92 protein-coding genes, 1 tRNA gene, 1 other RNA gene and 2 pseudogenes (2 of these 96 only partly in view) are annotated in these 115343 nt (G+C 45.4%); 64 read left to right on the top strand and 32 right to left on the bottom strand.

Features of this window, described 5'->3' with window-relative positions:
• The 13 genes from hisA to MHB54_RS12050 form a co-directional block, all read left to right on the top strand.
• Positions 1 to 419, top strand: the 3' portion of a protein-coding gene (gene hisA / locus MHB54_RS12110; protein ID WP_264454303.1) for a 1-(5-phosphoribosyl)-5-[(5-phosphoribosylamino)methylideneamino]imidazole-4-carboxamide isomerase. The gene continues 313 nt to the left of window position 1, outside the view; the window shows 419 of its 732 coding nt (coding positions 314–732); its start codon lies off the left edge, out of view; the stop codon is at positions 417 to 419.
• Positions 420 to 430: 11 nt separating this feature from the next.
• On the top strand, positions 431 to 1189 hold the full coding sequence (gene hisF / locus MHB54_RS12105; protein WP_013308248.1) for an imidazole glycerol phosphate synthase subunit HisF: 759 nt from the start codon (positions 431 to 433) through the stop codon (positions 1187 to 1189).
• Positions 1186 to 1917, top strand: a complete 732-nt coding sequence (hisIE, locus tag MHB54_RS12100) for a bifunctional phosphoribosyl-AMP cyclohydrolase/phosphoribosyl-ATP diphosphatase HisIE (RefSeq protein ID WP_028541874.1) — start codon at positions 1186 to 1188, stop codon at positions 1915 to 1917. The genes hisF and hisIE overlap by 4 nt, the downstream gene beginning before the upstream one ends.
• Before the next feature lie 36 nt (positions 1918 to 1953).
• A complete protein-coding gene (hisJ, locus tag MHB54_RS12095) occupies positions 1954 to 2778 on the top strand; it encodes a histidinol-phosphatase HisJ (RefSeq protein WP_023986481.1) in 825 nt (274 codons plus the stop codon).
• 237 nt (positions 2779 to 3015) lie between these two features.
• A complete protein-coding gene (locus MHB54_RS12090) occupies positions 3016 to 4785 on the top strand; it encodes a tetratricopeptide repeat protein (RefSeq protein WP_023986482.1) in 1770 nt (589 codons plus the stop codon).
• A gap of 39 nt (positions 4786 to 4824) precedes the next feature.
• Entirely contained in the window at positions 4825 to 5778 is a 954-nt protein-coding gene (trxB, locus tag MHB54_RS12085; protein WP_023986483.1) for a thioredoxin-disulfide reductase, read from the top strand.
• Between the two features lie 408 nt (positions 5779 to 6186).
• Complete coding sequence (locus MHB54_RS12080; protein ID WP_023986484.1) at positions 6187 to 7137, top strand: ROK family glucokinase; 951 nt, start codon at positions 6187 to 6189, stop codon at positions 7135 to 7137.
• Between the two features lie 72 nt (positions 7138 to 7209).
• Positions 7210 to 8109 carry an RNase adapter RapZ gene (rapZ, locus tag MHB54_RS12075; RefSeq protein ID WP_013308254.1) on the top strand — a complete coding sequence of 300 codons (900 nt, stop codon included), beginning with the start codon at positions 7210 to 7212 and terminating at the stop codon, positions 8107 to 8109.
• 12 nt (positions 8110 to 8121) lie between these two features.
• Positions 8122 to 9108, top strand: coding sequence for a gluconeogenesis factor YvcK family protein (locus MHB54_RS12070; RefSeq protein WP_023986485.1), 987 nt, complete (start codon positions 8122 to 8124; stop codon positions 9106 to 9108).
• A gap of 5 nt (positions 9109 to 9113) precedes the next feature.
• Positions 9114 to 10058, top strand: coding sequence for a DNA-binding protein WhiA (gene whiA, locus MHB54_RS12065; RefSeq protein ID WP_013308256.1), 945 nt, complete (start codon positions 9114 to 9116; stop codon positions 10056 to 10058).
• A gap of 136 nt (positions 10059 to 10194) precedes the next feature.
• Positions 10195 to 10464, top strand: a complete 270-nt coding sequence (locus MHB54_RS12060; RefSeq protein ID WP_013368811.1) for an HPr family phosphocarrier protein — start codon at positions 10195 to 10197, stop codon at positions 10462 to 10464.
• Positions 10465 to 10737: 273 nt separating this feature from the next.
• Entirely contained in the window at positions 10738 to 11499 is a 762-nt protein-coding gene (locus tag MHB54_RS12055; RefSeq protein WP_264454302.1) for an SIMPL domain-containing protein, read from the top strand.
• Positions 11500 to 11738: 239 nt separating this feature from the next.
• On the top strand, positions 11739 to 12848 hold the full coding sequence (locus tag MHB54_RS12050; RefSeq protein ID WP_264454301.1) for a PdaC/SigV domain-containing protein: 1110 nt from the start codon (positions 11739 to 11741) through the stop codon (positions 12846 to 12848).
• 126 nt (positions 12849 to 12974) lie between these two features.
• Here the strand turns inward: MHB54_RS12050 and clpP are convergent, their stop codons facing one another.
• Complete coding sequence (gene clpP, locus MHB54_RS12045; RefSeq protein ID WP_013368815.1) at positions 12975 to 13571, bottom strand: ATP-dependent Clp endopeptidase proteolytic subunit ClpP; 597 nt, start codon at positions 13569 to 13571, stop codon at positions 12975 to 12977.
• Between the two features lie 210 nt (positions 13572 to 13781).
• Positions 13782 to 13856, bottom strand: a tRNA-Arg gene (locus tag MHB54_RS12040).
• A gap of 269 nt (positions 13857 to 14125) precedes the next feature.
• Between MHB54_RS12040 and MHB54_RS12035 the strand changes: the two genes are divergently transcribed.
• From MHB54_RS12035 to MHB54_RS11975, 13 genes are all read left to right on the top strand, one after another.
• Entirely contained in the window at positions 14126 to 15163 is a 1038-nt protein-coding gene (locus MHB54_RS12035; RefSeq protein ID WP_023986487.1) for a sugar-binding transcriptional regulator, read from the top strand.
• Between the two features lie 94 nt (positions 15164 to 15257).
• Positions 15258 to 16268, top strand: a complete 1011-nt coding sequence (gene gap / locus MHB54_RS12030; protein ID WP_023986488.1) for a type I glyceraldehyde-3-phosphate dehydrogenase — start codon at positions 15258 to 15260, stop codon at positions 16266 to 16268.
• A gap of 120 nt (positions 16269 to 16388) precedes the next feature.
• On the top strand, positions 16389 to 17570 hold the full coding sequence (locus tag MHB54_RS12025) for a phosphoglycerate kinase (protein WP_023986489.1): 1182 nt from the start codon (positions 16389 to 16391) through the stop codon (positions 17568 to 17570).
• A gap of 59 nt (positions 17571 to 17629) precedes the next feature.
• The gene (gene tpiA, locus MHB54_RS12020; protein ID WP_023986490.1) at positions 17630 to 18382 is read left to right on the top strand and encodes a triose-phosphate isomerase; all 753 of its coding nucleotides are present in this window, start codon (positions 17630 to 17632) and stop codon (positions 18380 to 18382) included.
• Position 18383: 1 nt separating this feature from the next.
• On the top strand, positions 18384 to 19928 hold the full coding sequence (gene gpmI, locus MHB54_RS12015) for a 2,3-bisphosphoglycerate-independent phosphoglycerate mutase (RefSeq protein WP_023986491.1): 1545 nt from the start codon (positions 18384 to 18386) through the stop codon (positions 19926 to 19928).
• A 63-nt stretch (positions 19929 to 19991) separates the two neighbouring features.
• Positions 19992 to 21278, top strand: coding sequence for a phosphopyruvate hydratase (eno, locus tag MHB54_RS12010; protein WP_013308266.1), 1287 nt, complete (start codon positions 19992 to 19994; stop codon positions 21276 to 21278).
• Between the two features lie 339 nt (positions 21279 to 21617).
• Positions 21618 to 21851 (top strand): preprotein translocase subunit SecG, encoded by a 234-nt coding sequence (secG, locus tag MHB54_RS12005; protein ID WP_013308268.1) that lies wholly within the window; start codon positions 21618 to 21620, stop codon positions 21849 to 21851.
• Positions 21852 to 22039: 188 nt separating this feature from the next.
• Positions 22040 to 24664, top strand: coding sequence for a ribonuclease R (gene rnr / locus MHB54_RS12000; protein ID WP_028541877.1), 2625 nt, complete (start codon positions 22040 to 22042; stop codon positions 24662 to 24664).
• A 279-nt stretch (positions 24665 to 24943) separates the two neighbouring features.
• Positions 24944 to 25423: an SsrA-binding protein SmpB gene (smpB, locus tag MHB54_RS11995; RefSeq protein ID WP_013308270.1), complete on the top strand. Its 480-nt coding sequence runs from the start codon at positions 24944 to 24946 to the stop codon at positions 25421 to 25423.
• A 248-nt stretch (positions 25424 to 25671) separates the two neighbouring features.
• Positions 25672 to 26036, top strand: a transfer-messenger RNA (tmRNA) gene (gene ssrA / locus MHB54_RS11990).
• A gap of 265 nt (positions 26037 to 26301) precedes the next feature.
• Positions 26302 to 26529, top strand: a complete 228-nt coding sequence (locus tag MHB54_RS11985) for a DUF896 domain-containing protein (RefSeq protein WP_028541879.1) — start codon at positions 26302 to 26304, stop codon at positions 26527 to 26529.
• A 67-nt stretch (positions 26530 to 26596) separates the two neighbouring features.
• Positions 26597 to 26995: a DoxX family protein gene (locus tag MHB54_RS11980; RefSeq protein WP_264454300.1), complete on the top strand. Its 399-nt coding sequence runs from the start codon at positions 26597 to 26599 to the stop codon at positions 26993 to 26995.
• A gap of 73 nt (positions 26996 to 27068) precedes the next feature.
• Positions 27069 to 28019, top strand: coding sequence for a ring-cleaving dioxygenase (locus MHB54_RS11975; RefSeq protein ID WP_264454299.1), 951 nt, complete (start codon positions 27069 to 27071; stop codon positions 28017 to 28019).
• Positions 28020 to 28257: 238 nt separating this feature from the next.
• Here MHB54_RS11975 and MHB54_RS11970 read toward each other — a convergent pair whose 3' ends face one another.
• Complete coding sequence (locus tag MHB54_RS11970; protein ID WP_034094951.1) at positions 28258 to 28605, bottom strand: winged helix-turn-helix transcriptional regulator; 348 nt, start codon at positions 28603 to 28605, stop codon at positions 28258 to 28260.
• Between the two features lie 175 nt (positions 28606 to 28780).
• Between MHB54_RS11970 and MHB54_RS11965 the strand changes: the two genes are divergently transcribed.
• A complete protein-coding gene (locus MHB54_RS11965; protein ID WP_023986498.1) occupies positions 28781 to 29428 on the top strand; it encodes an NAD(P)H-dependent oxidoreductase in 648 nt (215 codons plus the stop codon).
• Positions 29429 to 29723: 295 nt separating this feature from the next.
• On the opposite strand, the gene MHB54_RS11960 is transcribed toward MHB54_RS11965, so the two are convergent.
• A complete protein-coding gene (locus MHB54_RS11960) occupies positions 29724 to 30197 on the bottom strand; it encodes a tautomerase family protein (RefSeq protein WP_023986499.1) in 474 nt (157 codons plus the stop codon).
• Positions 30198 to 30481: 284 nt separating this feature from the next.
• Between MHB54_RS11960 and MHB54_RS11955 the strand changes: the two genes are divergently transcribed.
• Positions 30482 to 31039, top strand: a complete 558-nt coding sequence (locus MHB54_RS11955) for a PadR family transcriptional regulator (protein ID WP_264454298.1) — start codon at positions 30482 to 30484, stop codon at positions 31037 to 31039.
• 222 nt (positions 31040 to 31261) lie between these two features.
• Here the strand turns inward: MHB54_RS11955 and MHB54_RS11950 are convergent, their stop codons facing one another.
• The gene (locus MHB54_RS11950) at positions 31262 to 32413 is read right to left on the bottom strand and encodes a glycosyltransferase family 2 protein (protein ID WP_023986501.1); all 1152 of its coding nucleotides are present in this window, start codon (positions 32411 to 32413) and stop codon (positions 31262 to 31264) included.
• 352 nt (positions 32414 to 32765) lie between these two features.
• Here MHB54_RS11950 and MHB54_RS11945 point away from each other — a divergent pair, with 352 nt between their 5' ends.
• The 9 genes from MHB54_RS11945 (at position 32766) to MHB54_RS11905 (ending at position 45494) form a co-directional block, all read left to right on the top strand.
• Positions 32766 to 33488, top strand: coding sequence for a GntR family transcriptional regulator (locus tag MHB54_RS11945; RefSeq protein ID WP_023986502.1), 723 nt, complete (start codon positions 32766 to 32768; stop codon positions 33486 to 33488).
• 294 nt (positions 33489 to 33782) lie between these two features.
• The gene (locus MHB54_RS11940) at positions 33783 to 36167 is read left to right on the top strand and encodes a phosphoketolase family protein (RefSeq protein WP_053324386.1); all 2385 of its coding nucleotides are present in this window, start codon (positions 33783 to 33785) and stop codon (positions 36165 to 36167) included.
• A 278-nt stretch (positions 36168 to 36445) separates the two neighbouring features.
• A complete protein-coding gene (locus MHB54_RS11935; protein WP_076265135.1) occupies positions 36446 to 37288 on the top strand; it encodes an aldo/keto reductase in 843 nt (280 codons plus the stop codon).
• Positions 37289 to 37471: 183 nt separating this feature from the next.
• Positions 37472 to 38131: a PspA/IM30 family protein gene (locus tag MHB54_RS11930; RefSeq protein WP_023986505.1), complete on the top strand. Its 660-nt coding sequence runs from the start codon at positions 37472 to 37474 to the stop codon at positions 38129 to 38131.
• Positions 38132 to 38157: 26 nt separating this feature from the next.
• Complete coding sequence (locus MHB54_RS11925) at positions 38158 to 39192, top strand: hypothetical protein (RefSeq protein WP_023986506.1); 1035 nt, start codon at positions 38158 to 38160, stop codon at positions 39190 to 39192.
• Positions 39189 to 39983, top strand: coding sequence for a TPM domain-containing protein (locus MHB54_RS11920; protein ID WP_053324390.1), 795 nt, complete (start codon positions 39189 to 39191; stop codon positions 39981 to 39983). The genes MHB54_RS11925 and MHB54_RS11920 overlap by 4 nt, the downstream gene beginning before the upstream one ends.
• Positions 39984 to 40124: 141 nt before the next feature.
• Entirely contained in the window at positions 40125 to 41117 is a 993-nt protein-coding gene (locus MHB54_RS11915) for an SPFH domain-containing protein (RefSeq protein ID WP_023986508.1), read from the top strand.
• 258 nt (positions 41118 to 41375) lie between these two features.
• The gene (locus MHB54_RS11910; RefSeq protein WP_264454297.1) at positions 41376 to 45116 is read left to right on the top strand and encodes an alpha-L-arabinofuranosidase C-terminal domain-containing protein; all 3741 of its coding nucleotides are present in this window, start codon (positions 41376 to 41378) and stop codon (positions 45114 to 45116) included.
• Between the two features lie 42 nt (positions 45117 to 45158).
• Positions 45159 to 45494 carry a helix-turn-helix domain-containing protein gene (locus MHB54_RS11905; RefSeq protein WP_023986510.1) on the top strand — a complete coding sequence of 112 codons (336 nt, stop codon included), beginning with the start codon at positions 45159 to 45161 and terminating at the stop codon, positions 45492 to 45494.
• Positions 45495 to 45887: 393 nt separating this feature from the next.
• On the opposite strand, the gene MHB54_RS11900 is transcribed toward MHB54_RS11905, so the two are convergent.
• Positions 45888 to 47132, bottom strand: a complete 1245-nt coding sequence (locus MHB54_RS11900) for a helix-turn-helix domain-containing protein (protein WP_080751582.1) — start codon at positions 47130 to 47132, stop codon at positions 45888 to 45890.
• Between the two features lie 493 nt (positions 47133 to 47625).
• On the opposite strand from MHB54_RS11900, the gene MHB54_RS11895 reads away from it, so the two are divergent.
• From MHB54_RS11895 to MHB54_RS28715, 8 genes and pseudogenes are all read left to right on the top strand, one after another.
• Positions 47626 to 47763 (top strand): hypothetical protein, encoded by a 138-nt coding sequence (locus MHB54_RS11895; RefSeq protein ID WP_023986512.1) that lies wholly within the window; start codon positions 47626 to 47628, stop codon positions 47761 to 47763.
• A 50-nt stretch (positions 47764 to 47813) separates the two neighbouring features.
• Positions 47814 to 50096, top strand: coding sequence for a glycoside hydrolase family 3 C-terminal domain-containing protein (locus MHB54_RS11890; protein ID WP_023986513.1), 2283 nt, complete (start codon positions 47814 to 47816; stop codon positions 50094 to 50096).
• Positions 50097 to 50232: 136 nt separating this feature from the next.
• On the top strand, positions 50233 to 50514 hold the full coding sequence (locus MHB54_RS11885; RefSeq protein WP_023986514.1) for a hypothetical protein: 282 nt from the start codon (positions 50233 to 50235) through the stop codon (positions 50512 to 50514).
• Positions 50515 to 50577: 63 nt separating this feature from the next.
• Positions 50578 to 53007 (top strand): glycoside hydrolase family 2 protein, encoded by a 2430-nt coding sequence (locus MHB54_RS11880; protein WP_023986515.1) that lies wholly within the window; start codon positions 50578 to 50580, stop codon positions 53005 to 53007.
• 106 nt (positions 53008 to 53113) lie between these two features.
• Complete coding sequence (locus tag MHB54_RS11875; RefSeq protein ID WP_052405430.1) at positions 53114 to 53476, top strand: hypothetical protein; 363 nt, start codon at positions 53114 to 53116, stop codon at positions 53474 to 53476.
• A gap of 700 nt (positions 53477 to 54176) precedes the next feature.
• Entirely contained in the window at positions 54177 to 54929 is a 753-nt protein-coding gene (locus tag MHB54_RS11870) for an SDR family NAD(P)-dependent oxidoreductase (RefSeq protein WP_023986516.1), read from the top strand.
• 513 nt (positions 54930 to 55442) lie between these two features.
• Positions 55443 to 56804, top strand: coding sequence for an MFS transporter (locus tag MHB54_RS11865; RefSeq protein WP_023986517.1), 1362 nt, complete (start codon positions 55443 to 55445; stop codon positions 56802 to 56804).
• A gap of 503 nt (positions 56805 to 57307) precedes the next feature.
• A pseudogene (locus MHB54_RS28715) lies at positions 57308 to 57729 on the top strand (glycoside hydrolase family 52 protein).
• Between the two features lie 566 nt (positions 57730 to 58295).
• Here the strand turns inward: MHB54_RS28715 and MHB54_RS11850 are convergent.
• Entirely contained in the window at positions 58296 to 59693 is a 1398-nt protein-coding gene (locus tag MHB54_RS11850) for a phytase (RefSeq protein WP_023986519.1), read from the bottom strand.
• 110 nt (positions 59694 to 59803) lie between these two features.
• A complete protein-coding gene (locus tag MHB54_RS11845) occupies positions 59804 to 60679 on the bottom strand; it encodes a helix-turn-helix transcriptional regulator (RefSeq protein ID WP_023986520.1) in 876 nt (291 codons plus the stop codon).
• Between the two features lie 192 nt (positions 60680 to 60871).
• Between MHB54_RS11845 and MHB54_RS11840 the strand changes: the two genes are divergently transcribed.
• The 3 genes from MHB54_RS11840 (at position 60872) to MHB54_RS11830 (ending at position 65880) form a co-directional block, all read left to right on the top strand.
• Positions 60872 to 62815, top strand: coding sequence for a glycoside hydrolase family 127 protein (locus MHB54_RS11840; protein WP_264454296.1), 1944 nt, complete (start codon positions 60872 to 60874; stop codon positions 62813 to 62815).
• Positions 62816 to 62842: 27 nt separating this feature from the next.
• Positions 62843 to 64213, top strand: a complete 1371-nt coding sequence (locus MHB54_RS11835) for an MFS transporter (RefSeq protein WP_023986522.1) — start codon at positions 62843 to 62845, stop codon at positions 64211 to 64213.
• Positions 64214 to 64488: 275 nt separating this feature from the next.
• Positions 64489 to 65880, top strand: coding sequence for an MATE family efflux transporter (locus MHB54_RS11830; RefSeq protein ID WP_023986523.1), 1392 nt, complete (start codon positions 64489 to 64491; stop codon positions 65878 to 65880).
• An 88-nt stretch (positions 65881 to 65968) separates the two neighbouring features.
• On the opposite strand, the gene MHB54_RS11825 is transcribed toward MHB54_RS11830, so the two are convergent.
• Positions 65969 to 66958 carry a zinc-binding dehydrogenase gene (locus MHB54_RS11825; protein WP_254349142.1) on the bottom strand — a complete coding sequence of 330 codons (990 nt, stop codon included), beginning with the start codon at positions 66956 to 66958 and terminating at the stop codon, positions 65969 to 65971.
• 135 nt (positions 66959 to 67093) lie between these two features.
• Here MHB54_RS11825 and MHB54_RS11820 point away from each other — a divergent pair, with 135 nt between their 5' ends.
• Both MHB54_RS11820 and MHB54_RS11815 read left to right on the top strand, forming a co-directional pair.
• Positions 67094 to 67966, top strand: a complete 873-nt coding sequence (locus tag MHB54_RS11820; protein ID WP_053326520.1) for a LysR family transcriptional regulator — start codon at positions 67094 to 67096, stop codon at positions 67964 to 67966.
• The gene (locus MHB54_RS11815; RefSeq protein WP_076295713.1) at positions 67944 to 69092 is read left to right on the top strand and encodes an RDD family protein; all 1149 of its coding nucleotides are present in this window, start codon (positions 67944 to 67946) and stop codon (positions 69090 to 69092) included. Before MHB54_RS11820 ends, MHB54_RS11815 begins: the two co-directional genes overlap by 23 nt.
• Positions 69093 to 69252: 160 nt before the next feature.
• Here MHB54_RS11815 and MHB54_RS11810 read toward each other — a convergent pair whose 3' ends face one another.
• Positions 69253 to 71511: a glycoside hydrolase family 127 protein gene (locus MHB54_RS11810; protein WP_264454295.1), complete on the bottom strand. Its 2259-nt coding sequence runs from the start codon at positions 71509 to 71511 to the stop codon at positions 69253 to 69255.
• A 130-nt stretch (positions 71512 to 71641) separates the two neighbouring features.
• On the opposite strand from MHB54_RS11810, the gene MHB54_RS11805 reads away from it, so the two are divergent.
• From MHB54_RS11805 to MHB54_RS11780, 6 genes are all read left to right on the top strand, one after another.
• Positions 71642 to 72535, top strand: coding sequence for an AraC family transcriptional regulator (locus MHB54_RS11805; RefSeq protein ID WP_264454294.1), 894 nt, complete (start codon positions 71642 to 71644; stop codon positions 72533 to 72535).
• A 112-nt stretch (positions 72536 to 72647) separates the two neighbouring features.
• The gene (locus MHB54_RS11800) at positions 72648 to 73103 is read left to right on the top strand and encodes a PTS sugar transporter subunit IIA (protein ID WP_025718799.1); all 456 of its coding nucleotides are present in this window, start codon (positions 72648 to 72650) and stop codon (positions 73101 to 73103) included.
• Positions 73103 to 73420 carry a PTS fructose transporter subunit IIB gene (locus MHB54_RS11795; protein WP_023986530.1) on the top strand — a complete coding sequence of 106 codons (318 nt, stop codon included), beginning with the start codon at positions 73103 to 73105 and terminating at the stop codon, positions 73418 to 73420. Before MHB54_RS11800 ends, MHB54_RS11795 begins: the two co-directional genes overlap by 1 nt.
• Positions 73421 to 73519: 99 nt before the next feature.
• Positions 73520 to 74635 carry a PTS fructose transporter subunit IIC gene (locus MHB54_RS11790; protein ID WP_264454790.1) on the top strand — a complete coding sequence of 372 codons (1116 nt, stop codon included), beginning with the start codon at positions 73520 to 73522 and terminating at the stop codon, positions 74633 to 74635.
• Positions 74636 to 74679: 44 nt separating this feature from the next.
• Positions 74680 to 77355: a mannosylglycerate hydrolase gene (gene mngB, locus MHB54_RS11785; protein WP_254349138.1), complete on the top strand. Its 2676-nt coding sequence runs from the start codon at positions 74680 to 74682 to the stop codon at positions 77353 to 77355.
• A 46-nt stretch (positions 77356 to 77401) separates the two neighbouring features.
• Positions 77402 to 79369: a BglG family transcription antiterminator gene (locus tag MHB54_RS11780; RefSeq protein WP_068938364.1), complete on the top strand. Its 1968-nt coding sequence runs from the start codon at positions 77402 to 77404 to the stop codon at positions 79367 to 79369.
• Positions 79370 to 79407: 38 nt separating this feature from the next.
• Here MHB54_RS11780 and MHB54_RS11775 read toward each other — a convergent pair whose 3' ends face one another.
• On the bottom strand, positions 79408 to 79812 hold the full coding sequence (locus MHB54_RS11775) for a type II toxin-antitoxin system death-on-curing family toxin (protein ID WP_023986534.1): 405 nt from the start codon (positions 79810 to 79812) through the stop codon (positions 79408 to 79410).
• Positions 79809 to 80072 carry an AbrB/MazE/SpoVT family DNA-binding domain-containing protein gene (locus tag MHB54_RS11770; RefSeq protein WP_013308294.1) on the bottom strand — a complete coding sequence of 88 codons (264 nt, stop codon included), beginning with the start codon at positions 80070 to 80072 and terminating at the stop codon, positions 79809 to 79811. The genes MHB54_RS11775 and MHB54_RS11770 overlap by 4 nt, the downstream gene beginning before the upstream one ends.
• Before the next feature lie 194 nt (positions 80073 to 80266).
• On the opposite strand from MHB54_RS11770, the gene MHB54_RS11765 reads away from it, so the two are divergent.
• Positions 80267 to 81205 carry a YwqG family protein gene (locus MHB54_RS11765; protein ID WP_053324402.1) on the top strand — a complete coding sequence of 313 codons (939 nt, stop codon included), beginning with the start codon at positions 80267 to 80269 and terminating at the stop codon, positions 81203 to 81205.
• Positions 81206 to 81434: 229 nt separating this feature from the next.
• Positions 81435 to 82253 carry an alpha/beta fold hydrolase gene (locus MHB54_RS11760; protein ID WP_264454293.1) on the top strand — a complete coding sequence of 273 codons (819 nt, stop codon included), beginning with the start codon at positions 81435 to 81437 and terminating at the stop codon, positions 82251 to 82253.
• 192 nt (positions 82254 to 82445) lie between these two features.
• On the opposite strand, the gene MHB54_RS11755 is transcribed toward MHB54_RS11760, so the two are convergent.
• The 8 genes from MHB54_RS11755 to MHB54_RS11720 all read right to left on the bottom strand — a co-directional run bounded on the left by MHB54_RS11755 (position 82446) and on the right by MHB54_RS11720 (position 93794).
• Positions 82446 to 85490 carry a glycoside hydrolase family 2 TIM barrel-domain containing protein gene (locus MHB54_RS11755; RefSeq protein WP_264454292.1) on the bottom strand — a complete coding sequence of 1015 codons (3045 nt, stop codon included), beginning with the start codon at positions 85488 to 85490 and terminating at the stop codon, positions 82446 to 82448.
• A 52-nt stretch (positions 85491 to 85542) separates the two neighbouring features.
• Positions 85543 to 86367, bottom strand: coding sequence for a carbohydrate ABC transporter permease (locus tag MHB54_RS11750; RefSeq protein ID WP_023986538.1), 825 nt, complete (start codon positions 86365 to 86367; stop codon positions 85543 to 85545).
• Entirely contained in the window at positions 86364 to 87260 is an 897-nt protein-coding gene (locus MHB54_RS11745) for a carbohydrate ABC transporter permease (RefSeq protein WP_013308301.1), read from the bottom strand. Before MHB54_RS11745 ends, MHB54_RS11750 begins: the two co-directional genes overlap by 4 nt.
• Before the next feature lie 101 nt (positions 87261 to 87361).
• Complete coding sequence (locus tag MHB54_RS11740) at positions 87362 to 88651, bottom strand: ABC transporter substrate-binding protein (protein WP_023986539.1); 1290 nt, start codon at positions 88649 to 88651, stop codon at positions 87362 to 87364.
• Between the two features lie 231 nt (positions 88652 to 88882).
• The gene (locus MHB54_RS11735) at positions 88883 to 90703 is read right to left on the bottom strand and encodes a cache domain-containing sensor histidine kinase (protein ID WP_264454291.1); all 1821 of its coding nucleotides are present in this window, start codon (positions 90701 to 90703) and stop codon (positions 88883 to 88885) included.
• A gap of 38 nt (positions 90704 to 90741) precedes the next feature.
• Positions 90742 to 92301, bottom strand: coding sequence for a response regulator transcription factor (locus MHB54_RS11730; protein ID WP_069081020.1), 1560 nt, complete (start codon positions 92299 to 92301; stop codon positions 90742 to 90744).
• Between the two features lie 260 nt (positions 92302 to 92561).
• Entirely contained in the window at positions 92562 to 93197 is a 636-nt protein-coding gene (udk, locus tag MHB54_RS11725) for a uridine kinase (RefSeq protein ID WP_013308305.1), read from the bottom strand.
• A 75-nt stretch (positions 93198 to 93272) separates the two neighbouring features.
• Positions 93273 to 93794 carry a ClbS/DfsB family four-helix bundle protein gene (locus MHB54_RS11720; protein ID WP_071639122.1) on the bottom strand — a complete coding sequence of 174 codons (522 nt, stop codon included), beginning with the start codon at positions 93792 to 93794 and terminating at the stop codon, positions 93273 to 93275.
• A gap of 375 nt (positions 93795 to 94169) precedes the next feature.
• Between MHB54_RS11720 and MHB54_RS11715 the strand changes: the two genes are divergently transcribed.
• Positions 94170 to 96263, top strand: a complete 2094-nt coding sequence (locus MHB54_RS11715; RefSeq protein ID WP_264454290.1) for a pectate lyase family protein — start codon at positions 94170 to 94172, stop codon at positions 96261 to 96263.
• A gap of 91 nt (positions 96264 to 96354) precedes the next feature.
• On the opposite strand, the gene MHB54_RS11710 is transcribed toward MHB54_RS11715, so the two are convergent.
• The 3 genes from MHB54_RS11710 to MHB54_RS11700 all read right to left on the bottom strand — a co-directional run bounded on the left by MHB54_RS11710 (position 96355) and on the right by MHB54_RS11700 (position 101468).
• Positions 96355 to 96699 carry a hypothetical protein gene (locus MHB54_RS11710; protein ID WP_023986544.1) on the bottom strand — a complete coding sequence of 115 codons (345 nt, stop codon included), beginning with the start codon at positions 96697 to 96699 and terminating at the stop codon, positions 96355 to 96357.
• Positions 96700 to 96846: 147 nt separating this feature from the next.
• On the bottom strand, positions 96847 to 99807 hold the full coding sequence (locus tag MHB54_RS11705; RefSeq protein WP_340981611.1) for a DEAD/DEAH box helicase: 2961 nt from the start codon (positions 99805 to 99807) through the stop codon (positions 96847 to 96849).
• A complete protein-coding gene (locus tag MHB54_RS11700; protein WP_264454288.1) occupies positions 99804 to 101468 on the bottom strand; it encodes an SWIM zinc finger family protein in 1665 nt (554 codons plus the stop codon). Before MHB54_RS11700 ends, MHB54_RS11705 begins: the two co-directional genes overlap by 4 nt.
• Before the next feature lie 270 nt (positions 101469 to 101738).
• On the opposite strand from MHB54_RS11700, the gene MHB54_RS11695 reads away from it, so the two are divergent.
• On the top strand, positions 101739 to 102395 hold the full coding sequence (locus MHB54_RS11695) for an alpha/beta hydrolase (protein ID WP_068938356.1): 657 nt from the start codon (positions 101739 to 101741) through the stop codon (positions 102393 to 102395).
• Positions 102396 to 102545: 150 nt separating this feature from the next.
• Here MHB54_RS11695 and MHB54_RS11690 read toward each other — a convergent pair whose 3' ends face one another.
• The 4 genes and pseudogenes from MHB54_RS11690 to MHB54_RS11675 form a co-directional block, all read right to left on the bottom strand.
• Positions 102546 to 103196: a nitroreductase family protein gene (locus tag MHB54_RS11690; RefSeq protein ID WP_264454287.1), complete on the bottom strand. Its 651-nt coding sequence runs from the start codon at positions 103194 to 103196 to the stop codon at positions 102546 to 102548.
• Between the two features lie 54 nt (positions 103197 to 103250).
• Complete coding sequence (locus MHB54_RS11685; RefSeq protein WP_028541911.1) at positions 103251 to 103631, bottom strand: nuclear transport factor 2 family protein; 381 nt, start codon at positions 103629 to 103631, stop codon at positions 103251 to 103253.
• A 64-nt stretch (positions 103632 to 103695) separates the two neighbouring features.
• Positions 103696 to 104646, bottom strand: coding sequence for a helix-turn-helix transcriptional regulator (locus tag MHB54_RS11680; protein ID WP_028541912.1), 951 nt, complete (start codon positions 104644 to 104646; stop codon positions 103696 to 103698).
• Positions 104647 to 104803: 157 nt separating this feature from the next.
• A pseudogene (locus tag MHB54_RS11675) lies at positions 104804 to 104881 on the bottom strand (hypothetical protein); the annotation flags it as partial.
• A 137-nt stretch (positions 104882 to 105018) separates the two neighbouring features.
• On the opposite strand from MHB54_RS11675, the gene MHB54_RS11670 reads away from it, so the two are divergent.
• Entirely contained in the window at positions 105019 to 105807 is a 789-nt protein-coding gene (locus tag MHB54_RS11670) for a DNA/RNA nuclease SfsA (protein ID WP_023986550.1), read from the top strand.
• 238 nt (positions 105808 to 106045) lie between these two features.
• Here the strand turns inward: MHB54_RS11670 and pgmB are convergent, their stop codons facing one another.
• From pgmB to MHB54_RS11655, 3 genes are all read right to left on the bottom strand, one after another.
• Complete coding sequence (gene pgmB, locus MHB54_RS11665; RefSeq protein WP_028541913.1) at positions 106046 to 106705, bottom strand: beta-phosphoglucomutase; 660 nt, start codon at positions 106703 to 106705, stop codon at positions 106046 to 106048.
• A gap of 24 nt (positions 106706 to 106729) precedes the next feature.
• Positions 106730 to 109012, bottom strand: coding sequence for a glycoside hydrolase family 65 protein (locus MHB54_RS11660; RefSeq protein ID WP_071559477.1), 2283 nt, complete (start codon positions 109010 to 109012; stop codon positions 106730 to 106732).
• A gap of 154 nt (positions 109013 to 109166) precedes the next feature.
• Complete coding sequence (locus tag MHB54_RS11655; protein WP_028541915.1) at positions 109167 to 110174, bottom strand: LacI family DNA-binding transcriptional regulator; 1008 nt, start codon at positions 110172 to 110174, stop codon at positions 109167 to 109169.
• A gap of 242 nt (positions 110175 to 110416) precedes the next feature.
• Here MHB54_RS11655 and MHB54_RS11650 point away from each other — a divergent pair, with 242 nt between their 5' ends.
• Both MHB54_RS11650 and MHB54_RS11645 read left to right on the top strand, forming a co-directional pair.
• On the top strand, positions 110417 to 112081 hold the full coding sequence (locus tag MHB54_RS11650; protein ID WP_023986554.1) for a PTS transporter subunit IIBC: 1665 nt from the start codon (positions 110417 to 110419) through the stop codon (positions 112079 to 112081).
• Positions 112082 to 112086: 5 nt separating this feature from the next.
• Positions 112087 to 112908 carry an endonuclease/exonuclease/phosphatase family protein gene (locus MHB54_RS11645; RefSeq protein WP_023986555.1) on the top strand — a complete coding sequence of 274 codons (822 nt, stop codon included), beginning with the start codon at positions 112087 to 112089 and terminating at the stop codon, positions 112906 to 112908.
• A 23-nt stretch (positions 112909 to 112931) separates the two neighbouring features.
• On the opposite strand, the gene MHB54_RS11640 is transcribed toward MHB54_RS11645, so the two are convergent.
• A complete protein-coding gene (locus tag MHB54_RS11640) occupies positions 112932 to 114131 on the bottom strand; it encodes an MFS transporter (protein WP_068938350.1) in 1200 nt (399 codons plus the stop codon).
• Between the two features lie 203 nt (positions 114132 to 114334).
• On the bottom strand, positions 114335 to 114832 hold the full coding sequence (locus MHB54_RS11635; protein WP_023986557.1) for a DinB family protein: 498 nt from the start codon (positions 114830 to 114832) through the stop codon (positions 114335 to 114337).
• 319 nt (positions 114833 to 115151) lie between these two features.
• Between MHB54_RS11635 and MHB54_RS11630 the strand changes: the two genes are divergently transcribed.
• Positions 115152 to 115343 carry the 5' end (the start) of a MarR family transcriptional regulator gene (locus MHB54_RS11630; RefSeq protein ID WP_076265112.1) on the top strand. Its footprint extends 312 nt past the window's final position, so only the first 192 of its 504 coding nucleotides appear in the window; the start codon lies at positions 115152 to 115154; its stop codon lies off the right edge, out of view.

Here is a 115343-nt window from a genome sequence, read left to right as displayed (position 1 = left end):
CGGCAGCGATTGAGGATCGTGCTTTTACGGAAGCGGTATTGGGTACCTACGGTGATCGGATCGCCATTGGTCTGGATGCACGTAATGGCTATGTGGCCACGCGCGGATGGCTTGAAACCTCGGAGGTTCGAGCGGACGAATTGGCTGCTGAGTTGGCCTCCAAGGGAGCGGAAACGTTCATTTTCACAGACATTTCCCGCGACGGAATGATGCAAGGCCCGAATGTGGAGGCAATCGTAGCGCTTGCGAAAAGCAGTGGACGAACCGTGATCGCTTCCGGCGGTGTCAGCAAGATGGACGATCTAATCACGCTGAGCACCTATGCGAAAGAGGGTGTAGGCGGTGCTATTGTGGGTAAGGCATTGTATACAGGCAGCATTGATTTACAGGTCGCCGTACAAGCTGTAGCAAAGGCATAGGGGGAGTAGGCATGCTGGCTAAACGTATTATTCCCTGCTTGGATGTAAAGGATGGCAGGGTGGTTAAGGGCGTTAATTTTGTGAACTTACGCGATGCAGGCGATCCGGTGGAATTGGCGGCGCTTTATGACCGGGAAGGGGCGGACGAAATCGTATTTCTGGATATTTCTGCTTCAGTTGAAGGGCGTGCCACCATGGAAGAAGTAGTTCGTCAGACAGCCGGGGAAATTGCCATTCCTTTCACCGTAGGTGGCGGGATATCTCATGTCGATGATATGAAACGCATTTTGCGTGCCGGAGCTGATAAAATCGGCGTAAATACGGCGGCTGTCCGTAACCCTCAGCTGATTGCGGAGGGTGCGCGCAGCTTTGGCTCACAATGTATCGTTGTTGCCATTGATGCCAAGTACAACGAGGCGTGGGGCGAGTGGGAAGTGTATACGCACGGAGGCCGCACGCCATCTGGTATCCGCGCCTTGGCCTGGGCCAAGGAAGCTGAGCAGTTGGGAGCCGGTGAGATTCTGCTGACCAGCATGAATGCGGACGGAACCAAGGACGGCTTTGACCTGCCACTGACTTCCGCGGTGTCGGATACCGTCGGGATTCCAGTTATCGCTTCTGGCGGAGCAGGCAAACAGGAGCATTTCTATGACGTGTTTACGGCGGGCAAAGCGGATGCTGGATTAGCAGCAACGATTTTTCACTATAAAGAAATAGGAATCCCTGAGCTAAAACGGGATTTGAAGCGCAGAGGAGTGGAGATACGATGAGCAACGAATTGAACCAACAGCTATCTCTGGAGCAGATATTGGATAATGTCCGCTGGAATGAGGCAGGTCTTGTCTCGGCGATTGTGCAGGATGATGCTACGCTTCAGGTGCTGACGCTGGCCTATATGAACCGCGAGTCGCTGAAACTATCTTTGGAGTCGGGAGAGACCTGGTTCTGGTCTCGTTCCAGACAGGAGCTGTGGCATAAGGGGGCTACTTCGGGGAATACGCAAAAAATCACCTCCATCCAGCTGGATTGTGACGGTGATGCCCTGTTGGTACGTGTCATTCCGAGTGGTCCTGCCTGTCATACAGGAGCAACGAGCTGCTTTTTTCGTGATATTTCCGCGCCAGGAACGGCTGTAGCACCTGTTGCAGGAAATGCAGGAGACCACACGCTGGTAAATGATGTTTCCAATGCTTCAGCAGACCGCTTTGAGGTGCTTGCCCAGCTGGAGGCGATTATTAAGGAGCGCGAAGAGACACGTCCTGAAGGGGCCTATACGACTTATCTTTTTGATAAAGGTGTAGACAAAATCTTGAAAAAGGTTGGCGAGGAAGCATCCGAGACAATCATTGCCGCCAAAAATAAAGATAATGACGAACTGCGCCTGGAGGTCAGCGATTTGATTTATCACCTGCTGGTGCTGTTGCAGGAGCGCAAGCTACCGCTCGATGACGTGCTGGCTGAGCTGAATCGCCGTCATGAACGTCCTCGTCGTGATTAGTACGGTTTGTTGTAGTGTTGAAAGGGGGAGGGTCGCATGAAAATCGACTATCATACGCATCACGCCCGCTGCGGGCATGCCATAGGGAGTCTGGAAGAGTATGTACAGCAGGGAATTCGGCTGGGTCTGGATCAGCTCGGCTTGTCCGATCACATGCCACTACTGCATGTAAAACCGGCTGACTATTACCCGGAAATGGCGATGCCTATGGAGGAGCTGCCCCGCTACGTGGAAGAATGTTTGGAACTGAAGGAACGTTTTAAAGGACAAATTGATATTCGTGTTGGCTTGGAAGGCGACTACATCGAGGGCTGGGAACGAGAAATCGAAGACATCATCACCGCGTATCCCTGGGATTATGTGATTGGTTCCGTCCACTTTCTCGGTGAATGGGATGTCACGGACTTCCGTCAGGTACACCATTGGGAAGGCAAAAATGTGCTTGAGGTGTACCGCACGTATTATGATGCGGTTTCCAAGGCGGCAGCTACCGGTTTGTATGACATCATGGGTCATCTGGATGTCATTAAGCGCTTCGGCTATCATCCGAAGCCGGAGGAAATGGAGGAGCTGCGTGAACTGGAGCGCTCCGCACTCTCAGCCGTTGCCCGTAGCGGTCGGGCGATGGAACTGAATGCATCAGGGCTTTCGAAGCCCTGTGCCGAGATGTTCCCGAGCCGCCGCATGCTGGAAGAAGCTTTTACGCTAGGCATCCCGCTGACCGTAGGATCGGATGCTCATGATCCGGCGAAGCTGTCAGAGCACTTGGAGAAGGCACGCGCGCTTCTATATGAAGTCGGTTATCGCGAGCTTGCCGTATTTCAGCATCGCGAGCGCTCGCTGGTGCCGCTGACGCTTTAATTATTACGTTTATTGGGTCTAAGTATCATATCCAGTGGCTAGCCGAACGCTCCCTATTTATACAGGGAAAAAGCGCTCGGCTATTTAGCGTATTCTTGTATCTATATCTATCGGTATACGAGCATATATCCGTTTTTTGGAATGAGGTAGGATCGACTGTCAAGTCGTTTTGAAGTTGTGGTATACTGAAGGGTATGAACATGCCAGTTACTTTTAAAGGAGGTGCCTTGGTTATTTATGAAAGGGAAACATCTGCGAGTATCGGAACCTAGCCCTAAAATTATTGCTTTGCGTTTCGACGCATCTTTCTTTTTTGAGAAAGCTGTGCGCTCGCTTGATCGCAATCATTATGACAAGGCATTGAAATATTTTCGCAAAGCCGTTGAATATGAACCGGATAATCCGGTGAATCATTGCAATATGGCGGGTATATTATCAGAGATGGGGGATTATGCAGGTTCGAATGAGATCCTGTCCTCTGTTCTAAGTGACGTAGACTCGTCGATGACAGAGTGTTATTTCTATATGGCGAATAATTACGCTAATATGGAGCAGTTTGAAGAAGCGGAGAAAGCATTGGTCACGTACCTGGAGGAGGACGAAGAAGGCCAGTTTCTTGATGAAGCGGAGGAAATGATGGAGCTGCTCTATTATGAGCTGGACCGTCCAACGAAGCTGAACCGCATTAAGGCCCGGCAGGGAGTAGTAGAGCATGATCAGGCTCGTGTCCTGCTGGAGGAGGGGAAATTTGCTCAGGCAGCCCAGTTGCTCAAGCAAATTTCAGAGGAACAACCGGATATGTTCGCTGCGCGGAATAATCTGGCGCTGGCGTATTACTACATGGGATTGTTCCAAAATGCTAAGGCTACCATTATTCAAGTGCTGGAAGATGAGCCGGGTAATTTACACGCATTGTGCAACTTGGCGATCTTTTATCAGCACGAGGGCGGCGGCCCGGAATTGGATCGTCTGGTGCAGACTTTGGCGGTTACTATACCGTTTCAGGAGGAGCAGGTATTCAAGCTGGCGACCACTATGGGGATTCTCGGACGCCACGAGGAGGCCTACAGACATTTCCGCAGGTTGCTTCATGGCGATGGAGAGAACAATGCGGACGCTTCTTTGTACCATTACACGGCGGTAGCTGCCAGCAATACGGGAAGATATGCGGAAGCTCGGCGGTTGTGGAGTCATTTGCAAAAGCAGGATGCTTCCTCGGAAGTTCCGCGGTTTTTCCTGTCCCGACTGGAGGAACTCCAGCAGGAGGGTACACCGCTGCAAGTGCTCAGCTATCATTATCATCTCCCGTTTGAGGAGCAATTCCGCATGTGGGAGAAGTTTGGTGCTGACCAGGTGCCTGACAGCATGAAGAAGGACCCGCTAATCCGATCATCCTTCTTCTGGGCCTTGCGCCACGGGGACCGGGCGACTCAGCTTCAGGTCATTCAGGCGTTAAGCCTGATCGGTGATGATGAGGTGCGTCAGGCACTGGAGTCCTTCGTAGAAGACCCGGACCAGGAGGATGAGCTGAAACGTCGTGCCTTGCAAGTATTGCAAGAGCTGGCGGAGCAGGGTGAGCAGAAAATGTACCCGGAAACGGAACATTCTGATCAGTCGGAGGTTGAGAACGATCCGCATACAATTGAAGGTGATGTATCTGCTTCCCCAGTCGATCCACAATGGCAGGCAGTGCTGGATAAGGTACTGACCGTCATGAGCAAGCCATCAGATCCGGCCATGCAGCACGATTTGAAATCGCTTTGGCTGGAGTATTTGGATCGGCTCGCCCCGGAAGTTCCGATGGTTCAGCATACTGAGGGATGGGCAGCGGCGCTGGAATATTTGACAGCCAAAATGCATCATCATTCAGTCACCTATCAGGAAGTAGCCGATCGTTATGGTATTTCCGTATCGACCGTAAGCCGCTATGCACGCCAGATTGACAGCGTGTGTGGTATCAAACAGAAGTTGAAGCAACCGCTCTCCACGTTTAAAAAGCAGGTCTGAGACCTGCTCCAAACATCACTTAAAGGAGGCAACAAACGTATGTATAAATCCATAATTATTGGTACAGGTCCTGCAGGCTACACAGCCGCTATTTATTTGGCACGCGCTAACATGAATCCGCTGATCATTGAAGGGATGCAGCCCGGTGGGCAGCTTACTACAACGACCGAAATTGAAAATTTCCCGGGTTTTGAGCAAGGTATCCTCGGGCCTGAACTGATGGATAATATGCGCAAGCAGGCTGAACGTTTTGGCGCTGAATTTACTTCCGGATGGGTAGAGGAAGTAGATTTCAGCAAACGCCCTTTTAAAGTGAAGGTAGAGGGTAAAGGTATCATTGAGGCGGAGTCGGTCATTATTGCTACAGGTGCGTCCGCCAAATATCTAGGCATTCCGGGTGAGCAGGACAATGTAGGTCGCGGAGTCAGCACGTGCGCAACTTGCGATGGCTTCTTTTTCCGCGGGAAAAAGATTGTCGTGGTTGGCGGTGGCGATTCAGCCATGGAGGAAGCGAGCTTCTTGACCCGTTTTGCTTCCAGTGTAACCTTGGTCCATCGTCGCGATGAGTTGCGGGCATCCAAAATTATGCAAGATCGTGCGCGTGAGAACGAAAAAGTACATTGGGCATTAAACCGGACTCCTCTGGAAGTTGTGACGGGAGAAGCTGGCTTAAAGGGTTTGAAGGTACACAATAATGAGACCAATCAGGATGAGCTGATTGAGGTAGATGGCGTATTCGTAGCCATCGGTCATACACCGAACACAGGTTTCCTGAACGGACAAATCCAAACCGATGAACACGGCTATATTGTAGTGAAGCCAGGCACAACAGAAACGAATATCCCCGGAGTTTTTGCCTGTGGGGATGTACAGGATAACCGTTACCGTCAAGCTATTACGGCTGCGGGAACGGGCTGTATGGCGGCTATGGACTGCGAGAAGTATCTCGAAGGCAGTGCTGTTCACGACTGGAGCGAAACACTGGATCAATAAAAGCGTGTCTATAGTACACAAAAAAAGGCTAACGGGAGAGCGAAGGAAACCTCTGTTATGCCGCATCTTTTGTTCAGGAAGAGAAAGCCTGCTGCGTTTGCACAGGCTTTCTCCTTTTTATGATTATAGAATTTATAAGTTTTCAGCGGAGCTGAACAATCTATAATCGCAAGAAAAATTTCCGTTAAGCGTGGTCTGGCTTCCTTGAAAGTACGTCAATAGACGTTTTTCTTATGGGTGCATGAGGTTAAAAATTCCGCTAATCGTACACTTTTCAACAAGGAAGTGTCCTTGACCGTAACGGGGGCTTCAATTATAGTTGGAACGTAGGATTACTATTATGAAGTAGGAATTGTAAGCATATATTTCATACCAGGTTTTTAAGTAAACATAAAGGTGGCTTGGAACATGTCTGAAAGTATCTATGTAGGTGTCGATTTGGGCGGTACCGCGATTAAAGTCGGCATTTGTAATGAAAACGGACAGCTTTTGCACACATATGAGGGACCAACCGAAACCGATAAAGGTGTAGACGTTGTCATCGGTAATATCGAAAAATATGTGCGGCATATTGTTGAGCAATCTCCTTATGAGTGGGATCAACTAAAGGGTGTCGGTGCAGGCGTTGCAGGTTTTACGAATGTTCGTGATGGTATTATTGTCCTCGCTCCTAATATTGGCTTTCGTGACGTACCGATCCGTGCGCTCCTAGAGAACCGGATTGGCAAGCCTGTGAAAATAGACAACGATGCGAATGTTGCTGCGCTGGGTGAGGCTTGGGCTGGTGCAGGTAAAGGCATAGAAAACTGCGTATGCTATACCCTGGGAACAGGAGTAGGTGGCGGCATTATTATAAACGGTAAAATATACCAAGGTTCTTCGGGCATGGCCGGAGAAATTGGCCATATCAGTGTCGTACCTGATCTGGAGGCTATTCAGTGTGGATGCGGCAAAATGGGTTGCTTGGAAACTGTATCTTCCGCAACAGGCATCATTCGTATGGCCAAGGACGCTGTGGAACGTGGCGACCGGACCTCTCTGGCGCTGGAAGATCAAATTGCTGCCAAGGAAGTATTTGATGCTGCTAAAGCCGGGGATGAAGTCGCTCTGCGTATCGTGAACCGTGCTGCTTTCTATTTGGGGAAATCTATGGCAGCAGTTGCCGCTGTGCTTAATCCAGAGTTGTTTATCATAGGTGGCGGTGTTTCCAAAGCAGGCGACTTTTTGTTTGAAGAGATGCGTCGCGTGTACACCAAACTGGCACCTGAGCCCCTTCAAAAAGGGGTATCGATTGTTCCAGCTGTGCTGGGCAATGACGCAGGTATCGTAGGGGCAGCTGGTTTGTTGCTACGTTCCTGATCCTGATCCACAGGTTACTGATAATACGGGTACTGGCATAGAGCGAAGAAGCAAAAGGAGAGGGAAGTCCATATGACAGATAACCTAAAAAATGCTGCGCCGTGGGCAACGCTCATTATTATTACGGGGATGTCAGGCGCAGGGAAGACCATTGCGGTTCAGAGCCTGGAAGACTTGGGCTTCTTCTGCGTTGATAATTTGCCTCCTGTACTGATTCCCAAATTTGCCGAGTTGATTGAGCAGTCTAACGGTAAAATAGGCAAGGTGGCACTCGTAATTGATTTACGCGGACGAGAATTTTTCACCGCCTTGTCTGAATCGTTGAATTATATTAAAGATCATTTTACGATTCATTGTGAAATTTTATTCTTAAATGCGAATGATGGCGTTCTCGTACAGCGGTATAAGGAAAGCCGTAGACGTCATCCGCTGGCTCCAGACGGCATGCCTTTGGATGGGATTCGGTTGGAGCGCAAGATGTTGGAAGAATTAAAAAGCTCGGCTACACAGGTTATTGATACAAGTGTGATGAAGCCTGCAACCTTAAAGGCGAGGATTATTTCACGATTTTCTCATCTGGAGAGCAGTATGCTTTCCGTGAACATTACTTCTTTTGGCTTCAAGTATGGTATTCCCATTGATGCCGATCTTATATTCGATGTGCGCTTCCTGCCTAATCCCCACTATGTGGACCAACTACGTCCCCACACGGGACAGGATAGCGATGTATATGATTATGTCATGAAATGGCCCGAGACTCAGGCATTCTTGACCAAGTTGCTGGATATGTTACACTTTTTGATTCCGCAATATCGCAAAGAAGGCAAAAGCCAGGTCATTATCGGCATTGGCTGTACTGGCGGTAAGCATCGTTCTGTTGCAATATCGGAGTATTTAGGAAAAATGCTGGGTGCCAGCGAGACAGAATCTGTTTCTGTTTCGCATCGGGATGCTGATCGGGACCGGCATTAATGAGGTGAAATCATGAAAGAGACCGGATCACAACGGGAGCGCCCACGTATTGTTGTTATGGGCGGCGGAACCGGCTTGTCCGTCATGCTGCGGGGCTTAAAGCAAAAGCCGCTAGATATTACGGCTATTGTTACAGTCGCTGACGATGGCGGAAGCTCCGGGATTTTGCGCAGTGAGCTGCAGATGCCCCCTCCAGGGGATATTCGCAATGTGCTGACTGCCTTGGCTGACGTGGAACCAGTGATGTCAGATATGCTGAAATACCGTTTCGGTGCGGGATCAGGATTGTCAGGCCACAGCCTGGGTAATCTGATTTTAGCAGCGATGACCGATATATCGGGAGATTTTGTAACGGCGGTGCGTGAGCTTAGCCGTGTATTTGCTGTCCGGGGACGCGTGCTGCCGGCAGCTGAGGAAGGCGTTGTGCTAAGTGCCGAAATGGAGGATGGCACGGTGATTACCGGAGAGTCCAAGATCCCGGAAGCGGGCGGACGAATCAAACGCGTCTTTCTTGAACCGACTCACGTGGAGCCGTTGCCTGAGGCTGTAGAGGCCATTAATGAGGCTGATGCGATTTTGATTGGCCCCGGCAGTCTATATACCAGCATATTACCGAATCTGCTTGTACCTAAACTCGCTGAAGCTGTAGTAAAATCAGACGCTATCAAAATATTTGTCTGTAACGTTATGACCCAGCCTGGAGAAACCGATGGCTATACGGTAGGAGATCACCTGCAAGCTATTTTTGAGCATGTAGGGCATCATCTCTTCGACTATGTCATTGTAAATAACGGAGAAATTCCACCCCAAGTACAGGAAATGTATGCCGAGCAGGGCGCTAAGCCAGTTCAAGTAGACATGGGCGAGCTGACCGATCGGGGATATAAAGTGGTGGCAGATACTTTAGTTTTGTTCCGTACGTATCTACGGCATGATGCCGACAAATTAAGCCAGCATATTTACCAATTGGTACAAAACTGGATATTAAGAAGGAGGTGAGTCCCTTGTCCTTTGCGGCACAAACGAAAAAAGAGCTTACGATGATTGAAAGCCAGTCCTGCTGTGAGAAAGCGGAACTATCTGCGCTCATACGTATGCTCGGATCCGTACAACTGTCGAATAAAAGGGTGATATTGGACGTGTCCACAGAAAATGCCGCGATTGCAAGGCGGATTTACTCCTTGATCAAGAAGCATTTTCAACTTCATATCGAACTGCTTGTACGGAAAAAAATGCGCTTGAAAAAAAATAATGTGTACATTGTCCGTATTCCCAATGGTGTGCAACAGCTGTTAAAGGATCTTTATATCGTCTCAGAAGGTTTCTTGTTCACTGACGGGATTAATCGGGATATCGTTCGGAAAAACTGTTGTAAGAGGGCTTATTTGCGGGGCGCCTTTATGGCAGGTGGCTCTGTCAACAATCCTGAAGGATCGTCTTACCACCTTGAAATTTCTTCGATGTATGAGGAACATTGTCAGGCACTCGTTGATCTTGCGAATGAGTTTCACCTAAATGCTCGCTGTATTGAGCGAAAAAAAGGTTTTATTCTCTACATCAAGGAAGGCGAGAAGATCATTGAGCTGCTTAGCATCATTGGGGCGCATCAAGCCTTGTTCAAATTTGAAGATGTACGCATTATGCGCGATATGCGCAATTCCGTAAATCGCATTGTCAATTGTGAAACGGCTAATTTGAACAAGACGATCGGAGCTGCTGTCCGGCAAATTGAGAATATTAAGTTGCTGGAGCGGGAAGTTGGTTTGGAGACCTTGCCGGATAAACTGCGTGAAGTGGCAGAAATTCGTCTCGCTCATCCCGATTTGAATTTAAAAGAAGTCGGGGAAATGCTCAAAGGGGTCGTGAGTAAATCGGGTGTAAATCATCGGCTTCGCAAAATTGATGAGATGGCTGACAAAATCAGGGGCGAAAATGGCCTGATTCCGTAAAAAGAATGTCCGTGGGGCTTTCAGCCCCGGTTTTTTTAGTTTTTTTTCTAGTGTCTGTCCCGGGTTAATGTTATAATGTGATAAATAAAATGGAGTAAGTAGTGTCCAGATTTATTTGATGAGGGGGTAAGCTGACATGTCAAAACATCCGGTAGTCGTACGCTTGAAAACAGGACTGCACGCCAGACCTGCTGCGTTGTTCGTACAGGAAGCGAATAAATATTCATCTGAGATTTTTGTGGAAAAAGAAGACAAAAAGGTTAATGCCAAGAGCATCATGGGTATTATGAGTCTTGCCATCAGTACAGGTACTGAAATCAATATTAGTGCTGAAGGTGCGGACGCCGAACAGGCTGTAAACGCTTTAGTAAGTCTGGTTAGTAAGGTAGAGCTGGAAAATCAATAAACAAAGATTTGCTTTGTAATATGGTATATACTCTTAGTGAAAAGCCCCTTTTGGGGCTTTTTTTGTATCCAGAAAAAAGTCTTCGAAAACTTCTCCGTTAACTGTTTTATGGATGGATTTGTTGAATATAGATACCGTATTAAGTTCAAACTATAAATAATTAAAATCCCCGTGGTCATGCTCTGTTTCGGAAATTTGTACGCTTGGCTGCAACCTTTTTCCGTCTTTTCCGTCTGGAAGGTACAAACATTTTCAAGAAAGAGGTTGAATTCAATGAGACTTTGGACAAAAACAGTAGCCACGGCAGTTCTCGCAGGAGCATTAATGGCAGGGGGAATAGCAGGAGGGTTGTGGACAGGGGCAGATCGTGCTTATGCTGCATCAACAGCTTCGACGGTAAACGGTGTAATTAATGTGACTGGAAACGGGGAAATATTGGCGAAGCCCGATATTGCTTATCTTTCTATCGGTGTACAATCGGAAGGGAATACGGCAGCCGCTGCTCAAAAAGCCAATGCTACAAAATTGAACAAGGTTACACAACTGTTGAAAGAAAAGTGGAGCATTAGCGCAGATGACATTCAGACCAGCCAGTTTTATGTACAGCCTAACTACACCTATAACGAAAAAGAAGGGCAGAAGCTCAAAGGCTACACTGCCAACCATACACTTTCCGTCAAATACCGCGATTTGGATAAAATCGGTCAGTTGTTGGATGAGGCGACCAAGTCCGGAGCCAATAACGTAGATAATGTACGTTTTTCCGTGGAAAATCCTTCGACTTATGAAGAAGAAGCCATTACTAAGGCATTGGGAAGCGCACAATCTAAAGCCAGTGCTGTAGCTAAGGCAGCCAAACGCGGGTTAGGTGCTCTTGTGAGTGTGACGGTAGATGGCGGAGAAGCACAAATCTTTACACAACGTGAAAATGCCATGTCAAAATCGCTCTTGGACGTAGCAGGTGGCGGGACAGAGATACAATCGGGGCAAGTAACAGTGAAAGTTCAGGTGTCGGCTCAATACGAAATGAACTAATATAGATCATCAAACGAAGCCACAAGCGGCCTTCATCATGTGCAGGCTGGCTTGCTGGCTTTTTTTGTATACCGAAACCTTTTTGTAATGAGTCTGTCATAGCTAAGGGTTATTAGGTGTACATATTGAAATCGGAGAGTGTACAGATTGTAAACTACATACAATAGGGTATAGATATAATAAGAAAAGTAGTTATCACACATAGACAATACAGATCATTAACAGGAGGAATATTTAATATGAGTAAGCATGCAAAAAAATGGGGTTCAGCACTGCTGGCGGCAGGGATTTTCGCAGGAGTCACAGCTGTTCCCGTTTCCTATATCCAGGCAGCATCGACGAAACAGCAGCAAGCGACAACACAGCAACCAGGAATCACCATCCAATGGAATGGTAAAACGTTGCCCGCTAAAGGTGTCCAAGTGAACGGGAGTACAATGATTCCGGTGGCCGCACTGCGCGACAGCTTGGGGATTCCAGTAAGCTATGATGCGAAAACAGCGACATATACCGTAGGTAGCGGGTACAATAAACTTTACATTATGGCTTCTTCCTCGGATGCCTACGTCAACGTCAATGGAATCAATACACGTAGTATGGATGCCAAACAGATCGCTGGGAAGCTATACATTCCTATGAGTTTGCTGAAAGACTATCTGGGCATAGATGCTCAATGGAATGCAGCTCTGAAAACAGTAACGCTGAGTAAAAGCCAGCTAAATCCGATTACAATTGCGTCTCAAACACTTCCAGCTTCGAGTAGTGCGAAGGTGTCCTACAAGATTAAGTACCCGCAAATCAGTGGTAGCCAGCTGAATCCTGAGGCTCAACAGGCCATTAACAATGTGCTTAAAAAGCATGCAGAAGGTATATTGGCAGCAGGCAAAAAGATGATGGCTGAGGGAGAGGCTACAACAGAAAGACCGTATGAGTTCGGAAATGATTTTGTGATTGCCTATAACAAAGATGGTATTCTGAGTGTGATTATGCAGGACTACTCGTATACGGGTGGCGCGCATGGCATGACGGCACGTAAAGGATATACGTTCTCGCTCGCTGATGGTAAACTGCTGCAATTGTCTGACGTATTGAAGGCAAATCCGAACTACAAAAAGTTCCTCAATGCTGATTTGAAGAAAAAAATCGATGCACTTCAGGCTGGCGAAGGATTCGGCAAATTTAAAGAGCTGGCGGCAGATCAGAATTTTTATGTGACTAACAGTGGAGTAACAATCGTGTTTGATTTGTATGATTATGCGCCATACGCGTATGGAATTCCTGAGTTCACCTACTCGTTCGGTCAACTGCTGCCTCAAGGTGGAAAGCCTTTTGCGGGACAGAATGAATAGTAGAAATAAATAAGTCCAATTGTCTATAACCTAAAAAACAATAAAGCAAAAAAGCTGCCTACCGGATAAGGACATCCGGAGCAGCTTTTTCATTTACCAGTTATCGAAAGAGGTAAATTTCTTCTCTTATACACCTTCTGGAGAGGAGCTAGTTAGCACTTTATCAATAATACCGTATTCCTTGGCATCATCAGCAGACATGAAGTAGTCACGGTCTGTATCTTTTTCAATGCGCTCCAGTGGTTGGCCTGTGCGATCTGCGAGAATGCGGTTCAGTTTATCACGCATTTTCAGAATGCGGCGTGCGCGGATTTCGATATCCGTTGCCTGACCTTGTGCACCACCCAGGGGTTGGTGAATCATAATTTCACTGTTTGGCAAAGCGAAACGTTTACCTTTGGCGCCTGCATTCAGCAAAAACGCGCCCATGGAAGCCGCCATACCTACGCAAATCGTAGATACGTCAGGTTTAATGTATTGCATCGTATCGAAAATGGCCATACCAGCTGTAATGGAACCGCCAGGGCTGTTAATATACAAGTGAATATCTTTTTCAGGATCTTCGGCAGCCAAAAACAGCATTTGCGCAATTATAGAGTTGGCTACAACGTCATTGACGTCCGAGCCTAACAAAATAATGCGATCCTTTAACAGTCTGGAATAAATGTCATAGGCGCGTTCGCCGCGGTTACTTTGTTCTACTACCATAGGAACATAGCTCACGTCAAAAAACCTCCCTTAAATATCGTTAGTGGATTTGGTGGACATGCCGATTACACGTCCCTTATTTATAAACTGTTACCGTAATAACCACATGATAAACAATTTCAAACAAAAAGTCAAAGAAAGTCAAACTAATGATTAAAAAAAAGAGCCCTCAGCGCTCTTATTGGTTAAAACATTATATAGAAGCATCTAAGCGTTCATTTAAAATGGCGCGCCCGCGAGGAATCGAACCTCGATCTCAGGCTCCGGAGGCCTACGTCATATCCGTTGGACCACGGGCGCATAGTTGATTCAATGCAAACAACTAACTAATTAAACAGCTAATTGGAAACAAAGATGATTATATGATATACAGCAGTGAATTGCAAGCTTTTATTAAATGCGCATATTCAGATAAATGGTTGAGAAATATAGGTTCAGATAGACTTGCATATGGAGCAAATATTGGTTAAGATATACGTGGGACTTAAAAAGTTATCCCGGGACGTTTTGAGACCAGTTAGAGATAGAGCATTAGAGACAGAACTTAGAAGTGTGCGGGAGTGGAAAGCATGCGAAAGATATTAGAAATACAGAAGCAGCTTCTGCCCGACCTCATGGATGTTTTGAAAAAAAGGTACACGATCCTGCATCAGATTATGCTGTCCGATGTTGTTGGACGCAGAACACTGGCAGCTTCACTGAACATGACTGAGCGCGTGTTGCGCGCCGAAACCGATCTTCTTAAAGCTCAGGGGCTAATTGAGATTGAGAGTGTAGGCATGAAGGTGAGCAAAGCAGGACTGGATCTGCTGGAACAGCTGGAGCCGATTGCGAACAACTTGTTCGGCCTGTCCCAATTGGAGGACCAGATTCGTCAAGCCTATGGTTTGAGGAAGGTGGTTGTCGTTCCAGGGGATTCGGATGCTTCTCCGTTAACAAAGCAGGAGCTGGGGCGCGCTGGAGCAAAAGCGTTGCTGAGTGTTATGGACGACGAGGATGTGGTCGCTGTAACAGGTGGCACGACAATTGCCGACGTGGCGGAACAACTGGCACTACCTTCTAATGGCCCACTTAAGGGTGGGTGGTTTGTACCGGCACGCGGGGGTTTGGGAGAAAGCATGGAAATGCAGGCCAACACAATTGCTTCCACAATGGCTCGCAAGGTAGGCGCTCAATACCGTCTGCTCCATGTACCGGATTTGCTCAGCAATCATGCTTACAACTCCTTGCTTGAAGATACGAACATTCAGGATATATTGAACCTGATTCGCGAGAGTCGTATCATCATTCACGGGATAGGCAACGCCATAGCGATGGCACATAGACGTAAACTTGATCCCGAAACCTTTGCCCAGATCAGCAGTGAAGGAGCGGTAGCCGAATCGTTTGGTTATTACTTTAACGAAGATGGCGTCGTTGTTCACAGAATGCTGACGCTTGGACTCCGATTGGAGGACATTAGGCGTACCGATACGGTTCTAGGTGTAGCTGGAGGCAAAAACAAGGCGGCCGCTATTCATGCGGTACTGCGTTTCGGGCAAGAGGACATTCTAGTCACCGACGAAGGCGCTGCTGTTGAGATTGTAAGTCGTTATTTAAATGATTAATATAGGATTTATGAATAATGTTGTCTTGACGGGCTTTCGGGTCTGTCTTGAATATATAAAACTAAACTAAACGAACTTTGGGAGGAACTCACTCATGACAGTTAAAGTTGGTATTAACGGTTTCGGACGTATTGGACGCCTTGCTTTCCGCCGGATTCAAAACGTGGAAGGTATTGAAGTAGTAGCAATCAATGACTTGACAGATTCCAAAATGTTGGCACATTTGTTGAAATATGATACAACACAAGGTAATTTCCAAGGACAAGTAGAAGTACATGACGGCTTCTTCAAAGTAAACGGTAAAGAAGTTAAAGTTTTGGCTAACCGCAACCCTGAAGAACTGCCTTGGGGAGACCTGGGTGTAGACATCGTTCTGGAATGTACAGGTTTCTTCACAACTAAAGAAGCTGCTGAGAAACATTTGAAAGGCGGCGCTAAAAAAGTTGTTATCTCCGCTCCAGCTACTGGCGACATGAAAACTGTCGTTTACAACGTAAACCATGAAATTCTGGACGGAACTGAAACTGTAATCTCCGGTGCTTCTTGCACAACAAACTGCCTGGCTCCTATGGCTAAAACACTGCAAGATAAATTTGGTATCGTTGAAGGCTTGATGACTACAATTCATGCTTACACTGGCGACCAAAACACTTTGGATGCTCCACATGCTAAAGGAGACTTCCGTCGTGCTCGTGCAGCAGCTGAAAACATCATTCCTAACACAACTGGTGCTGCTAAAGCAATCGGTTTGGTTATCCCTGAGTTGAAAGGTAAATTGGATGGCGCGGCTCAACGTGTTCCAGTACCTACAGGTTCCCTGACTGAGCTGGTAACAGTTCTGGAGAAAAACGTAACTGCTGAAGAAATCAACGCTGCGATGAAAGAAGCTTCCGATCCTGAAACTTATGGATACACTGAAGATCAAATCGTTTCTTCCGACATCAAAGGTCTTACTTTCGGTTCTTTGTTTGATGCAACTCAAACTAAAGTTCTGACTGTTGGCGACAAACAACTGGTGAAAACTGTAGCTTGGTATGACAATGAAATGTCTTACACTGCACAATTGATCCGCACGTTGGAATACTTCGCAAAACTGGCTAAATAAGAACAGTCTTATTGAGCAACATCATAGAGCGGAAACAGGTTATTGTTTCCGCTCTTTATATATCAAATGTGCCTTGAATTCCTGATTCGTAAAATTATAAGGGTGCGGAGGAATATGGAGATGAACAAAAAGAGCGTACGTGATATAGAACTGAATGGAAAACGGGTGTTTGTTCGTGTAGATTTTAACGTTCCGGTTGAGGACGGTAAAATTACGGATGACAAGCGTATTCGTGAAACCTTGCCAACCATTAACTACCTGATTGAAAAAGGTGCAAAAGTTATTTTGGCGAGTCACTTTGGACGTCCAAAAGGTCAGGTTGTTGAATCCATGCGTCTGACTCCTGTTGGCGTACGTTTGTCTGAGCTGCTGAAAAAACCAGTAGTTAAAGTGGACGAATCGGTAGGCGAAGCTGTTAAAGCGAAAGTGGCTGAACTGCAAAACGGCGACGTGCTGTTGCTTGAAAATGTACGTTTCTATGCAGGGGAAGAAAAGAATGATCCTGAATTGGCGAAGCAATTTGCTGAATTGGCCGACGTTTTCGTGAATGACGCATTTGGTGCAGCACACCGTGCTCATGCTTCCACAGAAGGTATCGCGCATCTTCTTCCGGCTGTTTCCGGCTTGCTGATGGAGAAAGAATTGTCTGTAATCGGTAAAGCTCTTTCAAACCCAGATCGTCCTTTTACAGCCATTATCGGCGGTTCCAAGGTAAAAGACAAAATCGACGTGATTGACAACCTGCTGAACATTGCAGATAACGTAATCATTGGCGGTGGTTTGGCTTATACATTCTTCAAAGCTCAAGGTCATGAAGTGGGTCAATCCCTACTGGATGAATCCAAACTGGACGTAGCTCTTGGATTTATCGAAAAAGCGAAGAAGCTCGGCAAAAACTTCTACCTTCCGGTTGATATTGTTGTATCTGACGATTTCAGCGCTACGGCGAACACAAACATTGTGGATATCGACGGCATTCCTTCAGATTGGGAAGGCGTGGATATCGGACCGAAAACACGTAAAATCTATGCAGATGTGATCAAAAACTCCAAATTGGTTGTTTGGAATGGACCAATGGGTGTATTTGAAATCGAACCTTTCGCTGGTGGTACTCGTGAAGTAGCGGAAGCTTGCGCAACAACTGAAGCATACACCATCATTGGTGGCGGTGATTCAGCGGCTGCGGCTGAAAAATTCCACTTAGCTGACAAAATGGATCATATCTCCACTGGCGGCGGCGCATCTCTGGAATTTATGGAAGGCAAAGCACTTCCGGGTGTCGTTGCACTGAACGATAAATAATCAAACGCAATATGCGTGAATAAAGCTTTAGGGCACCTAATAGTTAGGAGTTGAAACCATTGAGAACACCGATTATCGCGGGTAACTGGAAGATGTTTAAAACCGTACCAGAAGCTAAAACTTTCATCGAAGAGATCAAAGGCAAAGCAGAGGTTGCAGGAGTGGAAAGCGTGATTTGCGCACCATTTACGAATCTTCCTGCTCTGGTTGAAGCAGTAAAAGGCACGTCTATTAAAATTGGCGCACAAAACCTGCATTTTGCAGAAGATGGTGCATTTACAGGTGAAATTAGCGGTGGAATGCTGAAAGATCTGGGCGTAGACTACGTTGTGATCGGACACTCCGAGCGTCGTGAATATTTTAATGAAACAGACGAAACGGTGAACAAAAAGGTTCATGCGGCATTCCGTCATGACCTGACTCCAATCGTATGTGTAGGCGAAAAGCTGGAAGATCGTGAAGCTGGACAAACCAAAGAGGTTGTAAAAGTGCAAACTGTAGCAGCTTTTGCTGGTTTGGCTAAGGATCAGGCTGCACAAGTAGTTGTTGCTTATGAGCCAATCTGGGCCATCGGAACAGGCAAATCCTCCACTTCGCAGGATGCGAATGAAGTGATTTCCTATATCCGTAGTCTGATTAAAGAGCTGTATGATGAAAATACAGCAAATGCTGTACGTATTCAGTATGGTGGCAGTGTAAAACCTGAAAATGTTACTGAGTACCTGGGTCAAAGCGATATCGACGGCGCGCTTGTGGGCGGTGCCAGTCTTCAACCGGCGTCGTACATCGCGCTTGTTGAGGGGGCGAAGTAAGATGACAGCACCAAAACCGGTAGCTTTAATTATTATGGACGGGTTCGGATTGCGTGACAACGTAGAAGGTAATGCGGTTGCGCAGGCCAACAAACCGAATTACGACCGGTATTTACAACAGTATCCTCATACAACGCTGACGGCTTCTGGCGAAGCAGTGGGTCTGCCTGAAGGACAAATGGGTAACTCCGAAGTAGGTCACTTGAACATCGGCGCAGGCCGAATTGTATATCAAGACTTGACTCGTATTTCGAAGTCCATTCGTGACGGCGAGTTCTACGACAATGAAACACTGGTTAAAGCAGTGCAACATGCTAAGAAGAACAACACGAAACTTCACCTGTACGGACTGTTGTCTGACGGCGGCGTGCATAGCCATATCAGCCATCTGTTCGCTATGCTGGACTTGGCGAAAAAAGAAGGCTTAACTGAAGTGTACATTCATGCTTTCATGGATGGACGCGACGTTATGCCTGACAGCGGCGTAGGCTTCATGCAGCAACTGATCGCCAAAATTCAAGAAGTGGGCGTAGGCAAAATTGCGACTGTACAAGGACGCTATTATGCTATGGACCGCGACAAACGTTGGGAACGTGTGGAGAAATCTTACCGTGCAATCGTATACGGAGAAGGCCCTCAATACACAGATCCAATGGAAGCATTGAAAGAATCGTATGAAAAATCAGTGTTCGACGAATTTGTGGAGCCAACGGTTATTGTGAAGGCTGACGGAAGTCCTGTAGGGCTGGTCGAAAGCAATGACTCTGTTATCTTCCTCAATTTCCGTCCTGACCGTGCGATTCAACTGTCTCAGGTATTTACAAACGCGGACTTCCGTGGTTTTGACCGTGGCCCGAAATTGCCTAAAGATTTGCACTTTGTTTGCCTGACGTTGTTCAGCGAAACGGTTGAAGGCTTTGTAGCTTACGAACCGAAAAACCTGGATAACACGTTTGGTGAAGTGTTGGTTCAAAACAACAAAAAGCAATTGCGTATTGCTGAGACTGAAAAATATCCGCACGTTACTTTCTTTTTCAGTGGCGGACGTGATGTGGAGCTTCCTGGCGAAACTCGTATTTTGATCAACTCGCCTAAAGTGGCTACATATGACTTGCAGCCGGAAATGAGTGCGTATGAAGTAGCGGATGCTGCTGTTAAGGAAATCGAAGCCGACAAGCATGATGCGATTATCCTGAACTTTGCCAATCCGGATATGGTTGGACACTCCGGTATGCTGGAGCCAACGATTAAGGCGGTAGAGACGACGGATGAATGTGTTGGACGTGTTGTAGATGCGGTTAAAGCCAAAGGCGGCGTGGTTATTATCATTGCTGACCATGGTAACGCGGATATGGAAATTGATGAGCAGGGACGTCCGTTCACAGCTCACACAACTAATCCGGTTCCGTTCATTTTGACTGACGAAAATATCGTTTTGCGTGAGCATGGAATACTGGCTGACGTAGCTCCAACGCTTCTGGATTTGATGCAACTTCCGCAACCTGCGGAAATGACAGGAAAATCTATGATTGCATCCCGCAAGTAAGCTTGATTTAATAAGTATAGGCTTGACCAATAAATCATGATTCACAAAGGAGATTAAGTACAAATGACTATTATTTCTGACGTGTACGCTCGCGAAGTCCTCGACTCCCGTGGTAACCCAACGGTTGAAGTTGAAGTATATCTGGAATCCGGTGCTATCGGTAGTGCTATCGTTCCTTCCGGTGCCTCCACAGGCGCTCACGAAGCTGTAGAGCTTCGTGATAACGATAAATCCCGTTACCTGGGTAAAGGCGTTCTGCAAGCTGTTAAAAACGTGAACGAAATTATTGCTCCTGAAGTAATCGGCTTGGATGCTGTGAACCAAGTAGAAATCGACACGCTGATGATCAAATTGGATGGTACACATAACAAAGGTAAATTGGGTGCAAACGCAATTCTGGCTGTATCCATGGCTGTAGCTCGCGCTGCTGCTGAAGCTCTGGGCTTGCCACTGTACACTTACCTGGGCGGATTCAATGCTAAACAATTGCCAGTGCCAATGATGAACATCGTTAACGGTGGCGCTCATGCCGACAATAACGTTGACGTACAAGAGTTCATGGTTCTGCCTGTAGGCGCTCCTACATTCAAAGAAGCTCTGCGTGTAGGCGCAGAAATCTTCCACAACCTGAAATCCGTACTGAACTCCAAAGGTTTGAACACAGCTGTTGGTGATGAAGGTGGTTTTGCTCCTAACTTCAAATCTAACGAAGAAGCTCTGTCCACTATTATCGAAGCGATCGAAAAAGCTGGTTACAAACCAGGTGTTGACGTATTCCTCGGTATGGACGTTGCCTCCACTGAGTTCTTCAAAGATGGAAAATACACTTTGGAAGGCGAAGGCAAATCCTTCACTTCTGCTGAGTTCGTTGACCTGCTTGCTTCTTGGGTTGATAAATACCCAATCATCACTATTGAAGATGGTTGCTCCGAAGATGACTGGGAAGGTTGGAAATTGCTCACTGAAAAATTGGGCAACAAAATCCAATTGGTTGGTGACGACCTGTTCGTAACAAACACAGAGCGTCTGGCTAAAGGTATCGATGAAAACATCGGTAACTCCATCCTGATCAAAGTAAACCAAATCGGTACGCTGACTGAAACTTTCGATGCTATCGAATTGGCTAAACGCGCAGGATACACAGCTGTTATCTCTCACCGTTCCGGTGAATCCGAAGACAGCACAATCGCTGATATCGCTGTTGCAACAAATGCAGGCCAAATTAAAACAGGTGCTCCTTCCCGTACTGACCGTATTGCGAAGTACAACCAATTGCTCCGCATTGAGGATCAACTGGGTGAACTGGCTCAATACCACGGCCTGAAATCTTTCTACAACCTGAAAAAATAATATTGCGCAAAAATGCTGATGGCGCCTCTGACTCATGGTTCATGATCACGAAGTCTGAACGCTCAAAGCTTTTACGCATTAAAAAACAGACCTACTCGCCACCGCGGGCAGGTCTGTTTTTTTGTTATTATGGATGTGTATGAGAATACATAACTTTGCAAAGGCTTAATGGCTGAGTGACTTGTATAACTGTTGTTATCTACTGGAAGCTGTGGTACAATAAAAATAGTGTTTTGCGTTAATTTCCGGCTATTTATAACATGATATGTACATGTTTTCATAAAAGAGGCTGTGTTGTTTTGCAAAACAGATGTATAAGCTCAGGAGGTGGGATTTTTCATGGAAATCTTTTTGAAAGTGCTGCTCGTTGTGTTCTCGATTGCTGTTATTGCGGTTGTTTTACTGCAAAAGGGGAAAAGCGCAGGTTTGTCCGGTGCCATCTCTGGCGGTGCTGAGCATCTGTTCGGCAAAACAAAAGCTCGCGGTATGGATTTGATTTTACAACGTGCAACTGCTGTTTTGGGTGCGGGTTTTATGATCGTTTCTGTTTTAGTTGCATTTTTTGCAAAATAAGATAAATATGTACCTTAAGCCTTCGTTTCGCGGGAAACGGGGGCTTTTTTTAGATTTTGGACAGGCAGGGATGCCGTCGATTAAATTCGTGTATACTAGGGTATGAGTATATTAAGAGCCTTGTATCAGGAACAAGGACATGCGGATTTATTACTGAAAATTAAAGGTCACCCGAGGTGGACAATATTATGATAACAGAGCAACAACTACTCGATTTTATGCGAGAGACTGCATACAAACCCATGACTTACCAGGAGCTGGAGCAGCACTTTGATATTAAGGATGCGGAGGATTTCCGTGAATTTCTTAAGCTCTTGAATTCCTTGGAGGAAGAGGGGAAAATCCTGCTGACCAGCACAAACCGTTATGGCGTGCCGGAACGGATGGATTTGCAGCGTGGGCGTTTGCAGGCTCATGCCAAGGGATTTGCCTTTCTGATTCCAGAGGACCGGGAGCACCCGGATGTATATATTCATGCGAACGACTTAAAAAGTGCGATGAATGGAGATACGGTACTGGTAAGAGTGTCCTCGAAGGGACCTGCGGGCGGTCGATTAGAAGGTGAAGTTGTACGGATCGTGAAGCGTGCAGTGCTTCAAGTAGTAGGCGTGTTTCAGAGCCACGAAGCATATGGTTTCGTTCTGCCGGATGATAAGCGTATTAACCGGGATATTTTCATTCCAAAAACAAGCTTCAATGGAGCCGTAAACGGTCAAAAGGTCGTTGTGCGTATTGTGAGCTATCCAGAAGGACGAGCAGCGGCGGAAGGCGAAGTGTTGGAAGTTTTGGGTCATAAGGATGATCCGGGCGTCGACATTTTGTCAGTTATTCGCAAGCATCAGCTTCCGGAAGCTTTTCCAGATGAAGTTACAGAGGAAGCGGAGAATGCTCCCGACGCGATTACGGAAGAAGAGATTGTACGTCAGGGACGGCGCGATTTGCGTGATAAGATCATTGTTACCATTGATGGTGAGGATGCTAAAGATCTCGATGATGCTGTAAATGTAGAGCGCTTGCCGAACGGGAACTACCGTCTGGGCGTTCATATTGCCGACGTAGGGTATTATGTGCGTGAGAACTCTAAGCTGGATCAGGAGGCATATAACCGCGGTTGTAGCGTGTATTTGGTTGACCGTGTCATTCCTATGCTTCCACATCGACTTTCGAACGGAATATGTTCTTTGAATCCACAGGTGGATCGACTGACTTTATCCTGTGAGATGGAATTCAATGAGCATATGAAGGTTGTAAAGCATGATATTTTCACCAGTGTGATTAAAACGAAGGAACGGATGACGTACACTAACGTTCGCAAAATCCTCGAAGAGGAAGATGCTGAACTGATGGAACGGTACAAGGATCTCGTTGATGTATTCGGCACGATGAAGGAATTGGCATTGAAGCTGCGTGCTAATCGAATGCGCCGAGGTGCGGTTGATTTTGACTTTGATGAAGCTAAAGTGATTGTGGATAATGAAGGAAAAGCTGTAGATATTGTGAAGAGAGAGCGTACGATAGCTGAACAAATTATTGAAGAGTTTATGTTGGCGGCCAATGAAACGGTAGCCGAACATTTCCATTGGCTCAAAGTACCTTTCTTGTACCGGATTCATGAGGACCCAGATCCAGAGAAGCTGCAAAACTTTATGGCTTTCGCGGCTAATTTTGGGCATCAGATCAAAGGTAGAGGAAATTCCATTCATCCGCGTGCACTGCAAACGTTGCTGGAAGATATTCAGGGTACGAAGGAGCAAACTGTGCTTAGCACGATGATGCTGCGTTCGATGAAGCAGGCAAAGTATGATGCGGAAACGACAGGACATTTTGGGCTAGCAGCGGAGTATTACTCTCATTTTACATCGCCGATTCGTCGTTACCCTGACTTGGTGATTCACCGTGTCATTCGTGAGGTATTGGAGAACGGCGGGGCTTTAACAGCCGAGCGTCAGGAATATTTGACTGCACGTATGCCTGATATTGCGCAGCAATCTTCTGAGCGTGAACGTGTGGCTGTGGATGCAGAACGTGATACAGAGCAGATGAAAAAGGCTGAATACATGCTGGACAAGGTCGGCGAGGAATTCGAGGGGATCATCAGCAGTGTAACCAGCTTTGGGATGTTCATTGAGCTGGACAATACAGTGGAGGGTCTGACGCGTCTGAGTGCGCTTACGGACGACTATTACCACTTTGACGAGCAGCATATGGCTTTGATTGGCGAACGCACCTCCAAGGTGTTCCGCATTGGGGATGAGGTTAAGGTTCGCGTCGCGCGTGTGAACATGGAAGATTACACAATTGACTTTGAACTTGTCGATATGAAGCAACGGCAACGCCGTGAACGGACGGGCGGTTCAGGACAGGGCGGAGGTTTTGCGCGTGGCGGTGAGGGCCGAGGTAAAGGCAAACCCCATGAAGGGCGCGAACGTAAGGGTGGTAAAGACAAGGCTGGCAGGGAGCGTAAAGGCGGTCGTGATGCTGCCGGGAAGCCTAAAGAAGCCGGTTCAGGCGTAGGTGGCGGAGGTATTAGCACCGCAGGTCGTTCAGGGCGCGGCGGTGGAAACGGAGCTGGAGCCGGCTCAGCTAGCAGCTTCGGCTTTGGCAGTGGCAAGGGCGGGTATAACTCGCCAGCATCCGGGGCAAGCAAGCGTCGGAAGAAGACGTCTGCCAGCGGTATTTTCATCGGCGGGGCAGCTACACCAGGTAGTGATGCCAGACCAAACGGTGAAGGCGCAGCACGTCGCAAGCGGAAGAATAAGGGCGGAAGTGGCGGTAATAGCACCGCGGGCTTTGTGCGGAAAAAGAAGAAGTAGGTAGCTAGAGCTTACTTACTTTGAAGGCTGGAGCTTTCATTGCAGTGTATGAAGCTGATTTGAAGCATAGGTATACGGGCGGTTTCTGTCTGCTGTATTGGATGGAAGCCGCTTGGTTCTAAGTGTGATATAAGTGCAGTTAGAAATGTAGAAGGCTTGACCTTTCTTGCTTTTACCATCTGAAATTTGTTACAATATATTTCTAGGTGGCTCTTTGTAGCCGGATTTTGATGCCTGGATTTCAAGAGTGAATTACGTTATTCATAAGGAGTGGTATTCATGGGTAAGAAGGCAGACGGGAAAGTGCTCGCCCAGAACAAAAAAGCTTCCCATGACTATTTTATTGAGGACACTTACGAGGCGGGCATGGTGCTAACGGGAACAGAAATTAAGTCTCTACGGAATGGTCGTTCTAATATAAGTGATGCATTTGCTACGATCCGTAATGGCGAAATTCATATTCACAATATGCATATCAGTCCTTTTGAGCAAGGAAATCGTAATAATCCTACTGATCCGACGCGTACGCGTAAGCTGCTGTTGCATAAAGAGCAGATTCGCAAACTTATCGGATTGTCCAAACAGGAAGGCTACACGATTGTTCCGTTAAAGATTTATGTTCGCAATGGTTATGCCAAGCTTTTGCTCGGACTGGGTAGAGGTAAAAAACAGTATGATAAACGTGATGCTGCCGCTAAACGCGATGCACAGCGTGATATCCAGCGCGCTTTGCGTGAGAAACAGAAAATTGCGAGATAAGTTGCTGTATTATTGTATGGTACAAATTGCGTGGGGAAGTTACTTGTTCCTGTAATGGTGCTATTTTATAAGGCTTAAATGGCTTCATTTCGTTTCGTAATGACCTGTAATATGGTATACTAACGGAGTAGTCAGTTTTAAAGCTTTTAACTTTGTTCGAGTGTTGAATCTTAGAATTCAGCTTTTGATATTATGCATGCTTATGCTCCGGTATTTCCGGATTTATCCGTGGAGCCCTTTTATAATAAGGGGGCGTTTATGGATTCGACGGGGATAGTTCGAGCATGGGTAGCGGGTAGTGGGGACGCGTCCGCTTCATCAACGCTAAAGCCTATTAAACGGCAAACAACAAAACAACTACGCTTTCGCAGCCTAAGAAACTGTGTGCGTGCTTCTACCCAGCATCGTCCATGTGACTGGGATAGGGGCTAACAAATAGTGGAATACGCTGTCTCATCTCCGCCTGGGGTGAGCTGAAGAAGATAATCAGGCTGACCCGAAGGGAATCCGGTGACAGGGAGTTTCTAGGGTGACATCAAAACTGTCACTACACCCGTAGAAGCTTATGTGTCGTTATCTTCGGACAGGGGTTCGACTCCCCTCGCCTCCATTTAAGTAAGACAAGAAAGCCATCAGCCAGTGATTCTGGTTGGTGGCTTTTTATTATGGCTCTAGTAATTGACTTGAAGAGGTTTTACACAACTTGTAGCTTAAAGGTATCTCTAAGTGTTCCTGCTGCTTTTTCTCCGTAAGCAACCCAAGCATTGATTTTCTTTTCGAAAAAGTATTGACACGGATAGAAAAATATTATATCTTTATATCAAGATAAATAAATTAAAGATAAAACAACAGCAAATTATGAACAGGGAGGTATACACATGATCACCATTTTAGAAAGAATTAATCAGCTTGCAAAAAAAGCAAAAGAAGTTGGGTTGACTGAAATCGAAAAAACGGAACAAACGGATCTTCGCAAAGAATACCTTCAAATCTTTCGGGGTTCTGTACAAAGCCTTCTCTTGAATGCTACGATTTATGATCCGAATGGAGACGATGTTACGCCTGAGAAACTAAAAAAAGAACAGGCTCAAATCGCTAAACGATGAATTTAATTTTATCTAATATCTCTAATTTAATAATCTTTAAGTAAATATAATATGGAGGGTGATTTTTATGTTGGCAAGTGGATTGTTACTGATACGTTTGGTGGTTGGATTGTTATTGGTGGGGCACGGAGCACAGAAGCTTTTTGGTTGGTTTGGCGGCTATGGTCCAAAGGGTACGGCCGGTTGGATGGAATCGATTGGCATTAAGCCCGGAGTGTTCATGGCAGTGTCTGCTGGGTTGATGGAATTGTTGGGAGGAGCTCTATTTGCTTTAGGACTATTCACTCCACTGGCTGCATTGTTGATTACGGTGACTATGCTCGGAGCAATTTTCAAAGTACATGGCCCAAACGGGATCTGGGCAACAGCTAACGGCTATGAATATCCACTAGTTCTTATTGCAGTCGCAATTGGTATTGCGTTGACAGGAGCAGGTTCATATTCTATCGACGCATTACTTAGATAAAACATGATGTTTAGGTCATTAAAGTCATCAACAACAAAAAATAAAGGTTCTTACGATTAAAGGAGGGTTTCATATGTCACTGCAAACTACAGGTATCCATCATATTACAGCTTTTGCCGGTAATCCACAGGAAAATGTCGACTTCTATGCCGGCGTCCTGGGACTTCGGTTAGTGAAGAAAACAATCAACTTCGATGCTCCTGAGGTTTACCACTTGTACTTTGGTGACGAGGCAGGAAGTCCTGGAACGATCATTACTTTTTTTCCTGCACCAGGAACTCCCAAAGGGCGAATCGGAGGTGGCCAGGTGGGCATAACCTCGTATGTGGTCCCACCAGGTTCACTTGATTTTTGGCGGCATCGTTTAGAAAGCTTTGATATTCAAGTTACGAAAACGAGCCGTTTTTCTGAACAATATCTTCAATTCGAGGATAATGAGGGCTTACGACTTGAGCTTGTTGAACGTGAAGCGGGAGCGAATAGTACTTGGTCTTACGGTGGCATTTCGGCTGATCAAGCAATTAAGGGGTTTGGAGGTGCTGTGCTATTTAGCGTTAACCCACAGAAAACGATGGATGCATTGGAGAGCATACTCGGATTTACGAAAATCGCTGAAGACGCCGAATATGCCCGTTATCAGTCCGTAGGAGAAATCGGCAACATCGTAGATGTTCCGCTCGCCAAAATGGGTCTAGGCTTTGGTGGAGCAGGCACGGTACATCACATTGCATGGCGTGCAAAAGATTTCGAACAACATGAAGAATGGAGAAGCGCAGTCCAGCATTATGGCTATCAGCCGACTCCAATCATAGACCGCCAATATTTTAATGCGATATATTTCAGAGAAGCGGGCGGCATACTATTTGAAATTGCTACAGATCCACCGGGATTTGCTAATAATGAACCTGCTGAATCTTTGGGGCAGAAATTAATGCTGCCAGAGTGGTATGAACCGCAGCGGGCTCAAATTGAGGCGAATCTGCATCCTATTGAAGTGAGAACATTAACTGGAAAACAACAGTAAACGAAACGGCAGCTGTTTTACCTCCAGAGGAAAAGGTGAAGCCACGTTGATGGGAACTGCCAGGTTTAGAAAAACGGTACATGACTGAATATAAACATGACAAGATGAATATCAACAGGATTAAACCCACTTTGACAAAATTGGTCATAGTGGGTTTTCATTATGCACTTGGTATGGACTTATAACATAGGGATGAAAGTCTGATCACGCTAGGCAGGAAGGGATGTATATTTAATCGCTATTTTTCAACGCATCTAATTTTCGAGTGCTCCAGATGAACCTCCCCCCAATCATACATACTGCGCAATATGGGGACGAAATTTGCTCCGTGAGCTGTTAGCGAGTATTCAACCCGGGGAGGGATTTCTCTGAATATTTCGCGATGCACAAACCCGTCTTCTTCTAATTCTCTTAGCTGCTTGGTTAACATCGCTTGTGTGATATCAGGAAAGGCGCGTTTAATTTCACCGAATCTTCGGGTACCACGGGACAGAAACCATAAAATCACTATTTTCCATTTGCCGCCAATGATTTTCTGAACCTTTGTTAAGGGGCAATCTGTAAAATAATTCAGATTTTCACTCATTTGTGCCATCTCCTCATCGTTTGTATTCCAGAAAGTCCTATGAAATCAATTAGTATGATTTTTGATAGTATATACTATAAATATGCCTACTTGTTGTTTCGATACCATTGGCTTAACATTACATTAGCATTAAAGCTTTGACAAGCCATCTGAAAATATTCTGGGGGCGAAGAAGATGAACATTAATATTTTATACGGTCACCCTTATGCTAAGAGCTTTAACAAAGCGATTTTGGAGCAGGTGATCGCTCATTTAAACGTACGAGGGGCGAATGTTAAGGTAAAAGACTTAATTCAAATGTCATTTAATCCGACGGCAGGCTTAAAGGATTTAGAGGCTAAGGTCACTAACGTATTGCCAGAGGAGATAGTAAAAGAACAGGAGGATTTATTGTGGGCAGATGCCTTGATTATTATTTCACCGGTATGGTGGGGCGGATTTCCCGCTGTTATTAAAGGATATATAGATAGAGTGTTCACAACAGGACTCATACGCTCTTCTGATGGTGTATATGGGCTTGAGGGCAAGAGAGCCTACTCGATTTTTACAACAGGATCTTCAGAAGATTATATTCGCATATCACGTCAGAAAGATATGCTCTACGCGGCTAACGATAATTTGTTTGGGTTCGCCAAGTTTTCGGATGCCGAGATTAAGCTTCTTTACTCGGTGCCGCGTGTAACCTTGGAGGAACGAAAAGCAATGCTGCTGGATGTCAATCGATTTGTCGATCGTATTTTTGATATGAGACCGGGAGAGGGAGGCAGTACGAGGGATAGCCTTTCTCTTCAAGCTTTGGAGCATGATTTGGCTAGCCATTAAGATTACGTAAACTGCAGGATGTTTCTTTGGAAAAATGAAGAACACCCTTATGGGTGTTCTTTCGTTTGGACATATGGACATATTACACTGTGCTAAGTTATAAGCTTGTTACTGCTAAAGATATAACCTTTTGGATGGTTCTCCTACTGGATACCGCAGAAGGTTTAAGACGTCAGTTGCCGGTTTGTAACTTGCCTTAGCCACCACGTCAGGAGATTTCCCGGTGTTTCCCGTATCCTCTAGCCGACAAGATATGAATGCTCCTCCAATCTTTAGAAATGCCAAATTCCACGCATTACCGTGTAATATTTTGCTTGATAGCCTTAATTTTCTCCTCAGTAAAGACTCCTGAATCCAGCAGGTCTAGAATGGAGAGCACGCTGCCGCGAGAACCCCAGCTGCCTTCTTCAATGACCTGGAAGGATACCCACCAAGTTGGGGATGGTTCCGGTACACCAAGTACTTTAGTCAAACTGCCAAGAATATTCTCAAGCACTTTTTTGCGAACGTCGTTAGGCCAGTCACCATCCATCACCAGAACATTGACAGTAATTACATCACGTTCTGGCTGATCCGACAGCAATTGCCCACCAATTGCCATGTAATCTATTGGACGTTCGTTGAAATGGACCTGAAACCCTTCTCTTGCTGGCGGACAATATTGACCTACCTCTGGAACGAGAACTGCATCCGTCAAACCTTCTGCCAAAAGACGGCGCTGTTCAAGCGTTATGCGGCCTGCGGGATAATTTACACTGATCATGGTCATGGTCTGATATCTCCTTATTAAGATTTAACCAAGCGATGTCTTGGAATTCTTTATGATATCTGTATCCAAGGCTTCAGCTTGGCAAGCTCATTGGTATTTTGTTGATATCGTTAATATAAAACGATGATAAACCCCTGTCAACACTAATTATTATAATAATATATATTTAAATAATATATAGAGAGATGTGAAGCTAGTTTAAATGGGCTATAATTATGTCTAGTCTAATGAAAGCATGACATACTACGGAGATTTGCTAGAGGTAACAGGAGGCACAATATATAATGGCGAGACAGTCAGGAAAAACCAATACAATGTTTGCGGTATTAGGCATTCTGAGTCTGGGTCCTCATACCGGTTATGATATAAAGCAACATATGGAGCAAAGCACTAGTTACTTTTGGAATGAGAACTATGGTCAGATCTATCCCAGCCTGGCAGAGCTACTGGATCGAAAAGATATTGCAGTCGAGGTTATTCGACAGAAAGGAAAGCCTGACAAGAAACTCTACAGCATTACCGATCAGGGAAGGCAGACGTTGTCAGACTGGCTTTCTCAGCCCATGGAGCATGTGGTGATGCTTAAAAAAAATGAGCTGCTGTTGAGGGTGTTTTTTGGCGGGAATTCTTCGCCTGAAACGATTATAAAGCACATACAGGAGTATAAAGAAAAGCTAGTGGAAAGCTTGCATATTTTTGAAGAACTTGAACGTTGGCTTATCAACGTAGAGCATAAAGACCATAATCACAAATATTGGATGATCACAATGAGCTATGGTAAAAGTCAGTTTAGCAGTTTAATTAACTGGTGCGATGATAGCATTAAAATATTGAGTTCTTAGCAGTTGGTAAAACTCATATGTAATGAATAATCAGAAAGCATGCTGGACTATCAGAGGAATAGTAAACTAGTAACGACAATTCTTGTCGTTATCTCCGGACATGGCGACTCCTCCTCCATAAAGCTGCTTGCCAAGTTGGGCTCGCACCTTTATGGAGGAGTTTTTTTATCCCGTAAGGAGGATGCAATACATACGATTTTGTACGCTGTAAATGAGTAACTATTATTCCACCAGCTTTTCAGACTTCACCAGCATTTCTCGTAACACGTGAGCGACTCGACTTTTCCGGTTCTCTGCTTTCTTTTTTATCAAGTGTAATGATTTTTTGTATGCATGAGTATGGCTTTGATCGTAGAACTGTTTGGCTGCAATGCGTAATGTTCTTCTTAATAACAGTGCTGATGAGCGTGTTAACCTAGAGCGGAATCCCCTGCGCAATACCCGCAACGTATTTTTGTAGGTCTCAAAATCCTCGGATGGAGGGATAAGGGCAAATAAATTTAACGAGGAGTCATTGAATCCGTAAGTTTCATACATGATTCTCAGATTTTCTGTATTTAAAACGTTACCTCTAAGATAGGTTGGATGTTCCTGATGATATCCGACCACCTCTTTGATGCAATAAAAAGGGATCTTCAAGCGATGCAGTCTATAGCCAAGGTCCCAGTCTTCGAGTCCATACAGCACAAACCGTTCATTGAAACCTCCAATACGAATCAAGTGGCTGCGTCTGATGGCTACACAACGAGTAACCAGCAGCATCCAGGGAGCGACATCCGTTGTGGCAAATTGTTTCTGCGTATTGGGGGGGACTCTTGTGGGACTAACTACTTTAGACAGTGCACCCGTTTGATGAAGGATATCTTCAGGCGTTATGATCGGAGTAATTTCGTTCGCTGCTTCATAGTCAGCATTCCATAAGTTGGACTGCGTAAGTATGTTGCGACATTGTTCTTTTTCTTCAGGAGAAAAGTCAGGGTAATAATGGGTAAAAGCATCGTCCCATGAGTGAGGAATGCCTGAGAGCACGGACTTGGGATATTTACGGTGATAACGGCTCACGATCCTAATGAATTCCGGTAATACTACAAAGTCAGCGTCGCAGAAGATGATGTATAGCCCTTTTGCACGGCGCAGTCCCAAATTTCGAACGGCAGATCGACCGCGTTGTTCCTGATGTGACACATAGATAAGAGGATAGGATGCTTTGAAGCCTTCGACCATTTCTTTCGTTCCGTCTGTAGAACCGTCATCAGCTACAATGACTTCGAATAGTTGCTTTGGATAGGTTTGTGTCTCAAATGAAGCGAGTGTGAGCAACAATTGCTGGGCTCGATTATAGGTTGGAATGATGACGCTGTAGCGGATAGCCAATATGATCTCCCCCCCACCATTCTTATTAGAAAACGTTTGAACAAGATGAATAATAACAATGTATTCAAGGATTTTAGCCTGGTCTAGTCAAACATCCCTCAAGGCTCGAAACAGGCTTGGTCTTATTACTGATGCTAAGGTGGGGGCTCTGTATTTTCTGCTGTTTTGCAGGTACGTTCAGTGGTGTTATATATGTGTAATCATGGTATTATGCATAGAGATGTAAAGTAAAAGCGACGGCGCTTCCTATCCGCTGAAAGCCTGCTCAGCAAACAGAAACAAACATGAGATGAAATGGGCAAGTTATGGTAAACTATATAGAGTTATAGAAGACCTGAAAGAGGAGTACTATATGACACAATTTGTCTATAAGCAAATTATTGACGATCTCAAGATGAAAATCTTTGCGGGAAAGTTTGCAGATATGAGATTGCCAGATGAACGTAGTCTTAGTGAGACTTACCAGGTTAGTCGTAGTTCAATTAAACGTGCTCTGACTAAAATGGAGAATGTCGGAATTATTTTCAAAAAACAAGGTTCCGGGACATTTATTAATCCATTATACATAAGAAATGAATCTATCTTTAACTACGAAGGCTCTAATCTAGGGGTCACTGATAATTTTCAAATGCATGGTAAAAAGCCTAAGATCAAAGTATTGAGTTTTGAGGTCATTCCGCCAACAGAAGAGTTACAGCGCGATTTGTTCTTGGAGACTCATGATTTTGTTTACAAAATTGTTCGCTTACGTCTGTTTGATGATGATCCTTTTATGATTGAAACGGGCTATATCCCCATTAAAATTGTCCAGAATTTAAATCAGACAATTATCGAGGGGTCCATTTTTAATTATTTGGAAGACTCGCGGAACTTGGCCGTCACCAAATCTTTTTTATCCATTTTTGCAGAACCGTCTCAAGAGAATGATCAAAAGCTGCTACATTTAAATGAAAATGAGCCTGTAGGTATTATGGAAGGTGTGTTCTTTTTAGATAACGGTACGCCATTTGAGTTTTCTCATATGCGATTTCATTACAAATATTTGAAATTTAATACCTTTGTATCGGTTCACTAATGATAAGACTGGGGAATTCTCCGGTCTTTTTTTTATGGTTTTGAAAAAAGGATTGAAGCCTGCAATTACCTCGTTTATTACAAATTTTATTGGTTTATACTTCTATATATTTTAATGTAAGAGCTTTTTTACTGTCTTTTTAATTTATATTTCATAGTATGTTCAAAATTTCACAAAATTGGACCGTATCACTTGTGAAAAAGGTTGAATTAAATTGGGGTAGCGTTATGATGTACATGTAGATGAAATTTCCGGAAATAAATTACAAACAAAACTACTTAGGGAGTGGACACAATGTCATTATCACCCGTGTTAGCAGATTATTCATCTAAAACATATTTGGAAAAACTTGATGCATATTGGCGTGCAACGAACTACATTTCGGTAGGTCAGCTTTATTTAAAAGATAATCCTTTGTTGAGAGAGCCTTTAAAAGATTCAGATGTGAAAGTTAAGCCTATTGGACACTGGGGCACAATTCCGGGTCAAAACTTTATTTATGCACATCTAAATCGTGTTATTAATAAATATGATTTGAGCATGCTTTATATTGAAGGTCCTGGTCACGGCGGCCAGGTTATGGTTTCAAATTCTTATCTGGATGGTAGTTACACTGAAATCTATCCACAAATTACGCAAGATATCCCAGGTATGAAGAAATTGTTCAAACAATTCTCTTTCCCTGGCGGTATTGCTTCACACGCTGCTCCTGAAACACCTGGATCTATCCATGAAGGTGGAGAATTAGGCTACTCCCTTTCTCATGGTGTAGGTGCCATTTTGGATAATCCTGATCTAATTTCGGCTGTTGTTATTGGTGATGGCGAAGCTGAAACGGGTCCATTAGCCGCTTCGTGGTTCTCTAACAGATTTATCAATCCCATCACAGATGGTGCAGTGCTACCAATCTTGCACTTGAATGGCTTTAAGATTAGTAACCCAACGATTATGTCTCGTCAATCGAAAGAAGAATTGACCTCATACTTTAAAGGTTTGGGTTGGGAACCGTTCTTTGTTGAAGGTGAAAATCCGGATCACATGCATCCAGAAATGGCGAAAGTATTGGATACGGCCATCGAGAAGATTGAAGCTATTCAAAAGAATGCGCGTGAAAATAATGACCTTACTCGTCCGGCGTGGCCGATGATTGTCTTCCGTTCACCTAAAGGCTGGACGGGTCCAAAGGAATGGGACAACGTGCCGAATGAAAATTCATTCCGTGCCCATCAGGTTCCAATTCCGGTTGATCAAAAGAATATGCAACACGCACCTGCTTTGTTAGAATGGCTGAATAGCTATAGACCAGAGGAATTGTTCGACGAAAACGGTCGTTTAAACTCTGAGCTTGCTGAAATTCTGCCTACAGGCGATAAACGTATGGGAATGAACCCTGTTGCGAATGCGGGTAACCTCATTAAAGACTTGAAATTACCGGATTTCCGTAACTATGCGCTGGATAATTCCGTACCTGGTAAAGTGATTGCGCAAGATATGTCGGTTTTAGGGAAATACGTTAAAGATGTGGTTCTTTTAAATGAAGAAAATCGTAATTTCAGAATCTTCGGACCGGATGAAACGATGTCTAACCGCTTGGCTCCTGTTTTTGAAGTAACCAAACGCCAATGGATGGACCAAATTATTGAACCTAATGATGAATTCTTATCATCCTATGGCCGCGTAATTGATTCTCAATTATCCGAACACCAAGCTGAAGGATTGCTGGAAGGTTATGTATTAACAGGTCGTCATGGTTTCTTTGCAAGTTACGAAGCCTTCCTGCGTGTGGTTGACTCGATGATCACCCAACACTTTAAGTGGCTGCGTAAAGCAACGGATCAAGGATGGCGTGCAGATATCCCATCATTGAATGTCGTAGCAACCTCAACAGTGTTCCAACAGGATCATAATGGGTATACACACCAAGATCCAGGTTTGTTAGGTCATTTGGCTGATAAAAAACCAGAATTTATTCGGGAGTATCTGCCAGCGGATGCCAATTCATTGTTGGCTGTTTTCGACACCATTTTAAATGACCGTCAAAAGATCAATTTGATTGTTTCGTCTAAACACCCACGTCCACAATGGTTTAGTGCTGATGAAGCGAAAGAATTGGTGGACAAAGGGTTGAAGATTATTGATTGGGCAAGTACAGATCAAGGTGGGGAACCTGACCTTGTCATTGCTTCTGCTGGTACAGAGCCAACTATTGAAAGTTTAGCTGCGATTTCCATTTTGCATGAAAAACTGCCTGACTTGAAGATTCGGTACATCAACGTGGTAGATTTGCTGAAACTGAGAAGTCAAAAACTAGACCCGCGTGGATTATCCGACGCCGAGTTTGATCATTTTTTCACAAAAGACAAGCCAGTTGTTTTCGCTTTCCATGGTTACGAAGGTCTGATCAAAGATCTGTTCTTTGATCGTCACAACCATAACTTGCATGTACATGGTTACCGTGAGAATGGCGATATTACGACACCATTTGATATGCGCGTATTGAATCAGATGGATCGCTTCGATCTAGTGAAGGAAGCTGTTCTAAGCTTACCTGACGCTGAGAAGTATACCAACATTGTGGATGAAATGGATGCTACGGTTAAGAAACATCATCAATTCATTCGCGAAGAGGGTATTGATTTACCAGAGGTAGAGAACTGGGTATGGAAAGGCTTGAAATAAAAACACAGACACTTCAACTTTATGTTGGACAACCAAGCCATCAAGCATGAAGTGGAATATATGATCTGGTAGTGGTATACAAGTGCCTGACCCCTTTGACTTCAAGTATGATTTCAATGGGGATCAGGCGCTTTTTGATTTAGCACACAGAGAACTTGGTAGAGAATTTACAAGCTAGTGTGTATATACATATATAGGGAACGAAATGAATTTCTATATTTTGCCTGAGGATTAAAGAGGTGTTATGGTATATGAGAATAGTAAAGGAGGCTGTTAATATGAACCATCAAATTCCGGAGAAGGTATTGAATGATGGCACTAAAGTGCCCGTCATTGGATTTGGGACTGTTGGATTTAAGGGTGCAGATGGAGTACAGGCGATTACCGGCGCAATTGATGCAGGTTACCGTCTGATCGACACAGCGTTCAACTATGAAAATGAGGGGGCTGTCGGGAAAGCGGTCCGGCAGAGCTCTGTGCCCAGAGAGGAATTGTTGATTTGCTCCAAACTACCGGGTCGCCGACATGCTTACCAAGAAGCCATTGTAACGATCGAAGAGTCATTATATAGAGGAGGTCTGGACTATTATGATCTTTATCTGATCCATTGGCCGAATCCCCAAATTGATCGATATGTTGAAGCCTGGCAGGCGTTGATTGAGGCGAAGAAAAGGGGCTATATTCGTTCCATCGGGGTCTGCAATTTTCTGCCCGAGCATAATGAACGTTTAATTCGGGAAACAGGTGTCGCCCCGAGCATCAATCAAGTTGAATTGCATCCATTGTTTAATCAGGAGCACCAGCGTACGAAAGATGCTGAACAGGGCATCGTGACCGAATCGTGGAGCCCCTTGGGGCGTGGTCACAGCATACTGGAGAATGAAAAGATTGGGGAAATTGCTGCTGCTCATGGTAAAACGACTACACAAGCGATTTTACGTTGGCATATCCAACTTGGAGCGATCCCGATCCCTAAGGCCTCTTCTTTAAAACACCAGACGGAGAATTTGGATATTTTTGATTTTGAGTTGTCTCCAGAGGAAATGAACGTGATTTCGGCATTTAGCAGTGAGGATGGGCGGATATGGGGTCAGGACCCCAAGTCCTATGAAGAACTATAATCAGGAACAATAAATAGAAGGGTTCAAAAATCTGTCGCGGGTTTTTGGACCCTTTGCTTTTATAATAAAACGAACACACATCCGAAAGTGATCAGTGGGCCAGCATATAGAGCTATGATGAACATTTTTTACCGGATTTGATGTATGATATGGTGGAATGTAGTCCTTTCGAAGGAGGTCATCATGGGAATTTTGTCGAGGTTTAGGGATATTATGAAAATGAATGTTAACGCCTTAGTGGATAAGGTGGGAGACCCGGAGAGAACCATTGACGATTATATGCGGAATTTAAACAGTGATCTAGGCAAGGTGAAAGCGGAGACGGCCTCAGTGTTGGCTGATGAGAGAAGGGCAAAAAGAGCACTGGATGAATGCAAAGCCGAAATCAAAAAGCTCCAGCATTATGCCAGTAAGTCTGTGGAAGCTGGTAATGAAGAGGAAGCTCGAAAGTTTCTGGAGAGAAAAGGTTTGCAGGCGGAGAAATTGGAACAATTACAAACGTCCTATGATTTAGCTTCGACAAACGCCGTAAATATGAAACAAATGCAGGAGAAGTTGGTGTCCGATATGGGACAACTAGAAGCGCGGCGCGCTGAACTTAAAGGGAAGATGGCGGTTGCCAAAGCACAGCAAACCTTGAACTCTATGGGCAGCAAGAATTCTGCTTTCGAAGTTATGGAAGAACAGGTGAACAGAGCGTATGATGAAGCGATGGCTATAGCCGAGCTTCGGGCAGGAACGAAGGACGACCTGGATGCTTTATTTGCACAATACGAGAAGAGTACGAATGCAGAGGATGAACTGGCTGCGATCAAAGAAAAAATCAACCATAAGGAATCATAACAGTATCTACATGAAGAGGTGAGCAGATGCCGGTTATCGAATACAAATGCCCAAACTGCGGCAGCGGCATGGTCTTTGACGGTGAGACAGGGATGTTATCCTGTCATAGTTGCGGAAGAGAGGACAATATCGAATCTATTCCTGATCCTCTGATAAATCGTATTTTTTCAGAAGATGAGGCCCATGAGTATCATTGTAATAACTGCGGAGCAGTGATTATGACCGAAGTGGAGACGAGTGCAACGGTGTGCAGCTTTTGTGGTTCTGCCGTGGTTCTCGGGGATCGACTGACTGGCAAGCTGGCTCCAGCGCAGGTTATTCCTTTTTCAATCAGTAAGGAAGAAGCCATAGCTGCTTTCAAAAAATGGTGCAAGAATGGCCGTCTTACGCCGAATCGGTTCATGATAGCAGACCGAATCAAGGGAATAACCGGGATGTATGTGCCCTTCTGGTTATATGAATTACATAATAAAATTGAGGTTCAAGGTGAAGGTACCCAAGTGAGAACCTATACGAGCGGAGACTACGAATATACGGAAACGAAGCATTTCGATGTATATCGGAAAATTCGTTTGAATTATGTAAAGGTTCCAATTGATGCTGCGGAGAAAATGAACGATGAGCTGATGGATAAATTGGAGCCTTTTCCATACGATCAGCTAAAACCCTTTAAAACGCCATATCTAGCAGGTTATATTGCGGAGAAGTACAGTTATAACGAAGAAGAGCTTTTCCCGCGAGTTAAAGAAAAAGTGAAGGAATATATTGATGCTTATATTCATTCTACGGTGTCAGAGTATACGGCCGTGAGTTATACGGAAAAGCAAATTGATACTACATTAAAACAAGCGGATTATGTCCTGCTCCCGGTGTGGGTCATACACTATGACTATAATCAATTGGAGCATACGTTTGCTATGAACGGACAGACGGGCAAGGTAGTCGGTAAGCCTCCGATTAGCAAGTTCAAAGTGACGGCTTGGTTTGCAGGCATTTTCGGCATTACTCTCTTTTCATTGAGGTTAATCACTTGGTTGATGATGGGAGGGGGATTTTATTGAAAAAGCATAGAGCGATTATAGCCGTCTTGTTGTTCTTTGCTGCTTTTCTGGCAGTTCCTATGGAAATGAAGGGCGAACCAGCAACGACAGAAATGAAGCCATTGATTTATGATGAAGCGGGTCTGCTCAATCAGGAAGAGTATGATGTGTTGAACGCTATGGCTAATCAATACGGAGCGGAAAGAGAAACGGACATTATTATTTATACTACTCTCAATCCCGACAATATGGATGTTATGAAAATAACGCAGGACTTTTATGATGACCATGGCCCTGGGTATGACAGATCTCATGGGAACGCGGTCATTTTAACGATGGATATGAGAAATAGAGAGGTGTACTTGGCCGGATTTTATAAGGCAGAACGGTATCTGGATGATGACAGGCTTACTAAAATACGCCATGAGATTAGCCCGGACCTGACGAACGGCAACTATGGGCTTGCATTTCAAAAGTATATTCTGAGTGCGCACAAATATTTGGCCATCCGTCCAGGGGTGAATCCAGACAGTATATTTTTTAAAGGCTGGCTTCATTTGGCGGTTGCCCTGGGATTGGCGGCGATGATCGTGGGCAAGATGGTTTCCAATTCTGGCGGTCGGGTTACGGTAAATCGGCAGACCTACGAGGATGCGAACGCTTCAGGAGTTCTGGAGCATCGAGATCAGTATCTTCACACAACGACAACGAAACGGAAGATTGAAAAGAGCAGCAGTAGCAGCAGCTCAGGCGGTGGTGGCGGAACTACCAGCGGCGGTCATTCGCATAGCGGCAGCAGAGGATCATTTTAACTGAGGATTTTGTAAAAATCCAATAAGCGACTTTCAATGAACAATATATAGATCGAAATGGTCTAGTTCGTCTATATATTGCACTTTGGAGCGACTGGAATCGAATTTTGCAAAATCCTAAACTGAAAGGATGGATACAGTATGGGGTTCTTCAGAAATCAATTTGCAAATGTTGTAGAATGGGAAGAATTTAGAGATGATATGATTTTCTGGAAGTGGAGCAACCGTGAAATTAAAAAAGGCAGTAAATTAATCATCCGCTCCGGTCAAGATGCGATTTTTGTAAATAACGGCAAAATAGAGGGTATTTTCGAGAATGAAGGGTCGTATAACATGGACTCTGACATTATTCCATTTCTATCCACATTAAAAGGGTTTAAATTTGGTTTTAACAGTGGTATGAGAGTAGAAGTCTTATTCGTTAATACGAAGGAGTTTACGGTCAAATGGGGGACGCAGAATCCAGTGCTGATCCCGACCCCTCAGCTGCCAGGCGGTATGCCGATTCGTGCCAATGGCACATTTAATTTTAAAGTGAACGATTATGTTACGCTCATCGATAAGATTGCCGGAGTGAAGGACAGTTATCTAGTTGAGGATGTGAAAATACGGATTACTTCGGTGTTGGATCAGTTATTGATGAAGTGGATTAGCAGAGAAGGAAAGGACATGTTCAATCTGCAGGCGAATGCTTCTGACATTTCAAAAGGTATTCAAGAAGATCTGGATATGCAAGTGATGGACAACGGTATGACGATTACTGGTTTTCATGTGATGAGCTTCAATTATCCTCAAGAAATCCAAGATATGATCACGAAGACAGCCTCTCATGAAATGATCGGTAATCTGCAAAAGTACCAACAAGTGACGATGACGGACGGGATTGCATCGGGTAATGTAAAAGGCGGCGGTGCTGCTTCGGATATGGCGAGTATGATGATGGGGATGAATATAGCAAATGAAATGATGAAAAATTTGAACCCGAACCCAAAGCCTTCGGCTGAGACTCAGCCTACACCTGCTGCCCCCGCTCCATCTGGAGACGGTAATAAGCCCAATTTTTGTCCGAATTGCGGTACAAAAAACGAAGGAGCTAACTTCTGTCCGAATTGTGGACAAAAATTGAACGGATAACATAGCTACGGTCAAACTTCTTTATTTCAGAAAAGTTCCGACTGGGTCAAGTAATCCTGTAAGCCAAAAGGCAGTTATCGCAGAGTATCTTCTGTGATGGCTGCTTTTTTATGTAGTTCGTTCAAGTATTTTCTTCATAAATCCGATTTATTGGATTGAAAAAGGTACTCAGGATAAGGTACTATAGCTATATAGTATGTATTTATATTAACTAATTAGTTATTACATTAATAAACTATGGGTATAGGAGCAACGAAGATGACCAAATTCCAAGATCAAATCATTGCGCGTTACAAGTTTGATGATGCAGAGAACGTCGGCAAAGATAGCTCAGGGCAAGGTAACGATGGGGTTGCTTCAGGCACAGTAACACCTACGATTTCCCATGCTACCGGTAGAGCAGCTTTGACGCTTGAGGGTGGCCCCAACGGTACATCGTATATCCAGCTTCCTTCCGATCTATTCAAAGATGTAAGCGATAACACCGGTGTGACGGTTACTGCTTGGGTCAACTTCGGCAGATTCACAGATATGTGGGAACGTGTCTTTGACTTTGGTAAAGCCCATACAGGACCCTATATGTTCATGACACGGAATCTGCGCGGAACCCTTTTCACCGAGGTGGATTTGTCCGTAGACCCGGGAAGAGGCTTTGTCAGGGATGAGTGGATGCACATAGCCCTGTCTGTGATCGGCACGGAAGGCGGCACATTAAGCAGTGCCGGTCCGGTGATATATGTCAATGGTGAAGTGGTAGCGGATGGTTCCATCAGCCAAACTTCCAGCGGTAACTATGCCAAGCTGCGTAAATGGTTCGAAACGTTTACAGACTCGTCCAACTACAGCAACAATTTTATCGGTCGCTCCCAGCATGCGGCGGATGTAGACTTTGCCGGCTCCGTTTCAGACTTTAGAATTTATAAAGCAGGCTTGTCGGCAGATGAAGTCATTGAGGTCATGTGCGATTCGTTGACAGATGAAGAGATCGTGAAGCTTGCTAGAGATAAATATTTGTCCTTTCCAACGACGATTGTGACCAAGGACTTATCTCTGCCAACCGTTCTGATGGGCGGTAGAGTAGAAGTGACCTGGAAATCCAGCCAACCTAGTATACTCTCTGACAATGGGCAGGTGCAGGCGATTACCTCCGCACAAGGGGTTACCGTCACAGCTTTATTAACGAAGGGCTTAAGCCAGATTGAAGAAAGCTTTGAAGTATCCGTTCTTCCTGAACAGCTGCCTCCGTACACGCTGACCATTCATGGAAATAAGGAAGTACTGGATGTCAGCGAAGTGATGTACGGCTTGTTCTATGAAGATATCAATAACGCGGCAGATGGCGGGATTTATGCAGAACTGGTTCAGAATCGCTCCTTTGAATCTTTCGAGTTTGATACGTATTCCCATGCTTCCGGTGAATGCGGCTGCTCTACAGGACGGAACCGCAACCCGTTGTTTGCCTGGTCTGGTGATACGGACAAGATGACTCCACAACATAGCGGTGGATTAAATGAGTTTTTAGGCGCAAAAGACAAAGAAGTGAACTCTTATTATGTGACGGTAGCGGATGGTGCAACGATTCGGAACAAGGGCTTTTCCGATTCTAACCAGAATTGTGCCATGTCCATCCAAGAGGGTGCCAAGTATGAGTTTACCATCTGGGCGAAGGCCGATTCAGCTGGCGCAATCACACTGCAACTGCAAGACTCGAATGAAAAGGCTATCAGTAATTCGGTTACGGTACAGGTGGAAGGTGGCAACACGTGGAAGAAGTACGGCATCGATTCCAAACTTGTGCTGACAGGCTCAGCTACGGTTCTCGGGCAGCTGGCGCTTACATTTGAAGGGGACATTTCGGTTGATATGGTTTCTTTATTCCCACAAGATGTATGGGGCGCAGGAGAGGAAGCGCAATCCCCATCGGCACATGCTAACTTCCAGGGAAATCCTAACTACCGACTGAGAAAAGATTTGGTGAACGCACTGGTTGGCATGCATCCGAAGTTTTTGCGGTTTCCAGGTGGTTGTATTTCCGAGGGTTCGTTTATATGGGAAAACGTATACGATTGGAAGGAATCGATTGGGGATATCGAGCTGCGCAAGGAAAACTTTAATGTATGGGGCTATATGATGACCATGGGCCTTGGTTATATGGAGTATTTCCAGTTGGCAGAAGACCTGAATGCAGCTCCGCTTCCGGTTATGGCCTGTGGCGTTCTCTGTCAAGCCCGTTCCGATTACGCTCATCCGGCTGGAGGCGCATTAAGAGAATACTATATTAAGAACTTTACAGATCTGATCGACTTTGCGATCAGTGTGGATTTTGAACATAATGAATGGGCTGCTATGCGTAAAAAAATGGGCCATGAAGCTCCGTTCGATCTGCGTTATTTGGGTGTGGGTAACGAGAACTGGGGCACAGAATTCTTTGCCAACTTTGAAGTGTTCAAGACGTCGATTGATGAGTATATGGAGAAAAACTATCCGGGTTATGAGCTGCATATCATCTCCACGGTTGGCGCTCAAGCAGACGACGATGCCTATCAGCAGGGCTGGAAGTTCCTGAGCGGTAATATGAAGGGCTCGGCTAAGGTTGCTTTTGCAGATGGTAACCAGGTGACGGAAGAAACTGTAACCTGGTATGAGAAGCAAAAGGACTATATGGACACCATTGCAGACGAGCATTATTATCGTTCTAACGAGTACCTGCTGAATAACGTGGACCGCTATAACTACTACTACAGAGCTTATAACGTGGACGGCAGTATAAATTGGAAAGCAACATCAAAGGTTTTTGTCGGAGAGTACGCCTCAACGGATAAAAATACATTAGCAGGCGCTGTAGCAGAGGCAGCGGTGATGACGGGCTTCGAAAATAATGCCGATGTCGTTCGGTTGGCTGCCTATGCACCGCTGTTTAACAAGGTGCTGACAGATGGAACCTACAGATGGACACCAGACTGCATCTGGTTCGATGACGAAACGGTGTGGTTTACGCCGAACTACTATGTACAGCAAATGTATGCTAAATATTTGGGGAATAAAGTATTGAGCACTTCTTTCTCTACTTACAAAAACGGCAAGCCAACGGATCTCATTCCTCAGGGTGGAATTGAAATAGCGACAGGCAACGCCGAAGTTATGATTAAGCGTGTGACTGTTACTTCCAACCAGGACGGCAGTGTTTTGCTGGATCAAGACTTTACCCAGGAATTGAATTCGGCCTGGCAGGTCATTCCCGGTTCCGTGGGCTCTACAGTGGAGGAAGGCAAGGGGCTTGTCCTCAAAGCTCAGGATAGCGGTTTGAATGGTCTGTACATCTTGAACGACAGCTGGAGCAATTACAAGGTAGAGGTGGTCGCTTCCCGTATTTCCGGCACGGACGGTTTTTATGTGGGTGCGGGTCTCACGGATATTTCTGCGGAGAAAAAGGACGTTGTCGAATACGCGATCGGTTATGGCGGCAAGGCTACCGGCGTGAAGGTTTACAAGCAAGGCATAGAAGGCTACACATTGGGTGACTACTCTTCCAGTACAGCGGCAGGTAACTTGAGAGCAGCTAGCTATGAAGAGTTGGCTGACAACACGGACTACACCATAACAGTGAACTACGGCGGTGAAACGGGCAGTAATCTGATTTGCTCATACACCGACGGCGAGACGACCAGCAAAGTGCTGGACTACAAGCTGGAGGCTTACAACAGAGACGTGTTCAACTCGGTAACCCAAGATGCTGAGCATGTATACGTGAAGCTGGTGAATGCTGACAACGTAGATAAGGTAATACAGCTGAATCTACAAGATTTGAGTGTTGAGTCCATCGCTAAGCTGGTTACACTAACCGGCGATTCCTCGCTTGTTCATGTACCTAACGTGAACAAGAAGAATGACGAGAAGGTAGTGCCTACCGAACAGCAGATCACGCTTGATACGAATTCTGTCCTTTTGTACTTACCAGCTAACTCGGTGAATGTGCTGGTGCTGGATCTTAAAGCATAGGGTACGAGATGGTTAGGGTAATGATGGTGGAACCTTTTCCCGCTGGGGATAAAAAACATCCGAAAATTGAACAAGCTTAATCAAATTGAATTCTCACAGATTATTGGTGTATCACAAGGAACATTGAGTGAATTGGAAAAAGATAAATACAAACCATCATTAGAAACCGTAATTGCTCTTAAACTAAATTTCGGTGTTGATTTAGATTGGCTGCTAATTGAAGAGGCGGTAGTTTCTAATAGCGGGATATTTCGTGTACAGATAGATGATCTTGAATCAAATTTAATCTCAGGCTTTCGAAAGCTAAATCTAGATGATAAACGGGAAATTGAGGGGATTTTGAATTTGAAGTTAAAGCGGTACAGAAATAGAGCATAACTGTACTATTTTGCGAAAAATATCAGGATGCTTTTAATTTGTGTTCTGTGAGTATGAGATACTGCTTGTATGGGGAATCTGGGGGAACTTACACCGATGAAATTAATCAGTTTTACTTTGGTGAATCTGCCAATCCCATTAGGCGTTGCAAATATTGACTTCTGATCGCCATTGAAGGCTTTGAACAGGAGCATGATTTAATCCGGGGCAAAGGCTCGTTTCAGAAGGTCATAGAACAAATTGACCGCCTGCTCAGACTTCGCCAAGAGGGATGATTTCAAGGTAAGATAAATTATGCCAACAGGAAAACGGAGCACTACAGCAGTACGTTCGGCTGCTTTTTAACTAATGGACAGGAAATCAAGCAGCTTTTCAGTGCTCAAGCAGTGTGCTCTATCTTAGCTTATTCTCTCTGCGATATCGACCAGGCGTTGCCCCGGTATGTTTTTGGAATATTTTAATGAAATGGGTCTGATCATAGAAACTCAGTCGCAAAGCAATGCTGTGAATAGAATCAGTTGTTAATAGCAGTAATTTTTTTGACTCTTCGACCTTTTCCATCTGAATGAAATTACTTATCGTGATGCCTGTCTCTTTTTTGAATTTTTGACTTAAGTAGTTTGGCTTTAGGTGGGTTAAATCCGCCAAAATAGTAAGATTCACATTTTGATAAATATGTTTGTTAATATATTCCTGGCATAAGGATATAGCTTTGGAGAGGTGCTTCCGTTTTGCTTTAGACACTCGTTCTACAAAATCGACCAATGCATTAAAAGTTGCATATTCTACCGCTTTTATATCAGACAATTGCTCAATGTGTTGAATATGATGATCGCTTATCATGTATGCAATCTCCGCATATAGTCCTCCCTCTACTGCAGCACGGCAAGCTAATGTAATCGTACAAATACTCAAATTTTTCCTGTTTCGGAGTTGGCTGTACTTGGCTAACAGCCCTCCTTCTTCAAAATGAGATGCAGCTGAAAAAAAAGACATACTAAGCAATTTAGTTTTATCTCCATCTCTGATAATTTGAAGAACACGTTCCTCCAGGTCACGCCCATCCTTATACTCAGATAGCTCACGTTGTTTGGATATAATTAAATCCACTTTATTTCTGATCGAATTATTTTCATCCACAATAAGGAAATCACTACTCATTACATCGGAAATGTCTAACCATACACCATTCAAAAGATAGAAAGCAAGGATACAAATATGATAAAGACGCTTGTTATTTACATGAGATAATTGTTGTACGTACTGCTGTAATTTGTCATCTAAGTCAGGCTCATGGTATGAATTTTTGTTTTCTTCCGCAGATCTGGGATATGAATAAACAGGGCCAATAATGATTGCAGAAACTGTTTGTTCTTCTGCTGAGAATGGAATTGTGATGTAAGACTCATCAAAGATGGTTTTATGAATACTTGGAATCCTGGTGTGAATCGACTGCTCCATAAGTAAACGAGCAATTTCGATCTGATGACTAAAGTACATGCTGTTTTTAGCATCATCACTGGATTCTACATTAATGCTATTATCAGTATTTGAAACTGGATAAAAAACCGGAAGTTGTATGGATTCATAAATCAACCTGCTTAAAAATGCAAGTTGATGAAAAGCCACATTCATCATTTTCACCTCATTTTCAGTGATGATTTGTATGATTTATATAATAATCATACCACAATCAAAACGCTTATTCCTTATAATAAGACTTATCTTACTTTTAAGAAAACGAAAGGGGTTAAGACTCACTGAATAATAGGACAGAGTAGAAAATTTTAATACATTGTGGTAAGCGCTTACGAATTTAAATACTATTTCAGTGATCACATGAATTTAGCTAAACAAGAAGCCCATCATTGGGGTAAGTGAAGGGAAAATTGACCGTAGCAGATTAGAAAAGATTGTATGTCATATTATTTAAATTAAACTAAAAAAAGATGAATAAACATTAAATAACAATTCATCGGAATAGTTTTCAATTTACTACACATGAGGCTGGTAACAGCATTGTTCCACTAGCATTCGAAAATGTGAGCTTGCAACCGGGAGAAAGCAAGGAAGTAAAAGTCAGCATTACTGAAGTTGGAGATTATGACTACACCAGCGGGTGAAACAGTAATTGATATGGGACAAAACATGGTTGGCTAGGGGAGAAGCCTCAATCCGTGACCTTGCCAGTTATCCTTCCTTTGAGGCACCGGAAGAGCTGTTGAATGAACTGGACCTTCAGCTCTCGGCGATCGTTCTGGAACAATAGTTAAAACCTGCCTGCTTGCAGAGCTTCATAACCGAGGAGTGTTGAGAAGAATGAATCGTGATATTAAAAATATGGTAAGACAGATGACGTTGAACGAAAAAGCAGAACTTTGTTCTGGAGCCAGCTTCTGGTCAACCCAAGCCGTAGACAGATTGGGTATTCCGTCCATTATATTGACTGACGGCCCGCATGGTCTTCGAAAGCAGGACGGGGAATCGGATCATCTAGGTCTCAATGAGAGTGTAACATCCACCTGTTTCCCTTCAGCTGCTGGTTTGGCGAGCTCCTGGAATCGCGAGCTGGTACAGCTTGTGGGTGAAACCATTGGCAAGGAAGCACAGGCAGAAGATGTAGCTATCGTCCTTGGACCTGCCGCCAATATCAAGCGTTCGCCGCTGTGCGGACGCAACTTCGAATATTTCTCGGAAGACCCTTATTTGACCGGGGAATTAGCTGCAGCGCATATCGCAGGTGTGCAAAGTCAAGGTGTCGGGACTTCTTTGAAGCATTTTGCCGTTAATAACCAAGAGCATCGGCGGATGACAACAGATGCCATTGTAGATGAGCGTACATTAAGAGAAATTTATTTGACTGGTTTTGAGAAGGCTGTAAAGCAATCTCAGCCATGGACCGTCATGTCAGCCTATAATAAGGTCAATGGGTCTTATGTCTCTGAGAATGAATACTTGCTGACAACCATTCTGAAAGAAGAATGGGGCCATGAAGGATTCGTGGTCTCCGACTGGGCTGCGGTAAGTGAAATTGTGGCCAGCATTGCCGGCGGTATGGAGCTGGAAATGCCTTCTTCGAACGGAGAAGGGCCCAAGCAAATTGTTGAAGCCGTGAACCACGGTGAATTATCCGAAGAAAAGCTGGACCAAGCGGTAGAAAGGCTGCTGCATGTCATTTTTAAAGCAGCCGATTCCAAGCGTGAAAATGCCAGCTATGATCAGACAGCCCATCATCAATTGGCCAGAGAAGTTGCGAGAGAAACGATGGTTCTGCTGAAAAATGAGAATCAAATCCTTCCTTTGAAGAAAGAAGGAAAAATCGCAATTATCGGGCAAATGGCTGAAAAGGTTAGATATCAAGGTGGAGGAAGCTCCCATATCAAGCCTACACGGCTGGACAGCATTTATGAACAAATGAAGATATCCGCAGGGGAAACCGCGTCCATTACTTACAAGCAGGGCTACGGTCAGGACTCGGACGAATCCGATCAGTCTATGCTTGATGAAGCGATAAAGGCTGCAGCTGCCTCAGATATAGCTGTACTCGTAGTGGGTCTGCCCGACCGCTATGAATCAGAAGGGTATGACCGTTCTCATCTGGATATGCCGCTCAATCAACAACAGCTCATCTCTGCCGTTGCAGCCGTTCAGCCCAATGTAGTTGTGGTGCTGTGCAATGGATCACCGATTCTCATGCCGTGGCTCCAAGATGTTAAGGCTGTTCTGGAGGGATATCTGGGTGGTCAGGCTGCGGGTGGAGCTATCGCTGACTTGTTGTTCGGCGATGCCAACCCTAGCGGTAAATTGGCGGAAACCTTCCCTCAATCCTTGAAGCACAATCCATCCTATTTGTTCTTCCCTGGCGATGGCGACCGCGTCGAATACCGGGAAGGGATTTACGTAGGTTACCGTTATTATGACATGAAAGATATCGAGCCTTTGTTTCCTTTCGGTTATGGTCTCAGCTACACCCGGTTTGAATACTCCCACTTAACCGTGAATCAGACCGAAATGAAGGATAACGAAACGTTCTCTGTAACCGTGAATGTAAAAAACACAGGTCCCGTATTTGGCAAGGAAGTGGTCCAGCTGTATGTCCATGATTGTGAATCCACGGTAAGCCGTCCTGAGAAAGAGCTGAAAGGCTTTGCCAAAGTTGCGCTCAAACCCGGAGAAGAGAAAACCATCTCTTTCACGTTGGATAAACGAAGCTTTGCACACTACAGTGTCGAGCACAAGGACTGGCACGTGGAGAGTGGGGAATTTGATATCTTACTAGGGTCCTCTTCACGGCATATCGCTTTGCAAACGAAAGTTATGGTGGAATCTACTACGAGAGAAATCGTGCCGGTATACGATCGAAATACAGCTCTAGGCGAATTGCTTTCGAATCCGAAAACGACGGCGGTGTTGGCCCAAATGCAGGGGCTGGCTCCCCAGGGAGCCGAAAATGCACATTCAGATGCTGTATCTGCGGAGATGATTCAGGCATCCATGCGCTATATGTCGCTGCGGGCTTTAATTCCGTTTACAGGTGGAGCACTTACGGAGGAGACGCTCTCCATGCTTCTGGAGCATTTGAACGTGGCAGTTCGCCAATAAATGCACAATCCAAGATTTTAAAATATCTTTTTCAGTGTTCAGCAGAAAGCATACTTTTTCTGATTTAAAACTGAAATCGACAGCCAGGGAGAGTGTACGAGTATGAAAAAAATATTTATTTTAGGAGGCATCGGATGTGCTCCCGACTCAGCGGCTGGCGCGCTTGGCTAAGCAGGCGGGAGTCAAGAAAATTGTCCTGTTTGGTTCTTACTTTGCCCATTTCACTGAAGCTTGGCACGATCTGAATCTTAAGAAGGAAAATGCATATCCACGAACAAGACTTCTTCAGGAAGAGGTTTCCTTTATGGAAGGTGAAGGAGAAATGGATGTACCAAATTATTTCCAGGGTCCTACAACGTCGAAGATGTCTTCACGTAACCAATATAAACTTGAGATACAGACTAGTGTGGCCCTGTAAATCCAAGAACGAACAATAAAGAAAACTTCAAGCTCTGATATAAAAGAAGGGGATGACTTAGAAATGATTAAAACATCTTTTAATGCTGATTGGCTGGTTGGCCCAAAACCTAGCTACTTTGGTGAGATCGATACGGATAAAAAGCCGCATAAGCTTGTTACTTTGCCGCATGATGCGATGTGGGAGAAGGAGAGACTGAAAGACGGCAGCCCGAGTATCGCTTGTTATCCGGAAGGAGAATATGAGTACAAAAAGTCATTTTTTGTACCCGAGGAGTACCGGAACAAGCGGGTCACCATCGAGTTTGAAGGCGTATACAATCAAGCGATGGTATACATTAACGGAGATTTTGCGTGTCAGCATCCCTTTGGATACAGCAATTTCTATGTAAAGACTGACCGCTTCCTCAAATATGGCCAAGAAAATGAGATCCGTGTTATCACTAATAATTACAAAGACTCCCGTTGGTATACAGGGGCTGGCATCTACCGGAATACCAAGCTGATCGTAGGGAATCTCACGCATATTGCCTTGGATGGTGTGAAGATTACCACGCCTGAGATATCTGACGGCCGAGCAGTCGTAAAAGTAGCGACAGTGATTGAAAATGAAGGCTTAAGCACTTTAACGGTGCAGGTGTTGACTGAGATTATCGATGCGGATGGAACGGTTGTTGCCTCTGATCTTGCTCCGGTCACGACCTTTGCGGGCGAGCCGGCAACGCTTCGTCAGTCCATTCTGGTAAAGTCCCCCAAACTTTGGAATGTAGACGAGCCAAATCTATATACGTGCAGAACGACGGTTAAGACCGACGAGGAAGAAGTGGACCAGGAGTCAACGACCTTCGGCATTCGTTCGCTAACATTGGATGCGGATCAAGGGTTATGCATAAACGGGAAGGTCGTCAAGCTGCGCGGTGCGTGTATTCATCACGATAATGGCGTGATTGGTGCTGCTACCATTGATCGAGCCGAGGAGCGGCGAGTCGAGATTCTGAAACAGGCAGGATTCAATGCGCTGCGTAGCGCGCATCATCCGATGAGCAAAGCGCTGCTCGACGCATGCGACCGTCTTGGCATGCTGGTTATGGACGAGAGCTTTGATATGTGGAGTTCTACCAAAACCGAATATGATTATGCGCTGAGCTTCCCCGTTTGGTGGGAAAAGGATGTACAAGCGATGGTGGATAAAGATTTTAACCACCCAAGCGTAATTATGTATTCCATCGGTAACGAAATTCCGGAAACGGGCAGCTCCATCGGTTCAATGTGGGGACGCAAGATCGCGGAGAAGATTCACTCCCTTGATCCTACCCGCTTTACCACGAACTCGGTTAATTTCTTGCTGGCCGTAATGAAGGAATTGCCTAAAATGGCTACTTCTGGCCACTTTAACATCAGTGAAGACTCCGGCATCAATACAACGATGAACAATTTAGGTGACATCCTCGCGGCGATTGTTAATAGCGAATTATGTACGACGCAAACGGCAGAATCGTTCGCATGTGTGGATATTGCGGGCTACAATTATGCAGAATCACGATACCTTAAGGATATAGAACAGTTTCCTAACCGGATTATCGTCGGGAGCGAGACTTTTCCGAAAAAAATCGATGTTAACTGGAAATTCGTGAAAGAGCTTAGCCAGATCATTGGAGATTTTACCTGGACGGGATGGGATTACCTGGGGGAAGCGGGGATAGGAAGAGTCCAATATGATGTGGATAGCTCATCCCCCTCAAATCAAGGCATGTACCCGTGGATTACAGGCTGGTGCGGCGACATTGATATTCTTGGCAACCGGAGACCCGTATCCTATTACCGTGAGATCGTATTCAGTCTTCGCACGGCTCCGTATATCGCTATACAGCGGCCTGAACATTATTCTAAAAAAGCCTCTCTGTCGAAATGGAGCTGGAGCGATTCTGTCTCTAGCTGGTCATGGAGCGGATATGAGAGTAAGCCAATTAAAGTAGAAGTTTATGCCGATGCAGAAGAAGTCGAGTTGCTGGTAAACGGGCGTTCGGTCGGAAAAGCTGAAGCGGGCGAAGGACAACGCTTTATAGCGGAATTCGACACCATCTATGAAGCGGGCGAAATTACGGCGGTGGCTTACGTTAGCGGACAAGAAACCGGCAGGATGACACTCCATTCGGCAAGCGGTGCCGTCATGCTCACAGTAGAAGCGGACCGAACAGAGATTGCCGCATCCGACAGTGACCTGGCTTTCGTAATGATTAGCCTGGAAGACGAGCAAGGTAATCTGTTTAACACCATGGACCGGAAGGTTTCTGTGATGATTGATGGGCCTGGCTTGATTCAGGGCTTTGGCAGTGCCAACCCCGCAACCGAAGAGAATTACTTCGAGAAGGAGAATACCACCTTCGACGGCAAAGCATTGGCGGTTGTGCGTCCAACCGGCGCAGGCGTCATCACCTTGACAGTCACTGCTGAAGGCTGTACTCCGCAATCCGTTACAATTAACGCACTATAGTGGAATTCGGACTTTCCATCAGGATGTGAGCTAACTCTTTGGGTACGAGATTTTTCAATGTAATATATGACTCTACTCAAAGGGAAGCTATCAGGGAGACAGCAGAATGACGAAACAAGCAATAAATCCATTTTTACCCAGATATGAATATGTACCGGATGGTGAGCCATATGTCTTTGGTGACAGAGTTTATATATATGGCAGTCATGTTAAGTTTAATGGTATAGCGTTTTTCGAGAACAATTATATATGTTGGTCTGCGGATGTAAATGACTTGGGGAACTGGAAGTACGAAGGAGTCATTTACGAGAAAATGCAAGATCCGATGTGCAATGATCCTGAGAAGCGGATGTTATATGCAGCAGACGTTCAAGTGGGACCGGATGGAAGATATTATCTTTATTATGCTTTTGATTTACTAGGAGTAATTGCCGTTGCTGTAAGTGATACTCCTGCTGGCAAGTATTAATTTTACGGACATGTCCATTATGTCGATGGCACATTGCTGGGCGATAAAGAGGGAGATACCTTTCAATTTGATCCAAGCGTATTAGTGGATGATGACGGACGTATGCATTTATACACCGGATTCTGTATGGAGCATTTTTCATGCATTGGTTTGGGTTTCCAGACAGAATTATAAAGGGTGGTATGTTACCAAATTGGAACAGGATATGGGAAAAAGCATTGAGCAGGGGTGGCTGCAAAATCAGTATTAATACCGCTAAACTGGAAAAATGATCTGCTTTAATTTCATTTATTGTAATGAACCGTAGCTCATCGCTTCGTTCCATGCCGTTTACGAATCAATGCAAGGTTGGGCTGCGTTCGATGACAGACGCAGACGCTGAAAAAACCAAAGAGTGGAGGAATCACAAATGGCCTTTAACGAAAACTCGAAATTAAGCGAATTGCTGGCGAACAAAGCTGCGACCACGGTGCTGGAGAAGCATTTGCCCGGAATCTCGACCAATCCGATGGCGAGCATGGGGAAGGGCATGTCGCTTAAGCAACTGGCCGCCATCCCGCAAGCCAATATGCCCCAAGAGTTGATCACGGCTATCGTTTCCGATCTGACTGACATCGGAGAAGAAGGCGTTCAAACGAAGCCTCATGAGAGAAGCCCGGCAAACGAGACTAAAACTGGTGAACTTCTTGATAGAACCGTACTGATTGGTTCCGTCGCCATCATCACTGGGGGAGGCAGTGGCATTGGTCGTACCGCCTCGCTTCAGCTTTCCAAGGCTGGATTCAACGTTGTTGTCGTCGACTTCAATGCGGAGACGGGTGGAGAAACGTTACGCCTTGTTCGTGAACAAGGCGGTGAGGGTCTTTTTGTGCAAGCCGACGTCTCAAAAAACGAAGATGTCGAACGGTACGTGAAGGCAACCATCGACGAATACGGACGAATCGACGCCTTCTTTAATAACGCAGGAGTTCTGCAACAATTCAATTTGCTGGAGAACATCGAACTGTCCGAGTTCGAGCGAGTCATCAACGTCAACGTCCGTGGCGTCTTCCTTGGCTTGAAGCATGTGCTGAAGGTTATGGGCAAGCAGGGTTATGGCTCGATCATCAATACTGCTTCGACCGCGGGTATTCGCTCCGAACACAGTATGGCCGTCTATTCCGCAAGCAAGCATGCTGTGATTGGCTTGACGAAATCTGCAGCGATAGAATACGTAAGAAAAGGCGTTCGGGTCAACGCTATTTGCCCTGGCGGCGTCGATACGGCGCTGACACAGACAGTCCCAGCCATGATGCAAGAGAGTGGCTATATGCCGGAGGAATTCCCTTCCATGAGGATGGGACGATTCTCCGATCCGGCTGAAGTTGCCGAGATGGTCGTGTTTCTAGCCTCAGGCAAATCCAGCTATATGACCGGCTCGGTCGTCGTGGTTGACGGTGGGCTGACGTTGTAATCGCAGTTAATCCATATCACTCAGAATGGGCCAAGCTGACTTCTGGAACCCGTTCGATAGCTAGTTGTATGCGGATACCGAATGATGTTTACAAGTTGCATGAGTAGGTTCAGGGATGAAATATGTTGATTGCATGTAAGAACGCCGAATTGAACGTGGATTAAAGAATGGAAGATTTATTGGCAAGCATGACATTGAAAGAGAAGGTAGCTTAACTGTGCCCGTCTTGTGAATGACCCGGTGGATACCACCAGAACCAGGGTGTTGAATCTATACTGGATGACTTTCAATTAGAATGTTGCGGATAAATATCCCGTTCCGCTTGGATACTGTGAGATGTCGAAGAAAATAACTCGGTGAGGTAAGTGATTCATCGATTCCTCCTCGGTATCCGCGCGAGCTCCAAATTCAATATGACAGCATGAGACAAGGCGACTGTGGTGCGTGAGAAGAGTTTCTTCTCTGAATCTTTTGTCGTATATTTGGATGTTAACCGAAGGAGTTGAATTTTGGATGGAACGGGAACTTACGACTAAAGAATTAATCGGTGATTCGGCAGGTTCAATTGCTTTAAGTATCATGACAGCCCTATTAGGTCTGATGACATTCTACTACACCGACATTGTTGGAGTTTCGGCTGGTGTTGTAGGTACAGCCTTGTTATTTACCAAGCTTCTAGACGCTGGCGCAGATATCGGAATGGGGGTACTTCTAGACCGAACTCGTTCTAAGCACGGTCAAGCCCGCCCTTGGCTGCTAAGAATGATCATCCCGATATTTGTATCCATTTTGCTGCTGTTCAGCGTTCCCGATCTAAGCCCAGGGGCAAAAATAACTTACGCTGTTATAACTAACATCATATTTTATATTTTTGTGTTTACTCCTACATCGATTCCTTATCAGAGCCTAATGGCTTTAACGACAAGAAGCCAGCAGGATCGAACCTTAATGGGGATATTACGAGCCTCTTCTAATTATTTCACAGGAGCCATCATCGTCATGGCTTTCATTCCGGCTGTCAATGCTCTTGGAGGAGGCAAGAAAGAATGGACGCTTTTAACAGCAATCCTGGGGTTGATCGCTTCTCTTGGAATCTTTTTGACCTTCCGTTATTCTAAAGAAAGATATAATACCCAACAATTGAAAGATGTTGGTGAGATAAAGAAAAACTATACGATGAGAAAAGGTCTTAAATTGCTTTTTACGAACAAATATTGGCTTATTATTTTTTTTATCGCACTAATCTCGAATATTAATTTTGCTGTATCCGCTTCAGCCGGGATGTATTACGCCAAGTATATCTGGGGCAATCTTAATTTGGTAGGGATCATGGGAGCGCTCTCTTTTATCCCGATGGTACTCGTTTTTGCTGTCTCCGGGCCTGTCATCAAGCGATGGGGCCAGCGAAATACTGCCATCTTTGGATTGGCAGTTGGGATCCTGGGCTCTCTCATTCGATTCATTGATCTTAACAGCATCCCGATTGGCCTGGCTGGCTCCGTACTGCAAGGGTTTGGTGTGATTCCTCTGATGATTGTGCTGGGACCGCTTATGACGAGTACGATTGAATACGGCGAATGGAAGCATGGGCAACGGATTATTGGGTTGACGAATAGTGTGAACTCCTTCGGTGGTAAAATCGGTACGGCGCTTGGAACGGCACTCATTGGCTGGTTGCTTGCTTTCGGGCATTATCAGGAGGGCGCATTAATACAGACAGATACTGCAAAATCGATGATCATCGTTATGAATATTTATTTGCCATTATTCACTTATATTTGCATGGCTATTTTGTTGTTTTTCTACTCACTAGAGAAGCAGTACGTTGGCATTCTGGATGACTTAAAGAAAAGACGGGAAGAAGTTCCTGAATAATCGTTGTGTCAAAATAGAACTAGTATTTCCCTGAACGCCCGATTTTTCAAAGCACGGATTGGGTCAACCAAATTTTCTGGAGGAAATGCAGAACGAAAATCGTGTTGTTCGGGGGGACAATATAAGGGGTGGCTAGTCTGGACAAAGATGAAACCGGGTATATGTGCTGCCCCGCTGTGACGGGCTAAAAAAAGGACAAAAACAGCTATTCTGGTGAGTCCCTAAGATCCAACAGCTCTGTTTCCTTTGAGTTTCGCAAGTGACTAGTTCAAACGCTATTTTAAGGACAAGTTTGATTTGGTGATCGGGGATAAATGCCATGATATGAACTATTTTTATCAATTGTTTCGCGAGTATGATGGGATGACACACCATCATCGTAGTTGGGAAAAGAGCGGGATTTCTTCTAAAGTCGTCTCCCCAAAAGGAGCATGCAGTCTGCAATGTTATTTTGAAGGCTAGGGTGGCAATTGAACATGAAATAAATTTTTTGGGAAATCTAAATGAACCATAACGCGTTTTTTAACGCACATCACTCTCCGATCGGAGCATTCGCGAGTTTCACGTTGGGCTTTCCAGGTGCAAATGGCGGTTTGGATTTGGAGCTTGGTCAATCGCCGGCAAAGAACATTTTTATTGTTATGGAGACGGAAGTACCAGGAAAGTATGAAGCGCTCCCGTTTTCGGACATAGCGAAGATGAAGCTAAGCGTTATGATATTGAACACGCCCAAATGATTCAAGACATGATGAATTTAATTGGCCGAATTTCCAAAGATCGCATCCAGCGTAAATTTAAGTTGTCTACGGATACTTGTAAAGAGGGCGACCTTATGGTTTCCATCTACTCGCCTGTCGTGTCTGTGCCAGACCCGTCCCAATCTGTACTTGGCAAGCAAATGTTGGGCGGCATACGTTGCCCTTGAAAAACTTTTTAAGTCAAGCGGCCTTACAGAATTGGCGAAGGAAGCTGGGGAACAGGCCATGAGATGTGCCCGGACGATTGTTTCCTATCAAACTGAGAACGGGTATATTCTTCTTTTACATTGGATGAATTCTTTGGACAGCTTTATAAAACGTTCATGTTCTGTCGTTAAGTTCCTTAGCTTTATTGCTTTCCGGTGTTGCTCATATAGGTGTGTTGGGATCTTTCTGTCTCTTAAGGAGTGAAGCAAGGAATTCCGACGAAACTACCAGCTAATAATATTATCTCACTGTATCTTATAGAAAAAATACTTTTATCTTACTGGATGTTATAAATATCTTCGATTATTGATATAAAAACAACCATTTCTAAGCACGTTTTAGTCTCATTTGATGTTATAACTCACACTAAAATTAGCGGAGAGGACGGAGCGTCCATACGGAGTACCCAAGTCGATCCTGCTTAAAAGCAACAAGGGGTGTCCCAAGCAGCTGTTTTATGGCTTTTGGGACACCCCTTTTTTCTATGAATAGAGTCGGAATGTTGAGTTGATTTCCCCGAAGGGCATTACTGCGTGCTTCTGTTTACCAATTCACGCGGGTTGATGCCATCGTCTATCGTTAACGGGGTAGGGGCTCCCGTAGCGATTCGCTCCCAAGGCACCATTTTAAAGTTCTGATTTAACTTTTTGCCGTTTTGAAGATTTTCGTCATCTTGTGCAACGAAGATACCATGAGGGAAATTCTTGCCTAATCCGTAGCCAAGAACATCAATACCGTCTGTGACAGACGTACCGTCAACGGTAGGGCTCGCGCTGATCGTAAAGTTGCTTATATATGCATTGTCGCCTTGTCGTTCATAGATCGCATAGCTACTGTTTCCTTGACTGGAGGCCATGAGATACCCCTTGCCATCTTTACCGTAATACAATGTAAGTCCTTCTATGTCATCGTGAAGTCTGCGCCCATCTGCAATATCAACACGTCGCAGCGGCTCGGATGAACCGTCTGGCTCGGCACTATACTTCCAAATGGCGTAATCCTCTTCAGCGATGTAGATCGTACCATATTCATCATCAGCAACCATGCCTTCGGATTGCGTATTCAGCTTGAACTGGCGGACAAGCTTACCTGCAATTTTGCCGCTTCCGTCGTCAGTCAGCTCATATTGCTCAAATTCACCCTCTTTGCCCAACACGAGCGCGTAAAATTTATCTGTCTTGAGGCTATGGTATAAGCTGAATCCGTACACTTCTTTCATAGATGCTTTAATGGGTTTGCCAACCACGTTGGTCAGCTTTCCTGATGCACCGTCAATGGCAAAGATATCAATCGTGTTGTTGGTTCGATTGGTTGCCCCTGCAATATCAATTTTTTTGCCGCCCAATGTGAAACCGTAACGAAGATCCACGTTATTCATTTTTCCGACCTTCATGTTTTGCAGTTGCTTGCCTTCCAGATCATAGACTAAAATCCCGCCGCCTTTATTGGTTGCTAAAATTCTACTTTTCTCTGGCTCGACCGGGTTGAGCCAGATTGCAGGGTCGTCGGCTGCGTCTTCTCCATCCTCCACAGCTTCTGTTTCAGCAGAAGGGATCACTTTATAGGTGGGGACTGCATCCTTTGGATCTGCATATTTGTTGTTCTCTGCTTCAAGCGCTGTAAGAAGTTTTGTAGGAAGATATACATTTCCATTCACTATTTTAATTTCCCGGTCCGCTTTTCCGCTTAGTCCAGCTAGACGATATTGCTTTTCACCCACTGTAAAGGTCCCGACAATGCCATTTTTCAGTTTGACCAAAACAGAGTGGTCATCACTGTCCCATGTAATTGTCGCCCCCATTTTATCTGCCTGTGTCCGTATTGGTGCATACCCGGATGGCTGAATGTCTGCCGCATGGGTCAGTTCTGGTGATACCAGAACCCCCGTTAAAATGGCTAATAATGCGAGTTTAGTTGACTTCATATGTATGCCCCTTTTCTGAAGTGAAAATGATATAACCGACTCAGTATAAAGCGAGAATATCAAAAGGATACAATGAAAATGTAAAAGGAATGTAAAGGAGATGTAAGCATTCAATGGACTGGCTTCCAGTATTGTTGTCTGTAATTCTTTGGAGACATTCCGAACTTTTCTTTAAAGCATTTGGAGAAATAGCTTGCTTGGGAGAATCCTGTTTCCTCGGTAATTTGTTGGACAGACCAGTCAGTTTGCAGCAAAAGACTGCGTCCTTGATCCAGGCGATAATCCATTAAATACTCAAGTGGTGTGCGCTGGAAGGCGACCTTCATGCATCTGGCGAGATAGTTCTGATGTACGTGAAAATGGGTCTCCAAATCCTTATTGGTGATTGTATTTTTGTAATTCTGTTTTAAGTATATTTCGATCTGTTCCGCCAACTTAGAGGAGCTGTCTTTATTATTCTGATCATACTCCAAACTCTGAAAAACATTCACAAACGTCTGTTGGGCCTCCCATAGTGCCAGCTTTCTAGGTTTTAAAGTAGAGGCTAGTAAATAGTCTAATTTCGAAAATAGCTCATGCGGATTCACCACTTTTTGAATTTTGGGCAAATGAATGGTCGTATGTTCTGAATGAAAATGCAGCTCGGGAATGGGGGTGCTGGGTATAATAGGATTGGGCGAGGATTGTGCGCACCACATGCTATTGGTTTGAAAATGGAACCAGTAAAAGGAGGTTTGTTCTGTACATGCCTCAATGGGAAAATGATGTTTATCCGGTTCAAGAATGAGAGCGTAATTTTCAGTTACCTTCCACACTTCGTCCTCTTCGCCAATGTGCAGCAATCCTTCTTTAATGATTATTACGTCAAAATAACCCAGATTATACCTATTCGGGTGCCAATCCCCTTTTTGATATGTAGTAAAATTCCCCTCAATGAAATAAGGCAGCGGAGGGACAAGGAATGATAGAAAGTCTGTTTTGCTCATGGAAGCCAGCTCCTTTGTGTGTGAAATCGTATAAGTTTTAGTTAAAGATCGCGATTTTTTTTATAAATTCAGGTTGATAAAATAAGGACGTAGCAAGGGGAGCTCAGGTTAGCTTGTACGATATTATCATTACTTTATCCTTATTTTTTCAAAAATGAAAGCGTTCTATTTCCAGGAAGGGATGTTTATCCAATGAAAACGGCAAAGCCAGTTAAGCATGTCATCGTTGATGATTTATTTTGGAAAAAGTATAAGCAGGTTGTGGCGGAAGAGGTTATTCCTTATCAGTGGAAAGCATTAAATGATGAATTACCAGATACAGAACCCAGTCATGCGATTGAGAACTTTAGGATTGCAGCCGGGGAATCCAGTGGGGAGTATTATGGAACCGTTTTCCAGGACAGTGACATTGCCAAATGGCTGGAGACAGTTGCCTTTAGCTTAAGGGATCATCCGAATCCTGCGCTTGAAGAGCGGGCTGATGAAGTAATTGAATTGTTGGGAAGAGCTCAAGCTGAGGATGGGTATCTGAATACGTACTATCTGCTGAAGGAACCCAATAATCGCTGGACCAACTTAAGAGATAATCATGAGCTGTATTGTGCAGGGCATTTTATAGAAGCGGCTGTTGCTTATTATGAAACGACGGGCAAAACGAAGTTTCTTCACATTATGGAGAAATACGTAGACCTGATTCAGCAGGTTTTTGGTACGGAAGAAGGGAAACGGAAAGGCTACCCGGGACATGAAGAAATTGAGTTAGCCTTGATCAAATTATACGACGTAACTGCAAAGGATCAATATCTCAAATTAGCGCAATATTTTATTGAACAGCGGGGACAGCATCCTATTTACTTTGCAGAGGAACAAGAAAAGAGAAAACATATTCAAACAGAGCCTACCTGGAATGATGATAACAACATTAATTTTGGCTTAGGCTTCGAATACCAGCAAGCACACCAACCTGTGCGGGAACAAAAAGAGGCAGTCGGCCATGCGGTGAGAGCGGTGTATCTGTATATTGCGATGGCGGACTTGGCCGCGAAAACAGGGGATGCTTCCCTGTTACAAGCCTGTGAAACGCTGTGGGATGATGTAACGAATCATAAAATGTACATCACCGCAGGGATCGGTTCTACTGTAAACGCGGAAGCGTTCACTTGCCATCACGATCTTCCCAATGACAGCATGTACTGTGAGACCTGTGCCTCTGTAGGGCTGGCCTTTTGGGCCAATCGTATGCTGCGCTTAGCGCCAGACCGGAAATATGCCGATGTTTTGGAGCGTGCGCTATACAACGGAACGATTAGTGGGATGGACCTGGATGGAAAACGGTTTTTCTACGTGAATCCGCTGGAGGTTAATCCTTTTCAAAAATCCAGAAAAGATCAGGAGCATGTAAAAACAGAACGGCAAAAATGGTTCTTCTGCGCCTGCTGTCCGCCCAATTTGGCACGAATGATTGCATCGGTTGAGGACAATATGTACACCCAAACGGATGATACGTTGTATACGCATCTGTATATTGCCAGCAAGGTGAACATGACTTTATCTGGTCATGAGGTTGAAATTACACAAACTCATCATTATCCATGGGATGCGGATCTAACCTTTTCGATCCACGTAACAGAGCCGACTTCCTTCAAATGGGCACTGCGGATTCCGGGTTGGTGCAAGCAGGCAGAGGTGAAGGTGAATGGGGAAGCTATGTCATTAGACCATCTGGAAAATGGCTATATCGAGATTCAGCGTACTTGGAAGGACGGAGATGTGGTAACTCTGCATTTGGCTATGCCAGTTGAGCGCATTCGGAGCAATCCACTTGTCTCCATGAACCAGCAGCAAATTGCTCTCCAACGCGGCCCAGTCGTGTTCTGTCTGGAAGAAGTGGATAATGGAGCGAATTTGGCAGGATTAAGATTGACGAAGGATAGCCTCATTACGGAAGAGTTCAGCGAAAACCAGCTGGGTGGCATTGTAAAGTTGACCATAGAGGGATACCGGGTAAAAAATTCGAACGCATTATATAGCTCGGAGCCTCCTGAATTTGTTCCTCAACAAATTACCGCCATTCCTTACTACGCCTGGTGCAATCGGGCTAAAGGGGAAATGCGTGTATGGGTTTATGAATCATAATTCATTCGCATGGGGAGAGGAAAGATCATGAGTACGAGAATTGTGAGTACGGAATCACCGGAAAAGGCAGCAAGTACCGTTCCTTTTCATCGTAAAATCAGCTATTCATTAACGGATACAGCAGGCAATCTACTATACTGTGTCATTTCCAGTTATCTATTATATTTTTATACAGATGTATTCGGTCTTTCTATCGGGATTGCCGGGACATTACTATTTATCACCCGTTTTATCGATGCCATTGATGCCCCGATTTGGGGCATCCTGATTGACCGAACCAAGTCGAAATACGGCCAGAGCAGACCCTATTTTCTATGGTTAGCTATTCCGTTCGCTGTGTTCATGGTCCTTACGTTTACGACACCCAATTGGAGTGAGTCGGGCAAAATTGCATATGCCGCCATTACGTATATCATAGCAGGTATCCTTTATACCGGAATCAGTACGCCGATTACGTCTATTCTGCCTAATCTGAGCACCAATTCTAATGAACGCGTAGTCTTGAACTCCTTCCGCATGGTCGGGGGGAATGTGGGTTTCTTCATCGCCACGACGTTTACGTTACCTTTGGTCGCTTTCTTTGGACAGGGGAATGATCAAAAAGGATTTTCCTTAACGCTCGTTTTATTTGGAATCATGGCGATTATTATGTTTTTCATAGCGTTTGCCGATTTGCGAGAAAATGCAGCAGTGAAAACGAAATCCGTTCCCATTGCTAAAAGCTTTACAGCCATCAAACGAAACTGGCCCTGGATGCTCGTTGTAGCTGCCAACCTGTGTTACTGGATTGGTTTGAATATTCGTTCAGCAACGCTAATCTTTTATCTGCAATACAATCTGGACAGTAAGGACTTAGTGCCTTTAATCAATGGACTGACCTCCTTGCAGTTGATCTCAATGGTTCTGATTCCGTTTTTCGCCAGAAAATTAAGTAAAAATGCGATTATGATTATCGGATTGATATTAGCTGCGCTGGGTCAAGTCGTGATTTTAATGGGAAGTACAGACTTAACCCTCATTATTATCGGCTGGATTATTGGTGCGTTAGGATCAGGCTTTGCATGTTCTATGCCGTTTGCGATGTTGTCAGATACAGTCGATTATGGGGAATGGAAAAATGGTATTCGGGCAAGTGGTTTCCTGACCTCGATTGGAAGCGCATTCTGTATAAAAGCAGGTAGCGGAATCGGCGGATTATTGCCAGCATGGATCATGGGCAGCACTGGTTACATCGCTGGGAAAGTTCAAACCCCTACGGCGTTGTCCGGCATTCAGTTTAGCTTTATCTGGCTGCCATTTATCGTCTTCTTGATCGGAATCATTCCTATGTTTTTTTATAAAAAATTCGAAAAGAATGAAGCTTCTATCCAACAAGATTTAATTGCGAGAAGATCATAGACATTCTTTTAACAAGGGTTTAATGATATATTAAAACATTATAATGCTGCTCCAAAACCTGTTCGCTGAGCTGAGCAGGTTTTTTTGTTTTTTTCTATTCAAATGTGAGTAAAGCCATTGACAGGATTTTCTTTTGGAGCAATACTTCTATGTAGAGAAAAGTGTACAGAATCAAGAACTAGACACATCTAGCCTTGCAACTTTATACATTTTTTCGCCATGAAGGCTCTTCTGTTGAAGGGTTTTTTTCAATTTGAGAAAAAGAATGTGATGATATGAGTCAACTGAGTGTAAGGATGAGAACACATGGCTTTCTGAATAAGCATTTTTCAGGAGAGTCTATCGATTATCGACAGATTATTGCGCTGTTTATCCCGCTTCTGATTGATCAGGCTTTTATTGTGGGTTTTAATTTGGTGAACACGGCAATGATTAGCTCGTCGGGGATGGCGGCAGTCAGTGCTGTAAATATGATCGATTCTTTGAATATTTTTCTGATTAATGTGTTTGTTGCAGTGTCTACCGGGGGAACGGTTGTCGTGGCACAGTATAAGGGGAGCGGTAACGACCTCATGGTCTCTAAAGCTGCATCCGGCACCATTTCCTCCGTTTCCTTGCTGGCCTTATGTATCAGTTTGTTTATGATGGTTTTGTACAATCCGATTTTAAGTGTTCTGTTTGGTTCGGCCTCGCCAGATGTATTAGCTAACGGTAAGGTATATCTGCTGGGAAGCTGTATGTCTTTTGTGGGGATTGCAATCGTTGAGGCAGTGTGTGGGGCGCTGAGGGGCATTGGGAAGACGAGGGCATCGCTGGCTCTTTCGCTCATCATGAACCTCTCGTATGTGCTTCTTAATGTGGTATTCATTAATGTATTGGATATGGGTGTGCTGGGCATGACGATTGCCGTCAATGTGTCCAGATATGCAGGAGCAGTATGCGCGCTGATCTATTTGGTCAGGGTAGATGATGACTTGCGTGTTCAGCTTAGAGATATGCTTTATTTTAATCTGGCTATGCTTAAAAAGATTCTGTTTATCGGGCTTCCCTTTGCAGCGGAACAGATGTTTTTTAATGGGGGCAAAATTTTAACCCAAATTTTCATTGTGAGCCTGGGGACAAATGCGTTGGCGACCAATGCCATTTGCTCATCCCTAGCTAATGTGTTCCAAATCCCTGCAAATGCTTTGGCTCTTACGATTGTAACTGTGGTCGGTCAATGCATGGGGCGTCGAAATGTCGCGGATGCCCGGAAGTTTACCAAATCGTTTATTTGGCTGTCGTCTTGTTCGTTTATTGTAATGGGATTAATCCTGATGCCTTTGTTTGAGCCGATGGTGGGGCTATTTCATCCGCCTGCCGAAATCGTAGATGACATTTTTGTTGTCATTCTGATTAATACGTTGGCCCAGATTCCGCTCTGGTCCATAGCCTTTATTACACCCTCTGCGCTTAGAGCAGCAGGTGATTCGAAATTTACGTCCCTCACCTCGATGCTGTCCATGTGGTTATGTCGGGTGGTGCTTGGATATATTTTGGGCATAGTCTTCAATCTGGGGATTGTTGGTGTCTGGTTGGCTATGGATATTGAATGGGGCGTGCGAGGGATCGTTTTCCTTTGGCGCTTCCGCGGCAACAAATGGGTCCAGCATCGTTTGATCGACTGAATAGGTCCACTACCATAAAATTGACTTCTGGATGAAGGCATTTTACGGTAGTGGATTTTTTTCTATTCCTATACTTCGTTCAGACCCCTTACTCCATCCTGATTCCTATATTGCCTAACTGCGCTCCCTGCTGCATACGGTGGAAGGCTTGCGGTGTGTCTTGTAGAGGAAATACGCTATCTATAATCGGATGGAGTGCATGGCGCTCCATAAACTGAAGCATAGCTGCGAATTCCTCGCCACTGCCCATAGAGGTGCCGATGATGCTGATTTGAGGGAAAAATATAGACCGCAGCGGAATCTCTACTCGATCTCCTGAGCTTGCGCCAAATGTAACGATCCGACCGTTCGGCTTGAGGATATCAAAATATTTATCGAATGTAGCAGGACCGATACTGTCAAGAACCAGATCCACAGTGTCTCCGTTCATACTTTCTTTCCATTCGCTATGGCTGTCGAATGCATGATTAGCGCCATGGGCGAGGGCAGCCTGACTCTTGGCTTCGCTGCGTGATGTGACGGTGACCCGTGCACCTGCCGCTAAAGCCATAAGCATGGCATACGTGGCTACACCACCGCCAATACCGGGAATGAGGACGTGCTCACCCTGCTGTAACTGGCCTCTTGTGAAGAGCGCGCGATAAGCGGTCAAAGCAGACAAAGGCAGTACCCCTGCTTCTTCCCATGAAAGGTATGCTGGCTTGCTGACGGCATTTTGGACGGGGATGATAACCGATTCAGCGAATGTCCCGTCCGAAGGTCCGCCCAGAATGGCTGGAACCAAGGGAACATGATGCGTATTCTCCCATCCGATACAGGGATTGATAATTACATCGGTGCCTACCAGCGAGGTTGGGACACTAGCACCCACAGCCTCAATCACACCTGCTCCATCCGATCCGAGAATGAGTGGAGCATCGTTGGCAGCTCGATCTGCCATGAGGAATAGGTCCCGATGGTTCAAGCCTGCGGCTTTGAGTTTTACTCTCACCTCATCGTGCCCTGGCTGTCTGTCCGTAACGTCTGTATACATCAGACCCTCAGGGCCATTTTTGCTGGCATGTATCACGGCTTTCATTTTAAAACCTCCCGTGGTGCGAATTTAGATGCAATTGCATGTATATTGAATTGTACAGAGCGGCAAGCATCCGGTAAAATGAACAAAATCGAACGTGAGTATCACAAATGATCATACCAAGCAGGTGACGTATACATGGAAAGCAGTGATTTGAAAATTTTTCGGGCCGTCGCTCGCGAGGGCAGTATCACAAAGGCTGCGCAAGCCTTGAACTATGTACAGTCCAATGTGACCTCGCGGATTCAGCAGCTTGAGGCACAATTGAACGTACCGCTATTTCGCCGATCTAACCGGGGAATGACGCTAACGCCAGCAGGAGAGAATCTGCTGGAATATGCGGATACCATACTGACCTTGCTGGACGAGGCAGTAAAGTCCACTCAATATTCAGACCAGCCTGCGGGACCTTTGCGAATGGGGTCGATTGAGACGACGGCGGTTACACATCTGACTTCTTTATTGACGGAATATCACGCTCAATATCCTGATGTCCATCTATCGCTTATGACAGGCAGCACACATGATCTCGTACAAAAGGTATTGAATTACGAATTAGATGGAGCGTTCGTCTATGGCCCCGTCGATGATCCGCATATAGAGTATGTTGCAGCTTTTGAAGAGGAACTGGTACTCATCTCGGAACCAGGGAAAAGGGACATGGGTGAGTTGCTTGCCAAGCCTATGCTGTTCTTCGACGTAGGCTGCACGCATCGTACAAGAGCAGAAAGCTTTCTGAGCGAAGCAGGTGTGGATGCGTATCAGGTTATGGAGTTCGGAACCTTGGAAGTCATTTTGGGTGGTGTAGCCTCTGGTCTAGGGGTGTCCATGTTACCACAATCGTCGATTGCAAAGGCAGAGGAGGCGGGAAGTATTGCTTCTCATCGTTTGCTCAAAAAATATCGCAAATTAGAGGTGTGGTTTGTTCATCGGCGGGATTCGGTTTACTCCAGTGCACTGTCAGGCTTGCTTCACTGGATGAAAAAGGATGCTATACTTAACCGGGATTAAATTGACAACAGAGGTGTATCATTTGGAGGAACATGGTGTAACGAACAATCCATCTACAGTCGTTCTGGGACCATATGCGACGACTGGCGGCTATCATCGACGAGAACCGGATAAGATGGCAGTATTATCAGAAACATACGGAGCCTCTATTTTTTTCAGAAGATGGGCGGCTTGGATGATTGACTTCATTCTTATCGTCTTTGGGTATGGAGGGCTGGTTTATTTTACAGCGAAAAAAGTATCTGAAGCGGAAACCCCAAATATGGGCATGGTAGTGATGCTTTTCCTGATTGGCTCCTTCTGCTATTATCTGTTACTGGAAGGACTTACGGGCTATACGTTGGGCAAGTTTGTACTTCGTATTCAGGTCGTGAATGAAGAAGGAAGGCCGCCAGGCATGGCTAAGTCCTTGATCCGCACCCTCATACAGCTGGTAGATACGAATCCGCTATTTTTTCTGGGACTGCCCGCGGGGTTATGTGTGCTGGTGACACCTCGGAAACAACGGATTGGAGATATGGCTGCGAATACATATGTGGTTAAGGTAAGGGATTTGGGAAAGGCCGGCAGAAAGAAAACCGGGATTTTTGCAGGAGCAATCATCCTGATGACGATCATTTCGATTGTCTTTGCTGTATCTTTAATTTCTACGCTCATTACTCAAATCGTGAAGCCTGAGGTATTTACCAGTAAGGATAGCCAGTTTGCGGTTACGGCTCCGTGGAATTGGTCACGAGATAATATGATTAATGAGGAAGCGGATATTTCCATTAAAAATGAATTGACCGAAAGATATTTGATTGTATTATCTGAACCGAAAAGCGATTTTGACAGCAGTATGACTCTTCAAGAATATAAAGGAATCATTGAGGAACATTTGGTGTCAGGAATTACGGACTCTGAATTGGGGATTGCCTCCGACTTGGTGGTGAATGGATACCCAGCCATTGAGTTTACCCTAAAAGGAGAAGTAGACGGGACTCCGATCATGTATAACGTGACTACGATTGAAACGCCTTCACATTATCATCAGGTGCTTGCCTGGACCTACGCTTCCCGATACAGCAGGGCACAGCAAGAGCTACGCAAGATTAGAGACAGCTTCCGTGAAATGAACATGCTGTGAAGTGAACATGGAGCAATAACGATGAATCGAAGTTATAAGGCAGTAAGCAGAACAAGCAGACAGCTTATAGGAGCGTCTGCTTGTTGTTTTATAAGCTTCCTTTAAAAAACGAACATCAAAACGGAGTAGGCGAAATAGTAGATTTATATAGATAATTTGATCATACAATAGAGTGTCTAATCACTCGTAATCCAGCTACTTTCGCCACTTTACCTTGTGGATGGGCTGTGAATTGAATCGTCACTTCATTCTTCTGGCTCGTCACAGATAGAGGAAGCTCATAGGTGAACGTTTCGAATTTATTCATTTCCTCAGACTCCAGCTTGCCTTCCCCTAAAATCTGACCATCCGCAGTGATGTCAAAGTCACTATGAGGACGGCTCAAGTCCTTCAAATAAGTGACCGCCAATTGGACAGGCTCATCCGAAAGCACCTTCATGACAAAAGAGAACCAGCCCCCAGGCCAGGTGTCGCGATATTTGCGGTTGTAGATGGACCCCAAACCTACATGCTCTCCAGTAAAGGCATGATCCCGTTCAGGCTGCATTTCGGCAGGCTGCACAACGTCCACTGTAAGTCGTTCCAGCTCTAGCTGATACGCTAACGCGGTACGATATTCTGCCTCTGTTGCTGCCCATTCCTCCTGGGAAAAGAGATCCCAATAGACGGTATATGAACGATCATACATTTGATAAAACGGACGAAGCTTCAAGTCTCCGATATAGCCTAAGTTGGTCGTATGGAATGTATTAGGCTCGTTCCCGTCAGCAATCAGCTTCGTTGTCAATGAGTCGGTCGCTCCGATCAGAACAGACGCAAGCAGACGTTCTTCGTTGGATTCCTGCTCAACAGGACCAAGGTCCCCAGCCAGCACTAGCGGCCCATGCATAAAAGCAATTCGGCGTGGATTATCCGGCATTTCCTCGACTCTCACGGTCATAGGAATGTCATACTCGATCGTATCCCCATTGTTCCATTCCCGTTCAATTACAACGTAGCTGGTAGGACAAGCCTCTGTGACGTACTCTTCCCCGTTGATTTTAATCATCATCCCTTGCTCCGCCCAATGAGGGCATCTTAGCTTGATCGCGAAGGATTTGGGCTCCTTGCTGATGACGCGCAGCGTTCCCCGTCCATTTTGCGGAAAGAGAGTGTCTTGTTTGAGCTGTACGCCCATCTCGTCCCATGTCAAGGTAGAAGGGACATATTGATTGACATAGATCGTTTCTGGCGTATGAAAATAAATCGCAGTGCCGTACATGGAGTGGCTTTCCATACCGGAACCGACACAGCATGTGAAATCCTCATATTGAGAATTAAAGGACTTGTGTCCTCCCATTTCCAGCGATACAAAATAGCACACACGTCCATCGACAGGCTGCTGTGAAGCCAGAATATGATTGAACATCGCTCGTTCATAGTAGTCAGCATAGGCTGCATAGGCGTCCCACTCGAACATATGTCTTGTTAATTTCAGCATATTGTAGGTGTTACAAGTTTCACAGGTACCTTCGCCCAAGCGGTCATTCAGCTTCCCGGGTTCACCAAAATGTTCATTATAGCTATTGCCGCCGATCACGTAGGAATGCTTGTGAACAACCCGATCCCAGAAAAAGCGAGACAGGTCCGCATATTGCGGTTTTCCCGTCATTTCAAATTGCCGTGCAGCGCCAATGATTTTGGGAATTTGCGTATTGGCATGTCGCCCTGCCAGCGTATCTTGGCTATCTGCGAGATCATTGAGCACCTCTCCGTGATAAAAGCGTTCCGCAAGGCTCAAAAAGCGTTCTTCTCCCGAATGTTCCGCCAGATCGGTCAGCACCTCGTTCATACCGCCAAACTCGCAATGCAGCACCTGCTGCACCTGATCATCATCCAGCCCTTGAAGTACATCCTCCAGCCAGTTGCCGAGTTTGATTTCTATAGACAGGGCCTTGGGATGATGCGCCAGCAGATGTGCATCACGCAAGCCCGCAAAAAGCTTGTGCATGGTATATAGCGGCACCCAGCCGCCGTTCAGATCAAAGCCCTGGGAGCGGATATCTCCGGCTTTTACTTCCTCAAAAATCTCTTTCCCACGTGGAATGCCGGAAATGTATCCGTTTCCATGACTGTCTTGGCATATTTCCAGTTCGTCGACTACATAGTTCACGCGTTCCAACAGTCTTTCGTCGCCTGTGGAGGCAAACATCAGTGCACAGCCGGACAGGTAGTGACCGAGTGTATGTCCGCTGATGCCACGCGCTTCCCAGCCTTCATAGTGAGCCGCTTTGGGCTCCAGTCCCGCATATTCACGAAAGCGTGATAATAAACGGTCGGGTTCCAAACTCAGCAGATAGGCCGTATTCAGTTCCATCGCATGTAAAAGTGGGCCGGAATCAATTCTTACTTTATGCAAGTCAAAAGCTTTAGCTTTCAAAATCATCGCTCCTTAGCTAAGATGAAAGTGTATATTTCTCCACTACATTAGCATTGCAATCGCGGTATGTCAGTAGCTTAACCATACAATGGGTGGACAAATCCGAACATGAACCTAAAGAGGCGATAACATGACCTATCTAAAAGTAAATGTAGATGCTCCGATTCAACTGATCTCGGCAGGCGAGTTTGTTAACGAGGTACCTTGGAAGCATATGAGTCGTTCCATTGAGAATTTTGAGCTGATCCTGGGTGTCCAAGAGACGGTATATATACGGGAGGAACGGGAAGATTTTGAAGTAGGCGAGGGAGATATTCTATTGCTGTACCCCGGTCGTACGCATAAAGGATACCGGGAATCGTTGCCGGGCGTGAAATTTTATTGGTTTCATTTCGATGTTCCCACGACCCCGAATGTATTATCTAATGAGGAAATGAAGCAGGAAACAAGTGTCATGGATGGGCTTTTGCAGCGACATGGTGTGATGCGTGATATCTATTTACCGCAATGTGTACAGGCAGACAACGGAGATCGGATTCATATTATCGTCAATCAGATTTTGCATGTAGCCAACTCACATTACCTTACGTATCACAGTGCAAATTATTTGTTCACCTCGTTACTGATCGAGATATCTGAACTGGCGCTTAGCCGCTTGCTTTCCAATCCTGTCAGTTCACAGGGGAATGTGAGTTTTAACAAAATTATCGAGTGGACTCGAATTCATGCTGAAGAGCCGTTGACTGTGACGGATTTAGCCCGAAAATTCAATTACAACAAGGATTATATCTCTCGTTTGTTCAAGCAAAATACAGGCATGCGTCCCCTGGAGTTCATTCACAGTATTCGTATCAACAAAGCCAAAGAGTTGATTTCCCGTACAGATATGAGCATTAAGCAGGTTGCCGAAGAGGCAGGATATACCGATGAGAAGTATTTTATGCGTTTGTTCAAAAAAAGAGCCCACATGACTCCTTCCCAATACCGGAATGCCTATCACAAAACATTTATGAACAATGTCTAGTGCATTTCCGCTTGGATAGGGAAATTTTATAGATAAAACATGGAGGAAGAGTCGGCTAAAATAAACTTGTAAGCGTTTCACCTATAGATAGAAGGGAGGAGAGACATCCACCATGATTACTAGAGAACAGATTTATTTGGATGAGAAGCTGGAGACCAAATCGGCTGTGTTTGAGTTTATTGCTCAAGAGGCTGAAAAGCTGGGTGTCACCGTCCATAGGGAGCAACTGGTGCAGGATTTGTGGGAGAGGGAAAAGGTATATTCGACAGGGCTTCAGGATCAGTTTGCCATACCTCATACGCAGAGCGAAGTGGTCACCAGACCAGCAGTCCTCGTGATCCGATTGGAACATAGCATTGACTGGGCCTCTCATGATGGCAAGCCTGTCCAGTATATTTTTAGTATTTTGGTGCCTAAAGGGTCCGTGGATGTATCCCATTTACAAATTATTTCCTCGCTCGCAACCCTGCTCTTAGAGGATTCCTTTAAAGAGGCGGTAGCGGGTGCCAATAGCAGCGGCGATGTATATCATTTGCTGGAACAGTATACAGAAGGGTTGGTGTCATAATGAAAATTGTAAGCGTTACATCCTGTATCGCAGGGTTGGCTCATACTCCAATGGCGGCAAAAGCACTGGAAAAGGCGGCGGCACAGCTCGGTCACCATATTAAAGTGGAGCAGCAAGGCGCACTAGGCCAAGTGAACAAACTTACGGAGGAAGACATTGCAGCGGCGGATTTTGTACTGATTGCCTCGGATCAGACAGTGAAGGATGCAGAGCGTTTTGAAGATAAAAGAATTGTTCGCGTTAAAATCGGTCATGCGGTCAACAATGCGGAAGCGGTTCTTACCAAAGCGGTGGAGGCCATCTCTGCTCAAAAATAAGATTAGGGAGGCAACACGGACAATCAGCAGCGTAGATGATCTGAATGATATCCGATGAGCCTTTGAATAACAGTAGTATTCATGATGGGGGAGAACATGATGAAAAAATGGCTGAGTGAAGCTAAAAAGCATCTGATGACAGGCATTTCTTACCTGCTTCCGGTTATTATTGCAGGCTCCTTGATTGTTGCCGTGTGTAAAATTATCGGCCTGACAATGGGTGTCACTGACTTTGGTCCATATGCTGACAAAAGTGGATTTCTTCATATTTTATACTTAGTCGAAAATGTAGGCTGGCGCGGAATTGGACTGCTAAACATGGTTCTGGCTGGGTATATCGCCTATTCAATTGCCGACAAGCCTGCACTTGCTGCAGGGCTGATTGGCGGCGTGCTGGCACAGGAGACGAATGCGGGATTCTTGGGCGCTCTTGTTGCAGGTTTTTTCGCGGGGTATGTCACCCTCTGGGTGAAAAACAAAGTGAAAATCACAGGTCCGGCCGCAGGTTCTGTTCCGCTAATTATTTTGCCGCTCATTACGGTAGGCTTAACCGGGATTCTCATGTCCGTCATCCTGGGTGGGCCGTTGAGCGCGATTAATGAAGGACTGGTCAACTGGATTAAGCATATGAGTGAGAGCGGAACCAGCACCTTGGTGCTAGCCTTAATTTTGGGAGCCATGATTGGGTTCGATCTTGGGGGTCCCGTCAATAAAGCAGCCTGGATGGCGGGAAATGCGTTATTCCTGTCGGGTGTGTATTTACCCAATATTTTCGTAAACATTGCCATCTGTATTCCACCGCTAGGCTATGGAATTGCAACCCTAATTCTGAAACATCGCTTTTCCAAAACATATCGGGAAGCTGGAAAAGGCTCCGTGATCATGGGCATTATCGGAATTACGGAAGGGGCTATTCCGTTTACACTGCGTAACCCTGCCAAGCTGATTCCATTAAATATGATTGCCTGCGCAGCAGGTGCAGCATTGACGGCTTTGCTGGGCGCACATGTCATCATGCCTCCAATTGGCGGTTTGTATGGCGCCATCTCCGTAGGTACTCCGTTTGCATATCTGGCTGGAGGGGTTACAGGCGCATTAATCATTGTGGCAGGAACCTTGCTCGTCAATTTCCGTGAGGAAGAACAGCAGCAGGCTGAAACGAAAGAGGCCTCTGTTAAGAAAAATGGAGAAGACATTGAGCTTTTATTTGACTAAATATCACTAGATAAAGAATAGACAGCATGGAGGGAGAACGAGATATGAGCCGTACGAAAGTGCATGTCATACCACATACTCACTGGGATCGGGAATGGTATTTTACCACTTCCAGATCCAAAGTCTACTTGGTGAAGCATGTGAAAGAAGTATTGGATGCGTTGGAGAATGGGGACGGTTTTAAATACTATCTTTTGGATGCCCAAGGGTCCTTGCTTGACGATTATACCCGCTGGTGCCCGGAGGATGAAGAGCGCATTCGCCGTCTGGTAAGCGATAAACGCCTGATGACCGGGCCGTGGTATACGCAGACGGATCAATTGGTGATTTCCGGTGAATCGATGGTCCGTAATCTGTATTACGGTATGGAAACGGCGCAGAAATATGGTCATGCCATGAAGGTCGGTTATGTGCCGGATGCCTTCGGCCAGTCGGCGCAGATGCCGCAGATTTATCAGGAGTTCGGTATTCGGCATTTTCTATTCTGGCGCGGGGTAGCCGATAATACGAATCCTAAAACCGAGTTTTTGTGGAAGGGGTCGGATGGCAGTCAGGTGTTTGCGGTACAGATGCCGTTTGGCTACTACTATGGTGGGAATATTCCAGAGGAAGCGGGAGAACTTGAGGCGTATCTCGACAGCCAGATCGGTGCGCTGGAAGAAAAAGCGTCTACCCGCCATGTTTATTTTCCCAATGGTTTCGACCAAGCACCTATCCGCCTGAACTTGCCAGAATTGATTCGCACATTCAACGAGCTGGACCCGGAACGGGAATATGTGATGAATGAGCCGGAACGTTTCCTTGAAGAGATTGAAAAGGACAGCAACGACCTTCCTGTACTGGAAGGAGAGCTTATGGAAGCCAAGCATATGCGTATTCATAAGTCGATTTTTTCCACACGAGCTGACCTTAAGCAGCAAAATAACGAGATTGAACATTTAATCGTGAACACGCTGGAGCCTGTACTGTCGATCAGCCATGCACTTGGGCATGAATATCCACATTATATCGTGAAGGATATATGGAAGCTCTTGTTTGAAAATGCAGCCCACGACAGCATTGGTGGATGCAATAGTGATACGACGAATCGGGATGTGGCTTTTCGTTATAAGCAGGCGCGGGATATCGCGGAGAATGTATTGGAGCTGCACAAGCGACTGATCGCGTCGAAGATTAAGCAGGAGGAGACTTTTGCCTTCACCATCTTTAATACGTTGCCTTACCCGCGCAAGGGAGTGACAGAAATTGATGCTTACTTGCCGGAAGGAAGCTTTGTCATTCGGGATACGAACGGTCAGCAGCTTTTGTATACGATTACCGAGAAAGTGGAACAAACAGACTACGTGCTCGGTCAGCATATTGATCTGAATCCGAGCAAAAAGGTGTACCTGCCTGAGCGTGTATTCCGTGCCAAGCTGTTGGTGGAGCTTCAGGAAGTACCTGCTATGGGGTACACACAAATTATATTTGATTTTAGTGCAACAGGGGATACAACAGTAGAACGTAGCAACGGAAAACATATTGAAAATGAATTCTATAGCATAGCCGTACAGGAGAACGGGGCATTAAGCATCACGGATAAAATTTCGGGACGTGTGTACTCAGATCAGATGGTGTTCGAGGAAAACGGAGATGACGGAGATTCCTACAACTATTCTCCACCGGAACGTGATCTTACAGTTTCTTCGCTGGGTGCTGATGTGGAGACAATAACATCCAAAAGTACGGTATCCGAAGAATTGTCCCTTCGGATGAAACTGAAGGTTCCGTATGATTTAAATGAGCGTTCCGCTGCTGGGACTTCAGCTGAGTTGCCACTCCAGGCATCGGTGTCCTTGCGGAAAGGTGAACGCCTGATACGCTTCTCGGTGGATGTGGACAACCGAGTGCTGAGTCACCGTCTGCGGGTGCTATTTGATACTGGGATTGCCTCTAAGCTATCTATTGCAGATCAGCCGTTCGGAGTCATTGCCCGTCCAACTACGCTGGAGGAAGTAAAGGTATGGGAACGGGAGCAGTGGACGGAAAAGCCGATCACCATTGAAGCTATGCAAAGCTATGTTGCATTAAACGATGGTTCCCATGGGGTAGCCGTGATGACTGAAGGAGTAAGGGAATATGAAGTCATTGGGCATGAACATGATACAATAGCGCTGACGTTATTCCGCACTTTTGGTTATATGGGCAAGGAGAATCTGCTATACCGCCCGGGTCGTGCCTCAGGAGAAAAGATCGTAGAAACGCCAGATGCACAGCTGCTCGGTGAGCTTACATTTACGTTTGCTCTACATGTCCACGAGTCCGGGTTTGATGAGGCGGGCATTGCTCAAGCGGCCAAGGAATATTTAACACCATTGTCCAGCTACCAGTTGTCTGATTTTCTGAACGGCCGTTTAATTTTTGCCTTCCGAGACGAAGAAAGAATATTTGAGCAAAACTATAGCCTGTTATCTTTTAGCAAGGATTCCAATGTAATCTTGAGTGCATTCAAGAAAGCAGAGCATAGTGATGGTTATATCGTCCGTGTATTTAATCCTTATTTAGAGAAAAATGCGACTGCACATATCACATACAGCGAATCGGCCCATTACGAGTTGGTTTCGCTGGATGAGCGTTCGAAGGGAGAAACATTGGTTTCGTCCGATACGGAAGGTGCACAATTGCCGGAATTGCAGCATTGCAAGCTGTTAACGGTACTGGTAACCCCGGAATTGAACTAACGTGGAAGTAAAATACGGTTTATCGGAAAGGAGGTCTTATATCTACATGATTTTTCCCTACAAACGCTTGAAAAAGCTGTACCAGCTCGTCAGTGGAAATGATCAAGGCTGGTCTTGGACCACCAAAGCGCTCGCTGAGCGGCTGGAGGTAACAGAGCGGACCATCCGCGATGATCTTAAGAAGCTGGACAGTATGCTGAATGAATATGGAGCATATTTGGAATCCAAGAGGGGTAGCGGCTATACGATTAGGGTTGATGACCGTGAGAAATACCATTTTTTTGCGGATGAAAGTCAGGAAGAAACAGAAGTAAGTCAGCAGCTACCGGGGGCTCCAGAAGAGCGCATACGGTATGAGCTGTTCAAGCTGCTGAATGCGAGGGAATACGTGAAGATGGAGGATCTCGCCGATGAGCTGTATATTAGCCGGGCCACGATGAATAATGATTCTAAAATCATCCGTCGGATTCTGGAGGATTATAGCCTTACTCTGCGCACCAAGCCGGGACATGGTGTAAAGGTGATTGGGGAAGAAAAGAGTATTCGTTACTGCCTGGCTGAATATGCTGACGTCCGCGATGAAGAGGGACAACGCAGCGACATGCCCTTGGAACAACAACAGCTGTTTCAAGGATTGGATCTACCGCAGATCCGGACAATTATTCTAAAGCATTTGCGGAGCGTTGGGACCAAAATGGCTGATTTGGCGCTGAAAGATCTCATCACTCATTTGGCGGTCATGGTGCTGCGAGTGAAGGAAGGACATGGTTTAGAACGCTTTGAGGCGGTGGTGGGCAGTCCGCGGGATATTGAATTGGCTAGCGCCATGCTGAGGGAGATGGAAGAGGCCTTTGGCATCACCTGTCCAGAAGGAGAGTTCGATTATGTTCTGCTGCATGTCGTCAGCAAAAAGATGGCCGAAACCGAGTGGGAGCGCCTCCAATCTGACCGTCTCTTTTTGGCAGTGCGCGGGATGTTGGCATTCGTCTACGAACGCTTTACCTATGACTTGCGTGACGATGAACGGCTGTCCAAGGATTTATTTGTACATTTGAAGCCAATGCTGACCCGGCTGGAGCATGGTATGAACATGCGTAATCCACTGCTTGGACATATTCGCAAGTATTATCCGCTTGCCTATGAAATCACAGTTGGTGCGGTAAAAGAACTACAAAAATCGTTTCCGTACGACATCAACGATAACGAAATCGGTTATTTGGCACTTCATATCGGGGCTGCATTGGAACGCAAATACAATATCCCTCATCGGCGTCGCAAAACCGTGTTGCTGGTGTGCGGCTCCGGCTACGGAACCGCCCGGATTCTAGAATCCAGGCTGCGTTCGCTGTTCGCTGAGCTGGATGTATCCCGAGTGGTTTCACTTCGGGAATACGAGGAGATGTCCACCGTCGATGAGGACCTCGTCGTTTCGACCATTCACTTACAGCAGCGTAAGGATAAACCGTCCGCGGTGATTAGCCCGATTCCTTCGGAACGGGATATGGAGACAATGACGCGGATGGTACGGGCCAGCGATGAGGAACAGGAAACTTCACTGCTACGGTATTTTGACAAGCAATGGTTTATGACCCGATCCGATCAGCCGAGCAAAGATGCCCTGATTGAAGAAATGAGTGGTATTTTAAAGCAAAAAGGAGTGGTGACCGACAAGTTTTTGCCAGCAGTCAAAGAAAGAGAGAAGCTGGGCTCTACTGCCCTAGATCGAGGGATGGCCATCCCCCATCCCCTGGAGCTAAGCTCTAACCGAACGGTCGTAAGCGTGTGCTTGCTGGAAAATCCGATTCCTTGGGATGCCAACCATGAGGTTCATGTGGTATTCCTGCTTTCAATCTGCAAAGAGGACTACGAACAGGCCATGGGGATTTATGATTTGTTTGTAGAACTGATCCGCCAGGAAGAGACGCTGGAACGATTAAAGCATTGCCATTCCTTTGATGCCTTTATGCTAATCGCCCGTCAGGTGCTTGCAGTCAAGAGCAATGATTACCATTGAACCTAAAAAAGAGATCATTCGTGATCTCTTTTTTAGGTTCACACATGTAGTTTGGAAGAGTGGAGCTCGATTAATAAAGCCAGCTGATTCAACGAAAATTTATGATTAACCATATCTACAGTAAAGTCTTCGGCTGCTTTCTGATCCATTTTAAATTGAAAGCCATTGTAGCGCAAAAAAATGAGTAATGCAGTAAAAGCTGTTCGCTTGTTTGCATTGTGAAAAGGATGGTTTTGCCCTAGGGATTCGAATAATGCAGCGGCTTTGCTGAATATTGTGGGGTACGCATCTTCACTAAAAGCTGAAGATTGAGGACGTAGAACAGCAGACTCAAGTAGACTGGTATCTTTGACGCCGATTTGTTCGCCTTTGCTGTATCTTTCAATCATAGCGACATTAATAGCTATAACTTCTTGAATGGTTAAGAAACGAATGCTGCTCATCTATCCTTAAGTCCTTTAAGGGTTTCGTCATATGAATCCATTACTTGAGAAAGATTTTCAAGAAAATCATCACTTAACCCTGAGGGCAGAGTTATTTTGTTCGATTTTTGTATAATGATTTGTCCGCTCTTGTGATCTACTTCAACCTGAACTGTATCTCCTTGGCCCAGTCCGAGCTGCTTAATGGCTTCTGTCATAGTAATCCCTAAGCTATTTCCGAATTTAGTAATTTTACGTTCCATTCCAATCACCTTACCCATCTCTTTATCCTCCTTATTATACTATTCAACTGTTATAACAATTATACATGGTTTCAGGGTATATAAACATATACTTTTTAATTCAACTTATATCTGCTAGAAAAATAGATTGTCAGGCTTTTATTTGGTAATCTGGGGTAAGGGTTTAAATGGTTGCAGGCTATATTATTACTTCATGAAAAGGGGCGAGCGAGATGCTACAACCACTATTAAAGGATGAACTGACTCGAATACTGGAAGGGCATTCACTGGATGAAGATTTAAAAGAAGAGATTCATCAGGAAGCTCAAGCTGCTATACAATTTCATGTGGAGCATGAGGAAAATTACGAACACATTGGAAATAGTCGGATCGCCGGCTATCCAGATCTGCCACCCACGATGGAGTGGCCGTGTGATTCAGACGGAGAATATTATACGTTTATTGCTCAAATTAATTTGGGCGAGCTACCTTTTTCACCATTTGAGGGATTGCCTCATCAGGGCATACTTTACTTTTTTCTTGGGCTGGATGAGCCCGCCTATGATATTGACCATAAAATCTTTTACTATAACGGTGACAGCAGCGCTTTGAAGAAAACCTTGCCACCGACCGGGAAGGTTGAAGTATGTGCTGAGAACAGGGGTTTCACATCTTATGCAATTTCTTTTCAGCCGATTGTTACCCTGCGGTCGGAGGGTGAACTAGGAGATGTTCTTGTAGATCAGTATGAAGAGCTGTATGAGCTTGTTTGTGAACAAAGTGACACGGTGTGGGGTCAGCATCAATCTTTTGCCGGGAACACCCTCCGGGATGCTTACCTACGCCGAAACGGGCTAGAGGGTCTTCTGTTTAACTGGCATAAGAGTGAGAGTCAGATCCATAAGGAAATCGAGCAAGCTATGCATAGGGAAAGTACGGATTATGCGGAGCATTTACGATCCGAAGTGCTGCCTCAGCTGCAAGAATATCAGACGAATCGAGAGAAGCACGATCGAGCTTCGGAAAATTGGCATGTTCTGCTCTCGGTCTCTTCTTTGGACGAGGTTGGTATGTGCTGGTGGGACGCAGGGTATTTGGAATTTTTGATCGATCAAAGAGACTTGAAGAACCTTGATTTCACGCGAACGTATGTTAATTTGGCAACGAGCTAGCTAAAGTTCTAGACTGGGAAAATAAAGTATTAAAGCGACGTTGTTTTATTAAGCTAACGGGCAGGTTAGTTTAACTCCAGAAACAAGAATAGGGAACAAGTGTTCTTTACATGTATTATATATGAGTATATAATCAAAACGAACCGGAGATCTGGTTTGCTTGATAAAACAATGTAGATTCTTCTTTAGTGTAAGAATATTATAAATAAATCAATTTTGGAGGGTCTGTATGCCATATTGTAAAGTCAAGAATGCCAATATATATTACGAGGAAATTGGTAAAGGCAAACCAATTGTAATGATCCATGGTTTTACACCAGACCATCGGTTAATGAGTGGGTGCATGGAACCGATATTTGAAGATAATCCCGATTGGCGTCGTATCTATCTTGACCTGCCTGGAATGGGACAAACAAAGGACTACGATCAAATATGTAATTCAGATGATATGCTAGAAGCAGTTATAAATTTTATTGAAACTCTTGTCCCAAACCAAGATTATCTCATAGCAGGCGAATCGTACGGTGGATATATTACAAGGGGAATAATTAATAGACATAAAGATCGTATTGGTGGAGCTGCTCTGATTTGTCCATTAATTATTCCTGAACACAAAAGAAGAATACTGCCCGAGCATTTTGTTGTTCATTGTGATCGCGAGTTTATGGGCACCTTAAGTGAAGAGCAAATAAGTGATTTTAGCGCAAATCAAGTCGTTCTCAATGAATATAATTGGAAAAGGTATTCTGAAGAGATAGTGGCAGGTTGTAAGATCGCTGACTACGATTTTCTTAGCAAGATTCAAAGAAACTATGGATTTTCTACCAATATAGATAAATTAGTTTTTGATAAACCAACAGTATTTACCCTTGGGCGACAAGATGCAGTCGTTGGTTACATAGATGCTTTTAGAATTTTAGAAAATTATCCTAGAGCAACCTTCGTCGTTTTAGATCGAGCAGGGCATAATCTTCAGATTGAACAGGCTCTATTATTTGAGTCACTTATGCGTGAGTGGCTTGAAAGAGTAACAGAGTTTGGATTTTAGTTTTATATTAATCCATGGAACTAACGGGAAACGTTGATTCAATGAAACAACGACAACCTAGGACTTTATTTTCTGCTGACAGTATGATTGGAATGATAAAATACAAAAGCCCTTCCAGCTTTAGCTTCTCATGAGGGAAGCAGCGGAAGGGCTTTTGTTATATCTACTTGTCTATACAGTGAGCGTGCTTATTTATACTCGTTGCACGGTAAATTCGAATTCCAGCTTTTGATCGGCTGTAATTTGGTATTCTTCATGTACCGGAGCTCCCCAGCTATCGTCGCCGCCTACGCCCATTTGTTTACCGGCTATGGTGACAACGGTGTAATACACGTTTGGTAGCTCATACAGATGGTAGGCACTTTCCAGCTCAAACGCTGTAAACGGCGAAATATTGCATTCCACAGGTGCGGTGGCAGGAGCAGTAATGCGAATACCGCGTTGAGAATCGTCGGTAATATCGACACGGCGCACGCCTGTACGGTTACCGGATTCCTGCGGTACGACATACCCGGATACGTTATCCGCAGCTTCGTTACGGAATACGCCTAGTCTCGCGCCAAAGGCACGGTCGATGTAATTCTCTTCCGGTCCCATCGCGTACCAGTCCAGATGGCGGTAGTCTGCCGGAACCTTGAACGAAAGGGCAAAGATCGGCAGATTAGGCAGTCCTGAGACGCCTTCATAAGTCGATTTTACGTTCAGACTGCCATCCGCCAAGACGGTGTAGGCTACCGTTACCTGTACGTCGGCATGAATGCTTAGGGTGTAGCGGAACGTAATGGTCACACGGTCTGTCTGCTCTTCCGTGACCTCGATGCCTACACATTTACGCGTCAGGCTTGCAGCGAACCAGCCACCGGCTTCGAAGCCCAGAGCAGTTCCCCGATCATTGTCTGTGGTCGCCCGCCAGAACAATGGGGCAGGAGGCATGGCGATCATCTCACGTCCGGCGTAGCGAAGTGAAGTCAGGCTGCCTGCTCCTTTGGAGAACATGATACTGAAATCTGCACCGTGAACGCCAATGTTAACATCGCCATGCACCACTCGTAGGGCTCCACCTGTAGGAGCTCTCAGCGGATTTGGATCTTCCACAATGAAAATATGTTGTCCGAAGGCTACTTCATGCCCAGCCTCAGCCCAGAGCGTCGCTTCCTTCAATACGAGCGCCGTGTGAATGACATATTCCCCAGGCTTCTTGTCTGTGCTTGGGAACGTCAATGGAATATACGCTTCGGTCTGAGCCGCCACATCTACATGAATGGCATTACGTGCGATTTCTTGGCCTTCATGCAGTAGACTGTATACTAGCTCATAGTCGCCCGTTCCCTCGAACAGGCTTTCATTGCGAATGGTTACGCCTTTGGTATCCGGGGTGAGCTTCAGATTTTGATACAGGAATTTGACCTCCTGCATCTTCGGCGAAACCTTCCGGTCCGCATAGACAATTCCGTCCGTACAGAAGCCATAGTCTGTGGCACGGTCGTCAAAGTCGCCGCCGATCGCGAGGTACTCGCGTCCGTAGCGATCTTTTTTCATAACAGCCTGATCAATATAATCCCATATAAAACCGCCCTGATACAGCTCATATTTGTTCTCCAGCTCTGTATACTTGTGCATGCCGCCTACGGAATTGCCCATCGCATGCATGTATTCGCAACTGATATACGGCTTTTGCGGATTGTCGTTTAGATATTGCTCGATATCTGCGGGTTTGGCGTACATCCGGCTCTCCATATCGCTGGTATCATCGTACGTACGGTTGTGAAACACGCCTTCGTAGTGTACCAAACGGCTCGGGTCGGTGGCTCGGAAATAGTTGGCTACATTGCGCAGCACTTCACCTGCATATGACTCATTGCCGCAGGACCAAATCAGAATGGACGCATGGTTTTTGTCCCGTTCCAGCATGGAAATGGCGCGATCCATGACGATATCCTGCCACTCAGGCAGATTGGCGGGAATATTCCACGATGGCTCGACGGCGCCGAGTTTTTGCCAGGAACCGTGTGTTTCCAAGTTCATTTCATCAATTACATAGACCCCGTACTCATCGCATAGCTCATACCACAGAGTCTGATTTGGATAATGAGAGGTACGAACAGCGTTCATATTGTTCTGCTTGAGCGTCCGGATATCCCACAGCATATCTTCACGGGAAATCGCACGTCCGGTGCGAGCGTTAAATTCATGGCGGTTCACACCTTTAAAGACGATGCGTTTGCCGTTCAAATGCATGACCTTGTTTATCAGCTCAAATTTACGGAAGCCAATTTTTTGTGGAATGACTTCCACGAGCGATCCACTGGCATCATAAATTTGAATGAACAACGTGTACAAATAAGGTTTCTCCGCGCTCCAGCGCTGCACTTGCTCCAAGGCTGCTGACAGCGAAGCTGTGCCATCAGTAAAGTCAGCTTTCAAAGAAGCTACAACATGGCCGGCAGCATCTTTCACATCGACAGTTGCATAGGCCGTTGCCGGCTTTTCCAAGGTCAATTTCAGCTCCAGAAGGCCCTGCGTGTAGGAAGCATCCAGATCCGCTTTGGCATGTAGGTCACGTACGTGAAGAGTAGGGATGGTATAGAGATATACGTCTCTGAAAATACCGGAAAAACGCCAAAAGTCCTGATCCTCCAGCCACGCTCCCGTACTTCTTTGATATACCTCTACTGCCAGCTTGTTTTCGCCTGCTTGCAGGAACGGTGTCAGTTCAAAATCAGACGGTGTAAAGCTGTCCTCGCTGTAACCGACAAATTGTCCGTTCAGCCATACATAGAAAGCCGACTCGACGCCTTGGAAGGAAATGAACACAGGCTGCGCGCCCGAAGCCATATTTTCCGGCAAAACAAAGCTTTTGATATAGCTCCCGACCGGGTTGTGGTCCTCCGGAATATGGGGTGGACGAACGTCCGAATGTCCGTCCCATGGATACATCGTATTCACGTACTGCATTTGGCCAAAGCCTTGCGTCTGAATGTGACCCGGTACCTGAATATCGCTCCAGCCGCCATACTCAAAGCCAGGGGCATAGAACTCTACCGGACGGCTGGCTGGATTCGTTGCATAGTTAAACTTCCAGCTCCCATTCAGGCTATGACGCCAAGCCATATCAGCTTGCTGCTCCGCTTCCTGAAGCGTAGCGTAATATTTGTGATCGGAATAGGCGGGCAGCCGATGTACAGCAAATTTGGTTACGTCGGTCAGCCAGTCCAGACTAGGGGTATGGATGGTCAAGGCGAACACTCCTTATTTTTAAAATGAACTGAAGATCGTACACAGAAGTCTGTTATTTAACCGAACCCACCATGCCCGCTACAAAGTGTTTCTGCATCAGGAAGAATACCAGTGCAGTCGGCAGTGTGGACAGGACAATGGCGATCATGATGACACCGTAATCCGGTGCATAGCTGGAGCCAAGGTTCGAGATCAACAGCGGAATCGTTTGATTCTCCGGCGTTTGCAGCACAATCAGAGGCCAGAGGTAGTTGTTCCAGCTGGACATGAATGTGATGATTGCGGCAGCGGCATAGGTTGTTTTCATCGTGGGCATATACACCCGGAAGAACAGACCCAGCTCGGATAATCCATCCATACGACCTGCTTCCAGTAGATCCTTAGGAAACATCTTGGTGCTTTGACGGAAAAAGAAGATCAGGAACGCCGTAGTTACGGTCGGAATGACGACAGAAGAGAGTGTATCAATACCGATCCACGGTATGACATTAGAAATACTGCCGAACATCCGGTAGAGCGGGATCATGATCGCCGCAAACGGAATCATCATAGACATCAGCAGGATATTGAAGACAACGTCTTTCGCTTTACTTCTGTAAATTTCAAAGCCATAACCGGCCAGTGATGCGATTAGCATAGCCAGCAGCGTAGTTGAGATGGAGACTTTTGCAGAGTTACTTAGTGCGGTAACGATGTCTACTTTTTCAAGCAAATTGTGCATGTTATCCATCAAATGGGAGCCAGGCAGAAGCTTGCCTTTGGTCACATCGACCGACAGGTTCGTGGAGCTGGATAGCATCCAGAGGAACGGGAAAATCGAAACGAACGACACAAGGATCAGAAAGGCGTACGTAAATGCTCTTTTTGTTTTCATCATTTTTTCTCACCTGCCACTTTGAACTGGATAATTGACAAGATAATAATCATAATGACGATGGAATAAGATACGGTCGCCGCATAACCAAAGTCGGATGAATATTTGAAGGACAGATTGTAAATATATTGCGAAATTGAAGATGTCGCGTTCCCTGGCCCACCCTTGGTAATATTCATAATTTCATCGAAGAGTTGGAGTGTACCAATCGTTGATGTAATCGAAGTGAACAGGATAATCGGCTTAAGCAGTGGAACTGTAATGCTGAAAAACTGTCGGATAGGGGAAGCTCCGTCAATACGGGCCGCTTCGTAGATGGAACTGTCAATGTTCTGAAGACCGGATAGGTAAAAGATCATATTATAACCAGTCCAGCGCCATGTGATCGCGATAATAATCGTAACCTTGGCCCAGAAAGGATCTGTAATCCATTGGATGGGCGTGCCAATCACGTGCAGATTCAGCAATAAGGAGTTTACCAGACCGTCGGACGAGAACAAGTACTTGAAGACAACCGAATAGGCTACAAGGGATGTGATACACGGCAAGAAGATAGCTGTGCGGAAAAAGCCCTTGAATTTCAGGTTTTTATCATTCAACAATACCGAAATGAACAGAGCCAGAATGACCATCAAAGGTACCTGGAAAATTAAATAGATAAACGTATTCTTCACGGCGGTTATAAACATTTTATCGGTGAAGAGTCGCTTGTAGTTATCAATGCCGTTAAAGCTCAGATTAGACCCTGTACCTGTCTTAAAGGACAAGATAAGCGCCTGAATCATCGGATAGAAATAAAAAGCGGCGATCATGATCACTGCGATGGATATGAACAACCATCCTGTCATACCTGCTTTGAGACGTGTTGTAGTTATTTTGGGCGCGGCTGTCTTCATACCATGTCAACTCCCTGTGCAGCAATAAAACCTTGAACTCGCAAGCCCAAGGTTTTAAGTGCTTATCGTTTTATTGTTTAGCCTTGGCTAGATGGACTGTCTTATTTAAGCTGTGCTTCCGCCTGTCCTTGAGCATCTTTCAGAACTGCGTCTACATCTTTTCCGTTCAGATAGTTTTGAATTTCAACGGTCATGATATCCTCAATGGCATACGTGTGCAGGCCATAATTGACTTTTGGAACTTGCTTAGTCCATTCTGCAAATTTCTTGTATACTTTGTCGCCTCCGAAGTACGGATCTTCCACGTCATAAGCTTTACCGCTGGAAGCTGCGTTCAATGAACCGACAATTCCAATTTTGCTCAGCATATCTTGATACAGCTCTTGATCTGTTCCGAATGTCTCTTTCAGGAAATCAGCAGCGGTATCTTGACCGTCCGAGTTAAGGACATACCAGGAGCTGCCGCCGAGGCTGGAAGCATTCACGGATTCAGGTATATTTTTCAGCTTAGGGAAAGGAACAACGGCCCATTTACCCGATTGCGAAGCTTCTGCTTTGATCGAAGGTGTAATCCAGTTACCTGTAGGTACGGAAGCAACTGCACCGCTGTTGAATGCGGCCAGGAACTGACTCCAGTCGGCATTCATTTTAACAATGTTAGCGTCGAACAAGGATTTGTACGTCAAGAGCGCTTCTTTCAGAGCTGGATTACCAGCCAGGTTTGGTGTTTTACCGTCTTCTTTCAGGTACCATGAACCTGCAGTTTGGATCATACCACGGATCAGACCGAGGTCATTTGGATCTTGAGTCAGCATTTCTTTGCCTGTTTTTTGTTTTACGGCTTTACCAATTTCAATAAATTTGTCCCAATCAATATTAGTCAGGTCCGCTACTTTGTAGCCGGCTTGTTCCAGATAATCCGTTCTTACATACAGTCCCATAACACCGGAGTCGAATGGAACACCATACTGCTTGCCGTTGTAGCTAGTCGGTCCGATTTTATAATCAGCGAAGTCGGTTGCTTTGATCGTGCTGCTCATATCATGGAAAGAATCGGGATAGGCTTGCAGGAAGTTCTGTGCCCGATAATCCTCGATCAGAACCACGTTCGGCAGTCCTTTGGTAGAACCGGAGTTAAGACCGGCATTCATTTTTTGTACGATATCGTTTTGAGCATATTCAACAATGTTTACGGTTACATCTGGATGTTTGGCAACGTAGCGATCTTTTGCCAGCTTCAGGGCTGCGATATTAAAGTTCGGGTCCCAAGCCCAGACGGTGATTTCTTTTTTGCCTGAATCTGTGGTAGTCGCTGCTTTCTCGGAATTGCTGGAGCATGCGGATAGCAAGATCAAGCTTGCAATCAGCAGAAGGAAAGTCATTTTTTTCATTTTGTTCAACCCCTACTCTTTTTTTATATGTTGCTTGCTAGTTCTAAACCTCTTAAATGAAAGCGGTTACCTTATTTATAAATCTAGTGTACCATCCATACTTTGTCGGTGTTAGGAATATCTTTATACGGATTGGTCTTATTATTATGATTTATCAAAAAAGGTACCGCTTACATTTGTGTTTTATTTTGATTTAGGTACTTTTTTTAGGTTGAAGCTCAGTGTATAGATTTATTTAGTGGAGTCGTTGTCGTTTGATTTCAAAATCAATGGCAGTGTCATTCTGACTTTGGTGCCCTCGCCTTTTTTACTGGAGATGGTCACGCCATATTCTTCTCCGTATAAAAGGGTAATGCGGTTGTGCACATTCTGGATGCCGATGCCTGTGAACAGTTGGCGCTTGCTCTTGGGATTCGGAAGTCCGTCTTGCGCCGTATGCCCGTCCAAATCCATACCGTCTCCATCATCGACCACCTCACAGATCAATGTATCCTCCGTTTTGGACACCAATATATAGATGTGCCCTACGTTTTTTTCATTAAACGCATGGAAAAAAGAGTTTTCGATAAAAGGCTGAATGATGAGCTTGGGCACATGGTACTCCAGACAATCGGGTGATACAAAATAATTCACTTGTACCCGCTGCCCGTAGCGCACATGGTTAATGAACACATAATTTTGCATGTTGGCCATTTCCTGCTCAATGGTGATCGTTTCACTCACATTGCTGATTGTATTTTGCAGTAAGGAAATGAGTGCATTGATCGTCTCGGCGGCTGTTTCCTTATTTCCTTTGAGCACCAGCATTTTGATCGAAGCCAGTGTATTGTACAGAAAATGCGGATTGATCTGCCGTTGTAGTGCAGCAAGCTCTGCGTTCCGTTGACCCTTTTGCGTCTCTAAAAGCTTACGGATATAGTCATTTAATTCATCCAGCATGTAGTTGTAAGCATGACTTAATTGTCTAACCTCATAGCTGCCCGTTACCGGGATATAATTATCAAAATTTTTCTCGCGTATGGTCGACATTTGCTTCACCAGTCGAGTCAGGGAACGAATCAGTCGACGGGATATGAGAAAAACGATCACCAAAGCAATCAGTACGATGGCAATGCAGATCCATACAACGGATTTAACGTCAATAATTTGCCCAATCGCCGCTTGTCTGTCGATCATGTTCACCAGATAAAAATCAAATGAAGGGATATAGTTGGAAAGGAGGATACTCTCCTTATTCATCACTTCTGCATTAATGTAGTTAAGTCCCTGTTCATTGATTTTTGTGGCATAGCCTAGCAGCTCACTGGAGCGTTGTCCGATCAGGTCCTGGCGGTTGCTTGATACAATCAGTCCCGACTTGTCCAAAATAAGCACATCATTGCCATTGCTTGTGAAATTGTTGTAGAAACGGCGAAATTCAGGTTCCCGGATAGCGATGTAGATCATGCCGTACAGGGTGCCGCTGGTCCGCTCCATAAATGGTTTGGAGGCGATAATATAGGGTGTTGGCTTTTGCGCGGTATTATTCATTTGTTGCTGAAATAATTCAGTATCCAACTGATACATAAGCTGTGCCGGTCGTGCTACACTTCGGGCTGTAATAGCATTGCTTTTAAGCTCTTCCGCAGTTACAGGCCAATAGGACGAGTCAGAGTAAAAGCTCCGGCCGTTCAGACCTGTTACAGCGACACCGACATCATAGGCATCGACGTTCGATTTAATTTGCTTCATTTGCTGTGCCATTCCGAAGTAAATTCTTGCCGAGTTAATCGAGTCAGATTGACCGCCAGTCAGATAGTTTTTGACCGTTCCATTTTCCGAAGCATGGGTTACGGCATTCACGATAGAATCATTGAAGGATTCAAAGCTGGATTGAATCTGGCTGAGTACCTTGGCATTTGTAATACTGAATGTCTCAGCAAAAAGTCGTTCAGACATCCGAATCGTCACCAAAGAGGTCAGCAAGGACACCGCAGTGATGCTGACCACCATAACAATAAAGATTTTGAAGAACAGACCTTGATATTTGATCTTATGGATATACCTTTTCATAATCAATCTCTTTTCTGCTGGCAGATGTGGCTTACTCTCTAATAGAGATGCTCCCGGCGGTACTGACTGGGCGAGTAGCCCTTCACTTTTTTGAACACTTTGGTAAAATAGCTGGGGTCCGAATAGCCTACCGTGCTGCTAATATCCGAAATGGACATCGTTCCCGACCGTAGTAACTCCGCGGCTTTTTCGACCCGAATTTTGTTTAGATACTCGCTAAAACCCTCTGTATGGTGTGCTGTAAAATAACTGGACAAGTAGGAAGGGTTAAAATGAAAATATTGCCCAAGTGTCGTCAAATTGAGTGTTTCAGCATGATGCTCCTCAATATACTCCAGCAGTTTTTTCATGCTTGCGCTACTTCCTTGCTGCGTTTTAGCCATGATCTGTCTGTTCGCTTCCTCCAAAAAAGTCTCCAGAAGGCGCACGGCTTCATGTACATGAGGGGCATCATTAATTGTTTTGAAATAGGAATATTTCGCCGCATCCAGCTCCTTCATATCATACCCCTGATTCCCAAGCAAAATCGTAATGTTGAACACGATATTTCCGAGAAGCGATTTGAATTCAAAAGCGGTAGAGGTATAGTTGCCGGACATGGCGGCTACATAGGATCTCAAATCCTGAAAAGCTGTATCAAAATGCTCACGCTTCATCTCTTCTGTAAACTGTTTTAAGTTGAACGAGCTGTTCACCTGTACAGGCGGAGGGAGTTCGTCTTCTATTAGCAGCGCTGTTCCTGGGAAATAAAAGCGGTAACTCAGCAGTTTTGGCAGTTCATCCTGATAGACGTCACTAATCTGATTGAAGTCATCAAATAAATGGCTAACTGCCCAGCCTGTCTGTGGATCGACCCGCTTTGTCTCCTGAGCAACTTCCCTAATCGCAGCCATCCAGGCGTCTACTTCACGAGGATCAAGATTGGCTAAAAACACAGCCGCATAGACATCGGACGGCAGTTGTCGCAGTACGATGTGCTCACAGGCAGAGGACACTTGATCTGATAGCTTGGAAAATAGGTCCGAGGCAGAGATAGAGCGTCCTTTATTCTGCGGTGCTGACTGTTCCACGCCTATGAGCGCAAAACGGCTATAAGGAAATGCTTGCTTCAGCAACTCAGCGTCATAGTCCATGCTATACCCGGAGATCAGCTTTTCGATCACATGATCTATTGTAATTTGACTATTATTAGCATCTGCCTGATATTGAATGGATGGAATTTTGCGAGCGGTTCTCTGGAGTACTTGGAGCAACTCATCCGTGTCCAGCTTGGGCTTTAAAATATAGTCAGCAACCCCTTGCTGAAAGGTGGATCGCACGTAATTAAATTCACCGTAACTGCTAAGCACGATGACTTCGATATCTGGATAGTTCTGTCTGACTATGCGCGTCAGCTCCTCGCCATCCATGATCGGCATTACGATATCTGTAATGACAATATGAGGGCGCAAGGTTTCAATCAGCTCCAATGCTTCTTTCCCGTTAGAAGCCTCACCTACAATTCGAAATCCATACTGTTCCCACGATAAATGGTGTTTAATCCCTTGCCGTACCAATATCTCATCATCGACAATCAAAATGTTGCATAGCTCATTCATGGCAGCACTCTCCGTAATTATACCTATTCGAGGATTTTGCAAAAATCCTGATTCAAAAAAGACCCCCATCACGTGGACGTCATATCATCTGAGGCACATATTTGACAACGCTTCCAACTTGGCTTAAATCTAAAGCATTTAATCTTTACATGCTAACATAAACCACACGGGGATTCCAAAATAATTTAGTCCAAATGGCATATAAAACAACAAAAAAGGCAGCCGAGAAAATCTCGACAGCCTAAACGACCAGGATTACCTTATACAGTACCCCATGTCCGATCTCCTGCCAAATATTTTTCAGTCAAAATAGACAGCAGTTGAATACCAACCTCATTGTGTCCTCCCTCAGGAAGGATCAGGTCAGCGTATTTCTTGGAAGGCTCAATAAATGCCTCATGCATCGGCTTAACCGTAGTCAAATAGTGATCGTGAATCGAATGGATGGTGCGGCCTCTTTCCTCAATATCGCGAAGAACCCGACGGAGAATGCGCACATCAGGGTCAGTATCCACAAATACTTTGATGTCAAGCAGGCTGCGGAGCTTTTCGTCTGACAGCACATGCAGACCCTCCAACATAACGATGTGATTTGGAAGAAGCTCTACCGTCTCGTCCGTGGAGCGTGCATGAACCGTAAAGTCATACACTGGTGCTTGTGTCGCTTGTCCTTTTTTCAGACATTGGAGATGCTCAATAAGCAATTCGTTGTCAAAGGCAAACGGATGATCATAATTGACCAAAGCACGTTCATCATAACTCAGATGTGAATGGTCTTTATAATAGTTATCCTGAGATATGAAAGTCACTTTATTAGATCCCAGACGCTCAACGACGGCGCGTGCTACCGTCGATTTACCGGAACCTGTACCGCCGGCAATACCAATAATAAGCATGGCGTTTCACTTACCCTTCCCTAAATGTATCCCGATACAACTCAAGTATTGTAGCACAATGCACACTTTTTTTCATCACTGTTGAACTTTGTATTTCTTCCATTTCCGTATCCTGGCTCTGAATGTTTTAAACGGTGCCACCGAGTTGATGTGAATCCATCTTGCCATGGGCCAGTTCGGGTTAGTACCCGTCCAGTTGTGAACGCCTTGAGTGAAGAGCTCTTCATGGCTAAGTGTGTCGATCCAATCCAGCCACTTTTGCTCAGTCAACTTGAACATATCGCGTAATTCACGTAAAGATTGGTGGGAATAGGTCTTGTAAAATGATTGATATAGTTCGCCTAGTCTATTCCATTTATAATTGGGAGCGGGCATGATGACGGTTTTTCCTTCCCGTTCGTCTCTGTCCCATGTCATGACAAGATGAAGCCATCCGAGCTGGTAGGCGATCATTTCTGCGGGTGTTTTATCTACTTCGGGGATACGAATATCCTTTTGGCTCTCGTCGATCTCCTGGAACTCACCGTCAAATCGTAAGTAGGAGGCATGAATGGCTTCTTTTAACTCCAATTTGGAAGCGTAGTCGTAGCTGGACATCTAATCGCTCCTTTAAATGATATGGATGATACTCACTCCTTTATATGTACCATTCTCAACATGACAACTGTATGTCTTATTCAAAAATAAAAAAATATCGTTTTTTGTGATTTTATGAAACATCATTTGACGTGTTCACGAAACAGGATGCAAAATTAATAGAAAAATTAAGACAAAAGATAAGTAATTAGACATATTTTAATATTTATTTAAAAGCCTATAATTATTGGAGTATAGCGCTTGGGGCCCCTCATTGGTGTTGGGATATTATTCCCTTCATCAGTACGTTATATACCGTTTGGACATGTCATGTCTGATGAACGGTGCAACCGTTGCTTTAGTATTCATGAATCTAATCAAGAAGGGGATTGTTATATGAAGTCGAGTTTGTTAAAAAAATGTGCAAGTGTAATGTTAAGCAGTACGTTGGTACTGTCTTTATCATTACCGTTGCTAGGTCATGCACATGCAGATGGAAATTTACAGATAAGTGACGATTTTGAGCAAGGAGAAGCTCAAGGCTGGACCGCAGGTTCGGGGAACTGGTCTGTGGTCAAGGATGGGAATGGTTCTACATACCAACAATCTAGTCGAAGCGAAAGCCATTCCGTCAAAGGTAATGCCTCATGGACGAACTATAGCGTGCAAGCAGATGTATATGTAAATGATTTTAATGGCTCTAATCGAGTCTACGTTGCAGGTAGATACACAGATTCCAACAACTTCTATGCAGCATCGTTGTACAACAAGAAAGACGGAGCTCTTGAGATTCGAAAAAAAGTCAAAGGCTCTATGAAGACACTGGCTACCAATAAAAAATACAAACTGGACACGAATACATGGTACAGAGTCAAGCTGGAACTATCCGGTTCGGAAATCAAAATGTATGTCAATGATCAACTGGAGCTGTCCGCAACAGACACCAGCCTCACTGCTGGAGCCATTGGTTTGGTAACTTCTAAAACAGCTGCCCAATTCGATAATGTGATTGTATCCGGTGCTTCTTCTGAGGTAGATCCAGGAACACCGCCTGTGAACCCAACACCAGGTACAGAGAAACCGACTCCTGGAGTGGATCATAACGCAACCTCCAAAAATAACTATAATTTGACTGGCTTTTCGTATGGTAATACAGGTGGTGGCAATATTGTGGATACAGATGCCAACTACAAAAAAGTTTATAACGCTGTAGATCTCAACGAAGCACTGAAGAAAGGCAGCAAAGTCAAAGTGATTGAGATTATGAACGATCTTGATCTCGGTTGGAATGAAATTCCTAGTGCTGCCAAAGTAATGCCTTTTAGTGCCAACAACCCTGTACAGACGCATCCTGTTCTGAAAAAGACAGGTGTGAGCAAAGTCTATATCGAAAATATGAATGGGGTTACGATTTTCTCTGCCAATGGTGCGAAAATCAAACATGCCGGCTTTGTTATCAAAAGAAGCTCCAATTTGATTTTCCGTAACCTCGAATTTGATGAACTTTGGGAGTGGGATGAAGCAACCAAAGGGAACTATGATAAGAATGACTGGGATTATGTTACCATCGAAGGTACAAGTTCCAAGGTATGGATTGACCATTGCACATTTAACAAAGCCTATGATGGTCTGGTAGATGTGAAAAAAGGTAGTAACGGAGTTACGATTTCTTGGTCTTTGTTCAAAGGAGATGACCGCAGCTCCAACAGCTGGGTAACCCAACAAGTCAACGCGATGGAAGCAGACAAGTCTTCCTATCCTATGTACGCTTATCTGAGAAGCAGTGCAGTAGGCATGAGTAAAGAAGATATCATTGATATTGCAGCAGGACAAAAGAAGGCTCATCTGATTGGTGCTACGGAAATGGCTTCCGACAATGCAGACCTAGAGGTAACGCTGCATCATAATTACTACCTGGATATTCAGGATCGTATGCCTCGTCTGCGTGCTGGTAATGCTCATGCATATAACATCGTTATGGACGATGCTGGATTGGCCAGAGCCAAAAAAAGAATCACTTCTGACATGGCTAAAGCAATTGCCGCAAAAGGATACCATTTTGACGTCGTGGGTAACGGTGCGATTTCAACAGAAAACGGTGCGGTGTTGCTAGAAAAGTCTTATTTAATTGATGTGTTTTCTCCAGTGCGTAATAATCAAAAAGATCCTAAAAAAGATGACTACACAGGAAAAATCAAGGCTGAAGACGTCATCTTCTCCGACAACGGTACCGTATTCAGAGGAGGCAGCGAAGAAGCGAATAGCCCATTAGCCCCTTATCCTGCGAAGGCCAAGAGCTTCTCGTGGAATGGATTCACAACGTTGCCATACAGCTATACTGCCGAAGACCCTGCTAACCTGGTTGCTCAATTGCAGGCCAAGGATGGAGCGGGTGCAGGCAAGCTGAACTGGTCGAGTGAAAGCTGGCTCAAAACGGTGTACAATACGTCCGTTACGAAAAATGCAATAGTGGAAGAAGATTCCGAATAGGTAGGCCATATAAAAAAGCAGCCAGGACAGATATGCTCTGTTTCTGGCTGCTTTTTTGGTTACCTACGTTAAGGCTGCGTTCGGTACGAACTTAACCAATAACGACAAACGAGGACACGCCAGCAGGTACGGTTCTAACCCGGAATAGCGTTCCATCGTCTCTAAAGGTACGCAGAATAAAAGCCTGGTTCGTAGGTGTACGGACTCTGCTGAATCGGGCAGTACCAAAACCATCGAAGCCTGCAGCTTGCACAAAGCTTCCATCTAGACGCCGGAGTATAGCAAAAAATCCAGTTGTGTTAAAAGGAACACCGTTTGTGTTAGCCCAGATGACCGTAAATCGGCGCAGGGTTTGTGTTGGACTCACATTGCGATATCTCGTAACAGGAACCTTCCTGCCCGTAGATTTCAATGTTTGTGGAGGACGAATGGCCACTTCAAATCAACTCCTTTGTTGTGATGAGATAGTAAATGCAAACAAAGGAGTTTTGGACTGTGTTATAAACTACGACTTCTTAAAAATAGGTATATATCGAACTCAAAATGGCATTCCATGTACATTATAGTTCGATTTTGGACCTCCTTATGCCCAATCGCGTCGTAGCGTAAAGAGGTCTTTTAACGCGTCTGTAGACAGCTCAGTAATCCAGCCCTCGGTACTGGTTATGATTTGGTCGCTAAGCTGCTGCTTGCTCTCCAGCATTTCATCAATGCGTTCCTCAAGCGTGCCCAGCGAGATAAATTTGTGCACCTGTACATCCTTCGTTTGCCCCATCCGGTAGGCGCGGTCTGTGGCCTGATTTTCAACAGCTGGGTTCCACCAGCGATCAAAGTGAAAGACGTGGTTGGCGGCCGTCAGATTCAGACCCACCCCCCCGGCTTTGAGCGACAAAATAAACACGGATGGCTGCTCGGCAGGGGGGAGCGTGTGAGATTGGAATTGATCAATCATTCGGTCACGCGCAGTTTTGGATGTGCTGCCGTTCAGATAGAGCACGGGCTCTTGCAGCTCCTGAGCGAGTACCCGCTGGAGCATTTGTCCCATACCAATATACTGTGTAAAAATAAGGCAGCGCTCGCCCTCCTCCCGCAGTTCCTTGACCATAGCCAGAATGCGCTCCAGCTTGGATGAACGGCTAATGACCGCTTCAAGATCGGACTGACTATAACCGGAAGCCGCGCTATCTGGGAGCGCCTCCTTGGTTAAGAGGGCAGGATGGTCACAAAGCTGCTTCAACTGGGTAAGGGCGGATAAAATGGCTCCTTTCCGTTCAATCCCTTCCAGCTTCTGCATCCGTTCCATCAACTCTTTGACAATCTGGTCATAGAGCGCGCCCTGCTCAGAGGTCAGATGAATGTAGGTTTTCATCTCATTCTTGTCAGGCAAATCAAGCTGTATAGCAGGGTCCTTCTTCTTGCGCCGCAGCATGAAGGGCTGAACCAGCTTTTGCAAATCTAACGTGCGCTGCTCGTTATGTTCCTTCTCAATAGCATTAATGAAGCGATTGCTAAAGGCGCGTGAGCTGCCCAGATAACCTGGATTGATAAAATCATAAATGGACCATAGCTCGGATAACCGATTTTCAATAGGTGTCCCAGTCAACGCAATCCGATGACGTGCAGGAAAGCTGCGCACGGCTGTGGATTGCTTGGTTTGCGCATTTTTAATGTTCTGCGCTTCATCCAGGCAGACTGAATCCCAGGTCATGCTTTGTAGCAGCTCTTGATCCAGGGTTGCCGTAGCGAAGGAGGTCAGGATGACATCGGCCTGCTCGACTTCTTCGCGGAACAAGTCTCCCTGCTCCCGCTTGCTTCCATAGTGCAGCATCACCTTCAATGAAGGGGCGAAGCGGCTGAGTTCCTTCTGCCAGTTGCCCAGCACCGAAGTCGGGCAAATCAGCAGCGAACTGGAGCGGACGCCCGTCTCGGCGGCAATATCCTGTAGGTGCAGTAAATAAGTAATAAACTGCACTGTTTTACCGAGTCCCATATCATCGGCCAGACAGGCACCCAGTCCAAAGCGACGTAAAAAAGCAAGCCATGCATACCCGTCCCGCTGATACGTCCGCAGCTCGGCTTGCAGCCCGTCCGGCACGTCCAATGCAGGCCATTCCGACTGCCGTCCGAGCTGGCTGATCAGCTTCAGCAGATGGGCATTCAGCTCGACTTCCAGTCGGAAGCGTGCCGCATCCTCCGGCTGCTCGCCCGAGGCGTCGCCTTCAGGCTCGTCGGCGTTGCCGAGCAGGTGTAGCTGCAGGATGTCCTGAAAGGACAATCCCTGAGCACTGTCGATCCCGGCCATGGCCCGGCGGATCTGCACCAGCAACGCGGGGTCGAGCGCGATCCATTGCCCGCGGAAGCGCACCAAGCGCTCGTTGCGAGCGACCAGCTCGGCGAATTCCGACTCGCTGAGATCGGCATCACCGATGGCAACACGCCAATCGAACTGGACAATCGAGTCCAGTCCGAACAGCGAGCTACCCTTCGTGCGCTCTCCCGCCCCTTCGCCCGGGCGTACCTTGGCCCGCAGCTTTGGCTTCTTGCGGGTAGCTGCCTCCCACCAAGCCGGGAGCAGCACCTGCCAACCGCTTTCCAGCAGACGCTGGCTGTCGGTCGTCAGGAATTGCCACGCCGCTTCGTCGGAGAGCGGGCGATTCAGCACGTCATCGCGGCTTCCGGCACGCTGCCCGGCGGGCAAAATCGAGGTCAAACGTTCTAGCCACCCGGCAGAGCGCTCACGGACATGTGCTGTCCAGGCATCGGGCCATGAGCCGGATGCGTACCCATCATCGGCGAGCTGTACAGACACCAGCAACGCCGGGTCTTGCTTGTCCTGCAACACAAGCTTGAGCTGCCAGGACGGCTCGTCGTCCTCCAGCTCTGGCTCTAGCAGTTGCAGAAGTGGCCGAAATGGCGCGGTATCGGCTTTCCAGCCGATGGCGATGAGCCAGGCCCGCGCGTCCAGACCCGCCGCCGGGCGATTGGGGGCGAAGAGAATCGGATATTCTCTTCGCAAATCGGCGGCTTCCGCTTCGGTGCCGTACCAGCGCTGAAATACGGCAGCCGAGAACGCCGCTATCAGCCCTTCCTGCTCGTCCTTCTCCAAGCGGTCGAGCAAAGCAAGCTCTGCCGGTTGGATGTTTTCCAGTGCTTCCGCATCCCACTTCCATTGCAGCTTCCCCGCCTGGAACGCTGTGAAGCTGGGCACATATGCTTTCGCCTCAATACAGTGAGCAAGTAAAGGGATCAGCCGGAGCCACGGGGCATTGGCCTCGTCCCAGATCCATTCAATATGCTTCAGAAGCTCGCGCTCTGCCAGAAAAGGAATCACCTGCTCCGAGGGTAGCAGGATAATATCCGTGTCTTGAACATGTTGAATCTCCAGCTCGGTGCCATAAAACGAGGCCTCATGCCAAGCAAACAAACGCTGCTTCAGAATTTGGCCGGAAATGCTATAGTTCATGGAGGAATCGCCATAGATCAGCGCGTCTCCATAGGTAGTTAATTGGATATGGACGGTAATCGTTTCGGTATATTGATTCATGATAACAATTTCCCTTTCCGTAATTCCTCCTGTAGCGCCCGCAGGCGGCTATGACGGCTGGTGAAGGTCGTAAAGAACAGCTCCCAGCGTGATTCCTGCTTCATTTTCTTGTACAGCTTGAACAGTCGCTTTAACAGCTTGACTGCTGCTTTATAGCTGGCTCTGTTTTTTTCCAACACATAACGTTCTACCGCTTGATGGTAAAAGGGGAGTAGTAACTCAGGCGCGTTCTTTTCAATGGGCTGCAACACACTCACCCGAAAACTCAAAGGTTCACTGCGTATGCTTAGCTGATAGTCGATCCATGACCGCCATTTTTCGTGAGCAAGCAGCGCCTCTTCATACATTCCCCCGGCAAATGGAAGCATACCCACCAGCGTGTCCCACATGTCCTGCTCCGCTTCTGGAAGGTGCCGCAAAACCAGATCCCAATCATGTATATAATCTTGTAAATGGTCATCCCGATGACTGTGAAGCAGGGGGCCGATATGTCGCAGTCCGTCCTTGAGACGTGCCCAATCCTCGGCTTTACGCAACGCCTGTAAGAACAAAAGCAACTGACTGGAAGAAATTTTTAGTGGAAAAGCTCGTTCCGCCTCCTGAAGCAGTGCCCAGGCTTCATTATCGTGCGATTGGAAAATATGCATCCAACTGCGAGCCAACATCCACGGAAGCCGTGCTAAAGTTGTGCCGAGCTCCTCTTCAGCCGCCTGTAAATGCTGTAATTCCTCCGTATATATGCTGGAGTCCTGCCTTTCGTGATGCCCCCTGTGCCCCCAGCGCAGCCAAAACTGATAATACGCGTCTGAAAAATAAGTACCGTTACGCGATTCTGTCAGCATTTTTCGGCGTAAATAGGCTAAGGTTTCTGCCATACGGGCTTCTTGCATCGGTTCATCGGTCAGCTCCAGTGGACTCTCAAAATCACGCTCGATAGCTTCTTTAAGCTCATCGGCAGCAATTTGCGTGTAATACCCCATATAGGTATGAGAGGGATAGCCCGGCATGGGAGACTGAGGCACCAGCTTTTCCAGCACACGCAGATGAGCATGCAGTCCGTATAGCTGTTGCATGCCGGGTGAAAGCGGTGGCTTCACAGCATAGATCGAGGCTAAAGCGCTTTGGACATATTGGGAATTTTGTGTGTTCACACGGTTAAGGGCGATACACTGATCGAACAGATCATGCCACTCTGAAATGGGCATGTCCGGTATCTTGCTTGCTGTTTTACTGAGAGCGTTTCTTGTTGTTTCCTTGTGATCCGGTGAAAGGTTCGACCGGGAAGGAGGTACAGTACCCGTGTCAGCTTTTGCCGCCAATCGAGTGAATCCCGCCGAATGAGCGTTCACTAAAGCATGTACAGAACGTTCCTGTTCATTCGCGTAATTCAGTAGTACGGCGATCATATGCTTGCAGTTGGTGTGGACAGGGCACGTACATCTGCTGGCAGCAAAAGCGCTTAAGTGGAGATCCACCTCGTATAGCTCGCTTCCATCCACGACAGCTGCAATATGATCGGCATCAGGCATTGCGAACTCTTTTACCTTTCCTTGCTTAAAATACTGGAAACCTCGTTTGATCGTCACGTCATTAAAATGGTCAGCCACATTTTGAATAAGCTGTTGCCACTGTATATCATCCATAAGATAGGTTGGTTTCATATGCATTAGTCTCCTAAGAGAGAATAGTTGATCGGGTAGTAGCTTAACTCTTCCATTATATCAGTTCACGAATATAAATTGAGTGGAGGGAGCAGTTGGAAAGTTTTCATACGGGTTGACATGTTTCCTTTTGAAGAGTACATTTCTATTATAAATATAAAATAAATATTACTAATATTTTAGTGTTAATGATTTTGTATAGGAATGGTTTGTAGTGAACTGTATCCGTGGAGGTATGCAATAAACTTATTGTTAAGAGGGGGAAATAATATGTCGTCTTTATATAGCTATGATATTCACCTGCCCAGCCAGCTTGATCCCAACCGTAAATATCCAACCATTTTTACACTGCATGGGAAAGGGTCCAATGAGCAGGATATGTTCGGAGTTGTAGGGCCGTTGTCAGAGGAATTTATTATCATCGGCATTCGTGGAGACCTTCCCATGAGTGGAGGATTCCAATATTATGAGCTGAAAAGTCTGGGTAATCCGCTGCGTGAGCAGTTTGATCGGTCTATTGAACAGCTTCAGGCGTTCGTACAGTATGCCACAGATAAATATCCGGTTGATCCTGAGAAACGGTATTTCCTCGGCTTCAGTCAGGGAGCGATTTTGTCGATGTCACTTGCGCTTACCCTGGGCAATCAGTTGAAGGGGATTGTAGCGTTGAACGGCTATGTACCTGATTTTGTGAAAACAGAATACGCGCTGCAAAGCATAGAGGACGTGTCCGTATTTATTTCCCACGGCGAATACGATTCTGTATTTCCAGTGAGCATCGGCCATGAGACGGCGGCATATTTCCAGACCAGGACTTCTCACTCCACATTCAAAACATATCCGACGGATCACGGTGTCTCACCAGATAACCAGCGAGATGTGCTTCAGTGGCTGCGTGAGGATGCGGGGATAAGCTCGAAGATGTAACCAGCCTTGGTATTCGTTTTTTTGTTGTAATAGGTTATTAGGCTGGTTGCCTTCTTGTCTTCGCGCCACTAGATCACTTTTTCTCCAACCTTCTTGCAGAATGAACTAAAAAGAACCATCTTGAGACAGATGGTTCTTTGTCACGAATACTTAAAAGGATTCATGAATAACTAATTCATTAAGGGAGAAACGTGTTGTTGAACGTGCAGGGGTTGCGGCTACACCAAGAGTGACAATCATGACAGGGACAAACCGCCCAGGAATATTCAGAGCTTCAGGCAGTCCTGCAGGATTAAATCCACCTATTGGACCACTATCGTAGCCTTTCGACTTGGCAGCTAACATGAGTTGCATAGCTGCGAGAGCAGCATTTTTGTTTGCTTCATCCCTAGCGAATTGAGGGCTTTGATAGCCTCTTTCGATTTGGGATAACAAGATGTCTCGCACTGCTTCCGAGATGAATTCTGACTCATAAAGACGGTTATACATTTCTCTGCCAGTTCGGTTTGCCTCAAGATCACCGAGAATGACAACAACAGCAGAAGCATCTGAAATCTGTTGCTGTCCAAAGGCGATCGGTTTGATTCGATCTTTTTGTTCTTGATTCTGGATAACCAGAAAGCGCCAGTGTTGAAGATTCCAGGCTGAAGGAGCTGTCGCGGCAAGTTCAAAAATTTCATTCAACGTTTCTTCTGGGATGATTACGTTTGTTTTATACTCTTTGGTAGCATGTCGTTCACGCAATATTTTCTCAATAACTTCTTCCGCGTTCTCAAAATTAGATGTATTATTTTGGTTCACAGTAGGTTCTTCCTTTCAAGTATCAAAGCTTATTATTTATATAGATCCAATGGTTTAGTGTTTGGATTGAGTTGCAGCGTAAGCAGCAAAAGGTGTTCCATCGTAGATCACTTGAACGGAGGAAATCTTGTTATCCTCTACGACGATGTATTCGGCAACCGTTGCATCCGGAACTGGAATAGTGTTGGAATGATATACGATCACAGCCTCCTTATTATCTCCAAATGCTGTAATGAGTGTTAGTTTGTTAATCATCCGGGCAAATCCTTCTGCAAAATTTTGGAATGATTCTCTACCTTCAAGGTTACCTAAGGGAGAGGTCGTAGTGACTTTGTCCGAAACCAGCGTCATCAGCTTTTCGATATCTTTATTTGCCATCGCTTCAAAATAAGCTTTTGCGATCACCAGTGCATTGTTGTTTTCATTTGTATTCATGTTGAATACCTCGCTTTCAGTTGGAATAATTACAATATACAAGCCTTCTACTGACAACAGTTTGTCAGTAGTTCTTCAACATACTTTCCACTTCTTTTTTGACACGACTTCGAAAGGATTCAGGTTTCAATACTTTAACATTAGATCCCCAGCTCAAAATCCAATGCAATAATTCCTCAGCATATCGAACACGGAAGTCTACATAATAGCCACTCGGAAGAAGCTCAGCATGTTCCATAAAATATATTTTTGATTCATCGACTTTATCTGCAACCTCGGGCTTAAATACGGTTCGAATGGTTACATGTCGATCATCTGCCGGACGATACGTATGCAAATTGAAGTCCCGAGGTAATTCGAAACTTTCGATCATTGTACTCACATCACTCATGCGAGATATTTTAAAATGTCGATGCTCTCCTCTGAGATCACACTGAGCCACAAGCAGCCACCCTCCTTGCACAAGAACTAATCCTAAAGGTGCGGCTGTTCGTATCGTTTCACGACTATTCTCCGATTCCGATATTCGCTTCGTATATTTGAAATGTATTTTCTTTCCCTCCATCATGGCAATACGAATCGTTTTTATATTGGATTTTTCCCTTTCACCTAATTCAGGGTCTTCAGATTGAAGTCGAAAACGAATACCACTGCGGATTCGATCAGTTTCATGACGAATGGGGTCAGGTAAGATCACTTCAATTTTTCCCCGAGAGGACTGAGCACTTTGACTATATTGATTATCAAATCGCTGTTCAATGAATTCGGCTCCAAGTAAAAGGGAGACCGCTTCCTCCACCGTAAAGCTAATCGGGGGTAGGAAATACCCTTCAATTAAAGAGTAGCCGTGTCCAGGTGCACCGATAATCGGAACGCCAGATTCACTAAGAGCCTGAATGTCTCGATAAATCGTACGTACACTGGTTTCTAACTTCTCCGCTAGTTCTTCTCCCTTTAGAACCTTCCTACGCTGTAGCTCCAATAAAATCGCTAATTGCCGTTCGGTTTTATTCAATTTCCATCCCTCCTGTGTTTCAGTTGTATTTATAAACCTGATTATTTTTAATCACTATAAAAAAACACTACTGACACTTGTATGTCAGTAGTGTTCTCTCCATCAGAATTTGGTCTATAGAAAGTAATGATTCCCGGTTGTCATCCTAGATTATTATTGCCCCGCGCTTTTTAAACGGAAAGATAATTAAAACGGTATTGAACATCAAAGGTAACAATAGTGCAGTCCTCACCGCCGGAAAATACGTCCTACCATCACCCTCCTGACACACTGTTGTCAGGAGACGAGCAGTATAGTTTTATGAGGGGTACACAGTTCCATGTGGTTTCTGTAGACGATCCAAAATCGCTGAAATGAAGGAGCTTAACTGTAATGGAGAATATAAGCAGTCATTTTCATTTTGCTTCTCCTCTTCTTGAGGGTGTAATTCGAAAAAAGAAAAATCGATTTGTTATGATGGTTGAACTGGATGGGGAGCTACACGATTGCCATTGTCCTGCTACAGGCAGTATAGGAAACATTGTCTTTCATGATATCCCATGTCTTGTTTCGCGTAGTAATGACCCTAAAAGAAAAACACAGTTCACCATTGAAGCCATTTCACTGGATCTACCATCCGTTGAATCGAAGTCATGGATTGGGATTAACCAAAATGCGGCCAATCGGTATATCGAACATTTCATCACAAGTGGTCAATTTAAAGATATGATTGGCGATTTCCAGACAGTCATCCGGGAAACGAAGCTTGGTAATTCAAAACTGGATTTTCTGGTGGATCAAACTTATGTAGAGGTCAAAACGCCATTAACCACTTTACATGTCGAGATGGGCGATCATATTGTAATCAAAAAAAACGCTGAATTTAATTCTTTTGAACGTTTTATCAAGCACATGGGTGAACTCAGTGGAAGTTTATCTATAAATGAACGTGCGATTTTGATTGTTTGTTTAGTTTATGAAAACAATGGATTCAAAGTTGGGAATTCTGGGAAACACAGCGGTTATGTTATGCAAACCGTTCAAAATTCCATCAAAAATGGAGTTGAAATCTGGCAAGTTGATTTACAAATTAATCCCGATGCAGTTAGCCTGACGGGCTATTACAACATTACCAATCAATTTTTAACAGGCGATATTATTTCTGAAGAAATATACAAATAGCTACTGACACACTTTTGTCAATTAAACTCCAATATAGTGATGCTACTGAAGAAAAATGATATTTGCTATTCATCTTCACCAAGCAACCATTAATTGTTTGTTAAAAAGAAGTATACCTTTACAGACAGAAAATAGACGGTGACCTAGCGGCGGATCTCATCTGGTTTTTGGAGCAGACAAAAAAGACCGATTCATTAAGAGTCGGTCTTTATGATCCTTATAATCTTTTTTTGCTTTTTCATCCTCTGATAAAATGTGACTCCAACATGCTCAGAGAAAGCTCGGCAGTAGTGGCTACCACGATATCCGCACCTTGCATTTGCGAAGGTGTTCCTACACCGACCGCAAACATCCCGGCACCCTTGATCGCCTGTATGCCAGCCTGTGCGTCCTCTATACCGATACATTCGGCAGGCTGAACGCCTAGATTTGCGGCTCCGGTGAGGAAAATTTCCGGGTCAGGCTTGCCATGCCGAATGGCGGTAACATCCACCACACTGTCAAAATAGTAGGCTAGCTCCAGCCGCTCCAGGATAAACGTTGCATTTTTGCTTGCAGAGGCCAGCGCGATGCCGATTCGGGCTTCACGAAGTTCTGTCAGTAGCGCTTTAATGCCTGGAAGAATGTCCGAGGGCGTTACAGCTGAGATGAGCCGCTGATACTCCGTATTTTTCCGTGTGGCCAGTTCTTGCTTGCCTTCTTCTGAAAACTTATCGGACAGGTTACCGCGCGCCAGTATTTTGTCGAGCGATTCCGTACGGCTGATTCCTTTTAACTGTTCATTAAATTCCCGATCAAAAGGGATGCTCAGCGCTGCCGCCAAGCTGCCCCATGCCTGAAAATGATATTCTGCGGTATCTGTAATGACTCCGTCCAGATCAAAAATGACTGCTTTCATTTGGTTTCCCCCTGTCTGCCCGATTTATGAAACGCTGTTCGTCATTAACGACTGCCCACTGGTAATGTGCGTTGGCTCTCCATACAGCTCCAGCGTCAGCGGTTCTCCGTCCAACAGGGTAATGATTACTTCATTTTCCTGTACGAGAATACTTAACAAGCGACCGCGATAGTTGATTTTAAACGTATATTTGTTCCAGCCCTGTGGCAGGAAGGGGGAGAAGCTTAATGTTTCACGATACGTTCTCATCCCGGCAAAACCCTGTACAATCGCCAGCCAGCTTCCTGTCATGGAAGTGATATGAAGTCCGTCTTCGGTATCGTTATTGTAGTTATCCAGATCCAGACGGGCCGTCCGCTTATACATCTCGACTGCCTTTTCCTCCATTTTGAGTTCGGCAGCCAGCACGGCGTGAATGGACGGGGACAGACTGGATTCATGAACAGTCATTGGCTCGTAAAATGCAAAATTGCGTGCTTTTTCCTCCAGCGTGAACTGGTCTCCAAAGAAATACAGCCCTTGCAGCACATCTGCCTGCTTAATGAAGCAGGAACGAAGGATTTTATCCCATGACCATTTCTGATTTAGTGGAAGGTTGCTGGGATCAAGGGAGGATACAGGCTGCAAATCCTTATCCATAAAGGTATCGTGCTGTACGAAGACTTCCCGCTCCTCATCATAGGGATAATACATGTGAGTGATGATATCCTGCCAATGTGCAAGCTCATCAGCCGTAACTGCTAGATGCTCCGATTTTTCTGCTGAAATTTGAGGTAAGACCGATAATGTATATTTCAGAACCCATGCAGCCAGCGTGTTGGTATACCAGTTGTTATTGACGTTATTTTCGTATTCGTTCGGCCCGGTAACCCCGTGGATCATATACTGCTGCTGGCTTTTGGAAAAGTGAACCCGGTCGGCCCAGAAGCGGCTAATTTCGACCAGTACATCTATTCCATATTCCCGTAAATAGCTCAGGTCGCCCGTATAGTTGGTGTAGTTGTAAATGGCATACGCGATGGCTCCATTACGGTGAATCTCCTCGAAGGTAATCTCCCATTCGTTATGGCATTCCACACCTGTAAAAGTGACCATAGGGTATAGTGCACCCCGTAGCCCTTGCTGGGCTGCGTTATGCTTGGCACCCTCTAGTTGTTGGTGACGGTAAAGCAGCAGATTTCGGGTTACATCCGGGTCTGCGAGCGCCAGGTACATAGGTACGGCATATGCTTCTGTGTCCCAATAGGTGGCACCGCCATATTTTTCACCTGTAAAGCCTTTGGGACCAATGTTCAGACGGGCATCTTCGCCGTAGTACGTAGAGAACAGCTGAAAAATGTTAAAGCGTATTCCCTGTTGGGCCTCTGTATCTCCCTCGATTTCTACATCGGCTTTGTCCCAACGTCTGGCCCAAGCTGCGACATGCTCCTGCTTGAGCGAAGTGTAGCCTTTGTTCACAGCCTCCACGGCGATGCGTTCAGCTTGTGGAATCAGTGCATCCTTTTCCATATCCCGTGAGGTGGTAACAGCCACAATCTTTTGCAGCTGGATACTGTCGCCCGGAGCGACGCTGTATTGATAGTGGCGTGCAGCGTACAAAAAGCTCTCTTCCGTCGTCTGCTGCTCCTGTCCCTCGGTCACAATACCCATGGTAGCGTTTACGGTAAAGCGCGGAATACCGAAGGGATTATCTATAGTTGTTGTGGACAGGCTGATGAATTGTTCTTGAACCTCTCGGGCCTCCTCCAACCAAAAAACCTCATCATAGTTCGTGTCTTCATTCTTCGTATTGCCGTCCAAATAGGGGACAAGCTCTATGGTTAGAGGCTGCTCGCTTATATTCGTTGCTTGGTAATCAATCAGGCATAGCTCACGAGTGGTGAGGCTCAGAAAACGCTCCGTAGTGATACGAACCTGGTCGTTCACGGTGCAGGTGCGTCGCAGGATGCCCTGTTTCATGTCCAATTCCTGCACAAAATCGCTGATGTGTGCCGTAAATAAGTCTACTTCCTCTTGGTTTACGATCAGACTGATGCCGATGAAGTTCATGGCATTGATGACCTTGCCAAAATATTCAGGATAGCCGTTTTTCCACCAGCCGACCTTTGTTTTGTCGGGGAACCATACACCGGAGATATAAGTTCCCTGATGATGATCACCTGAATAAGCTTCTTCAAAATTGCCGCGCATGCCCATATAACCGTTGCCTATGGACGTTATGCTTTCCTGTAATCGCATGTGTGTGCTATGTAGAGTGTGTGTTGTCAGCTTCCAGCTATCTACGTCAAATAATCGGTTGTAAACCATGATTGTGTACCCCTCTCGGAAAATGAGATCGTTGTTTTAACGAAACCAGTATATGAGCGAGTTCAGTATATAGTGCAACCGTTTGCCCTGTCAACGCAAAAAAACTGATTTTATGGGTTTCCACAAAATCAGTTCTTGTTCATTCCTCAGAGAATCATAGTACCTGGCTGGACTCGCGTTCCACAATTCGGTGGGGAACAATGATGTGTTTGGTCAACTCTTTGGGGTCTTCGATTTTTTCAATCAGGCTTTTGGCTGCCTGATAACCTAGAGTGAAGATATCAATATCCACGGAAGTGAGAGGGGGATTCATCAGCTCAGCCAGCATTAGATTATTGAAGCTCACCATGGATAACTGCTCTGGCATGGACACGCCGAGCTGAGAGAGCATTTTCTGTACTGCCATGGCTACAAGGTCGTCGCTAACGATCATCGCGGTAGGCGGCGGGGTAGCCTGCAATAATGTGCGCATGTCCTCTAGATTAAATGGCTCCCTGACCACGTATTCCTTGGGTAGAGGCAAGCCCGCCTCTCGCAGCGCATCCTGGTAGCCTCGGAGTCTTTCAATATTCACGATCTGTTCATGATCACCGCCAACATAAGCAATGCGCTGATGATTCAGCCCAGTCAAATAAGTGACCACATCCTTAGCAGCCTGGTAGTTATCGTTGTCTACATGGGTAGTTTCACTGACAAATTGCTGAGGCTTACCGATTACGGTGTAAGGTATTTTTTCTTGATGAAGATACTCCACGATGCTATCTTTTTGCTTGGAGTACAGAACAATATAGCCGTCAACACGTCCGGTCCGGCTCATCAGCCTCACGCGGGATAGCAATTCATCACTCGTTTTTCCTGTGACAATGGACAGTGTATAGTTGTGCTCATTCACCCATTCGCTGATCCCGCGAAGGCTTTCCGGAAAGAAGGGATTTTGAAAGATTGCCACATCCGATTCAGGCATAATAATGCCAATCGACTGTGTGACACGGTTAGCTAGACTCTGAGCTGAATAGTTGGGTTCATAGCCAAGCGCCTTCATTTCTTTACGGACACGTGCCTTGGTGGCTTCGCTGATTTTGGGGCTGTCTTGAATGACACGGGATACGGTGGAAGTAGCAACATTAGCACGTTTTGCGACATCTTTGATGGTTACTGCCATCGTCTTCGTCTCCTTTTGCTATCTCAAGCAGGAAATATTATGTTCTATCATACGATATTGCTCGAAAATCAACAAATTCGCGGCTTTTTCGAGTTTTTACATCATCATTAACCAAGATATTTACAATTAGGGTATTGCCAATAGAAAGCGATATCATTATAATAATTGTGCAACCGATTGCATAATGTTTATAGGGTACGAACAACGCTGTACATACTATAAGGGATGGAGATTGAAGGAGCATGAAAAAACTTCTATCATTTGATTTTTGGCAAAAGCTCGGGAAAGCACTGCTAGTGGTTGTTGCTGTCATGCCGGCAGCAGGGATTATGATTTCGCTCGGTAAAGTAGTGGCGATGTTGGCTGGCGATATCCATTTCTGGTTGACTGTCGGCGGGGTCATGGAGAATTTGGGTTGGGGTATTATCAATAATTTACACATTCTATTTGCAGTGGCGATTGGTGGTTCCTGGGCTAAGGAACGAGCGGGCGGGGCTTTTGCTGCCTTAATTGCCTTTATTCTCATTAATATTTCAACAGGAACGATTTTGGGTGTGTCCTCGAAAATGCTAACCCAGGAAGGTGCCACCACCCACACTCTTTTTGGTGCATCCATTCCGGTTAGTGGCTATTTTACCTCTGTCTTAGGGGCGCCTGCACTTAATATGGGTGTGTTTGTCGGTATCATCTCCGGATTTGTCGGGGCCGTGGTATTTAACAAGTACTACAATTACCGTAAGCTGCCAGACGCTTTAGCCTTTTTTAACGGTAAACGTTTTGTTCCTTTTGTCGTGATTTTATGGTCTGTCATCGTAAGTTTGATCATGTCTGCCATCTGGCCATTTGTTCAGGGGGGGATTAATCAGTTCGGTATTTGGTTGGCGACTTCGGGAGAGTCGGCTCCTTTTGTAGCGCCATTTGTCTATGGTACACTGGAAAGACTACTGATTCCTTTTGGACTTCACCATATGCTGACTGTTCCTATTAACTATACTCAACTTGGTGGCGTTTACACGACACTTACGGGTTCCGGGGCAGGAAGCGTCGTTGCCGGGCAAGACCCGCTGTGGCTGGCTTGGGCAAGTGACCTGAGTGCGCTTCGTGGTACCGATCCGACAGCCTACAATAGCTTGTTGGAAGGCGTGACGCCTGCCCGCTTCAAGGTAGGACAAATGATCGGTGGAGCAGGAATCCTTATGGGACTAGCGGTGGCTATGTATCGCCGTGTAGACAAAGATAAACGCAGCAAGTACAAGTCGATGATCTTTTCGGCAGCCGCAGCTGTCTTTTTAACAGGGGTAACGGAGCCACTGGAATTCATGTTTATGTTCGTAGCACCTGTGCTGTATGTGGTTTATGCTGTTCTTACCGGTATTGCGTTCGGAATGGCCGACATCATACATTTGCGTTTACATTCGTTTGGTATGATTGAACTGCTGACCCGATTGCCGTTGTCTATAAATGCGGGTTTGGTGCAGGATATTATTAACTTCGTGCTGACTTGTGTGGTGTTTGCGGTAGCAACCTACTTTATCGCTTATTTTATGATCGGTAAATTCAAAATGGCTACGCCGGGAAGACTGGGGAACTATACGGATGAGGAGCCTCAGGGCACTTCCGAGGTGGGGAATACGAAGACAGAAGGTGTGGCAGCTGTTTCCACTCAAAATCAACTGGCTACGGATATCATCAAGACGCTTGGGGGTGAGCAGAACATTGTCGAGGTGGACGCTTGCATGACCCGTCTGCGTGTGACGGTGAAGGATACAGATGCCGTTGGGGACGAAAAGACGTGGAAAGCGCTGGGTGCCTTGGGCTTGATAAAAGTAGATAATGGGGTGCAGGCGGTTTACGGACCGAAGGCCGATGTGCTTAAATCAGATATACAAGACATACTCAACAGGTGATTACTTTGAAGTTGTTAACCTTAAATGCACATGCTTGGATGGAAGAAAACCAGCACGATAAGCTAAAGCAACTGGCTGCTTTTATTGATGAACAGCAGTTTGATGTCATTGCTTTGCAGGAAGTGAACCAGTCCATGGAAGAGACTCCTTTGTCGCCGGACGATTTGGGCGCTTACTATAGCGCAGATCCTGAAGTTGTCATTAAGCGTGATAACTATGCTTATGTGCTGAACGGGCTATTGTCTGATAGCTATCATTGGACGTGGGCTCCCGCGCATGTTGGTTTTGCCAAATACGACGAGGGTTTGGCGATTCTGTCCAAAACACCAATTACAGCTACGGTGAACGAATATGTTTCCTCGCTACAGGATTATGACAACTACCGCTCGCGTAAAATTGTCGGCATTCAAACTGTGGTGGGCGGAGTGCAGACCTGGTTTGTAAGTGGACATTATAACTGGTGGAATGATGAAGAATCCTTCCGTGGACTATGGGATCGTACAACAAAAGTGCTAAATTCTTTTGCTCCGACTCCTGTGTTCATGATGGGTGATTTCAACAACGCGGCTGAAGTACGCGGAGAAGGATATGACTATGTACTGCAATCCGGCTGGTCGGACACCTATCCGAATGCAGCAGTACGTGATGAAGGCCACACGGTGATTAAAGCTATTGCTGGCTGGGAAAGTAATGCGGAGCCGCTCCGCATTGACTTTATCTTCTCCAATAAGGCTGCACAGGTACAATCCTCAACCGTTGTACTGAACGGAAAAACAGGACCAGTTGTATCGGATCATTTTGGGGTTGCAGTTGAGTTGGAGCTGTGATGAGAAGAAAGGAGGCCAGTTGCTTATGCAATTGGCCTTTTTCTTATAGATTTCGACTTAAATCGAATGACATATTGGATAACTATAGCGATCAACACCAAAATCAAATTGTAGTAAAAGGGAGTGTTGATGCTAAACCGTTCCATGAGTGCACCTGCGATGATCGGAGACACAATGGCCCCCAATTCGGACAAAGATACGACGTTGCCGATAAATGAGCTTCTATTTTCCTCAGGAATAACATCCCCTAGTTGCGAGTAAAAGGAATCCAGATAGCTGGCTCCTCCTATACCTCCGATGAACATCGCTAAGTATACGATCCATGGTTCTGTGAACCAAAGAAATAAGATGATTTCCACCATGATCAACAATAGACCGATGATACAAAGCATCAAGCGATCCTTAAGTAGATCAGATATTTTGCCAATAAAGGGTGCTGATATGAAGGTTGATATGCCGATAATTGTAAAAGCTAAGCTAATTTCTGCGGGACTCCAATGGAGCTTGTAGGTTGCATATACAGAGAAGTACGTTAAAAATATAGCGAATGCACTCATTTCAAGAAAATGAACGGTAGAATAGACAAGTAACGGTTTCGTTAACATGGTTTTTCCTTTGGGTTTCAGAGGGGGCGAATGCTGTTCTTGTGGCTTTAAGGGAGAACTGAGGAAAGTCATTCTTGAAACGGCAACGAAGGATATACATGAGAAAATAGCAACGAAATAAAACGGAATGGATAAAGAAAAATAAGAAACAATAGCTCCACTCATAAGAGGCCCTAAAATCATACCGGCACCTTCACTGCTGCTGATATATCCATTGAGCGTGCCTCGATTCTCTGCGGTGCTCATATGGTTGATCGTGACTCTTACAAAGACGGTTAGCCCTATAGCTACCAAGCCTTGGAGGAGTCTCAGTATGGATAGAATGATGAAGCTTGTTGCAATCGGAAACAGGAGCATACAAGCGATTTCGGCAATGAGTAGGCTCAACCCCAAGCGTTTTGCGCCAATCTTTTCATAAATTCGTCCTGCCATGCCTCCACCAAGAAATCTTCCCACATAAAACAGAGAAAATAAAATACTCATGCCGAGTGTAGATATCCCGAATTGCTCTACATAAATAGCAAAGAGTGGAAGGATCATACTCCCACTCATGTTAGCAATAAGGCTGATCACGATCATACAGGCGATATTACGATTTAAATATAAGTGTCTCACCATAACCTCGAAACCTCTCTTTGATCTTGCATCATGGGAACCGTTATTCGGATTGCACCTGATTACGGATAAACGGCTTCAGGTCGAGTTAGCGGGTTCCCATATAGGGTACGCAAGCGAGTTCCTCGTGGTGCCTAAATCCCAATGCAATGATGGAGGTATGAAGCAGCGGATGGGGGAAATCTTGATTAGAGCGTGGTGTTGCCTTAAGCGGGAAAGCCGCCTCCTGGTGGTGGCCAAGCTCCATAAATCCGGCGTAGCAGTACGATTTCACCCAAATGATATGAATTGTGGGAAGCGATATTCCGCAGAAGTCCTGCTTTCGTTTCACCTGGGAAATGAGCTAGTGAATCATCCAGTTGCGCGGTTTCGGCAATCTGCACAGCCTGATCCACGCCCTGTAAAAATTCATTAATAACAGCCTGCCATGCCTCTTCGCTTTGCGGTCCAGTCTCTTCGGGCCAGCTTTCCATGACATTCCCCGGAAGCTGGGGCTTCCGTCCTTCCAAATGCTCCAACATAAATTGCTGCCAGTAAATCATATGCTTCAGCAGTTGGTAAATGCTGTAAGGCATTTCTGCATTTTTCTTCCCTGCCAGCTCGACGTCGATGTCTGGTAAAGCCCGAGCTACTCGAATATGTCCACGTTCCCCGACCAGTGATTTAACCAGTGCTTGACCGAATAATTGGTTTGCATCCGACATGTATCATCATCCCTTCTATGGAGAACTTGTTTCTAGCTTATTCTCATTTTACGATTATACAATTATATTTTTCAAAATGAAAATACCTACTTAGTTTGGAGTGAAACAGAAATAACTTTTAAAAAAGGGTTGATAATCATTCTCAATTTCACTAAAATAAAATTGTTTCAAGGGAAACAAAGTATCTACACTAGATATATTTTGTATATATACGGAAATGTTAAAGGGGAGCTTTTCGTATACATATATTGTTTTCTATGAAACAAAAATGGGCTATAATGAAAGGAGGAGTATGCCAAAGGAGTGACCATTTGTTCGTATGGAGAAAGCGACATCAGTTCAGCATGTTTATGATTTGCTCATTAAGATGAATCACCAGCTGGAGCAGCATCAGCAGAGAGAGAGCATGACTATTCTCGAAGAAATCCACGAGCATTTTGATGGAATTGCTTCGCTCAATCTGACGGATGTGCACGTCATTGACTGTATCGGGAGGCATGAGCCGATTAAT

It is taken from the genome of Paenibacillus sp. FSL M7-0802, assembly GCF_038004945.1.
Taxonomy (GTDB): domain Bacteria; phylum Bacillota; class Bacilli; order Paenibacillales; family Paenibacillaceae; genus Paenibacillus; species Paenibacillus polymyxa_B.
The sequence above is the reverse complement of the archived record's forward strand: the minus strand, read 5'-3'. Positions and strand labels throughout refer to the sequence as shown.

What these genes read in the sequence shown, in the direction of transcription:
- hisF (WP_013308248.1), top strand. Translation starts at nt 431, where the DNA reads ATGCTGGCTAAACGTATTATTCCCTGCTTGGATGTAAAGGATGGCAGG.
- hisIE (WP_028541874.1), top strand. Translation starts at nt 1,186, where the DNA reads ATGAGCAACGAATTGAACCAACAGCTATCTCTGGAGCAGATATTGGAT.
- hisJ (WP_023986481.1), top strand. Translation starts at nt 1,954, where the DNA reads ATGAAAATCGACTATCATACGCATCACGCCCGCTGCGGGCATGCCATA.
- MHB54_RS12090 (WP_023986482.1), top strand. Translation starts at nt 3,016, where the DNA reads ATGAAAGGGAAACATCTGCGAGTATCGGAACCTAGCCCTAAAATTATT.
- trxB (WP_023986483.1), top strand. Translation starts at nt 4,825, where the DNA reads ATGTATAAATCCATAATTATTGGTACAGGTCCTGCAGGCTACACAGCC.
- MHB54_RS12080 (WP_023986484.1), top strand. Translation starts at nt 6,187, where the DNA reads ATGTCTGAAAGTATCTATGTAGGTGTCGATTTGGGCGGTACCGCGATT.
- rapZ (WP_013308254.1), top strand. Translation starts at nt 7,210, where the DNA reads ATGACAGATAACCTAAAAAATGCTGCGCCGTGGGCAACGCTCATTATT.
- MHB54_RS12070 (WP_023986485.1), top strand. Translation starts at nt 8,122, where the DNA reads ATGAAAGAGACCGGATCACAACGGGAGCGCCCACGTATTGTTGTTATG.
- MHB54_RS12060 (WP_013368811.1), top strand. Translation starts at nt 10,195, where the DNA reads ATGTCAAAACATCCGGTAGTCGTACGCTTGAAAACAGGACTGCACGCC.
- MHB54_RS12055 (WP_264454302.1), top strand. Translation starts at nt 10,738, where the DNA reads ATGAGACTTTGGACAAAAACAGTAGCCACGGCAGTTCTCGCAGGAGCA.
- MHB54_RS12050 (WP_264454301.1), top strand. Translation starts at nt 11,739, where the DNA reads ATGAGTAAGCATGCAAAAAAATGGGGTTCAGCACTGCTGGCGGCAGGG.
- MHB54_RS12035 (WP_023986487.1), top strand. Translation starts at nt 14,126, where the DNA reads ATGCGAAAGATATTAGAAATACAGAAGCAGCTTCTGCCCGACCTCATG.
- gap (WP_023986488.1), top strand. Translation starts at nt 15,258, where the DNA reads ATGACAGTTAAAGTTGGTATTAACGGTTTCGGACGTATTGGACGCCTT.
- MHB54_RS12025 (WP_023986489.1), top strand. Translation starts at nt 16,389, where the DNA reads ATGAACAAAAAGAGCGTACGTGATATAGAACTGAATGGAAAACGGGTG.
- gpmI (WP_023986491.1), top strand. Translation starts at nt 18,384, where the DNA reads ATGACAGCACCAAAACCGGTAGCTTTAATTATTATGGACGGGTTCGGA.
- eno (WP_013308266.1), top strand. Translation starts at nt 19,992, where the DNA reads ATGACTATTATTTCTGACGTGTACGCTCGCGAAGTCCTCGACTCCCGT.
- secG (WP_013308268.1), top strand. Translation starts at nt 21,618, where the DNA reads ATGGAAATCTTTTTGAAAGTGCTGCTCGTTGTGTTCTCGATTGCTGTT.
- rnr (WP_028541877.1), top strand. Translation starts at nt 22,040, where the DNA reads ATGATAACAGAGCAACAACTACTCGATTTTATGCGAGAGACTGCATAC.
- smpB (WP_013308270.1), top strand. Translation starts at nt 24,944, where the DNA reads ATGGGTAAGAAGGCAGACGGGAAAGTGCTCGCCCAGAACAAAAAAGCT.
- MHB54_RS11985 (WP_028541879.1), top strand. Translation starts at nt 26,302, where the DNA reads ATGATCACCATTTTAGAAAGAATTAATCAGCTTGCAAAAAAAGCAAAA.
- MHB54_RS11980 (WP_264454300.1), top strand. Translation starts at nt 26,597, where the DNA reads ATGTTGGCAAGTGGATTGTTACTGATACGTTTGGTGGTTGGATTGTTA.
- MHB54_RS11975 (WP_264454299.1), top strand. Translation starts at nt 27,069, where the DNA reads ATGTCACTGCAAACTACAGGTATCCATCATATTACAGCTTTTGCCGGT.
- MHB54_RS11970 (WP_034094951.1), bottom strand. Translation starts at nt 28,605, where the DNA reads ATGAGTGAAAATCTGAATTATTTTACAGATTGCCCCTTAACAAAGGTT.
- MHB54_RS11965 (WP_023986498.1), top strand. Translation starts at nt 28,781, where the DNA reads ATGAACATTAATATTTTATACGGTCACCCTTATGCTAAGAGCTTTAAC.
- MHB54_RS11960 (WP_023986499.1), bottom strand. Translation starts at nt 30,197, where the DNA reads ATGACCATGATCAGTGTAAATTATCCCGCAGGCCGCATAACGCTTGAA.
- MHB54_RS11955 (WP_264454298.1), top strand. Translation starts at nt 30,482, where the DNA reads ATGGCGAGACAGTCAGGAAAAACCAATACAATGTTTGCGGTATTAGGC.
- MHB54_RS11945 (WP_023986502.1), top strand. Translation starts at nt 32,766, where the DNA reads ATGACACAATTTGTCTATAAGCAAATTATTGACGATCTCAAGATGAAA.
- MHB54_RS11940 (WP_053324386.1), top strand. Translation starts at nt 33,783, where the DNA reads ATGTCATTATCACCCGTGTTAGCAGATTATTCATCTAAAACATATTTG.
- MHB54_RS11935 (WP_076265135.1), top strand. Translation starts at nt 36,446, where the DNA reads ATGAACCATCAAATTCCGGAGAAGGTATTGAATGATGGCACTAAAGTG.
- MHB54_RS11930 (WP_023986505.1), top strand. Translation starts at nt 37,472, where the DNA reads ATGGGAATTTTGTCGAGGTTTAGGGATATTATGAAAATGAATGTTAAC.
- MHB54_RS11925 (WP_023986506.1), top strand. Translation starts at nt 38,158, where the DNA reads ATGCCGGTTATCGAATACAAATGCCCAAACTGCGGCAGCGGCATGGTC.
- MHB54_RS11915 (WP_023986508.1), top strand. Translation starts at nt 40,125, where the DNA reads ATGGGGTTCTTCAGAAATCAATTTGCAAATGTTGTAGAATGGGAAGAA.
- MHB54_RS11910 (WP_264454297.1), top strand. Translation starts at nt 41,376, where the DNA reads ATGACCAAATTCCAAGATCAAATCATTGCGCGTTACAAGTTTGATGAT.
- MHB54_RS11900 (WP_080751582.1), bottom strand. Translation starts at nt 47,132, where the DNA reads ATGATGAATGTGGCTTTTCATCAACTTGCATTTTTAAGCAGGTTGATT.
- MHB54_RS11890 (WP_023986513.1), top strand. Translation starts at nt 47,814, where the DNA reads ATGAATCGTGATATTAAAAATATGGTAAGACAGATGACGTTGAACGAA.
- MHB54_RS11880 (WP_023986515.1), top strand. Translation starts at nt 50,578, where the DNA reads ATGATTAAAACATCTTTTAATGCTGATTGGCTGGTTGGCCCAAAACCT.
- MHB54_RS11875 (WP_052405430.1), top strand. Translation starts at nt 53,114, where the DNA reads ATGACGAAACAAGCAATAAATCCATTTTTACCCAGATATGAATATGTA.
- MHB54_RS11865 (WP_023986517.1), top strand. Translation starts at nt 55,443, where the DNA reads ATGGAACGGGAACTTACGACTAAAGAATTAATCGGTGATTCGGCAGGT.
- MHB54_RS11850 (WP_023986519.1), bottom strand. Translation starts at nt 59,693, where the DNA reads ATGAAGTCAACTAAACTCGCATTATTAGCCATTTTAACGGGGGTTCTG.
- MHB54_RS11845 (WP_023986520.1), bottom strand. Translation starts at nt 60,679, where the DNA reads ATGAGCAAAACAGACTTTCTATCATTCCTTGTCCCTCCGCTGCCTTAT.
- MHB54_RS11840 (WP_264454296.1), top strand. Translation starts at nt 60,872, where the DNA reads ATGAAAACGGCAAAGCCAGTTAAGCATGTCATCGTTGATGATTTATTT.
- MHB54_RS11835 (WP_023986522.1), top strand. Translation starts at nt 62,843, where the DNA reads ATGAGTACGAGAATTGTGAGTACGGAATCACCGGAAAAGGCAGCAAGT.
- MHB54_RS11830 (WP_023986523.1), top strand. Translation starts at nt 64,489, where the DNA reads ATGAGTCAACTGAGTGTAAGGATGAGAACACATGGCTTTCTGAATAAG.
- MHB54_RS11825 (WP_254349142.1), bottom strand. Translation starts at nt 66,958, where the DNA reads ATGAAAGCCGTGATACATGCCAGCAAAAATGGCCCTGAGGGTCTGATG.
- MHB54_RS11820 (WP_053326520.1), top strand. Translation starts at nt 67,094, where the DNA reads ATGGAAAGCAGTGATTTGAAAATTTTTCGGGCCGTCGCTCGCGAGGGC.
- MHB54_RS11815 (WP_076295713.1), top strand. Translation starts at nt 67,944, where the DNA reads ATGCTATACTTAACCGGGATTAAATTGACAACAGAGGTGTATCATTTG.
- MHB54_RS11805 (WP_264454294.1), top strand. Translation starts at nt 71,642, where the DNA reads ATGACCTATCTAAAAGTAAATGTAGATGCTCCGATTCAACTGATCTCG.
- MHB54_RS11800 (WP_025718799.1), top strand. Translation starts at nt 72,648, where the DNA reads ATGATTACTAGAGAACAGATTTATTTGGATGAGAAGCTGGAGACCAAA.
- MHB54_RS11795 (WP_023986530.1), top strand. Translation starts at nt 73,103, where the DNA reads ATGAAAATTGTAAGCGTTACATCCTGTATCGCAGGGTTGGCTCATACT.
- MHB54_RS11790 (WP_264454790.1), top strand. Translation starts at nt 73,520, where the DNA reads ATGAAAAAATGGCTGAGTGAAGCTAAAAAGCATCTGATGACAGGCATT.
- mngB (WP_254349138.1), top strand. Translation starts at nt 74,680, where the DNA reads ATGAGCCGTACGAAAGTGCATGTCATACCACATACTCACTGGGATCGG.
- MHB54_RS11780 (WP_068938364.1), top strand. Translation starts at nt 77,402, where the DNA reads ATGATTTTTCCCTACAAACGCTTGAAAAAGCTGTACCAGCTCGTCAGT.
- MHB54_RS11775 (WP_023986534.1), bottom strand. Translation starts at nt 79,812, where the DNA reads ATGAGCAGCATTCGTTTCTTAACCATTCAAGAAGTTATAGCTATTAAT.
- MHB54_RS11770 (WP_013308294.1), bottom strand. Translation starts at nt 80,072, where the DNA reads ATGGGTAAGGTGATTGGAATGGAACGTAAAATTACTAAATTCGGAAAT.
- MHB54_RS11765 (WP_053324402.1), top strand. Translation starts at nt 80,267, where the DNA reads ATGCTACAACCACTATTAAAGGATGAACTGACTCGAATACTGGAAGGG.
- MHB54_RS11760 (WP_264454293.1), top strand. Translation starts at nt 81,435, where the DNA reads ATGCCATATTGTAAAGTCAAGAATGCCAATATATATTACGAGGAAATT.
- MHB54_RS11750 (WP_023986538.1), bottom strand. Translation starts at nt 86,367, where the DNA reads ATGATGAAAACAAAAAGAGCATTTACGTACGCCTTTCTGATCCTTGTG.
- MHB54_RS11745 (WP_013308301.1), bottom strand. Translation starts at nt 87,260, where the DNA reads ATGAAGACAGCCGCGCCCAAAATAACTACAACACGTCTCAAAGCAGGT.
- MHB54_RS11740 (WP_023986539.1), bottom strand. Translation starts at nt 88,651, where the DNA reads ATGAAAAAAATGACTTTCCTTCTGCTGATTGCAAGCTTGATCTTGCTA.
- MHB54_RS11735 (WP_264454291.1), bottom strand. Translation starts at nt 90,703, where the DNA reads ATGAAAAGGTATATCCATAAGATCAAATATCAAGGTCTGTTCTTCAAA.
- MHB54_RS11730 (WP_069081020.1), bottom strand. Translation starts at nt 92,301, where the DNA reads ATGAATGAGCTATGCAACATTTTGATTGTCGATGATGAGATATTGGTA.
- udk (WP_013308305.1), bottom strand. Translation starts at nt 93,197, where the DNA reads ATGCTTATTATTGGTATTGCCGGCGGTACAGGTTCCGGTAAATCGACG.
- MHB54_RS11720 (WP_071639122.1), bottom strand. Translation starts at nt 93,794, where the DNA reads ATGTCCAGCTACGACTACGCTTCCAAATTGGAGTTAAAAGAAGCCATT.
- MHB54_RS11715 (WP_264454290.1), top strand. Translation starts at nt 94,170, where the DNA reads ATGAAGTCGAGTTTGTTAAAAAAATGTGCAAGTGTAATGTTAAGCAGT.
- MHB54_RS11705 (WP_340981611.1), bottom strand. Translation starts at nt 99,807, where the DNA reads ATGAATCAATATACCGAAACGATTACCGTCCATATCCAATTAACTACC.
- MHB54_RS11700 (WP_264454288.1), bottom strand. Translation starts at nt 101,468, where the DNA reads ATGAAACCAACCTATCTTATGGATGATATACAGTGGCAACAGCTTATT.
- MHB54_RS11695 (WP_068938356.1), top strand. Translation starts at nt 101,739, where the DNA reads ATGTCGTCTTTATATAGCTATGATATTCACCTGCCCAGCCAGCTTGAT.
- MHB54_RS11685 (WP_028541911.1), bottom strand. Translation starts at nt 103,631, where the DNA reads ATGAATACAAATGAAAACAACAATGCACTGGTGATCGCAAAAGCTTAT.
- MHB54_RS11670 (WP_023986550.1), top strand. Translation starts at nt 105,019, where the DNA reads ATGGAGAATATAAGCAGTCATTTTCATTTTGCTTCTCCTCTTCTTGAG.
- pgmB (WP_028541913.1), bottom strand. Translation starts at nt 106,705, where the DNA reads ATGAAAGCAGTCATTTTTGATCTGGACGGAGTCATTACAGATACCGCA.
- MHB54_RS11660 (WP_071559477.1), bottom strand. Translation starts at nt 109,012, where the DNA reads ATGGTTTACAACCGATTATTTGACGTAGATAGCTGGAAGCTGACAACA.
- MHB54_RS11655 (WP_028541915.1), bottom strand. Translation starts at nt 110,174, where the DNA reads ATGGCAGTAACCATCAAAGATGTCGCAAAACGTGCTAATGTTGCTACT.
- MHB54_RS11650 (WP_023986554.1), top strand. Translation starts at nt 110,417, where the DNA reads ATGAAAAAACTTCTATCATTTGATTTTTGGCAAAAGCTCGGGAAAGCA.
- MHB54_RS11640 (WP_068938350.1), bottom strand. Translation starts at nt 114,131, where the DNA reads ATGGTGAGACACTTATATTTAAATCGTAATATCGCCTGTATGATCGTG.
- MHB54_RS11635 (WP_023986557.1), bottom strand. Translation starts at nt 114,832, where the DNA reads ATGTCGGATGCAAACCAATTATTCGGTCAAGCACTGGTTAAATCACTG.